At 70.5% G+C, this 115,343-nt stretch carries 90 protein-coding genes and 2 pseudogenes (2 of these 92 only partly in view); 55 read left to right on the forward strand and 37 right to left on the reverse strand.

The annotated features are described in order from the left end of the window. From ACWD4J_RS14225 to ACWD4J_RS14260, 8 genes and pseudogenes are all read left to right on the forward strand, one after another. On the forward strand, positions 1 to 704 hold the 3' portion of the coding sequence (locus ACWD4J_RS14225; protein ID WP_451395635.1) for an acyl-CoA dehydrogenase family protein. Its footprint begins 457 nt before the window's first position; 704 of the gene's 1,161 nt are visible here — the last part of the coding sequence; the start codon falls outside the window, past its left edge; it ends in the stop codon at positions 702 to 704. Between the two features lie 25 nt (positions 705 to 729). Further along, positions 730 to 2,271, forward strand: a complete 1,542-nt coding sequence (locus tag ACWD4J_RS14230; RefSeq protein WP_451395636.1) for a succinic semialdehyde dehydrogenase — start codon at positions 730 to 732, stop codon at positions 2,269 to 2,271. A gap of 53 nt (positions 2,272 to 2,324) precedes the next feature. Beyond that, entirely contained in the window at positions 2,325 to 3,815 is a 1,491-nt protein-coding gene (locus tag ACWD4J_RS14235; RefSeq protein WP_451395637.1) for a flavin-containing monooxygenase, read from the forward strand. Continuing rightward, positions 3,812 to 4,771 carry a phytoene/squalene synthase family protein gene (locus ACWD4J_RS14240; protein WP_451395638.1) on the forward strand — a complete coding sequence of 320 codons (960 nt, stop codon included), beginning with the start codon at positions 3,812 to 3,814 and terminating at the stop codon, positions 4,769 to 4,771. Before ACWD4J_RS14235 ends, ACWD4J_RS14240 begins: the two co-directional genes overlap by 4 nt. Continuing rightward, positions 4,768 to 5,559, forward strand: a complete 792-nt coding sequence (locus ACWD4J_RS14245; protein ID WP_451395639.1) for a lycopene cyclase domain-containing protein — start codon at positions 4,768 to 4,770, stop codon at positions 5,557 to 5,559. The genes ACWD4J_RS14240 and ACWD4J_RS14245 overlap by 4 nt, the downstream gene beginning before the upstream one ends. 28 nt (positions 5,560 to 5,587) lie before the next feature. Further along, positions 5,588 to 7,099: a phytoene desaturase family protein gene (gene crtI / locus ACWD4J_RS14250; RefSeq protein WP_451395640.1), complete on the forward strand. Its 1,512-nt coding sequence runs from the start codon at positions 5,588 to 5,590 to the stop codon at positions 7,097 to 7,099. A 94-nt stretch (positions 7,100 to 7,193) separates the two neighbouring features. Then, positions 7,194 to 7,465, forward strand: a pseudogene (locus ACWD4J_RS14255) (DUF4158 domain-containing protein); the annotation flags it as partial. Between the two features lie 21 nt (positions 7,466 to 7,486). Continuing rightward, entirely contained in the window at positions 7,487 to 8,056 is a 570-nt protein-coding gene (locus tag ACWD4J_RS14260; RefSeq protein ID WP_451395760.1) for an MFS transporter, read from the forward strand. Between the two features lie 83 nt (positions 8,057 to 8,139). Here the strand turns inward: ACWD4J_RS14260 and ACWD4J_RS14265 are convergent, their stop codons facing one another. The 3 genes from ACWD4J_RS14265 to ACWD4J_RS14275 all read right to left on the reverse strand — a co-directional run bounded on the left by ACWD4J_RS14265 (position 8,140) and on the right by ACWD4J_RS14275 (position 10,678). Then, a complete protein-coding gene (locus ACWD4J_RS14265) occupies positions 8,140 to 8,619 on the reverse strand; it encodes a hypothetical protein (protein WP_451395641.1) in 480 nt (159 codons plus the stop codon). Continuing rightward, a complete protein-coding gene (locus ACWD4J_RS14270) occupies positions 8,516 to 8,974 on the reverse strand; it encodes an LD-carboxypeptidase (protein ID WP_451395642.1) in 459 nt (152 codons plus the stop codon). The genes ACWD4J_RS14265 and ACWD4J_RS14270 overlap by 104 nt, the downstream gene beginning before the upstream one ends. 306 nt (positions 8,975 to 9,280) lie before the next feature. Continuing rightward, positions 9,281 to 10,678 (reverse strand): carotenoid oxygenase family protein, encoded by a 1,398-nt coding sequence (locus tag ACWD4J_RS14275; RefSeq protein ID WP_451395643.1) that lies wholly within the window; start codon positions 10,676 to 10,678, stop codon positions 9,281 to 9,283. A 745-nt stretch (positions 10,679 to 11,423) separates the two neighbouring features. Between ACWD4J_RS14275 and ACWD4J_RS14280 the strand changes: the two genes are divergently transcribed. The 22 genes from ACWD4J_RS14280 to ACWD4J_RS14385 all read left to right on the forward strand — a co-directional run bounded on the left by ACWD4J_RS14280 (position 11,424) and on the right by ACWD4J_RS14385 (position 42,827). Further along, positions 11,424 to 13,283: a phage tail sheath subtilisin-like domain-containing protein gene (locus tag ACWD4J_RS14280; RefSeq protein WP_451395644.1), complete on the forward strand. Its 1,860-nt coding sequence runs from the start codon at positions 11,424 to 11,426 to the stop codon at positions 13,281 to 13,283. Between the two features lie 34 nt (positions 13,284 to 13,317). Beyond that, the gene (locus ACWD4J_RS14285) at positions 13,318 to 13,842 is read left to right on the forward strand and encodes a phage tail protein (protein ID WP_004003113.1); all 525 of its coding nucleotides are present in this window, start codon (positions 13,318 to 13,320) and stop codon (positions 13,840 to 13,842) included. Positions 13,843 to 13,874: 32 nt separating this feature from the next. Beyond that, a complete protein-coding gene (locus ACWD4J_RS14290; protein ID WP_451395645.1) occupies positions 13,875 to 14,603 on the forward strand; it encodes a T4 family baseplate hub assembly chaperone in 729 nt (242 codons plus the stop codon). Continuing rightward, positions 14,596 to 15,348 carry a hypothetical protein gene (locus ACWD4J_RS14295; RefSeq protein WP_451395646.1) on the forward strand — a complete coding sequence of 251 codons (753 nt, stop codon included), beginning with the start codon at positions 14,596 to 14,598 and terminating at the stop codon, positions 15,346 to 15,348. The genes ACWD4J_RS14290 and ACWD4J_RS14295 overlap by 8 nt, the downstream gene beginning before the upstream one ends. Before the next feature lie 33 nt (positions 15,349 to 15,381). Then, entirely contained in the window at positions 15,382 to 16,314 is a 933-nt protein-coding gene (locus tag ACWD4J_RS14300; protein WP_451395647.1) for a DUF4255 domain-containing protein, read from the forward strand. 33 nt (positions 16,315 to 16,347) lie between these two features. Then, positions 16,348 to 18,423, forward strand: a complete 2,076-nt coding sequence (locus ACWD4J_RS14305) for an ATP-binding protein (RefSeq protein ID WP_451395648.1) — start codon at positions 16,348 to 16,350, stop codon at positions 18,421 to 18,423. 20 nt (positions 18,424 to 18,443) lie between these two features. Then, on the forward strand, positions 18,444 to 18,722 hold the full coding sequence (locus tag ACWD4J_RS14310; RefSeq protein WP_451395649.1) for a hypothetical protein: 279 nt from the start codon (positions 18,444 to 18,446) through the stop codon (positions 18,720 to 18,722). Next, the gene (locus ACWD4J_RS14315; RefSeq protein WP_451395650.1) at positions 18,719 to 25,534 is read left to right on the forward strand and encodes an eCIS core domain-containing protein; all 6,816 of its coding nucleotides are present in this window, start codon (positions 18,719 to 18,721) and stop codon (positions 25,532 to 25,534) included. Before ACWD4J_RS14310 ends, ACWD4J_RS14315 begins: the two co-directional genes overlap by 4 nt. A gap of 14 nt (positions 25,535 to 25,548) precedes the next feature. Further along, the gene (locus ACWD4J_RS14320) at positions 25,549 to 26,145 is read left to right on the forward strand and encodes a hypothetical protein (RefSeq protein WP_451395651.1); all 597 of its coding nucleotides are present in this window, start codon (positions 25,549 to 25,551) and stop codon (positions 26,143 to 26,145) included. Continuing rightward, positions 26,145 to 26,828, forward strand: a complete 684-nt coding sequence (locus ACWD4J_RS14325; RefSeq protein ID WP_451395652.1) for a hypothetical protein — start codon at positions 26,145 to 26,147, stop codon at positions 26,826 to 26,828. Before ACWD4J_RS14320 ends, ACWD4J_RS14325 begins: the two co-directional genes overlap by 1 nt. Positions 26,829 to 26,838: 10 nt before the next feature. Beyond that, complete coding sequence (locus ACWD4J_RS14330; protein WP_451395653.1) at positions 26,839 to 27,216, forward strand: hypothetical protein; 378 nt, start codon at positions 26,839 to 26,841, stop codon at positions 27,214 to 27,216. Beyond that, on the forward strand, positions 27,209 to 28,348 hold the full coding sequence (locus ACWD4J_RS14335) for a hypothetical protein (protein WP_451395654.1): 1,140 nt from the start codon (positions 27,209 to 27,211) through the stop codon (positions 28,346 to 28,348). Before ACWD4J_RS14330 ends, ACWD4J_RS14335 begins: the two co-directional genes overlap by 8 nt. A 33-nt stretch (positions 28,349 to 28,381) precedes the next feature. Then, positions 28,382 to 28,918, forward strand: coding sequence for a phage baseplate assembly protein V (locus ACWD4J_RS14340; RefSeq protein WP_451395655.1), 537 nt, complete (start codon positions 28,382 to 28,384; stop codon positions 28,916 to 28,918). Positions 28,919 to 28,941: 23 nt separating this feature from the next. Further along, entirely contained in the window at positions 28,942 to 29,277 is a 336-nt protein-coding gene (locus tag ACWD4J_RS14345; protein ID WP_451395656.1) for a hypothetical protein, read from the forward strand. Next, complete coding sequence (locus ACWD4J_RS14350) at positions 29,274 to 29,666, forward strand: GPW/gp25 family protein (RefSeq protein WP_451395657.1); 393 nt, start codon at positions 29,274 to 29,276, stop codon at positions 29,664 to 29,666. Before ACWD4J_RS14345 ends, ACWD4J_RS14350 begins: the two co-directional genes overlap by 4 nt. Next, positions 29,663 to 32,809 carry a putative baseplate assembly protein gene (locus ACWD4J_RS14355; protein ID WP_451395658.1) on the forward strand — a complete coding sequence of 1,049 codons (3,147 nt, stop codon included), beginning with the start codon at positions 29,663 to 29,665 and terminating at the stop codon, positions 32,807 to 32,809. Before ACWD4J_RS14350 ends, ACWD4J_RS14355 begins: the two co-directional genes overlap by 4 nt. Then, positions 32,806 to 36,603 carry a putative baseplate assembly protein gene (locus ACWD4J_RS14360; protein WP_451395659.1) on the forward strand — a complete coding sequence of 1,266 codons (3,798 nt, stop codon included), beginning with the start codon at positions 32,806 to 32,808 and terminating at the stop codon, positions 36,601 to 36,603. The genes ACWD4J_RS14355 and ACWD4J_RS14360 overlap by 4 nt, the downstream gene beginning before the upstream one ends. Continuing rightward, positions 36,603 to 38,768 (forward strand): hypothetical protein, encoded by a 2,166-nt coding sequence (locus ACWD4J_RS14365; protein WP_451395660.1) that lies wholly within the window; start codon positions 36,603 to 36,605, stop codon positions 38,766 to 38,768. The genes ACWD4J_RS14360 and ACWD4J_RS14365 overlap by 1 nt, the downstream gene beginning before the upstream one ends. 54 nt (positions 38,769 to 38,822) lie before the next feature. Further along, positions 38,823 to 40,379 (forward strand): DUF6519 domain-containing protein, encoded by a 1,557-nt coding sequence (locus ACWD4J_RS14370; protein WP_451395661.1) that lies wholly within the window; start codon positions 38,823 to 38,825, stop codon positions 40,377 to 40,379. Beyond that, entirely contained in the window at positions 40,380 to 41,276 is an 897-nt protein-coding gene (locus ACWD4J_RS14375; protein WP_451395662.1) for a peptidoglycan-binding protein, read from the forward strand. A 166-nt stretch (positions 41,277 to 41,442) separates the two neighbouring features. Beyond that, positions 41,443 to 42,207: a nucleoside phosphorylase gene (locus ACWD4J_RS14380; RefSeq protein ID WP_451395663.1), complete on the forward strand. Its 765-nt coding sequence runs from the start codon at positions 41,443 to 41,445 to the stop codon at positions 42,205 to 42,207. A gap of 128 nt (positions 42,208 to 42,335) precedes the next feature. Then, positions 42,336 to 42,827, forward strand: coding sequence for a nucleotidyltransferase domain-containing protein (locus ACWD4J_RS14385; protein WP_451395761.1), 492 nt, complete (start codon positions 42,336 to 42,338; stop codon positions 42,825 to 42,827). A 45-nt stretch (positions 42,828 to 42,872) separates the two neighbouring features. Here the strand turns inward: ACWD4J_RS14385 and ACWD4J_RS14390 are convergent, their stop codons facing one another. Further along, on the reverse strand, positions 42,873 to 43,487 hold the full coding sequence (locus tag ACWD4J_RS14390) for a class I SAM-dependent methyltransferase (RefSeq protein WP_451395664.1): 615 nt from the start codon (positions 43,485 to 43,487) through the stop codon (positions 42,873 to 42,875). A gap of 277 nt (positions 43,488 to 43,764) precedes the next feature. On the opposite strand from ACWD4J_RS14390, the gene ACWD4J_RS14395 reads away from it, so the two are divergent. Beyond that, entirely contained in the window at positions 43,765 to 44,988 is a 1,224-nt protein-coding gene (locus tag ACWD4J_RS14395) for a PP2C family protein-serine/threonine phosphatase (protein WP_451395665.1), read from the forward strand. Between the two features lie 185 nt (positions 44,989 to 45,173). Here the strand turns inward: ACWD4J_RS14395 and ACWD4J_RS14400 are convergent, their stop codons facing one another. Beyond that, complete coding sequence (locus ACWD4J_RS14400) at positions 45,174 to 45,824, reverse strand: CBS domain-containing protein (protein WP_451395666.1); 651 nt, start codon at positions 45,822 to 45,824, stop codon at positions 45,174 to 45,176. A gap of 497 nt (positions 45,825 to 46,321) precedes the next feature. Here ACWD4J_RS14400 and ACWD4J_RS14405 point away from each other — a divergent pair, with 497 nt between their 5' ends. Next, positions 46,322 to 48,124: an endo alpha-1,4 polygalactosaminidase gene (locus ACWD4J_RS14405; RefSeq protein WP_451395667.1), complete on the forward strand. Its 1,803-nt coding sequence runs from the start codon at positions 46,322 to 46,324 to the stop codon at positions 48,122 to 48,124. Between the two features lie 21 nt (positions 48,125 to 48,145). On the opposite strand, the gene ACWD4J_RS14410 is transcribed toward ACWD4J_RS14405, so the two are convergent. Continuing rightward, on the reverse strand, positions 48,146 to 48,868 hold the full coding sequence (locus tag ACWD4J_RS14410) for a GntR family transcriptional regulator (protein WP_451395668.1): 723 nt from the start codon (positions 48,866 to 48,868) through the stop codon (positions 48,146 to 48,148). 126 nt (positions 48,869 to 48,994) lie between these two features. On the opposite strand from ACWD4J_RS14410, the gene ACWD4J_RS14415 reads away from it, so the two are divergent. After that, complete coding sequence (locus tag ACWD4J_RS14415; RefSeq protein ID WP_451395669.1) at positions 48,995 to 49,852, forward strand: fumarylacetoacetate hydrolase family protein; 858 nt, start codon at positions 48,995 to 48,997, stop codon at positions 49,850 to 49,852. 122 nt (positions 49,853 to 49,974) lie between these two features. On the opposite strand, the gene ACWD4J_RS14420 is transcribed toward ACWD4J_RS14415, so the two are convergent. The 6 genes from ACWD4J_RS14420 to ACWD4J_RS14445 all read right to left on the reverse strand — a co-directional run bounded on the left by ACWD4J_RS14420 (position 49,975) and on the right by ACWD4J_RS14445 (position 56,847). Then, positions 49,975 to 51,867 carry an ABC transporter ATP-binding protein gene (locus tag ACWD4J_RS14420; protein WP_451395670.1) on the reverse strand — a complete coding sequence of 631 codons (1,893 nt, stop codon included), beginning with the start codon at positions 51,865 to 51,867 and terminating at the stop codon, positions 49,975 to 49,977. After that, positions 51,864 to 52,736 carry an ABC transporter permease gene (locus ACWD4J_RS14425; protein ID WP_451395671.1) on the reverse strand — a complete coding sequence of 291 codons (873 nt, stop codon included), beginning with the start codon at positions 52,734 to 52,736 and terminating at the stop codon, positions 51,864 to 51,866. The genes ACWD4J_RS14420 and ACWD4J_RS14425 overlap by 4 nt, the downstream gene beginning before the upstream one ends. A gap of 8 nt (positions 52,737 to 52,744) precedes the next feature. Beyond that, a complete protein-coding gene (locus tag ACWD4J_RS14430) occupies positions 52,745 to 53,689 on the reverse strand; it encodes an ABC transporter permease (RefSeq protein ID WP_451395672.1) in 945 nt (314 codons plus the stop codon). Between the two features lie 2 nt (positions 53,690 to 53,691). Continuing rightward, complete coding sequence (locus tag ACWD4J_RS14435) at positions 53,692 to 55,281, reverse strand: ABC transporter substrate-binding protein (protein ID WP_451395673.1); 1,590 nt, start codon at positions 55,279 to 55,281, stop codon at positions 53,692 to 53,694. Positions 55,282 to 55,443: 162 nt separating this feature from the next. Beyond that, entirely contained in the window at positions 55,444 to 55,527 is an 84-nt protein-coding gene (locus ACWD4J_RS14440) for a putative leader peptide (protein WP_451395762.1), read from the reverse strand. 60 nt (positions 55,528 to 55,587) lie between these two features. Further along, positions 55,588 to 56,847, reverse strand: a complete 1,260-nt coding sequence (locus ACWD4J_RS14445; protein ID WP_451395674.1) for an ROK family protein — start codon at positions 56,845 to 56,847, stop codon at positions 55,588 to 55,590. 176 nt (positions 56,848 to 57,023) lie between these two features. Here ACWD4J_RS14445 and ACWD4J_RS14450 point away from each other — a divergent pair, with 176 nt between their 5' ends. The 3 genes from ACWD4J_RS14450 to ACWD4J_RS14460 all read left to right on the forward strand — a co-directional run bounded on the left by ACWD4J_RS14450 (position 57,024) and on the right by ACWD4J_RS14460 (position 59,731). Continuing rightward, positions 57,024 to 57,116: a putative leader peptide gene (locus ACWD4J_RS14450; protein ID WP_451395675.1), complete on the forward strand. Its 93-nt coding sequence runs from the start codon at positions 57,024 to 57,026 to the stop codon at positions 57,114 to 57,116. A 151-nt stretch (positions 57,117 to 57,267) separates the two neighbouring features. Beyond that, positions 57,268 to 58,239: a TauD/TfdA dioxygenase family protein gene (locus tag ACWD4J_RS14455; protein WP_451395676.1), complete on the forward strand. Its 972-nt coding sequence runs from the start codon at positions 57,268 to 57,270 to the stop codon at positions 58,237 to 58,239. 4 nt (positions 58,240 to 58,243) lie between these two features. Further along, positions 58,244 to 59,731, forward strand: a complete 1,488-nt coding sequence (locus tag ACWD4J_RS14460; protein WP_451395677.1) for a sulfatase-like hydrolase/transferase — start codon at positions 58,244 to 58,246, stop codon at positions 59,729 to 59,731. A 95-nt stretch (positions 59,732 to 59,826) separates the two neighbouring features. On the opposite strand, the gene ACWD4J_RS14465 is transcribed toward ACWD4J_RS14460, so the two are convergent. Next, the gene (locus ACWD4J_RS14465; RefSeq protein ID WP_451395678.1) at positions 59,827 to 61,101 is read right to left on the reverse strand and encodes an MFS transporter; all 1,275 of its coding nucleotides are present in this window, start codon (positions 61,099 to 61,101) and stop codon (positions 59,827 to 59,829) included. 257 nt (positions 61,102 to 61,358) lie between these two features. On the opposite strand from ACWD4J_RS14465, the gene ACWD4J_RS14470 reads away from it, so the two are divergent. Then, the gene (locus ACWD4J_RS14470) at positions 61,359 to 62,777 is read left to right on the forward strand and encodes an MFS transporter (protein ID WP_451395679.1); all 1,419 of its coding nucleotides are present in this window, start codon (positions 61,359 to 61,361) and stop codon (positions 62,775 to 62,777) included. Between the two features lie 83 nt (positions 62,778 to 62,860). Here ACWD4J_RS14470 and rox read toward each other — a convergent pair whose 3' ends face one another. The 3 genes from rox to ACWD4J_RS14485 all read right to left on the reverse strand — a co-directional run bounded on the left by rox (position 62,861) and on the right by ACWD4J_RS14485 (position 67,630). Further along, complete coding sequence (rox, locus tag ACWD4J_RS14475; protein ID WP_451395680.1) at positions 62,861 to 64,297, reverse strand: rifampin monooxygenase; 1,437 nt, start codon at positions 64,295 to 64,297, stop codon at positions 62,861 to 62,863. A gap of 250 nt (positions 64,298 to 64,547) precedes the next feature. Next, complete coding sequence (locus tag ACWD4J_RS14480) at positions 64,548 to 66,929, reverse strand: FtsX-like permease family protein (RefSeq protein ID WP_451395681.1); 2,382 nt, start codon at positions 66,927 to 66,929, stop codon at positions 64,548 to 64,550. After that, positions 66,926 to 67,630: an ABC transporter ATP-binding protein gene (locus ACWD4J_RS14485; protein ID WP_451395682.1), complete on the reverse strand. Its 705-nt coding sequence runs from the start codon at positions 67,628 to 67,630 to the stop codon at positions 66,926 to 66,928. Before ACWD4J_RS14485 ends, ACWD4J_RS14480 begins: the two co-directional genes overlap by 4 nt. A gap of 202 nt (positions 67,631 to 67,832) precedes the next feature. Here ACWD4J_RS14485 and ACWD4J_RS14490 point away from each other — a divergent pair, with 202 nt between their 5' ends. Further along, positions 67,833 to 69,218 (forward strand): sensor histidine kinase, encoded by a 1,386-nt coding sequence (locus ACWD4J_RS14490; RefSeq protein ID WP_451395683.1) that lies wholly within the window; start codon positions 67,833 to 67,835, stop codon positions 69,216 to 69,218. Beyond that, positions 69,215 to 69,907: a response regulator gene (locus ACWD4J_RS14495; RefSeq protein WP_451395684.1), complete on the forward strand. Its 693-nt coding sequence runs from the start codon at positions 69,215 to 69,217 to the stop codon at positions 69,905 to 69,907. The genes ACWD4J_RS14490 and ACWD4J_RS14495 overlap by 4 nt, the downstream gene beginning before the upstream one ends. Positions 69,908 to 70,112: 205 nt before the next feature. Here the strand turns inward: ACWD4J_RS14495 and ACWD4J_RS14500 are convergent, their stop codons facing one another. Continuing rightward, a complete protein-coding gene (locus tag ACWD4J_RS14500; RefSeq protein WP_451395685.1) occupies positions 70,113 to 70,844 on the reverse strand; it encodes a dienelactone hydrolase family protein in 732 nt (243 codons plus the stop codon). A 429-nt stretch (positions 70,845 to 71,273) separates the two neighbouring features. On the opposite strand from ACWD4J_RS14500, the gene ACWD4J_RS14505 reads away from it, so the two are divergent. Further along, positions 71,274 to 73,169, forward strand: coding sequence for an ATP-binding cassette domain-containing protein (locus ACWD4J_RS14505; protein ID WP_451395686.1), 1,896 nt, complete (start codon positions 71,274 to 71,276; stop codon positions 73,167 to 73,169). Between the two features lie 35 nt (positions 73,170 to 73,204). On the opposite strand, the gene ACWD4J_RS14510 is transcribed toward ACWD4J_RS14505, so the two are convergent. Beyond that, complete coding sequence (locus tag ACWD4J_RS14510; protein WP_451395763.1) at positions 73,205 to 73,849, reverse strand: DNA-binding response regulator; 645 nt, start codon at positions 73,847 to 73,849, stop codon at positions 73,205 to 73,207. Positions 73,850 to 73,932: 83 nt separating this feature from the next. Between ACWD4J_RS14510 and ACWD4J_RS14515 the strand changes: the two genes are divergently transcribed. Together ACWD4J_RS14515 and ACWD4J_RS14520 are read left to right on the forward strand one after the other, a co-directional pair. Next, positions 73,933 to 74,790 carry an aldo/keto reductase gene (locus tag ACWD4J_RS14515; RefSeq protein ID WP_451395687.1) on the forward strand — a complete coding sequence of 286 codons (858 nt, stop codon included), beginning with the start codon at positions 73,933 to 73,935 and terminating at the stop codon, positions 74,788 to 74,790. 111 nt (positions 74,791 to 74,901) lie between these two features. Next, positions 74,902 to 76,995, forward strand: coding sequence for an ATP-binding protein (locus ACWD4J_RS14520; RefSeq protein ID WP_451395688.1), 2,094 nt, complete (start codon positions 74,902 to 74,904; stop codon positions 76,993 to 76,995). Between the two features lie 330 nt (positions 76,996 to 77,325). Here ACWD4J_RS14520 and ACWD4J_RS14525 read toward each other — a convergent pair whose 3' ends face one another. Both ACWD4J_RS14525 and ACWD4J_RS14530 read right to left on the reverse strand, forming a co-directional pair. Beyond that, on the reverse strand, positions 77,326 to 79,575 hold the full coding sequence (locus ACWD4J_RS14525) for a beta strand repeat-containing protein (RefSeq protein WP_451395689.1): 2,250 nt from the start codon (positions 79,573 to 79,575) through the stop codon (positions 77,326 to 77,328). A gap of 667 nt (positions 79,576 to 80,242) precedes the next feature. Further along, the gene (locus tag ACWD4J_RS14530; protein WP_451395690.1) at positions 80,243 to 80,701 is read right to left on the reverse strand and encodes a MarR family winged helix-turn-helix transcriptional regulator; all 459 of its coding nucleotides are present in this window, start codon (positions 80,699 to 80,701) and stop codon (positions 80,243 to 80,245) included. A gap of 97 nt (positions 80,702 to 80,798) precedes the next feature. Here ACWD4J_RS14530 and ACWD4J_RS14535 point away from each other — a divergent pair, with 97 nt between their 5' ends. The 4 genes from ACWD4J_RS14535 (at position 80,799) to ACWD4J_RS14550 (ending at position 85,053) form a co-directional block, all read left to right on the forward strand. Beyond that, positions 80,799 to 81,728 (forward strand): alpha/beta hydrolase, encoded by a 930-nt coding sequence (locus ACWD4J_RS14535; RefSeq protein WP_451395691.1) that lies wholly within the window; start codon positions 80,799 to 80,801, stop codon positions 81,726 to 81,728. A 360-nt stretch (positions 81,729 to 82,088) separates the two neighbouring features. Next, positions 82,089 to 82,514 carry a hypothetical protein gene (locus tag ACWD4J_RS14540; protein ID WP_451395692.1) on the forward strand — a complete coding sequence of 142 codons (426 nt, stop codon included), beginning with the start codon at positions 82,089 to 82,091 and terminating at the stop codon, positions 82,512 to 82,514. Positions 82,515 to 82,574: 60 nt separating this feature from the next. Further along, positions 82,575 to 83,819 (forward strand): CaiB/BaiF CoA transferase family protein, encoded by a 1,245-nt coding sequence (locus tag ACWD4J_RS14545; RefSeq protein ID WP_451395693.1) that lies wholly within the window; start codon positions 82,575 to 82,577, stop codon positions 83,817 to 83,819. A gap of 58 nt (positions 83,820 to 83,877) precedes the next feature. Next, positions 83,878 to 85,053, forward strand: a complete 1,176-nt coding sequence (locus ACWD4J_RS14550) for an acyl-CoA dehydrogenase family protein (protein WP_451395694.1) — start codon at positions 83,878 to 83,880, stop codon at positions 85,051 to 85,053. Positions 85,054 to 85,268: 215 nt separating this feature from the next. On the opposite strand, the gene ACWD4J_RS14555 is transcribed toward ACWD4J_RS14550, so the two are convergent. The 7 genes from ACWD4J_RS14555 to ACWD4J_RS14585 all read right to left on the reverse strand — a co-directional run bounded on the left by ACWD4J_RS14555 (position 85,269) and on the right by ACWD4J_RS14585 (position 93,433). Continuing rightward, a complete protein-coding gene (locus ACWD4J_RS14555) occupies positions 85,269 to 86,135 on the reverse strand; it encodes a 3-hydroxybutyryl-CoA dehydrogenase (protein ID WP_451395695.1) in 867 nt (288 codons plus the stop codon). A 310-nt stretch (positions 86,136 to 86,445) separates the two neighbouring features. Then, entirely contained in the window at positions 86,446 to 87,354 is a 909-nt protein-coding gene (locus ACWD4J_RS14560; protein ID WP_451395696.1) for a LysR substrate-binding domain-containing protein, read from the reverse strand. A gap of 199 nt (positions 87,355 to 87,553) precedes the next feature. Next, positions 87,554 to 88,663 carry an alcohol dehydrogenase catalytic domain-containing protein gene (locus tag ACWD4J_RS14565; protein WP_451395697.1) on the reverse strand — a complete coding sequence of 370 codons (1,110 nt, stop codon included), beginning with the start codon at positions 88,661 to 88,663 and terminating at the stop codon, positions 87,554 to 87,556. 70 nt (positions 88,664 to 88,733) lie between these two features. Beyond that, positions 88,734 to 89,297 carry a carboxymuconolactone decarboxylase family protein gene (locus ACWD4J_RS14570; protein WP_451395698.1) on the reverse strand — a complete coding sequence of 188 codons (564 nt, stop codon included), beginning with the start codon at positions 89,295 to 89,297 and terminating at the stop codon, positions 88,734 to 88,736. A gap of 53 nt (positions 89,298 to 89,350) precedes the next feature. Then, positions 89,351 to 90,355 carry a VOC family protein gene (locus ACWD4J_RS14575; RefSeq protein WP_451395699.1) on the reverse strand — a complete coding sequence of 335 codons (1,005 nt, stop codon included), beginning with the start codon at positions 90,353 to 90,355 and terminating at the stop codon, positions 89,351 to 89,353. Positions 90,356 to 90,415: 60 nt separating this feature from the next. Next, positions 90,416 to 91,726, reverse strand: a complete 1,311-nt coding sequence (gene eno, locus ACWD4J_RS14580) for a phosphopyruvate hydratase (protein WP_451395700.1) — start codon at positions 91,724 to 91,726, stop codon at positions 90,416 to 90,418. 675 nt (positions 91,727 to 92,401) lie between these two features. Beyond that, complete coding sequence (locus ACWD4J_RS14585) at positions 92,402 to 93,433, reverse strand: LacI family DNA-binding transcriptional regulator (protein ID WP_451395701.1); 1,032 nt, start codon at positions 93,431 to 93,433, stop codon at positions 92,402 to 92,404. Between the two features lie 187 nt (positions 93,434 to 93,620). On the opposite strand from ACWD4J_RS14585, the gene ACWD4J_RS14590 reads away from it, so the two are divergent. Continuing rightward, entirely contained in the window at positions 93,621 to 94,400 is a 780-nt protein-coding gene (locus ACWD4J_RS14590; RefSeq protein WP_451395702.1) for a fumarylacetoacetate hydrolase family protein, read from the forward strand. Between the two features lie 131 nt (positions 94,401 to 94,531). On the opposite strand, the gene ACWD4J_RS14595 is transcribed toward ACWD4J_RS14590, so the two are convergent. Continuing rightward, positions 94,532 to 95,800, reverse strand: coding sequence for an MFS transporter (locus ACWD4J_RS14595; protein ID WP_451395703.1), 1,269 nt, complete (start codon positions 95,798 to 95,800; stop codon positions 94,532 to 94,534). Positions 95,801 to 96,618: 818 nt separating this feature from the next. On the opposite strand from ACWD4J_RS14595, the gene ACWD4J_RS14600 reads away from it, so the two are divergent. The 5 genes and pseudogenes from ACWD4J_RS14600 to ACWD4J_RS14620 all read left to right on the forward strand — a co-directional run bounded on the left by ACWD4J_RS14600 (position 96,619) and on the right by ACWD4J_RS14620 (position 100,185). After that, positions 96,619 to 97,653: a C-terminal binding protein gene (locus ACWD4J_RS14600; protein ID WP_451395704.1), complete on the forward strand. Its 1,035-nt coding sequence runs from the start codon at positions 96,619 to 96,621 to the stop codon at positions 97,651 to 97,653. Further along, positions 97,650 to 98,702, forward strand: a complete 1,053-nt coding sequence (locus ACWD4J_RS14605; protein WP_451395705.1) for a phosphotransferase family protein — start codon at positions 97,650 to 97,652, stop codon at positions 98,700 to 98,702. The genes ACWD4J_RS14600 and ACWD4J_RS14605 overlap by 4 nt, the downstream gene beginning before the upstream one ends. Before the next feature lie 139 nt (positions 98,703 to 98,841). Beyond that, positions 98,842 to 99,378 carry a cupin domain-containing protein gene (locus tag ACWD4J_RS14610; RefSeq protein ID WP_451395706.1) on the forward strand — a complete coding sequence of 179 codons (537 nt, stop codon included), beginning with the start codon at positions 98,842 to 98,844 and terminating at the stop codon, positions 99,376 to 99,378. Positions 99,379 to 99,871: 493 nt separating this feature from the next. Continuing rightward, positions 99,872 to 100,054: pseudogene (locus ACWD4J_RS14615) on the forward strand (alpha/beta hydrolase); the annotation flags it as partial. An 8-nt stretch (positions 100,055 to 100,062) separates the two neighbouring features. Beyond that, entirely contained in the window at positions 100,063 to 100,185 is a 123-nt protein-coding gene (locus ACWD4J_RS14620) for a hypothetical protein (protein ID WP_451395707.1), read from the forward strand. A gap of 82 nt (positions 100,186 to 100,267) precedes the next feature. Here ACWD4J_RS14620 and ACWD4J_RS14625 read toward each other — a convergent pair whose 3' ends face one another. From ACWD4J_RS14625 to ACWD4J_RS14635, 3 genes are all read right to left on the reverse strand, one after another. Then, a complete protein-coding gene (locus ACWD4J_RS14625; RefSeq protein WP_451395708.1) occupies positions 100,268 to 101,074 on the reverse strand; it encodes a thioesterase family protein in 807 nt (268 codons plus the stop codon). Positions 101,075 to 101,213: 139 nt separating this feature from the next. Continuing rightward, on the reverse strand, positions 101,214 to 101,543 hold the full coding sequence (locus ACWD4J_RS14630; protein ID WP_451395709.1) for a branched-chain amino acid transporter permease: 330 nt from the start codon (positions 101,541 to 101,543) through the stop codon (positions 101,214 to 101,216). After that, positions 101,536 to 102,279, reverse strand: a complete 744-nt coding sequence (locus ACWD4J_RS14635) for an AzlC family ABC transporter permease (protein ID WP_451395710.1) — start codon at positions 102,277 to 102,279, stop codon at positions 101,536 to 101,538. Before ACWD4J_RS14635 ends, ACWD4J_RS14630 begins: the two co-directional genes overlap by 8 nt. Positions 102,280 to 102,359: 80 nt before the next feature. On the opposite strand from ACWD4J_RS14635, the gene ACWD4J_RS14640 reads away from it, so the two are divergent. Continuing rightward, positions 102,360 to 102,800, forward strand: coding sequence for an Lrp/AsnC family transcriptional regulator (locus ACWD4J_RS14640; protein WP_451395711.1), 441 nt, complete (start codon positions 102,360 to 102,362; stop codon positions 102,798 to 102,800). A 32-nt stretch (positions 102,801 to 102,832) separates the two neighbouring features. Here ACWD4J_RS14640 and ACWD4J_RS14645 read toward each other — a convergent pair whose 3' ends face one another. The 5 genes from ACWD4J_RS14645 to ACWD4J_RS14665 form a co-directional block, all read right to left on the reverse strand. Further along, positions 102,833 to 104,005 (reverse strand): substrate-binding domain-containing protein, encoded by a 1,173-nt coding sequence (locus tag ACWD4J_RS14645; protein ID WP_451395764.1) that lies wholly within the window; start codon positions 104,003 to 104,005, stop codon positions 102,833 to 102,835. Positions 104,006 to 104,064: 59 nt separating this feature from the next. Next, positions 104,065 to 105,150 carry an ABC transporter permease gene (locus ACWD4J_RS14650; RefSeq protein WP_451395712.1) on the reverse strand — a complete coding sequence of 362 codons (1,086 nt, stop codon included), beginning with the start codon at positions 105,148 to 105,150 and terminating at the stop codon, positions 104,065 to 104,067. After that, positions 105,147 to 106,763, reverse strand: a complete 1,617-nt coding sequence (locus tag ACWD4J_RS14655) for a sugar ABC transporter ATP-binding protein (protein WP_451395713.1) — start codon at positions 106,761 to 106,763, stop codon at positions 105,147 to 105,149. Before ACWD4J_RS14655 ends, ACWD4J_RS14650 begins: the two co-directional genes overlap by 4 nt. 235 nt (positions 106,764 to 106,998) lie before the next feature. Then, positions 106,999 to 110,067 (reverse strand): SpoIIE family protein phosphatase, encoded by a 3,069-nt coding sequence (locus tag ACWD4J_RS14660; protein ID WP_451395714.1) that lies wholly within the window; start codon positions 110,065 to 110,067, stop codon positions 106,999 to 107,001. A gap of 168 nt (positions 110,068 to 110,235) precedes the next feature. Continuing rightward, on the reverse strand, positions 110,236 to 111,210 hold the full coding sequence (locus tag ACWD4J_RS14665) for a cyclase family protein (protein WP_451395715.1): 975 nt from the start codon (positions 111,208 to 111,210) through the stop codon (positions 110,236 to 110,238). Between the two features lie 279 nt (positions 111,211 to 111,489). Between ACWD4J_RS14665 and ACWD4J_RS14670 the strand changes: the two genes are divergently transcribed. Further along, on the forward strand, positions 111,490 to 112,287 hold the full coding sequence (locus ACWD4J_RS14670) for a bestrophin-like domain (protein WP_451395716.1): 798 nt from the start codon (positions 111,490 to 111,492) through the stop codon (positions 112,285 to 112,287). Positions 112,288 to 112,328: 41 nt separating this feature from the next. Here the strand turns inward: ACWD4J_RS14670 and ACWD4J_RS14675 are convergent, their stop codons facing one another. Next, a complete protein-coding gene (locus tag ACWD4J_RS14675; protein WP_451395717.1) occupies positions 112,329 to 114,161 on the reverse strand; it encodes a SpoIIE family protein phosphatase in 1,833 nt (610 codons plus the stop codon). Between the two features lie 280 nt (positions 114,162 to 114,441). On the opposite strand from ACWD4J_RS14675, the gene ACWD4J_RS14680 reads away from it, so the two are divergent. Beyond that, a protein-coding gene (locus ACWD4J_RS14680; protein WP_451395718.1) for a HAMP domain-containing protein crosses the window boundary here: on the forward strand, positions 114,442 to 115,343 show its beginning. The gene runs 3,280 nt beyond the window's last position; 902 of the gene's 4,182 nt are visible here — the first part of the coding sequence; it begins with the start codon at positions 114,442 to 114,444; its stop codon lies off the right edge, out of view.

The following is a 115,343-nucleotide window of genomic DNA, read 5'->3' on the forward strand; positions in this document are numbered from 1 at the left end:
GCAAGTCGCTGGTCTCCGCGGTCGATCTGTGCGACGCCATGATGGTGATCGCCCGCACCGAGGACGCCGCCACCGGCAAGCTGCGCCCGGCCCTGTTCATCGTGGACAGGGACGCGCCCGGCCTGTCGTACGAGAGGACGCCGATGGTCTTCACCGCGGCGACCGGGCAGTTCGACGTCACCATGGACGAGGTGCGGCTGCCCGACAGCGCGCTGGTCGGTGGGGACGGCTCCGCCCTGCGGATGCTGTTCGCCGGAGCGCTCAACCCCGAACGGATCACGTTCGCGGCCTGGAGCGCCGGGCTCGGCCGCTATGCCATCGACCGGGCCGCCCACCACGCCCGGGAGCGCCGCGTGTGGAACACCACCATCGGCGCACACCAGGGTCTCTCTCACCCGCTCGCCGTGGCCAAGATCAATCTCGAGTTGGCCAGGACCTTCGTGCAGAAGGCGGCCTGGCTGTACGACAACGGCCAGGACATCAGCGGAGAAGTGGCCAACATGGCCAAGTACGCCGCGGGGGAGGCCGCGATCAGGGCCGTCGACCAGGCGGTGCAGATCCACGGCGGCTACGGCCTGACCGAGGAGCACCTCGTCGGCATCCTCTACCCGATGGTCCGGGTGGCCCATCTCGCCCCGGTGAGCCGGGAGATGCTGCTCAACTTCGTCGCCGAGCACACCCTCGGCCTGGAGAAGTCGTACTGACAGCCGTACGAGATCGGGAGCCGAGATGCGCACCACGACGAACGTTCCCCTCGAACCGCTCCTCGCCTACGCGGTGGCGAGTGCTCCCCCCGTCAAGACCGTCTCGTCCCTGACCGGGGAGCCGCTCGTCGAACTCCCGCAGTCCACCGAGCACGACGTGGCCAACGCCTACGCCACCGCCGCCCGCGCCCAGGAGAGCTGGGCGGCCGTCACGGCGAAGGAACGCGCCGAGGTGGGCTTGCGCTTCCACGACCTGCTGCTGTCCCGGCAGAACGAGATCATCGACCTCATCCAGGTGGAGACCGGCAAGTCCCGCTGGCACGCCTTCCAGGAGGTCGCCGGCACCTCGATGAACGCCCGTTACTACGGGCTTCGGGCGCCGCGACTTCTCGCCCCCGCCCGGCGCTACGGCCTGCTGCCGTGGCTGACCCACGTGCTGGAGCTGCGCGCCCCCATCGGCGTCGTGGGCACCATCTCGCCCTGGAACTACCCGTTCGAACTGGGCCTGTCCGATGTGCTCCCGGCGCTGCTCGCAGGCAACGGCGTCGTGCACAAGCCGGACAACCAAGGTGCGCTCAGCGTGCTGTGGGGTGTCCGGCTGCTGCGTGAGTGCGGACTGCCCGACGGCGTCTACCAGGTGGTGCTCGGCGACGGGCCGACGGTCGGCGGAGCAGTCGTGGAGCGGGCCGGCCACATCTCCTTCACCGGGTCGTCGGAGGTCGGCAGGCTCGTCGCCGAGCGGGCCGGACGCCGGCTGATCGGCAGCTCCCTGGAACTCGGCGGCAAGAACCCCCTGTTGGTCCTCGACGACGCCGATCCGGTCAAGGCCGCCGCCGGTGCCGTACGCGACTGCTTCACCTCCGCCGGCCAGCTGTGCGGCTCCAGCGAGCGGATCTACGTCCACGACCGGGTGTACGACGCGTTCACCAGGGAGTTCCTGGACCGCATCCGCAGGATGCGGCTGGGCGTCGGCCTGGAGTACGGCCCCGACATGGGCTCGCTCGTCTCGCAGCGGCAGCTCGACACCGTGACCGAGCACCTCGAGGACGCGGTCGCCAAGGGCGCGCACGTCCTCGTCGGCGGCCGGCACCGGCCGGACATCGGCCCGTACTACTTCGAGCCGACCGTACTGACCGGGGTCACCCCGGAGATGACGTGCTTCGAAGAGGAGACCTTCGGCCCGGTCATCGCGCTGTACCGGTGCCGCACGGTGGAGGAGCAGATCGAACTCGCCAACACCAGCCGGTACGGCCTCAACGCCTGCGTATGGAGCGGCGACACCGCCCACGGCCAAGAGGTCGCCGCCCGGCTCGAGGCGGGCACCGTGAACGTCAACGAGATCTTCGGGGTGAGCTACGGCAGCGTCGACGCCCCCATGGGCGGCATGAAGGACTCCGGGGTCGGGCGCCGCCACGGGATCGAGGGCCTGCTGCGGTTCACCGAGGCCCAGACCATCGCCACCCAGCGCGGTGTCGCCCTCGAGCCGCCCCTGGGCCTCGGCCAGGAGACGCTGGCCCGCGGCTACACCACGGCGCTGCGCGCCTTCCGGCACGTACGCCGCCGGTAAGAACGCGCAGCAAGCCGCACGCCGCCGTGAAAAGCGAAGAACAGGAAAACCGCATGACGAGTGCGACTGAGAGACCTCCTGCCACGCTGCAGGTGGCGATCATCGGGGCGGGGCTCGCGGGACTGTGCGCGGCGATCCGCCTCAAGCAGGCCGGAACCTCTTCCTTCACGGTGTTCGAGAAGGCCGACGACATCGGCGGGGTCTGGCGCGACAACAGCTATCCCGGCGCGGGCTGCGACATCCCGTCCTGCCTGTACTCGTACTCCTTCGAACAGCACGGCGAATGGACCCGTACCTACGCCGAACAGCCGGAGATCCTCGGCTACATCAGGCGCTGCGCGGAGCGCAACGGCATCCGTCCGCACATCAGGTTCGGCACCGAGATCACCCACGCCCGCTTCGACGAGACCGCCGGGGTGTGGCGGCTGCGCACTGCGGCGGGGGAGCGGTACGAGGCCCGGGTGCTCGTCACCGCCACCGGGCAGCTCAACCGCCCCCGGCTGCCGGACCTCAAGGGCATGGACGACTTCCGGGGCACGGCCTTCCACTCGGCCCGCTGGGACCACGGCCACGACCTGGCCGGACGGTCGGTCGCCGTGATCGGGAACGGATGCAGCGCCGTGCAGTTCGTGCCCCGCATCGCTCCCGTCGTGGAGCGGCTGCGGGTCTTCCAGCGCTCGCCGAAGTGGATCATCCCGAAGATGGACCGCGCCTACGGGCAGGCGACCCTGCGGGCCTTCGAGCGGTTCCCCTGGGCGCGGCAGATGCCGCGCGCCGCCTGGTGGCTGATGGCCGAGACCATCGCCTACTCACCGATCCACCGCGGTCCCATCGGGCGGGCGCTGGCCGCCCAGGCCCGCCACCATCTGCGCCGCCAGATCCCGAACCCGGTGCTGCGCAGGCAGCTCACCCCGGAGTACCCGTTCGGCTGCAACCGGATGATCCTGTCCAACGACTACTACCCGGCCCTCATGCGCCCGAATGTCGAGCTGGTCGCCGACGGCATCGAGCGCGTCACCGAGGACGGCATCGAGACGGCCGACGGCCGGATCCACCAGGCGGACACCGTCATCTACGCCACCGGCTTCCACTCGACGGACTTCCTCGCCCCGATCGAGGTGGAGGGCCCCGGCGGCCGGCTGAACGACGCCTGGCGAAGCGGCGCCTCGGCCTATCTGGGCATGACCGTCCCCGGCTTCCCCAATCTCTTCGTGCTCTACGGGCCGAACACCAGCAGCGGCAACAACTCCGTGGTCTACATGCTGGAGAGCCAGGTGCGGTATCTGCTGCGCTGCCTGGAGGTCATCGGCGACCGGCGCACCATGGAGGTCAGCCGGCAGGCGCTCGACGACTACCAGCGCGGGCTCGACGCCGGACTGAGCTCCACGGTGTGGCAGGGCGACTGCCGCAGCTGGTACAAGACCGACTCCGGCGAGGTCACCAATCTGTGGCCGCACCGCGCCTACCGCTACCGCCTCGCCACCCGCGAACCCGACCTGACGCACTACCGCGTCAGCGACCACACCACGGCGGCCCAGCGATGAGTCCCGGGACGGCGTTCGCGCAGCCGGGTCCCCCGCGCATCAAGAGCTCGCACGCCCGCTGGCTGGACGCGGCCGGCATCCACGACCCAACTCTGCGGGCCGCCTTCGAGGAGTGCCGGAAACTGCACGCCTCCTTCGGCCGCACCTACTACCTGGCGACACTGCTGCTGCCGCCCGCCAAGCGCCCGTACGTCAACAGTCTCTACGGCTTCGCCCGCTACGCCGACGAGATCGTGGACAACGGCGACCCGCTCACCAGGGCGGAGACCCTGACCCGGTGGAGCGACCAGGCCCTGGACGACCTCCGGCGCGGCGAGAGCACGGACCCGGTCTGCCGGGCCCTGCTGCACACCATGAAGGTCTGGGACGTCCACACCGAGCACATCGAGGCGTTCCTGTCCTCGATGCTGATGGACCTGACCGTCACCGAGTACCCGGCCTACACCGACCTCCAGACGTACATGTACGGGTCCGCCGCGGTGATCGGGCTCGAGATGACGCCGATCCTCGAACCCCGCGAGGACGGTGCGTACGAGCGGGCCCATGCGCTCGGCGAGGCGTTCCAGCTGACCAACTTCGTCCGCGACATCGACGAGGACCTCGACCGCGGGCGCCTCTACCTCCCGCTTGAGGACCTGGACGCGTTCGGCGTCACCCGCGAGGAGCTCGAGGCCCGCGCCGTCACCCCGCGGATCAGGGAACTGCTCCGGTACGAGATCCACCGCACCCGCCGGATCTATGCGTTCGCCGCCGAGGGCGTCGACATGCTGGCACCGTCCAGCCGCGACTGCATCCGTACCGCCCTGGCCCTGTACAGCGGAATCCTCGACGAGATCGAGCGCGCTGACTACGAGGTCTTCCAGCGCCGTGCGGCGGTGAGTCTGCCCAGACGGCTGCGGGTCGCGCTGCCCGCGTATCTGCATGCCCGGCGGCAGTGGGAGGCGGTCGCGGCATGACCTACGGCGTCTTCCTGATGACGATTCTGCTGCCGCTGCTGCTCGTCGTACTCACCTTGCTGGTGGTACGCCACCGGTCTCTGCCGGCGGACGAGCGTGCCGGGGTACGGCGCGGGCTGATGACGGTGGGGGTCCTGGCCGTGGTGGCGGTGGTGTGGACGACGCCGTGGGACCGGTGGCTGATCGTGCACGGCGTCTGGGGGTATCCGCCGGGGAGCGTGATCGGCACGGTGGTCCGGGTGCCCATCGAGGAGTACCTGTTCATGGTCGGCCAGACGGTGCTGACCGGCTGCTGGACGCTGTTCGTCACCGCTCGCGCCCCCGAGCCGCAGCCCGCGAAGGACGCATGGTGGCGCCCGGCGTGCTGCGCAGGCTGGCTGACCGCCGCCTGCGCCGGATGGCTGCTGACGACCCATCAGCAGGCCCTGTACCTGGGAGCCATCCTCCTCTGGTTCGCCCCGCCGCTCGCCCTTCAGGCCGCCGCCGGGGCCGACGTACTGCGCGCCGCCCGCGCGGACCGGCTCCGCGGACTCGCCGTGACCCCGGTGCTGTGGGCGGCGGACGCGCTGGCCATCCACGCCGGAGCGTGGCGGATCAGCGACGCCCACACCGTGGGGTTCGCGCCAGGCGGACTGCCCCTGGAGGAGGCCGTGTTCTTCCTGGCCACCGATCTGCTGGTGGTCGACAGCGTCCTGCTGGTCCGGGCCGCGACGGTACGCGAACGGACGCGCACGGCCGCCCGATGGGCACGGCGGCCGGCGACCGTGCCCGAACCGGGTCGTCACTGACCGGCCCCCACCCGAGAGGACACACTCCATGGCGATACGCGCGATCCGCACCGTTCAGGGACCCACCCGCCGCGTGGTCATCGTCGGGGCGGGACTCGGCGGGCTGTCGGCCGCCCTGCGGCTGGCCGCCGCCGGGCGCGAGGTCACCGTGATCGAGCGGGAGCCGGTGCCAGGCGGCCGGGCCGGGCTGCTGCAGGAGGGCGGCTACACCTTCGACACCGGGCCGACGGTCCTGACCATGCCGGACCTGATCGCCGACGCACTGGGCTGTGTCGGCGAGCGGATGGAGGACTGGCTGAAGCTGGTCCGGCTCGACCCGGTGTACCGGGCCTCCTTCGCGGACGGCTCACGCCTTGACGTACGGGCCGATCCGGAGGACATGGCCGAGGAGATCGCCCGTGTCTGCGGTGCGCGGGAGGCGGTCGGATACCGGCGGTTCCACCGCTTCATGGACCAGATGTACCGGTGCGAGATGAACGACTTCATCGACCGCAACATCGACGGGCCATGGCACCTGCTCACCCCCAACCTCGCCCGGCTGGTCGCGCTCGGCGGCTTCCGCCGTCTCGCCCCCAAGGTCGCCTCGTACCTGCGGGACGACCGCACCCAGCGGATCTTCTCGTTCCAGGCGATGTACGCCGGCGTCTCGCCCCAGCAGGCCCTGGCGCTGTACGCCGTCATCGCCTACATGGACACGGTCGGCGGGGTGTTCTTCCCGGTCGGCGGGGTGCACGCGGTCCCGAGAGCGCTGGCGGGGGCGGCCGAGAAACACGGGGTGGTCTTCCGGTACGGGACCGAGGCGTCCCGCGTCGAGATGTCGGGACGGCGCGCGACCGCCGTCATCACCACGGAGGGCGAGCGGATCCCCGCCGACGCCGTGGTCCTCAACCCGGACCTGCCGGTCGCCCATGACGAGTTGCTCGGCCGCCGGCCGCGCTCGGTGCGCCGGCTGCGCTATTCGCCCTCCTGCTTCCTGCTGCTCTCCGGCGGACGCGCGACCCACCCGGACCTCTCCCATCACAACATCCACTTCGGCCGGGCGTGGCGCACGGTGTTCTCCGAACTCCTCGACCGTGGGCGGCTGATGAGCGACCCGTCGTTCTTCGTCACCTCGCCCAGCCGCTCCGATCCCCGGCTGGCGCCGCAGGACCGGCACACGTACTACACGCTCTTCCCCACGCCCAATCTGCGGTCCGGCATCGACTGGGAGCGGCTCGGGCCGCTCTATCGCGACGAGGTGGCGGCGACCCTTGAGAGCCACGGCTACACCGGATTCGGCTCGGCCATGGAGGTCGAGCACACGATCACCCCGGCCGACTGGCGGCGCATGGGCATGGCCGAGGGGACACCCTTCGCGGCCTCACACGTCTTCTCCCAGACCGGCCCGTTCCGGCCCGGCAACCTCTACGGCGAGAACGTCGTCTTCGCCGGCTCGGCCACCCGGCCGGGCGTGGGCGTCCCCATGGTGCTGATCAGCGGCCGGCTGGCCGCCGAGCGCATCACGGGGGTTGAGGAACATTGGAACGGAAACTGGCGCTAAGCCTCCCGCGCGCCTGAGAGCGCTTTGACCTGGGCTTTTGTGGGGGCGGAGCCTTCGACGGTCGTGTTGATCACTGACTGTGTGGAGGTCCGGGGTGCCGGTCGAGTTTCTGACGGATGCGCAGGCCGCCGCGTACGCGGCGTTTGACGGGGCGCCGTCCCGTACGGAGTTGGAGCGGCTCTTCTTCCTGGACGACGCGGACCGGGAACTGGTTGAGGCGAAGCGGCGGTCCCACAACCGGCTGGGTTTCGCGGCCCAGCTGAGACCGCGCGCTATCTCGGGGTGTTCCTGGACGACCCGACGGACGTGCCGGCCGAGGTCGTCGACTACCTCGCGGAGCAGCTCGGCATCGAGGACTCCTCGGTGCGCGTGCTGCTGGCCGCCAACGTGGTCTACGTCTTCTGCCTCAACGTCCCCGAAATCGCGCTGCCTCTGGTCCTGGTGACACACTTGCACGCATCCTCGGTGTGGTCGGCAGCCATCTTCGTGGCGAACACGGTGCTGGTGGTCACCCTGCAGGTTCCGGTCACCGTCCTGATGTCCCGCTTCTCCCGGCGGACCGTGCTGGCTCTTGCCGGCGTGGTACTCGCCGCGTCCTACCTCGGCTTCCTCGCGGCCACCTCACTGGGACACGGCTGGAGTGCCCCGGCCGTCGCCGCGGTGTCCGTGGTCTGCACCATCGGCGAGATCATCTATGCCGGCAGCGCCACCGCGCTCGTCACCGCCCTCGCCCCGGCTCATGTCCTGGGACGCGCCCTCGCCCGCTTCCAGCTCTCCACGGGCGTCGGCCTCGCCGTCTCCCCGGCGGTCATCACCGCTCTCGCCTCCCACGGCTCGGCTGCCCTCTGGGGCAGCCTCGCCGCTGCGACGCTTCTGTCCGCCTCCGCCGTTGCCACCGAGAAGGATCAAGGAATGCGGCTCAGCGGTTGCTGCCCCCGGGCGCGAGCAGGCTCGTGAGCTCGGCGATCGCCTCGGGGGACGGCTAGACCGGGCAGCCATCCACCGCTGTGGGCCCTGCCCCGGAGTAAGGCAGTCGACGGTCAGGCGACTGCTGGCTGAACCGTCAGGGTGCCGGCGGCGGTGTCGATCGTGGCCTGAGTGCCGAGCGGGACGGTCGGAGGATGTGGGCCGTGTCCGGCAGGGAGCCCGCCGAGGACAGGAACGCCCAGGCGGGTCAGTCGGTCACGCAGGACGTCGGCGATGCCCCATCCCCCCAGGGACGGGTCATCGGCATCCTGGTCGAAGCCGAGGAACTGGCCGAGCACGACACCGCGCAACCCGTCCAGAGCCCCGGTACGGGTCAGCTGGGTCAGCGCGCGGTCGACCTCCCCCAATCCTGTGCCTCGCTGGTGTTCGAGAAAGAGGATCGCTCCTTTGAGGCTCGGCAGACCGGCGCCGGCCTCGGTGCGGATCGCGTCAAGGTTGCCGCCGACCAGGACACCGGTCGCGGTGCCCTCGACGGTGACTGCCGCACTGGCTTGACTGGTGTCCCGGTGGATGATGACGGGATCGGTGGTCATCAGCGCGCGGCGAACGGCGTCGGCTGATGCGGGCCCGCACCATTCGTCGCTCGCGTTGGGGGAAGGGGCCGTGCAGGCAGGACAAGCGGCATCGAGCCCACAGGGCGAGGTGGAGGTGGGTGATGTCGCTGAAGCCGACCACCGGTTTCGGGTCACGGCGCAGCGCGTCGGTATCGAGGTCGTCGACGATGCGGTAGGTGCCCTTACCGCCCATGGCGGCAAACACAGCGCGGACCCCCGGGTCGCCGAACGCAGAGTTCAGGTCGAAGACACGATCCTCATCCCGGCCGGCCATATACCCCCATTGGTCAAAGACGTGCTCACCCAACCCGACCCGAAGCCCCCATGACGCCATTAACTCAACGCCACGGGCGCTCCCTCGCGGCTGGGGGGACAGGCCGGAGCGACGATCCGCACCCGGTCCCCAGGCCGCAACCGCGGCGACCGCACGCTCTGGAGACTGTCGAAGGAGTCCATGCCGTGATCTTCCTGCACACGCCCAGCCGAAGCCAAGCCCCCGCAGATCAATCACTCATCGTCACGCAAGCAGGCAGTCGTGAGCGGAATACGCGACAGCTGAACATGCGAGCTCACCAGTCTCGACCCCCATCACCGGGGTGGCCTGAGCCTGTGTATCAGCGGGGCCGGCTGAACCGGTGTGTCACCAGGGCGGCCCGAGCCCGGCGGCGACCGCGCCGAGTTCGGCTCCGGGTATCCAGTTCGAATGGAACCCGAAGGGCACGCGCACCGGCAGGCGTACGGTCGCGACGGGCGGGCCGGTGAAATCGCGGGCGTCCAGCACCACGAGGTCGCTCTCGTGGTGGAGCGCGTCGATGCGGAAGTGCAGTATCCAGCCGTCGTCCTCGGCCGCGCCGTCGCCTGCCCGGGGCACGAACACCGGCTCGGTCGGTACCGATCCGTGCGGGAAGGCACGCTCCTCGGTGTGCTCCCGCGCGATGTCGTACTTGACCAGCACCTCGGGCTCGTGGGTGCTCAGTCCCAGCTCCCGGGCGCTCATGCCGTAGTAGTGGCGGAACGGCCGCCCGATCCGCCGGGGGTCGACGCGAGGCAACTCCTGCTGGCGGTCGTCGAGCTGGCGCTCGGTCACCGTGCCGAGGGCCGGGTCGATGGTCCATTCCCAGAGCAGGCCCGCCCCGTACGCGAACGGGTCCTGGCTGTTTCCGTCGAACATCTTGGGGTAGCGCAGTGCGTAGACTCGGACCACTCCGTTCTCCTCGGTGGCGTTGACCGAGTGGAAGACGAAGCAGGGTGCGATGGAGAACCACCGCAGACTGCCGGCGCCGCCCTCCCTGGGGAGCAGACCGATGCGCGCCTGATGCCGGTCGTCCCAGCGGAAGGGGAATCTGCCGCGAGCCGCCTGTCCGAGGTCGAAGCGCACGGGCAGGTCGAACAGCACCACATGGTTCTGGGTGAGGGCGATGTCGTGCATCATCGGCCGGCCGCCGAGCGGGATCCGCTCCGTCTTCCTGGTCGTGCCGTCGGCGGTGATCACGACGTAGTCGGCCGAGGTCCGCAGTGGCGAGTACGCGAGGGCGAAGAGCTCCCCGCTGACCGGGTCGGTCTTGGGGTGCGCGGTGATTCCTCTGGGCAGTCCGCCGCCCAGGTCGGAGTACTCGACGGTGTCCAGGGTCTCGCTCAGCCGGACCGGCATGCACCCCGTCTCGACCAGGGCGAGCAGCAGGCCCCCGTGGCAGACCACATTGGTGTTGACGACGTCGGTGAAGAACCGCCGCGGACCCGGGGGCCGGGACTCGCCGAGCGAACGGTACACCCGCCGGGAGCGGATCCATCGATTGCGGAACCACTCGGCGCGGCCGTCCCGCAGCCGGACGCCGCACACCATGCCGTCCTGGCTGAACCAGGAGTAGTCCTCCGAGTCGCGGCGCCGGGGCGGGGCCAGCGGATTGCCGCCGATCTGGGTGAACAGCCCGTCCAGCTCGGGCGGGAGTGTGCCCCGCACCGGAAGGCGGTGGGCGGTGTGTTCGGTGTAGAGGGGCGTGAAGGCGCCCTGGAGGAACGGACTGAGTCTGCCGGGCATGGGCCACTCCTCGCGTCCCGGCAACGCTAGGCCGCAGCGCAGCGGCGGCCGATGGGGCCGGTGAATTGCCGGCCGAAGGATTCAACGGGGACGGGTGTGCCGCATCCTTCGGTCACGGTGCCGTCGCGCCGACGGTGGCTGCCCCGGAGTGGCCTGAGACCGGCAGACGCCGACACCGGGTGACACCTGCCGGTGCCAAGCGGCCCGCCATCGCTGCGGTGCGCACGCCGGTGATCGGCGTGTTCGCGTCACCCCAGGGAAACCGGCCACGGCGGTTTGTGTGCGACCGGGGGAGGCCGCAGCGGCAGGGGGTGGGCTGAGTGAGGCAGTGGGAGCGCTACCCCTGCGGTCACGGGACCGGTCGGGATGTGCGCGCCCATCTGAGACAGCACCCTCTGTGTGCGAACTGTGAAGCATCGGGCGGGGGCATGCGGGTGAAATGTGTGAATGCCGCGATGTCATCTTCGCGAAACCCCCTCCTGGAGTGGCTAAAACGCGCCTTGTTCGGTCAACTCCGGTCACATCAGGGTGGGTTGAGCACTTGAGCATCAGGAGTCACAAGCACGTTGCTTGACCCGGGCAGTCGACCGTCCCGGGGCACTGACGGGGGAAACTGATGCGGTGCGCATGGCCGCCGCCGCTCTGCGTGCGGAGCGTCTTCGCGCGCCGGTTCGGACCGTCCCCTCCGTCGCCTCTTGGTGCCTTCATCCGGTGCCCGAGAGCAGGGATAGGAGGGGGAACGCCGATGAGTGCAGCGAGCGTCGCCAGGCCGACGTATCCCGGCGTCTACGTCGAAGAGCTTCCCAGCAGTACCCGCACCATCTCGACCCTGACCACTTCGGTGACGGCCTTCGTGGGCCACACCCGGCGCGGTCCGCTGAACGAGCCGGTGCGAGTCACCAGCTTCGCGGACTTCGAGCGGCGCTTCGGCGGTCTCAGCGCGCAGAGCGCCGTCGGCTACGCGGTGCACCAGTTCTTCGGCAACGGCGGCACCGTCGCGGTGATCGTCCGCGTCGCCAAGGCCGGCAGCGGCAAGGCCGCCTGCGTCACCCTGGAGTCCACCGAGGGGCACAGCGCGAGCCGGGTCCTGGAGGTGCACGCCAAGGAGCCGGGCGCGTGGGGGAACGGTCTGCGCGTCGCTGTCGACTACGACACGCCTTGTCCCGAAGAAACCTTTAACCTGAGCGTTCACGACGCCAAGGGCGAGGCGAGGGAGAGCTTCACGGGCCTGTCCACGGACCCCGGGCACGGCCGCTACGCGCCGACCGTGATCAACGCGGGCTCCCGGCTGATCCGTGTCGAGACCGTCGGCGAGGGCCGGCCTGACCCGTCCGGCACCGTGTCCAAGCCGTACGGGCACGAGCTGCCCGACCTGGCGGTCGACCTCACCGTCAAGATCGGCGACGTGGAGCGCGAGTTCACGCTCTACGACCCCGACACCGACGGCGAGGCCCCGTCCACCGTCGCCGAACTGTCGCTGCTCCTCGAGCGCAAGCTGCGGGCACTGCCCGACGCCCCGGGCAAGCACGCCTTCGCGGGTGCCGAGGTCACCGCCTTCGGCCGGCGCCTGCAGGTCGTGGCGGGCTCCACCGACCCCGAGGACGTCGTCCGCTTCCTCGGTGAGTGCGCCAACGACCTGGGCCTGGAGGCCTCCGTCAACCCGCCGGTGTTCCCGCTGGAGGGCGGCGAGGACGGCGAGGCCCCCGGGCCACGCGACCTCATCGGCAGCGAGGCCGACAAGACCGGCATCCAGGCGCTGCGCGGCGAGGCCGACGTCAACCTGCTCGTCCTGCCCGAACTCGCGGCGTACGAGTCGACCGACGACATCGTCACCGTCGTCTCGGCGGCCCAGCGGCTGTGCCAGGAGCGGCGGATCTTCCTGCTCGTCGACGCGCCCGGCACCTGGGTGAACGTGGACACGGCACGCGCCGGTCTTGCCGCCTTCGACGCCGTGCGCGGCAACCACGCGGGCCTGTACTTCCCGCATCTGCAGCTCACCGATCCGCTCACCGGGCGGCTGCGCTCCTTCCCGCCGTCCGGCGCGGTCGCGGGCGTCATCGCGCGCACCGACTCCGAGCGCGGCGTGTGGAAGGCTCCGGCCGGCACCGAGGCGCGGCTCGCGGGCGTGCACTCGCTCACGGTCAGCCTGACCGACCGCGAGACCGGCCTGCTCAACCCGCTCGGCGTCAACGTCCTGCGCACCTTCCCGGTGACCGGCCCCGTGGTCTGGGGCGCGCGCACGCTGGAGGGCTCGGACGCGCTCGACAGCGAGTGGAAGTACGTCCCGGTGCGGCGGCTGGCCCTGCACGTCGAGGAGAGCCTCCAGCGGGGCCTGCAGTGGGTCGTCTTCGAGCCCAACGACGAGAACCTGTGGCAGCAGATCCGCCTCAGCGCCTCCTCGTTCCTGCACACGCTCTTCCGGCAGGGCGCCTTCAAGGGCGGCACACCGCGCGAGGCGTACTTCGTCAAGTGCGACAGCGACACGACGACCGACGAGGACATCGCGAACGGGATCGTGAACGTCCTGGTCGGCGTCGCACCGGTCCGGCCGGCGGAGTTCGTGATCGTAAAAATCCAGCAGACGTCCGGGCAGTTCGAGCTCTAGGCGCCCGGGAATCTTGGAGAGCTGAAGGAATCCGATGGCTGAGTTCACGGTCAACGCCCATCGTTTCGACCCCTACAAGAACTTCAAGTTCCTGGTTCTGTGGGACGGTCGGACGGTCGCCGGCATCAGCAAGATCAGTCCGCTGAAGCGGACCACCGAGGTCGTCAAGCACCGGCATGGCGGCGATCCCAGCTCCCCGCGCAAGTCGCCGGGGCGCTCCGAGTTCGAGGGCATCACGCTGGAGCGCGGGGTCACGCACGACCCCGAGTTCGACCGCTGGGCCAACAAGGTCTGGCAGGTCGGCGCGGGGCTCGGCTCCGAGGTGTCTCTCGCCGACTTCCGCAAGGACATCGTGATCCAGGTCCTCAACGAGGCCGGCCAGGTCGCCGTCTCGCACAAGCTCTACCGGACCTGGCCCAGCGAGTACCAGGTGCTCGGCGAGCTGGACGCCAACGCCAACGCGGTGGCCATCCAGTCGCTGAAGCTCGAGTGCGAGGGCTGGGAGCGGGACTACGAGGTGCCCGAGCCGGAGGAGCCCTCGTTCCTCAACCCGGCGTGAATTAAAGGAAGTTGAGGGGAGCGGGGGAAGGCATGGCGATCACCGGGGCGGCAGGTCTGCTGGCCACCTGGGAGGCAGGGCTTGCCGAGGCGCCCGCCGGGCGCGCCCGGCTGCTGCACCGCACGGCGCGCCCGGACCTCGACTCCGGGGTACTGCCGGTGCTGCCGGTCGGCGAGCGCGAGGCCGACCTGTTCGCGCTGCGCCGGGCCCTGTTCGGGGAACGGATGCAGGTGCGTCTGGAGTGCGCCGCGTGCGGGGAGGACATGGAGTTCGACCTGGACACGGGGGAGTTCGCGCGGTCACCGGTCCGACGCGACGACTCCGTCGTACGGGTACGGCAGGACGGCTGGGAGGTCGAGTTCCGGCTGCCCGGCGTCGCCGACCTGACGGCGGTGGCCCGGGCGGCCGACCCGCGTGCGGCCCTGCTCGCGCGATGCCTCCTCTCGGCGGTGTACGAGGGAAAGACCGTGCCCGCCGGGGGCCTCCCCTTGCCCGTGCAGCGCAGGATCGCCGAGGCGGTCGAGGCCGCCGACCCGGGCGCCGACGTGACGCTCAACGTGGCCTGCCCCGAGTGCGGGCAGGCCACCCGGGCCGAACTCGACATCGCCTCCTGTCTGTGGACCGAACTGGACGCCTGGGCACGGGACCTGCTGCTCGACGTCCATCTGCTCGCCACCGCCTACGGCTGGAGCGAGCCGGAGATCCTGGCGCTCAGCCCGCTGCGGCGCCGCTACTACCTGGAGCTGTGTGCGGATGTCTGACGCCGATGGTGCGCCGGTTCCCGACTTCCTGGACCGGCTGATCGCCCGGCACGCCCCGGCCGCCGCCGGTCCCCGCCCGGGTGTGGTGCGGGTACGGCCCCGGTTGCCCGGCCCGTTCGAACGGGTCGAGGCGGTACGGAGTACGACGGCGGAACCGGACGACGGGAACGGCCTGCTGTGGCCCTCCGCCACGCCGTCCACCGTGTCGCAGCCCGACCTACCGCGTCCGCCGACCGCCGAGCCGCGCATCCGCACGGAACGGGAGCGGACCGTCGTACGCACCGAACACGCCCCGGCGGACCGGGACGTGACCCCGCGGCCTTCCCTGCAATCCGCACCCGAGGCACCCCTGCTGCGTCCCGTCGCGCCCCTCGCGCCGGGGCCCCGGCCGGTTCCGGACGCGTCGCGCCGTGCGGCGGGCCGGGAGCGCCCGGACCGGGGTGCCGCCCAGAGCGCGGCGTCCGTGCCCATCCCCCCGGGCGCGGACGCCGCTTCCCCCGCCGCCGTGTCCACCCCCGTGCGGCCGAGCGCCGCGGACACGGCGGCGGCACGCGACGCCGTACGGCAGGCCGCGGCCCGGCGGCCCGCACGGGCGACCGAGCAGGTGGTGCAGGTGCAGATCGGGCGGCTGGAGGTGACGGCGGGCCCGTCGCCCTCCGGCGGCAACCGACAGCGGACGCCCGCGACAGGGCGTCCGGGGGCCACCTTGAGCCTGGCGGACTATCTGGCGCGAGGGCGGGAGTGACATGACAGACCGAGGAACCGAGGAACCGACGCCATGAGCAACGCACTCGCCATCGCCCATGTCACCCAGGCCCTCGCCCTGCTGCTCGAGTCCAACCTGGGCCCCGAGTTCGACGAGGCCGTCAAGGTGGAGCCGCGCAAGCCGCCGGCGGAACCGCCGGACCAGCCCACCATCAACGTGTTCCTCTACCAGGTCACGCCCAACACCTCGCAGCGCAACAACGACCTGCCGACCCGCGCGTCCGACGGCACGCTGATCAAGCGGCCGGCCGCCGCGCTGGACCTGCGCTATCTGATCAGCGCGTACGGCGACGAGACGGAACTGGTCGGGCAGAGGCTGATCGGCGCCGTCGTGCGCACCCTGCATGGGATACCGGTCCTGCCGAAGGACGTCATCGAACAGGCCGGTGAGCGGCCCTACCTGACGGGCAGCGACCTCGCGCAGACGGCGCAGCGGGTGCGGTTCGCACCCACGGTGATGGACATCGACGAGACGTCGAAGTTGTGGGGCATGCTCTACCAGACGCCCTACTCGCTGTCCGTGGCCTATCAGGCGTCCCTCGTCCTCATCGACGGGCGCGAGACACCGGTGGCGGCGAAGCCGGTGGAGCGGCCGGACGTGCGGGTGCTGCCGTTCGGGGCACCGGGGGCGCCGGTGCCCCCGGCGACAGGTGACCAGGCTTCAGCCAACGGGTCCGGGGCCTCTGCTGAGGCGCCCGAGGAGTCCGCCGCCAGGCCGCCGGCGAAGACCCGGGCGAAGGTCCCGGCGAAGGCGGCCGCCAAGACCACTGCTGCGAAGACTCCCGCTGCCAAGGCTCCCGCCAGGACCGCCGCCAAGACGCCTGCGAAGTCCCCGGCGCGCGGCCGCAAGACGGCGCAGCCGAGCGGGTCGTCGAGGACGGACGGCGCGGCGCGCAGTGGCGGCGCCGGTGCCACGGACGGTGGGTCCGAGGGCGCGGAGAGCTGAGACGACATGGGGACGACGGGGGCAGGTGAGGACATGGGGACATACGGGCCGAGCGCGGAGGGCGCTTCTGGTACGGCGGGCGTACGCGACGGCAGCGTGACGCTGACCGCGGAGATCCGACGCGTCCTGTCCCGCGTCGACGCCCACGCGGCCCGCGCCGGGCACACCGCTCGGCCGGCGCCCCATGCCGAGCCCGCCTCCCAGGCCACCACGGGCGCCTCGGACGACGCATCCGCCGAGGACAGCTCCCGCCCCTCCACGGACTCGCCCCCCGCCACGTCCACACAGATCACTCGCAGCACCCCCGGCACCGCCCCCCTCGACGCCCTGGTCACCTGCTTCGGTCTCACCCCCTTCGAACGTGACCTGATCCTCCTCACCGCCGCCGACGAACTGGACCCCACCGCCGCCGCCCGATGCGCCGGCGCCTGCGGCGACCCGCAGCGCGCGTACCCGACCTTCTCGCTCGCGCTCGCCGCGCTGGACGAGCCGCACTGGAGCGCGCTCACGCCAGTGGCGCCGCTGCGGCGGTGGCGGATCGTCGAGCTGGACGACGATTCGCGGCTGACGATGTCACGGCTGCGACTGGACGAGCGGATCCTGCACTTCCTGCTGGGCTCGCCCTATCTGGACGCCCGGCTGCACGGCCGGCTGCGCCGCACCCCGGTGCCGGAGCAGCTGCCGCCGTCCCACGACCTGGCCGCGAGCCGCGTCGCCGAGGGCTGGACGACGGCGGCGAGCCCGGACGCGCCGCTGCTCGTCGAGGTGACCGGCGGGGATCTGCGCAGCCGGGCCGACATCGCCGCCGCCGCGGCCGCGCGGTCCGGGCTGGGGCTCTACGCCATGGGCGCCGAAGACGTACCGGCCGATCCCGTCGAGCGGGACCGGCTCGCCCGGCTCTGGCAGCGCGAGGCGATCCTGCTGCCCGCCGCGCTGCTCGTGGAGGTGGGCGAGCTGGACCGCGACCAGCGGGCGGCGACGGAGGCGTTCCTCGCCGGGGCCGCCGTACCGGTCGTCGTGTCGAGCGAGGACCCGCTGCGCACGGACCGGCCGCACGGCGCACGGGTGGCCGTACCCCACCTGGACGACGACGAGCAGGTCGCTCTGTGGGCCGACGCGTTCCAGCCCGTCGCCGACCTCGCCGACGGTGAACTTCGGTCGCTGGTCGCGCAGTTCCAGCTGCCGCCGCACGTCGTACGGTCCGCCGCCGCCACCGTACGCCGCCGACTGCCGTACGAGGACGAGCTCGACGTCGCCGAACTCGCCTGGCGGGCCGGGCTGGAAGAGGCCCGCATCGGCATGGACGAGCTGGGCCGCCGTATCGAGCCGCAGGCCGGCTGGGACGACCTGGTGCTGCACGAGCGGCAGTTGAGCGTGCTGCGCGAGATCGTCGCGCATGTGCGGCAGCGGGCGACCGTCCACCAGGAGTGGGGGTTCGCGGGCACCCTGCGCCGCGGCCTCGGCGTCACCGCGATGTTCGCGGGCGGCTCCGGCACCGGTAAGACGCTGGCCGCCGAGGTCATGGCGAAGGAGCTCGGCCTCGATCTGTTCGTCATCGACCTCTCCCAGGTCGTCAGCAAGTACATCGGCGAGACCGAGAAGAACCTCCGCCGCGTCTTCGACGCCGCCGAACGCGGCGGCGCGCTGCTCCTGTTCGACGAGGCCGACGCGTTGTTCGGCAAGCGCAGCGAGGTCAAGGACAGCCACGACCGGTACGCCAACCTCGAGGTCAGCTACCTGCTGATGCGGATGGAGGCCTACCGAGGCCTCGCCATCCTCACCACCAACATGAAGAAGGCCCTCGACACCGCCTTCATGCGCCGCATCCGCTTCGTCGTCGACTTCCCCTTCCCCGCCGAGCACGAACGCGCCGAGATCTGGCGCCGGGTGCTTCCGCCGCAGGCCCCTCTGAAGGACATCGACCCGGACCTTCTCGCCCAACTCACCGTCGCGGGCGGCTCCATCCGCAACATCGCCCTGTCCGGCGCCTTCCTCGCGGCCGACGAGGGCGGCCGGCTCCAGATGCGACACATGCTGGCCGCGGCCCGCACCGAGTACCTCAAGCTGGAGCGCTCCCTGACACCGGCGGAGGTCCGCGGATGGGCCTGAACAGGGACATGAGCAGGGGCATGAGCAGGGAGCCGAGCGAGATCCGGGTGGAGATCGGTGAACTCGCCCTGCACGGCTTCCGCGTGGACCCCGAGCGGGTCTCGGCCGCCTTCGAACACGAGCTGACCCGGCTGATCCAGGCCCACGGCGTCCCGCTGGCGGCGGACGGCGCCCTGACCGTCGACGCGCTGTCCGGACTGCCGCCCCTGCCCGCAGGGCTGTCCGCGCGGCGCCTCGGCCAGGAGCTGGCGCGGGTCGTGCACGAGGGCCTCAGCGGCTTCGGGGAGGTGGCGCGGTGAGCAACTCCCAGACCCAGGACGGCCGTTCCGAGCAGGCGGCCGAACAGCGCCGCCGCAAGCGCAGAGAGCGCGCCGCGAAGTCCCGTGCGCCGGAACCCAAGGACATCGTCAGCGGCGCCGGGCAGCCCCTCGATCCCGGCGTACGACGGGAGCTGGAGGAGCAGCTCGGCCACGACCTGAGCCGCGTACGCCTGCACACCGACCGGGACGCCGGGCAGCTGACCGAGCTGCTCGGCGCCGACGCGGTCGCCGTCGGCCAGGACGTCTTCTTCCGCGAGGGCGCCTTCAAACCGGGCACGGACGAGGGCCGCCGCCTCCTCGCCCACGAGCTCCTGCACACCGTGCAGAACCCGCACGGCCTCGGAACCCTGCGCGCCGGCCGCGAACTCGGCGCGGTCAGCCTGCCGCAGCAGGCGATCGAGCGGGAGGCGGAGTCGGCGGCCCAGGATCTCGTTCGCCCGTCGGCGACCGGCCCCGAGCAGCCCGCGCCGGAGGTGGCGGAGGACCAGGCCACACCCGGCTGGCTGCGCTACGCCACCGTGGACGCCGACCGCAACCGTGCCGAGGCCATGGACCCGGCGACCCTCGTCGACCGGCTGGCCAACTCCGTCGTGCGGTCCCTGCGCGGCGACCCGGAAGACCTCTCCCAGCGCACCCGCAAGCAACTCTCTCGACTGCCCGAGGAGTTGCTCGACGGCGTCCTCGTACGCCTGGAGAACCGGCTGCTCGCCCCGGAGCACGACCGGGTGCTCGACCTCGTCGACGAGATCGAGGCGTACGACGACCATGCCGACGACCTGGAGCGCAATGCGCACGACGCCCCAGAGATCGAGCCGGACGTGGCGGAAGACGTGCGCACCGAGCGCGAGAACGCGCTGCGTGCGGTGGAGGAACAGCGGGCGGAGGAGGATCGGCCGCAGCTCGCGCCCGGGCCGGAGAAGGAGCAGGCCGACGAGGAGGGCGCGGCCGGCAGTACACCGCGGAACGGCGGGACGCCGGAGAACGGGACGACTCCGGAGGGCGGAGGCGCGCCGCGAGGCTCGGGGCAGAGGGCGCCGGGAGCGCAGGGGGCGGCGCCTGGTGTGCCTGCACCTCAGAAGCAGCAGTCCTCGTCGTCTTCTGCTTCTGGTGGGTCGTCGGGCGGCGGGCAGCAGGGCGAGAAGCAGTCCGTGGACCCGACGGGCCGGTCGGCGGGCCACGAGAAGGGCGGAGAGCAGGCCGAGGAGGGGGACAAGGGCGGTCAGGAGGAGACCGAGCAGAAGGAGACGCCCGCCGCGAGCAAGGAGGAGTCCGCGGCGAAGAACCGCCCTGGCGCGGCCGAGGCGGCCGTGGCCGGACGACAGCTGAACCAGCAGGACAGGCGGGGCCAGCAGCAGCCGACCGGCTCACCGACCATGTCCGGCAAGGACACCCCGCTCCCCGGCGCGTTCAGCACCCTCGACGGCACACGCACCCAGGACCTCGACGGCCGGGAGGAGAAGACCGACGAGGACCCCTTCGGCTCCGGCAGCGACTCGGAGGTCGAGGTCGGGGGAGAGGAACCGAGCGCCTGGGACGTCAAGCTGCGGCCGGAGGACTTCGTACCGGAGCAGGACCTCGAGGTGTCCGCCGTACCGACCGCGGACGAGCTGGACCCGTCGTCCGCCTCCACGGCCCAATCCGCCCCGTCTTTCCCGGCCCCGGCGCCGACCAGGGCCGAGCAGGTGCAGGCCGAGCGCGAGGCGGAGGACGCCGAGGACACGGCGGCGGAGCCCGACGACGAAGCGGCCGAGTCCGACACGGAGCCGGAACCGTCGGCGGAGGAGACCGAGGGCAGCCCGGACGGCGGTGCCGGGCCGGACGGTCTCGCGGTGGAGCAGGCTGCTGCGGCACCGCACGTGCCGGGCAACCGGGACCCCAAGAACGGCGACGACCCCAAGGCGGGCCCGGTCGCCGCGCAGACCACGGTGCAGGAGGCGCCGGGCAAGGCGGAGGGAAAGTCCGAGGGCGGCAGCGAGGCCAAGGAATCGGCCGCCAAGGAGGAGACGGGCACCGCCGCGGCGGGCGACAAGGGGACCGGCGGCCAGGAGAAGGAGTCCCAGAAGGCGACGGGTGGCCAGTCGGCGCAGGGCGACGCCGCGGCGAAGGCGTCGGGCGGCGCGGGCGCCGGTTCGGCCGATGCGGGCGGACCGCAGACGCAGGGGGCGCAGGGCGCCGGGTCCGCGCAGGACGTGTCAGCGGTCGGAGGCGGGGCTACGGCTCCTGGGGTGTCAAGCGGGTCCGCAACCTCTGGTGCTTCCGACGTTTCTGGGCCATCCGGCGGGGAGTCGGCCGGCGAGGCACCGGCGGCACAGGAATCCCGTACAGAGCCGAAAGCTCGTACGCAGGCCCCGGCGCCGACTCTTCAGTCCGCGCCCGCTGCCCCGGCGTCGGAGCCGGCGTCGACGAAGGCGGCCCCGGAGGAGAAGGCCGAGCCGGAGTCCGCGCCCGCGCCGAAGGCGGCACCGACCGGTGCCTCGCGCGGCGGTGGCGGTGGCGGTGGCGCGGCCGCTCCTGCCCGCGGCAAGGGCAAGAAGGACTCCGGACCCGTCCCGAACCTCTCGGGGGTCTCCCCGGAGGCGGGCCTGGCCACGGCCTCGAAACTCAAGCCGCACAAGGCACTTCAGGCCATGGGCGGCGTCGGCGGCGCGGTGGACCGTTCCGTCGGCGACGAGCACGAGGCACTGGCGTCGGCGCCCCCGTCGATGCAGCGCCCGGTGGGCGCGCCGCAGACGCTGGAGGGCCGGCCGGAGACGGACGCTCCGGCCGAGTACTCGCAGGACAAGCCCGAGGAAGCCCAGGCGCCGGAGCAGGAGAACGCCGAGGTTACGGGAGCCAAGGAGCCCGAGGGTCAGATCGAGGCGGAGAAGGCCGAGGAGCCCGGCGGCTGGGACACCTTCAAGATGGCCCTGGGCTTCATCGGCGGCAAGATCGTGAACGGGGTCGCGAGCCTCTTCGGTGCCGACGAACCCGTGGTGGACCCGCAGGAGCTGGCCGCCAAGTTCGCCGGGCTGCCGACCAAGGACGAGGCCCTCAAGCAGGCCCAGGCGGGCAACGCGCCGGGCGTGGAGATGAAGGGCGCGGCGGAGCAGACGGCCGGCGAGCAGGACGGCCATGTCGACGCCAAGGGCCAGGAGACCGTCCGGACGGCCCGTGACGACTCCGGCCGGGGGATGGGCGAGGACCAGGTCTACCCGAACGCGCCCAAGGAGGAGATGACCGCCCAGGTGCCCGGGGCGCAGGGCGGCGAGGGCGTGGCGGTCGAAGGCGGCGGCGCGACGGGCGCCGTACCGCCGGAGGCGGCCTCCGAGGTGGCGGAGCACGAGCAGGGCCCGCAGTTCCAGGCGGCGTTCAGCGACGGCACGAAGAAGATGTCCGACGGCCGGCAGACCAAGGACCGGGACTTCCGCGACTCGCAGGCCAGACACAAGCAGCAGGTGGACGCCGAGATCGCGTCGAACACCGAGTCGCAGGCCGGCGAGCGCGAGAAGGCGATGGGCGAGGTCACCGCCCAGCGCGAGGACTGGCGCAAGGAGCAGGACGAGGAGCTCAAGACCCTCGGCGACAAGAAGACCGAGCGGCACGACAAGGTCCGCAAGGACGTCGAGGACGAGGAGAAGAAGACCGACGACAACGTCGACACGGAGAAGGAGGGCAGCGACAAGAAGATCCAGGACGAGAGCGACAAGGCCGAGCGCGACGCGGAGCAGCAGCGCGACGGCGCCGTCCAGGACTCGGGGAACTGGGTCACCAAGGCCTTCGAGTGGATCAAGCAGAAGGTCATCGAGATCAAGAACGCGATCGTCCGGGTCATCCGGGCGGCGCGGGACGCGGTCATCGGCTTCATCAAGAACTTCAAGGAGACGGTCGAGCGCTGGATCAACGAGGCTCGCAAGAACATCGTCGACGCGATCAAGAACCTCATCAAGGACCTGATCGAGTTCGCGATGGCGATGATCCGGGCGGTCATCGAACTGGCGGACAGAATCCGCACGTTCATCACGAACCTGATCGCGGCGGCCATCGCCCTGGTGAACCGCCTGGCCCAGGCGCTCAAGCAAGCCGTCACAGATCTGCTGAACGCCATCGGCAAGCTCCTGAGCAGCATCCTGGACATCCTGAAGAAGGCGCTCCTGGAGGCGGTCAAGGCGATCGTCGCGGCGGTGAAGGCGGTCCTGGAGTTCGCGTCGAAACTCCTGAGCGCCCTGGGCGCCTGGATGATGATCGCGGTCGACTTCCTCTCCGACCCGGGCGGTTGGCTGAGCGGCGCGAAGAACTCGGCGGTGGACGGCGCGAAGAACCACCTCTTCCGCGAGGTCTCGTCGGCGGTCAAGGCCTGGTTCCAGGAGAAGATCCAGGAGATCATCGGCGTCCCGAAGGCGATCATCGACAAACTGATCAAGGGCGGCTTCTCCCTTGACAGGATCGTCAAGGAGGCCTGGAACGCGGTGGTCCCCCAACTCCCCATGATCATAGGTGAGTTGGTGATGACGAAGGTCGTCGCGAAACTCATCCCCGGGGCGGGCTGGGTCATGGCGGTCATCGATGCCATCCGCACCGCCTGGGGCGCCCTGAGCGCCATCCTCAGCTCCCTCGGAGCAGTCCTCGACTGGCTCAAGGCGGTCCGCGTGGGCGGCGCCGGCCTCCTCTTCGCGAAGGCGGTCGCGGCGGGTGTGGTGGCGCTGCTGGAGGTCCTGTACCAGGCCTTGCTGAACGGTATCGGCAAGTACGTCGCGAAGGTGGGACGTCGGCTGAAGGGCGTCGCCGCGAAGCTCGGCAAGGGCAAGGGGGACAAGCCGGGCGGGGGCAAGGGGGCTGGGGCCGAAGGTTCCGACGACAGGGGCGGTGACAAGAAGCCCCAGGACTCCACCGCGAAGAAGCCGGGCACGGAGGGGACGGCGCAGACGGCTGCGGCGCCGAAGCCGGGCCAGGGCAAGGACGGCGCCCCCGGGAAGCCGAAAACCGCGGGCGAGGCGCAGACGCCCACGGCATCAACGGCCAAGGACAAGAACGGCAGGCCGAAGGACAACGACGAGAAGCCGGATACCAGCCCGACGCCGACCGTGAAGCCCAAGCCGAAGCCGGAACCCCCGGACAGGCCGAAGTCCGAGCCGGAGCCAGGGGCGAAGCCGAAGAAGGACGGGGACTCCACCGCTCCGAAGGACCGGGACAAGGACTCCGCCAGGCCGAAGGACGACGGCAGGGACCCGAGCAAGCCCAAGGACGACACCAGGGATCCGAACAGGCCCAAGGACGACGGCAAGGACACCCCGGGCAGGCCGAAGACCGGCAAGGACCCCGACAGGCCGGGCAGGTCCCGGGACAAGGACGGCGACAAGGACGGCGACAAGCCGGGCAGGCCGAAGAAGAAGGACGACGAAGGCAGGCAGCGGAAACCCGAGCACGAGGGCAGCGGCCCGAAGAAACCGAAGCGCGACAGGCACGAGGACCGGCGGTCGAAGGACAAGGACGCGGAGGAGAAGAAGCAGCAGAAGAAGGACCAGCGGAAGAAGGAGGAGGAGTCGAAGGACTCCAAGGACGCCCGTCTGGCCAAGATCGTCGCGCGCCTGCGGCCACCGATCGGCCGGCTCCTGGGCAAGGGCGTGCAGGGCATGGTCCTTCGCGGCACCCTGGCCGGGCTGCGGGCATGGCATCGGCTCACGAGCCTCACACTCGAGAGTGGCGATGTCGCCGACATCATCGCCCGTCTGAACCCACAGGTGAGGGTGACGCAGGCCCTCACGCTCAGCGAGCGCGAGCTGCTGGATCTCCTGGACGAGGTCGCCTACGAGATCCTTGACGCACCGGTCACAGCGGAAGGCGCGGAGCGGATTGCCGAGGATCCGCAGCGCTCTACGGAGAAGTCCCGTCACTTCCGCGTTCCCGCGGGCGTGGGCTTCGCCTCGGTTGCCCGCTTCATGCGGAGTCAGGGCGACAGGATGGCCGGTCACCAGGACTCCTACGTAACGGATTTCTTCGAGTACGAACACGATTCCGGCGAATCGTCAACCGTCGCCCACTACACGAAGGGTGAATCGGAGCGGATCAGGAATGCGGTGGACCGGAGGATCTACAACTCCTCGGAGACCGCGACGGATTACGCGAACAACCGGGCGGCGGCGGACGATCTGCATTTGCAGCGCGGCCTTGTGAAGCGTCTGAGGCAGGACGGTTCCAGCGAACGAGAACTCCGTTATCTGCAGCGCAAGAACCGGGGCCCCGAGCCCAATGTGGCCGATCGGCTCATGAGCACGGCGCAGGAAGGCCAGGCCCTGGCCGGCGACGTGGAGCAGATGACTCCCGGTGGACGCATTCCTGGTCAGGCGGGGCGGGACGCCGCCTTCTTCGGAACGCTGGCCCTGGCGAAGGAAGCGCATCGCAACCCGCGGGCTCTGGTCACTTCCGGAATGATCCTGCAGATCGCATCGCAAGGAGACCTGGTGGCCGGAGTCACCCCGAGCACCGCCCCCGAGGACGCCCTTGCGAAAATGCAGTCACAGCGGGGCACCGCGTTTCCGATGGGAGACGCGCTCGCCTACCTGCCCATGGAACAGCAGGGCGCGATGAAATCCTTCGGCGATCTCGAACAGCAACGCTCGGAGAACCCTCAGGCGGGAGCACAGGACGAGTTCCGCAGGAAGGGACCGAAGACACTCGCCAACCGTGAAATCCTGGCGCTGCAACTCTGGATAAAATCCCTGGACATCAAAACTGACAGTGGCGGCGAAATAAAGACGAAAGAACAGCTCAGGGAGCAGATTCGCCGGAAGATGGCTGAACTCTACGGACTTTAGGAAGCGAAGAGCGAATGACCGAGCAATACATCCGCAGCCGCCGCCTCGTGCTGCGCGACAGCGGACCCGAAGCCCAGTGGGCGGTGGAGGAGTTCGCCCGTCAGCTCGGCTGGCCGCGCCGGTCGGAGCAAGCAGAGGATCGAGAGGAATGGATTCCCAGGCAGATTGTCTGGGGTGTTGGGCCGGCGATCACGCTTCAATACCAGGAGGACCTGCTCTCCGATCTAGCCTACGTCTTTGTGGTCGGCAGTGACCCCGATGTCGCGCAGAACACCCTGGACATCGCGGAAGCGCGACTCCCGGTATGGGCCCTGTCGAGCCTGGTGGACGCGGTTCGCGGCCAGACGGATCCCGACGAACTCCCCTATGCGATTCATCGGCTTGGTATCGGCGCCCCACGGCAGTTCCACGAGGATGTGTACGCGTGCGTCACGGAAAACATGCGGAGTGACGACCCCGACACCCGGGAGAGCGCGGTCTGGGCCGTGACGTACGAACCCTGGCCCGAGTACGTCGAGCCGTTGCGGGAGCTGCTGAGTCGAAGCTCGGACGACCAGCTGAGCGGAACCGTCAGGAACCTGCTTCTGGAAATGTCGAAGGAAGGGATCTGATGACCCGCTACGCCGACATCCCCAAACCCATCCGCTCCGGAATAGTCGTCGTCAACCCCGATACCGGCACCCCCCAGCGGATCATCGTGCTGCAGTTCAACCCGGACACCCTGGAGCGCAGCGTCTCCCCCCAGTCCGCCGGCGACGGCGGTGACGCCGGAGGCGGAGGCACCGGCAGCGGGGACCGGAACGAGGCCCTCCGGCTCAAGGGCCCCGCCCAGGAGACCTGGAAGTTCACCGCCGAGATCGACGCCACCGACCAGTTCGAGATCTCCGCGCCGGACGGGATCCACCCGCAGCTCGCGACGCTCGAGATGCTCGTGCAGCCCACCGTCGCCCAACTCCGCGCCGCGAGCAGGCTGTCGCAGAAGGGCACCATCGAGATCAGCCCGATCGAGATGCCGCTGACGCTGTTCACGTGGGGAAGCAAGCGGGTCATGCCCGTGCGGCTCACCGAACTGTCCGTCAACGAGTCCGCCTTCGACGTCAATCTCAATCCGATCCGTGCCTCCCTCAGCATCGGCATGAAGATCCTCACCGTCAGCGACCTGCCCGCCGGACACCGCGGCGCCGATCTCTACATGGCCCACCTCGCGCAGAAGGAGCGACTCGCCGCCGCACGGGGCGGCAGCCTCGGCGCGCTCGGGCTCAGCGGAACCAACGCCGTGATCGGAAGGGGCTGAGCAGCACACCATGGCCGACATCGAGCCCTACGAGAACGCCCTGGACGCCATACCAGGGGCCCATCCCTATCCGCGCACCAGCCGCTATCACGACGCCGACATCGGGGTTCACCGTCAGCCCGACGGAACCGAAGTCCGGTACACCAAGCGCCGGTTGCTGCCTCCCCTCGATCAGCGACAAGACGAGGTCCAGCCCCACACCGTCGGGGCCGGCGAGCGCCCCGACCTGCTCGGGCAGCGCTACTTCGGCGACTCCGGCCAGTGGTGGCAGATCGCCGACGCCAACCCCGTATTGGATTCCCGGGAGTTGACGGACGAGCCCGGACGCGTCATCGACATTCCGCTCGCCGGGGGGTTCGGCGGCGGCAGGGGAGACCGGCGTGTTTGATCTGCCCGTGGGGCAGGGCCCCGTCCACATCACGCTCCTCATGGGGCCGAAGCTCACCCGGCCCGTCCCGGCCGAGGTCACCGAGGCCCTGCTGTCCGCCCAGATCACCGTCACGGCGGGGGAGCGGAGCGGCTTTCAGCTCGCCTTCGACCTGACCAAGAACGGGCTGATCAGTCGCAGGCTCCTGCCGGAGGGGTTCTTCGACCCGAAGACCCGGATCATCGTCACCGTCGCCGTCAAGGGCACCCCCGACGTGCTCTTCGACGGGCTGATTGTCCGTCACGAGGTCGGCGCCAGCAACCAGCCCGGCCACTCCACCCTCACCGTCACTGGCGAGGACCTCACCCTCCTCATGGACCTCGAGGAGCGCACCGCCCGTTATCCCAATCTTCCGCCGTCCCAGCGCGTGCTCGACATCCTGCGCCGGTACTCCGACTACGGCATCCGGCCCGACGTCTACACCGAGAAGGTCGCCCAGCCCCCGCACCAGGACCTCCGTGTGCACTACCAGACGCAGACCGATCTGCAGTACGTCACCGACCTCGCCCGCGCCAACGGCTACACCTTCTACCTGGAGCCCGGTCCCAACCCTGGTCAGTCATCGGCCCGTTGGGGGCCGGAGGTCCGCCTCGGTATCCGCCAGCACGCCCTCAACGTCAACCTGGACGCCAATTCGACCGTCGACCAGCTGACGTTCACGTACGACGGGACCGCGAGGGAGGAGCCGCAGGCCCGTTGGCAGGACCCGGGGACCCGGCAGTCGGCCTTGCTGCCGCAACCGTCGATCAGTCCGCTGCGGCCACCCCTGGGCAAGCGGCCCACCCCGGCCCTGAAGCGCAAGACCCTCTCCGGCACCGCCAAGCAGCAGCGCGAGCAGGCCGAGGCCGAACTCCTCGCCCGCGCCGCCGTCTCCGCCGATGTCGTCTCCGGCTCCGGCTCGCTCGACGTCAACCGGCACGGCTACATCCTCCAGCCCCGCCAGCTCGTCGGCGTACGGGGCGCGGGCCGGGCGTACGACGGCGACTACTTCGTCAAGTCCGTCACGCACAACCTGCGTCCGGGCTCGTACCAGCAGAACTTCACCCTCTCCCGGGAGGGCCTGGAAGCCCGCAGCGACTACGTACGGCCGTAAGGCCACGTCCCGACCCATCAGGAGCAGTTCAGCATGGCGGCACCCAGCAATCGCTACCTCGGCAAGTTCCGCGGCCGGGTCGTGAACAACGACGACCCGCTGCGCATCGGCCGTATCACCGTCGAGGTCCCCGACGTCCTCGGTGACGAGCCGTCGACGTGGGCGCTGCCCTGCCTGCCGTTCACCGGGCCCGAGTCGGGGCAGTTCGTGGTGCCGCCGCCGGGGGCGGGCGTGTGGGTGGAGTTCGAGCAGGGGGATCCCAGCTTCCCGGTGTGGACCGGGTGCTGGTACGGCGCCGCCGACGAGCTCCCGCCCGACGCGCGCCGCGAGCTGCAAGCGAACTCGCCGAACAAGCCGGTCGTCGTACAGACGCCCCAGGCGCACAAGATCGTGCTGAACGACACGCCCGGAGGCGAGCAGGGAATTCTGCTCCAGGCCCAGGGTGGCGCGTACATCCGTATCACCAAGGAGGCCGTGGTCATCGCGACCGGCGCAGGCGCCGAGGTCCTGCTGCGCGGCAACCAGGTGACGATCAACGAGGGCCAGTTGACCGTGCTCTCGAAGCGATGAAGGAAGACGGGGGATTGAAGAGAATGTCCGGGAGTCTGCTCGATTCCGGTGCCGTCATCGGCTGCCCGCACGGTGGCCGCGTCACCGCCGCCACGACACCCTCCGGCGGGGTGCGCATCGCGGGCGCCGCCATCGCCACGGCGGCACACAGCTACGTGGTCACCGGCTGCCCGCACACCGTCGACGGCGTGCCCACGCCGTGCGTCTCGGTCCGCTGGACCGCCGACGGCACCGGCATCACCGTCGACGGCGCGCCCGTGCTGCTCGACACCTCCGCGGCCCAGTGCTTCAGCGCGGCCTTCGTGCCGCAGGGACCGCCCGTCGTCCAGGCCGCGCAGCGAAAGGTCACCGTCCGATGAGCCGCCACACCAGCCGACGCCCGCGCAGCGACATCGCGTTCCCCTTCCGCGCCGACCGCCGGGGCCGCACCGCGCACGCCACCCACGGCGAGCACGTCCACGACCTCATCGAGCAGCTGCTGTTCACCAGCCCCGGCGAGCGCGTGATGCGCCCCGACTTCGGCTGCGGGCTCCTCGACCTGGTCTTCGCCCCGGCCGGCCCCGAACTCATCAGCACCCTCGAACTGTCCGTCCAGGCCTCGCTGCAGCGCTGGCTCGGCGACCTCATCGACGTGGAGTCCCTCGACATGGTCAGCGAGGACAACGTGGTCCGCGTGTACCTGTCGTACGCCGTACGCGCCACCGGCGCCCGGCGCGACGACGTGTTCGAAGGGAGGGCCGCCGTATGACGAGTACGACCACACCCCGCCGCGCCAAGGTGAGAGCCGCTCAGCTGGGCGGAGTCGACGCTGTCGAGGTGAGTGACGACGGGCTGCTGCTCACTGTCACCTTCCTCGGCAAGGCCCCGCACGGCCTCGGCCCCGAGAACGTCCGGATCGACGGGGGCCGCCGCATCACCGGGATCACCGCCGTCGACGTCAGCGTGGAACGCGAGGAGGACCCGGAGCTCGACGACCGGCTCTACGTCACCCTCGACCAGGCCGGCGACACCTCCCGCTACCGGCTCTCCCTCGTCGAGACCGACCCGTACGGACGGCCCGGCACAGAGCCGTATCGCGGCTTCGACCAGCGCTACCACACCGCTGGCTTCGCCTTCCGGCCCGACTGCCCGACTCCCTTCGACTGCAAGGAAGAAGAGCAGGAGACCCCGGACTTTCCGGCCGCGCCCGTCATCGACTACACGGCCCGCGACTACGACACCATCCGCAAGCTGCTCCTGGACCGGCTCGCGCTCACCACCCCCGACTGGGTCGAGCGCAACCCCGCCGACCTCGGCACGACCCTCGTCGAGCTGCTCGCCTACACCGGCGACCAGATCAGCTACCAGCAGGACGCGGTCGCCACCGAGGCGTACCTCGACACCGCGCGCCTCCGCGTCTCCGTACGCCGCCATGTCCGGCACATCGACTACGCGATGCACGACGGCTGCAACGCCCGCGCGTATGTCACCGTCGAGACCACGGGCGACCACACACTCGCCCCGGGCACCTACCGCTTCGCCTCCGTCGACGTCCGCACCCTCGACCCGCACGACCGGCCCGAGCCCGGCACGGTCATCGATGACGGCGACCTCGCCGACCTCGACGAGCGGGGCTCGGTGGAGGTCTTCGAACCCGTGGTGTCCGCCGACCCGCTGGAGCTGCGCCTCGCGCACAACGCGATCCGCCTGTGGACCTGGGGCGGCGAGGTGTGCTCCCTGCCGACGGGCGCCACCTCCGCAACCCTGCGCGACGAATGGGTGGACCCGGAGACCTGCCGCGAGCGCCGACTCGACCTGAAGCCGGGCGACGTACTGGTCCTGGAGGAGGTGAAGGGCCCGCGCACCGGCACCCCCGGCGACGCCGATCCCGCCCACCGCCAGGCCGTCCGCCTGACGTCCGTCACGCCCGCCCTCGACCGCATCGAGGACCAGCCGGTCCTGGAGGTCACCTGGGCCGCCGAGGAGGCACTGCGCCTCCCGTTCTGCCTCACCACGCGCGGCGGACGCGACTGCCTGCCCGTCGAGGACGTGACCCTCGCCCGCGGCAACGTCGTCCTCGCCGACCACGGCCGCACCCTCGACGGGCTCCCTGAGACGTTCACCGTGCCGTCCGTCCCCGCAGTCGTCGCCCCCTGCGACCCTCCCCCAGCCTCCGGCCGGGGGTACCCCCATCTCGCTTCGCTCGCCTTCGGCTGCTACGACCGCGACGAGGACAACGCCCCCGCGAGGCTCATCAACTCCCTTACGGACAAGGCGGAATCGGGTGAGGCCCTGACTCCCGACGACGTCCGCGAGCTGTTCGACGTCGTCGGCGAGGCCGCGACCACCCGCGCCGGACTCGGCCTGGAGCGTGCCGGGCAGCGGCACGAGCGCGTGGTGCCCGGAACGGCGTACGCCCAGGCCGCCACGCTCAGGACGCTGCTCGCGCAGTCCGTCTACCCGGGCATCGCGCCCCGCTTCCGCCCGGTCATCGGCCGTACATCCGTCACACAGGCGGTGCCGTTCCCGGTCCCGCGGACCGTCGCCGCCGGGCAGGCCGAGCGCATCGCGGCCATCCCGGCACGCATCCGGCAGCGGCTGGTCGAGCTGTGGCGCAGCGCCCGCGACCGCGACGGGCTCGACGAGGAGGAGATCGCCGAACTCACTGTGATCTACGGCCTGAAGGTGCTGGAGCGCCTGGAACTGAGCCGCCACCCGGTCCGCGCCCTGCGCGAGCTGCTGCACCGCAGCGACCGGTTGCTCGACGCCAAGCTGCGCCGTATCGAGGTCCTCACGGCCCGCGCCCGCGCCGGCACGGTCCTCGACGGGCACATCGCCTGGGAGATCGCGCACAGCTGGGGTCCGGCGTACGCGGCCGGGCTGCACCCCGACGAGCCGGTGCTCCGCGGCTCCGCGACCGCCGCCCTCACCCAGGATCCGCGCCGGGCCCTGCCCGCCGTACGCCTCCATGACGGTGACGGCACCTGGGGGCCGCGCCGCGACCTGCTCGACAGCACCTCCCGCGACCGGCACTTCGTCGGCGAGCTGGAGGACGACGGGCGCCTCGCCCTGCGCTTCGGCGACGGACGCCACGGCGCCAAGCCGACGCCCGGGTCCCGGCTCGCCCTGCGCTACCGGCTCGGCGGCGGCATCGCGGGCAATGTCGGCGCGGAGGCCATCAACCACCTCGTCGTCCGGGGCGACTGTGCGGCACCGGTCGCCGTGGTCCGCAACCCGCTGCCCGCCACCGGCGGCACGGAACCCGAACCCGTCGAACAGGCACGCCAGCTGGCCCCGCTCGATCTGCGCCGGACCCGGCTGCGCGCGGTCACCGCCGAGGACTACGCGGCCCTCGCGTCCGCCCTGCCGGGGGTGCAGCGGGCCGCCGCCGAGATCCGCTGGACCGGCAGCGGCGAGGAGGCGCACATCGCCGTCGACGCGCACGGCACCGGCGCCCCCACGGACGCTCTGCTCGCCTCGGTGGCCCAGTCCCTGGAGACGTACCGGCGCATCGGCCATGACCTGGTGGTCGGCCCGGCCCGCCTGGTGCCGCTGGACATCGCGCTGACCGTGTGCGCGAAACCGGGCCACCAGCACGGGCAGATCCTGGCCGAGCTGTACCGCGTCCTCGGCAGCGGCCGCCTGACCGGCGGACGGTTCGGCTTCTTCCACCCGGACGCGCTGACCTTCGGCGAACCGGTCCGGCTCAGCCGCCTGGTCGCGGTCGCCGCGGCCGTTCCCGGGGTCGAGAGCGTCCACGTCACGCGCCTGCGGCGGCTGTTCGACGAGGACCGAGGAGAGAGGGAGGACGGCGTGCTGCGGCTCGGCCCGCTGGAGATCGCCACCTGCGACAACGACCCCGACCGGCCGGAGAACGGCCGGCTGGCGATATCCCTGGGAGGTGACCGATGACCGCAAGCTGCTCCTGCGGCGGCGCGTGCGGCGGCCATGACGAGCGCCTCGCACCCGCCCCGCTCCACAACCCACCCGGCCGCACCGCGCTCGACTACCGCGTCGGCGAGTACGGCTCCTTCCTGGCTGCCCTGCTCGACCGGCTCGCCTCACCCGCGTACCCGGCGCTGAACAGGCTGACCGTCCGCACCCCCGACGACCCGGCGATCGGCCTGCTCGACGCCACCGCCGTCCTCGGCGACCTGCTCACCTTCCACTCCGAGCGGATCGCCGACGAGGCCTACATCCGTACCGCCGACGAGCACCGCTCTCTGGTACTGCTCGGGCGGCTCGTCGGGCACCGCCCGCGACCCGGCGTGGCGGCCACGACCCACCTCGCGTACACCCTCGAGCGCGATCCGCGCGCCGAAACCCTGTCCGTCCTGATTCCGCGCGGGGCGCGCAGCCACAGCGTGCCCGCGTCCGCCGACGAGGAGTCGCTGACCTTCGAGACGCGCCGGGACCTGACGGCCCGCTGGGACTTCAACGAGCTGAAGGTCCGCCGCCGCATGCCGTCGCTCGTCACCCCTCAGGACCTCGAGCGCCGCTCCGAGCTCTTCGTCGAGGGCACCGCGAACTCCCTCCAGACCGGCGACCAGTTGCTGTTCGTCTTCGGGGAGCGTGCGGGCGGCGAGCGCCGGCTGCTGCCCGTCGCGAAGGTACGGGTCGACCGGGACGACGAGATCACCGCGATCTCCCTGCCGAAGTCGGCCCCGCCGACGCTCAAGGAGCTCGTCGACGAGGTGCGGCGCTGGACCGCCGAGCCAGAGACACCGGGGGAGCCGGGCGACGAGCCCCCCACCCCGGAGGTCCCGGGCCCCCGACCGGTCAGCCGCCTGATCGAGGACTTCGACGACCAGGTCCTGGCCCCGCTGCGCGCGGACCTGGACGGGGTGAAGACTCCTGAACGGCTCGCGGCCCGCCTGGCGGAGCCCGTCGCGCGCCTCGGCGAGGCACAGGTGCTGGCCGCGGCGTATGAGGGCGTCGCGGCCTGGTTCGAGCAGCTGGAGGCGGTGCTCGCCGAACTCGCCGAGCGTGCAATGGAGTTGGCACCCGCACAGCCCGCCGAGCCGACGGAGTCGGTGGTGACGAAGGCGGACAAGGTCAGCACGGTCGAACCCCGTGAAGCCGCGCTCCAGGCTCTCGGGGCGGTCCTGCCAGCCCTGCGCAGCGCGGCCCCCGCCCCACGCGCCGGTACCCGCGCCCAGCGCCCCGGCACGGACACGGCCCGGCTGCTCTCCGCCCTCGACCCCGGTCTCCGGGGCCTCTACCCGGCCTGGCGCACGGCCGCCACCCCCGGCACACCGCAGCTCCTGCGCGAACTGCTCGCCATGCGGGTCAGCGCGGCGCCCTTCGGCGCCACGGCCCCGCTCAAGCCGGTCCAGGACGACCGGGGCAGGGTCATCCGCACCGCGGACTGGCCGCTCACAGGTGCGGTGCTGGCGAGCATGCGCGTGGTGTACGACACCGCGGGCAAGGTCCCTGTCCGCGCCGAGTTCCAGTACGTCGAGGGCAGCAGCTCCGACCAGCGCGCTGAGAACCTGCCCGTCACGCAGCCGGTCACGTTCCGGCTCGGCCCCGGCCAGGTGGACCTGTCCGTGCGCTCCGGCCAGGACCGCGACCTGAGCTGGCTCACCCTCCCCCACTCTCGAACTCGCTCGAGCGGGGGGACCCCCATCCCCACCGACTCGCAGGAGCCGGGGGTCACGGCCCGGCTGCACTCCGGACTGCCCGAGCGCACCCTGTTCGTGTCGCGGCCCGACGACGACGGAGTGGTCCACGTCGGCGTGCACAACGGCACGGCCGGGCAGGTCGCCCTGCGGCCCGGCACCAGCGAGCAGTTCACGCACGGCGAGTACGAGGTGAGCCTGAAGTACACGGTGGGCAGCACCGAGCCCAACGTCGAGGTCGTCATCGCGAGCAAGCCGGAGCCGGTCAACCGTCGCGTGCTGCAGCTCGACACCGTGCACGACGGCATCACGGTCGGCAGCTGGGTGGCGATCCAGCGCCCCGCCAAGGGAGCCGAGGGCGGCGTCCCCGGCGACGCCAAGCTCGCGTTCGTCACCACGCAGGTGGTCGCCGCGCGCACCGCCGCGTACACCGACTACGGCATCACCGGCCGCGGCACCGAGCTCACCCTCGCCGACCCGTGGCTGGACGAGTTCGACGTGTTGCTCTCGCACATCCGCGACACCACCGTGCAGGCGGCGGGCGAGCCACTGCGCCTGGCCGACGAGCCGCTCGGCGAGGACGTGCACGGCAACGAGATCGAACTCGACGAGCTGTACGACGGGCTGCGGCCCGGCCGCACCCTGATCGTCACCGGCGAGCGCAGCGACATCCCCGGCGCGACCGGCGTACGGGCCGCCGAGGTCACGGTGGTCGCCGCCGCCGACCCGGCCGTCGACCCCCAGCTGCCCGGCGACCACGTCCACACCCGGCTGACCCTGACCGCGGACCTCGCCCACCGCTACCGCCGCGACACCGTGCGGATCCTCGGCAACGTCGTCGAGGCCACCCACGGCGAGAGCCGGGAGGAGGCGATCGGCAGCGGCGACTCGGACCGCACCAACCAGACGTTCGCGCTCTGGCAGTCCCCGCTGACGTGGCTCGCCGACGACAACCCCCTCGGCGCCACGCCCGTGCTGGAGATCCGGGTCGACGGCGTGCTGTGGCACGAGGTCGACAGCCTCGCCGGGCGCGGCCCGATCGAGCGCGTCTACATCACGGGGACCACCGCCGACGGCCGGGCCACCGTGACCTTCGGCGACGGCGTCCACGGTGCGCGCCTGCCCACCGGCCACGAGAACGTCCGCGCCCGCTACCGCTTCGGCACCGGCAAGGCCGCCAACGTCTCCGCGGACCGCATCACTCAGCCCCTCACCCGGCCGCTCGGCGTCACCGGGGTCACCAACCCGCGCCCGGCCACGGGCGGCGCGGACGCGGACGGGCCCGCCCTGACCCGCCGTACGGTGCCGCTCGCCGTCTCGGCCCTGGACCGCCTGGTGTCCGCCTCCGACTACGAGGACTTCACCCGCTCCCGCGCCGGCATCGGCCGGGCAGCAGCGCGCGAACTCTTCGACGGGCGGCGACGCGTACTCCATGTGACCGTCGCGGGCACCGACGACGTGCCGATCGCTGACTCGGACACCCTGAACGCCCTGCGCGGCGCCCTCACCGAGTACGGCGACACGAACCTCCCGGTCCGCGTGGACGTGCGGGAGCTGGTCCTGCTGCTGATCGCCGCCAAGGTGAAGGTGGCCCCCGACCACACGTGGGAGATCGTCGAACCCCGCCTGCGCCAGGCTCTGCTGCGCAGACTCGGCTTCGAAGGCAGAGAGCTGGGGCAACCCGCCCGGCTCTCCGATGTCCTCGCCACCGCGCACTCGGTGCCCGGCGTCGACTACGTGGACGTCGACGTCTTCACCGGCGTCCCCGCGTCCGCCACCCCCGAGCAGCTCACCGAGCTGCTCACCCGCCCCGGTCCGCCGAAGGCGTCGGTCCCGGCGCACCCGGCGACGTACGACGAGAAGATCCACACCGTCCGCGCCGCGGACGGCGAGACGCTGTCGGCGGTCTGCGCCCATTACGGCATTCCGCTCGCCGAACTCCTGCGCCTCAACCCCGACATCACCGACACCCGGCGCCTGGCGAAGGGCCGGTCGGTGTTCGTCTTCCGCGGCATCCGCCCCGCCCAGCTCGGGCTGCTGTCTCCCAGGGCCGCGGACACCCTGATTCTGACGGAGGTCAAGTGATGTCCCCGGACGCCTCTTTGGAGATACCGGCCGCGGTGGCGCCGAGGGAGCCGGACGGCCTCGCCGAGCTCCTGCCCCGCTGGCACCGCCTGCGCGACGCCGAGGAGGGCGAGCCGCTGCGCGCGCTGCTCGCCGTCATCGCCGAGCAGCTCGACCGCGTCCGCGACGGCGTCCAGCAGGGCTACGAGGACCTGTTCGTGGAGACCGCGGCGCCCTGGGTGCTGCCGTACCTCGGCGACCTCGTCGGCTACCGCACCCTGCCCGGCTACGAACGGGTCCTCACCACCGGCCTGCACGGTGGCGGCCGGGCCGCGCTCGCCGAGGCCGTCGCCCCGCGCCGCGACGTGGCCGCCACCGTCGCGGCCCGACGCCGCAAGGGCACCCTCCACCTCCTGGAGGAACTCTCCGAACAGGTGGCGGGCTGGCCCGCGCGCGCCGTCGAGCTGTCCCGGCACGTCGCGCACACCCAGCCCGTGAAGCTGTACGGGACCGGGGGCGCCCACCGCGGCGCACGGGGCCGGCTCGTCGACCTCCGCGACGGCTCCGCGCTCGCCCTCGCGGGCGGCCCCTTCGGCGAGACGGCCCACACGGTCGACGTCCGCCGTGCCGACTCCCGTCACCGGCAGGGTGGCTGGACCCCGGCCGGTGTCGGGCTCTTCGTGTGGCGCCTGAAGGCGTACTCCCTCACGCAGTCCCCGGCGTACTGCATCGACCGCGCCCGCAACCTGTACACCTTCTCCATCCTCGGCAACGACACCCCCCTGGTCACCAAGCCCGTCCCGGAGCCGTCGCCCCCACACATCGCCACCGTCGACAACGTCCCCGCGTTCATCAGCCGCCGCCTGCTCCACGACCGGCTCGCCGACTACTACGGCCCCGGCAAGAGCTTCGTCATCCGGCGCGACGGCGAGGACAAGCCCGTACCGCCCTCCGACATCGTGGTCGCCGACCTGTCCGACTGGCACTACCGGCCGAAGCGCGGCCAGGTGGCCGTCGACCCGGAACTCGGGCGGATCGCGTTCGGCTCCCGGTCCGCGCCCCGGCAGGGAGTGTGGGTGGACTACCACTACGCGTACGGCGCCGACATGGGCGGCGGCGAGTACGAGCGCGACCGCGAGCCACGGCCGGACGCAGCGGTCTACCGGGTCGGTCCCGGAGAGCCGTACCGGCAGATCATGGACGCCTACCGGGCCTGGCAGCACGATCGCCGCGCCGACCGTACCGGCCCCGCGGGCATCATCGAGATCACGCACAGCGGCGCCTACCAGGAGCAGCTGGACTTCGACCTCGACCCGGGCGACCGCCTCGAACTCCGGGCGGCCGAAGGCACACGGCCGGTGATCCGCCTGCTCGACTGGTACAGCAACCGCCCGGACGCCCTCAACATCCGCGCGGTGTCCGGCGACTGCGCTCCGCACGAGCGGCCCCGCGTCGTCCTCGACGGGCTCCTCGTCGCCGGGCGCGGCATCAACGTCACCGGCCCGATCGACGCCGTCGTCGTACGCCACAGCACGCTGGTGCCCGGCTGGTCCCTGGAGCCCGAGTGCGAGCCGCACTCACCCGACGAGCCCAGCATCGTCCTGGAGCGCACCACCGCGTGTCTGCAGATCGAGCACAGTATCCTCGGCACCATCGAGGTCATCGGCGACGAGATCGCCGACGACCCGCTCGACATCCACCTCCGCGACAGCATCCTCGACGCCACCGGCACCGACCGCGAGGCCCTGTCCGCCCCGGACTGCCGTCACGCCCACGCCGTACTGCACGCGCACCGCACCACCGTCATCGGCGAGGTCCACACCCACGCCGTGCAGATCGCGGAGAACTCGGTCTTCACCGGCCGGCTCCACGTGGCCCGGCGCGGCATCGGCTGCCTGCGGTACTCGTATGTCCCCACCGGCTCGCGCACCCCGCGACGGCACCGCTGTCGGCCCGATCTCACCCCGGGCGTACGGCCGTTGTTCGCCGCCGTGCGCTACGGCACGCCCTGGTACGGGCAGTTGGCCGACCGCTGCCCCGAGGAGATCCGGCGCGGATCCGACGACGGCGCCGAGATGGGCGCCTTCCATGACCTGTACCGGCCGCAGCGCGAGGACGGTCTGCGCGCGCGGCTCGCGGAGTACACGCCCGCGGGCACGGACGCCGGGATCTTCTACGTGACCTGAGCAGTGCCGCCGTACGACTCACCCGCACATTCCTGAACCAGGGGGATCCCCTTCATGCACGCTGACCTCTCCCGCTCCACGTTCCGCCCGGAGCGGCACTACTCCGCGGTCATCGCCCAGCAGGGCCGTGTCCAGCTCGACGCCGACGTCAACGAGCAGACCGCGATCCAGCTCCACCAGCTGCGCACCCTCACCGCGGACCTGATCGGACCGCACGGCGGGCCGCGTGACGCCGCGGGGTTCCGCATCGAGTACGTGGGCGGCAAGCACGACATCGACACGCTGTACATCCACGGCGGCCGCTACTACGTCGACGGCATCCTGTGCGATGCCGACCGCCCCGCGCCCGGCACCGCTGTACCGGACGAGGGCGCGGACGAGCAGGAGCAGGACTCCGCGGAGCCGCCCGCGTACTGGACCTACTGGGATCAGCCCGACGGTTTCCGCGACCCGGAGAAGCCCGGCGACCGGCTGCCCTCGCCCGCCCAGTCGCCCTTCCTCGTCTATCTGAAGGTGTGGGAGCGGGCGGTCTCCGCGGCCGAGGACCCGGCGCTGCGCGAGGTCGCGCTCGGCGCGGCACTGCCCGACACCGCCGTCCGCGCGAAGGTCGTCTGGCAGGCACTGCCGCTCTCCCTGGCCGAGCTGGAGATCGAGGACACCGACCCGTCGAAGGAGGTGGTCCGCGCCGCCTTCGGCCGCTGGGCGCAGCGCCAGGCCGCGCCCTCGGCCCGGCTCGCCGCGCGCAGCGAGCGGCCCGACCACGCGGACGAGGACCCCTGCCTGGTCAAGCCGGACGCCCGCTACCGCGGCCCGGAGAACCAGCTCTACCGGGTGGAGGTCCACGCGGGCGGCGACGCGAAGAACGCCACGTTCAAGTGGTCCCGCGAGAACGGCTCCGTCGTCTTCCCCGTCGACGGACTCGACGGCACCTGGGTGGAGCTGGCGTCCCTGGGGTACGACGACAAGCTGGACCTGGACGTCGGCGACCACGTGGAGTTCACCGACACCGCGTACGCCTCGCGCCTCGAACCCCTGCCGCTGCTGAGGGTCGAGGAGCTGGACCTGCCGGGCCACCGGGTCCGCCTGTCCGCCGAGCCCGACCCGGGCGTCGAGCGGCTGCCGCACCTCCACCCGCTTCTGCGCCGCTGGGACCACCACGAGGGCCCCAAGCGGCAGGGCCGCACCGCCGCCCTCCGCAACGGGGCGGTTCCCGTCACGGAGGGGGAGTGGCTGCCCATCGAGGACGGCATAGAGGTGTACTTCGCCAAGGGCGGCACGTACCGCACGGGCGACCACTGGATCATCCCCGCCCGCACCGCGACCGGCGGCGTGGAATGGCCGACGGACCCCGCGCGCCGCCCCCTGCTGCAGGCGCCCTCCGGCATTGCCCGCCACTTCGCTCCGCTGGCCCTGGTCAAGGGCGAGGGCGGCGCCGTCGACCTGCGTCTGGGCTTCGGGCCGCTGGCCAGCAGCATCCCGGCGGCGGACGAGGCGAGCCTCGCGGCCGAGGCACAGGCGGGCAGGGAGGAGCGGGCGGCGGAGGCCGGCCTCTCCGTGGACGGCTCGGGGACCACGGCAGAGACCGACGCCGCCGCGGAAGGAGACAAGTAGATGGCCAAGCCGCTGAGCGCATCGAAGATGGTGGAGATACTCCGGGCGGAGGGCCTCACGGTCCACGAAGTACGTAACTGGCGTACCCACAACCGCAACACCAAGGGTCCCTGGGGCCCGCTCAACGGCGTGATGATCCACCACACCGTCACCTCGGGCACCGAGACCTCCGTGAACATCTGCTACAACGGCTACTCGGGCCTGCCGGGCCCGCTGTGCCACGGCGTCATCGACAAGGAGGGCCACGTCCACCTCGTCGGCAACGGCCGCGCCAACCACGCTGGCCTCGGCGACGGCGACGTCTTGCGGGCCGTGATCAACGAGACGAAGCTGCCACCCGACAACGAGGCCGACACCGACGGCAACGCCCGTTTCTACGGCTTCGAGTGCATCAACCTCGGCGACGGCAAGGACCCCTGGCCGGAGGCGCAGAAGGAGGCCATCGAGAAGGTCGCCGCCGCGATCTGCCGCCACCACGGGTGGAGCGAGCGTTCCGTCATCGGCCACAAGGAGTGGCAGCCGGGCAAGCAGGACCCCCGCGGCTTCACGATGGACGGCATGCGGGCGCGCATCGCCCAGCGGTTGAAGGGCGGCGGTGGCGGCACGGCGCCCGCCCCCGACCCGGAGCCCGCACCCAAGCCGTCGTACGAGCCGTACCCGGGCACCGGGTTCTTCCACATCGGTCAGCGCTCCCCGGTCATCACCGCCATGGGACGCCGTCTGGTGGCCGAGGGCTGCGGCCGCTACGAGCAGGGGCCGAGCCCCGACTGGACCGAGGCCGACCGCAGGTCCTACGCGGCCTGGCAGCAGAAGCTGGGCTTCAAGGGCAAGGACGCGGACGGCGTCCCCGGCAAGGTCAGCTGGGACAAGCTGAAGGTGCCTGCCTCAGGGAAGTGAACGGGCGGTCGGCCCTTTCCGGCTCCTCCACCCGGAACATCCGGAGGGGTGTTCCGGGTGGCGTTGTGAAAGCTGCGGCGTGATGCGAGACCCAAGGACGCGCTGCGTCGACAGGTGATGCTGTAATCCGCTTGCCCTGCCCAGGAGTTGACGTCGACCATGGCGCATGGGCTTCCCCAACTTTCCTGGCAAACACGCACTGCCGGCTCTCTTCCAGCCGCACGACACCTTGCGCCACTCCCTTCGGCGGCAAGTCGTGCCGGAAGGCGTCGTGATGATGTACAGCACCAGTCTTCAGCGTGAGGTGCTCGAGCGTTACGAATCACAGCGTGTTGAGGCATTCTTCGGCGACTTCCATGTCGTGGAGGTGGCGGGGACGCAAGTCGGTCTGCTGAGCAGATTCGGCATTGGCGGCCCGGCTGCCGCGTCCGTACTGGAAGAGGCCATCGCCGCGGGCGCACGGCGCGTGGTGAGCATCGGTGGGGCCGGCGGGCTCTGTGTCGGCCAGGTACCGGGCGACTTGGTGGTCTGTGACCGGGCGGTGCGGGACGAAGGCGTCTCCCATCACTACCTGGAGTCGCAACGCTACGTACGGCCGGACATGGAGCTGACGACTCGGCTGATCGACGCGCTCAAGGAACGCGGCCGCCGGGTCCAGATCGGCGGTACGTGGACGACCGACGCGATCTATCGCGAGACTCGCGAAGAGGTGCTCTCGTATCGGGACGAAGGTGTGCTCACCGTCGAAATGGAGGCCGCGTCCCTGGCGGCAGTCGCGCAGTACCGAGGCATAGCCTTCGCGACCGGCGTCGTCGTGATGGACTCACTGGCCGAGGAATCGTGGGAGCCCCAAGGGCTGAAGGACGCGGCCGCGCACAAGGCACTGAATGATCTGTTCGACGCCGCAGCCGCCGTACTTGCCGTCGGCTGAACCCGTAGTGCATCCGCAGCTCCATCGTGTGGCGGGTCGGCACCGTCGACCAGGAAACACAACTGGCCCCATGCGAGAGCAAATCCACTCGCCGCGCTTGTGCGTTCACCACTAACGTGCGCGGCGTGATGACGGCTGACGACGTACTGTCCATCCTCGCCGTGCTGCGGAACGCGGGCCTCGACATCTGGATCGGCGGTGGCTGGGGCATCGACGCGTTGGTCGGTGAGCAGACCCGCCCGCACCGCGACCTGGACCTGATGCACCGGAAGAACCAGGAACCGGCCGTCGTGGCGGCTCTCGCGGATGCCGGATTCGTCGAGACTCTCGACCGGCGCCCCGTGCGGTTCGTCGTCACCGACCCACTCGGCAGAGAGATCGATCTGCACCCTCTGGTCTTCGCCGGGGACGGATCCGCCGTGCAGGCATCGCCCGACCCTGAGCACCCGTTCGCCTATCCCGCCTCCTGCTTCGTCACCGGCAAGGTCCAGGGGACCACGGTCCCATGCCTTTCGCCCGAGCAGCAGGTCTACTTCCATCAGGGGTACGATCCGGCCGACCACGACCGTCACGACATGGCCCAACTCCGGCAGGCATTCGGCGTAGCCACCCACTTCTGACCGGCTCTTGGGCGACCGGTAGAGGCCCCGGACTGCGATGCCGGCTCAGTGGGCGGGTTTCTGCCAGCTCAGCGAGTACCGACGGAGCACATGCCGGCGATAGCGCACACCAGGCAGCAGCCGTTTCGCCGCGGCCCGCACTTGCCCATAGCTCATCTGCGGATCGGCGACCGGCATGCCCTCCGGACCACGTGCACGGCGCAGCACCTTCGTGATCCGCACGACCGGAGCAGCCGCGATCAGCGCAGCCCACTCCGCTGGGCTCGTTTCGCGGGCCAGGCCGACCACTACCAGCGTGCCGCCGGGCCGCAGCAGATCACGCATCCGGGTGAGGGCCGCCTCGAAGTCCATGTGGTGGACGGTGGTCACGGAGCAGATGAAGTCGTAGCCGGCGACGTGGAGATCGGCAGCGAGGAAGTCGCCCTCGATGAAAGTGAGATCCTGGTACTCGGCAACGAACTCAAGGGCGAGGGTGATCATCTCCGGCGACTTGTCGATGCCGGTGACGCGCTTCGCCCGCCCCGCAAGCTTGCGCGCCAACAACCCATCCCCGCAGCCGACGTCCAGCGCATCGCCGCACCCTTCGGGGACAGCGCGCAGGATGCCCGGATGCCGCGCGACATTGGTGTTCCAGTACGGCTTCAAGTCAAGCTGACGCATCGGATCATCGTACGAGCCGGGCCGGGCCGGGAGCGTACGTCGCATCCACGCGGTGAGGTGGTGGCAGCCGCCGGCCGAGTCGGGTGCTGGGCGGTCGCACGGCACACCGGCGGTCAGATTCAGCGGGAATTGCGCCGACCTCAGCTGTCCCACCGCGGGAAGCGTGGGCCGACATGCCGGGCATTGGCGTAATGATCCACTTGGACGTGCTCGGCAGGCCACGTTGTGGAGAGGAAGCGGCTGGGGTTGTAGCAGGGAGGAGGTGGCGAACGGGGCGATGGGTGAGGAGATCATGGACCGGTCGGAGGGTTTCGGTGAGCGGCTGCTCGGCCTGCTGCTGGACAAGGCGCGGCTGTTGCCGCCGCAGCTGATCGCCCCGCTGATCGCTGAGGGGGTGGCCCGGATCGGCGGTCGTGATGTCTCCATCCTGCTGCAGGATTACGCGCAGGAGCTGCTGGTGCCGCTGCCCGGCAGGAGGCTGCTCGTGGGCCAGCCCGAGTCGGTGGCCGACTCTCCCGCCGGCCGGGCCTTTCTGCGCGGGGATGTCGTCGAGGTGGCGCAGCCCCGTGGCGTTCGGGTGTATCTGCCGCTGCTGGACGGCAGCGACCAGGTGGGTGTGATGGCCCTGACGCTGGACTCCGTAGGCGACGACGACCGGCGCCTGCTGGGCAGGCTCGCCGGCCTGGTCGCCGACATGCTGGTCACGAAGAACGCCTACACGGACCAGTTCTTCCAGGCCCGGCGTCGGGAGCCGATGAGTGTGTCCGCGGAGATCCAGTGGAGCCTGCTGCCGCCGCTCACGATGTCCGTGCCGCAGGTCGTGGTGGCCGGCGTCCTGGAGCCCGCCTACCGTGTCGCCGGCGACAGCTTCGACTACGCCCTCAACGACAACATCCTGCACATCGCCGTGATCGACGCGATGGGCCATGGCCTGGACGCCGCCGCCATGGCGACCATTGCCATCGGCGCCTACCGGCATGCCCGGCGCGTGTTCGTCAGCCTGGCCGAGAAGTACGTGTTCATGGACGATGCCGTCTCCCAGCAGTTCGGGCCCGACCACTTCGTCACGGCGCAGCTGATGCACATGAACATCGCCACCGGTGGGCTGGAGCTGGTCAACGCGGGTCACCCCGCGCCGCTGCTGATCCGCGATGGGCGGGTCGTGCGGCAGCTGGAGAGCGCGACGACGTTGCCCGTCGGCTTCGGCGGTGAGATGCCGCGGGTCAGAGAGCACGTGCTCCAGCGGGGCGACCGGGTGCTGTGCTACACCGACGGCATCATCGAGGAACGCGTAGCAGGCGGGGAGCCGTTCGGTGAGGAACGCCTCATCCGCTGCGTCAACCGCCTGGGTGAGGAGCCGTCAGAGGGAGTGCGGGCGGATCTGCGCAGGCTCTCCCACACTCTGAAGAGGGAACGGGGTGGGCGCACCAGCGATGACGCCACCCTTTTCATGGTCGAGTGGCGCGGGGGTGCCGCCGACCACCTCGCGGTTCTTGACTGAGCGCCCCGAGGCCAGCCGCGTGCGAACTGGGCAGCGCCGCCCGCGTGGGCGACGGCCGCCCCTCTGAGCTTGGCCGGCTGCGGTCACACGGTGCGCCAGCTGATGCCCCGGCCGTTGGCCTGCGCGGGGCATCGGCCCTGGCGAGCTGGGTGCCGGTGATGGTGACCCGAATGTGACGACAGGTCCTAGTCCCCCTGGGGGACGGTGAGGTGGGCTTCGACGGCGACGACACCGTCGATGCCCTGGCACAGGCCCACGATCACCGGGACGAGACGCGGTTGCGGGACGTGACCCTGCAGGGTGATGGCACCGTCGCGGACCTCGACGGCGACGGTGCCCTCTTCCAGGCCGAGGATGCGCCCAAGGACGTCCTGCTCGATCTCGCCACGGATCTCGGCGTCGGTGCGGATGAACGTGTCGAGCAGGTCGCTGCGGCTGACGATGCCGGTGAGGAGCCCGTCGTCGCCGACCACCGGGAGCTGCTTGACGTGCCGCCTGCGGAGTTCCCGCGCGGCCCGGGGGATCGTCCAGTCGGCGTGGGCGGTGAAAGCGGGGCTGCTCATGAGTGCGCCCGCGGTCCGGGCCCGGGCCTTGCTCCAGGCGCGTTCGTCGTTCCCGTCACGCCCCTGTGGATCGGGCATGCCGGTCTCGTGCCGGAGGACGTCGGACGAGGTCACGACGCCGACGGGCGCGCCGTCGTCGTCGACGACCGGGGCAGCGGCGATGTCGTTTGCATCAAGCAGAGCGGCGATCTCGTGGGACGGTGTGTCGGGACGGAGGGTGATGACCTCCTCGGTCATCACGTCACCGACCGTGCGGCGCTGCAGCATGTGCATCGGCCTCCTGCGTTTCGCGACGGGGCGGCGTGCCGGCATCCGCGGCGGCCCTGCCGGCTCGTCCACGCCGTCTCCACTTACCCATGACAGCACCGCCCCGCTCCGGCGACCAGTGACGTTCGGCCTGGCGGGGGAGGGCCGGTGGTGCACGACCAGGAGTGCGGCAGAGCAGCACGCGGCGATGTCAGCTGCGCTGGGGGCCCGCCACCAACAGGGCGCGGGACGTCGTTTCGCTGCACCAGTGTCCGGTGCTCAGCCGCACTGGCCCCGCTGCCTGACGATTCGCACACCTGCAAGCTCATCGTCCCCGACCCCTTGAGACGGGCCCGGACCCTTGACTTCGCGGCATCGGTCGCTGGACAGAAGGACCTGCTTTCTCCCCAGACACCCGGAGCGCACCCTGATCGATAGATCAACGGCTTCTGAGAGACTTCAGTACTAGTCTGATGCCCCTGAACAACTTTTCGAAGCAAGGCACATGGAAAAGGTGACCGGTGATGTCGCTGAGCCCCGGCGATCTGGAGTCCATAGGCGGCTATGCGCTGGTCGACCGGCTCGGTAGTGGCGGCATGGGCGTCGTCTATCTGGGCCACTCGGCCTCGGGACGGCGGGTCGCGGTCAAGGTCGTGCACGCGCAGTACGCGCAGGACGAGGAGTTCCGGACACGCTTCAGACAGGAGGTCGCGGCGGTCCGCCGCGTGAGCGGGGCATTCACGGCCCCTGTGGTGGACGCCGATCCCGACGCCGAACAGCCGTGGATGGCGACACTCTATGTGCCGGGCCGCACGCTGTCGGACGTCGTGGCCCAGGCCGGCCCGCTGCGCGGACGCGAATTGCGCGTACTCGCGCTGGGCCTAGTCGAGGCGCTGCGGGACATCCACCGGGTGGGCGTGGTGCACCGTGATCTGAAGCCGAGCAACGTCTTGATGGCCGAGGATGGCCCCCGCGTCATCGACTTCGGCATCTCGCACGCCGTGGACAACGAGGCCCTCACCGTGACCGGGCGGCTGATCGGCACCCCGCCCTTCATGTCTCCGGAGCAGTTCACCGCGCCGCGGGATGTCACCGCGGCCTCGGACATCTTCTCGCTGGGGTCGCTGCTGGTGTACGCGGCCACCGGCAACCGCCCGTTCGACGGGAGCAGCCCGTACTTGACCGGCTATCAGGTGATGTACGAGGCGCCGGTCCTGGACGGAGTCGCCGAACCGCTCCGGAGCATCGCCGAACGCTGCCTGGACAAGGACCCGGGCGCCCGGCCCGAACTCGCCGAACTGCACCATATGCTCCAGACGCTGCCGGATTCTCCCGCGCCGGCCGCGCCGGGAGTGGCCGACTCGGCGGAAACCAGCCGTCAGGTATCCCGACGGCGCTCCGCTCCACGAGGCATGGCCGCCGCCGGAAGGAAGGGCGGAACGGACACGACTCGAAGCGGTCACGGACGTCGAGGGCGGATCGTCCTCGTCAGCGTGGCTGCGGCCCTGGCCGTCACCGGGCTGAGCATCACGGCACTGAGAACCGGGTCGGACCAGAACGACACATCCAAGTCGCCCAGCGCGTCCGCGTCTGCCTCCGCGTCCGCGTCTGCCCCCACGGTGACGCTACCGCCGAAGCATGTGAGGTGGGACTACCAGATCGGCGGCGCGTATGCCCTGCCGACCGGTGTGCAGGTGGTCAGTCGCAGCCATGAGGACACGCCCGCACGGGGGGTGTACAACATCTGCAATATCAACGCTTTCCAGGCGCAGGAGGGCGAGGAGGGGGAGTGGGACTCCGACCTGCTGCTCCGTGACGCCAACGGGGACGTCGTCTATGACAAGGACTGGAACGAGGCGGTCCTGGACATCCGCACGGACGTCAAGCGGCAGCGGATCGCCGCCAAGTTGAACACCTGGATCGACGAGTGCGCGACCAGGGGCTACAAGGCTGTCGAGCCTGACAACTACGACACCTTCACCCGCTTCCCGAAATACCTCTCGGCCAACGAGGCCAAGGCGCTCATGAAACTGCTGTCGGTGCACGCCCATGAGAAGCGCCTGGCCATCGCCCAGAAGAACACCGTTGAGCTCGCGCCCGACCGTGCGTCCGTGGGCCTGGACTTCGCCGTGGTGGAGGAGTGTGGCCAGTGGAATGAGTGCGGCGAGTTCGCAGAGGCGTTCGACAACAACGTGCTCGTCGTCGAGTACACGGCGAAGGGCCTGTCGCAAGCGTGCTCCGGCTGGAGCAGCACGCTGAGTATCGTCCGCCGCGACCAGTCAGTCGTGCCCAAGGGCGCGAGCGGCTACCTCCGCCAGACCTGCTGACGCCAGACCGCGAGCCGAAGCTCACCGCGCGGAGCGGGGTGCGGCCTTGTCGGTCGGCTGGGGGTGCGTGAAGCCGTCTGCCAGGAGCAGTTGCTGGGTACGCCGGTAGTGCTCGGCCAGCAGTTCGGCGGCGAGGTCTGCATCCCGGGCCACTGCGGCTTCCATGATCGCCAGGTGTTCGCCGGCGACGTCGCGCTTGGCTGTCAGCTTGGCGGCGGCCGGTCCCGACCAGCGCCGGTAGAGCTCGGTGGCGTCGCGCAGGGCGTGACAGAAGTCGAGTAGAAGGGGTACCTGGCAGGCGCTGATCAGCGCCTCGTGGAACGCTGAGTGCGCCGCTGCCCATTCCTCGCCGGTGCAGTCCGGATCGGTGGCGTCACGCAGTGGCGTGCGCGCCAGACGGTGGTGGGCCGAGACGACCTCGCTCTCCCAGGACAGATCCCCGCGCTCGACGGCCAGTCGTACCGCCCTGGTCTCCAGGTCGACCCGGACCAGGGTCAGGTCGCTGAGCTCCTCGGGGGAGATGGTGACCACGCTGAAGCCCTGGCCCCCGCGCGCGGTCACGAGCTTCTGCTCGGCCAGCTTCGTCAGCGCCTCCCGGATGACCCCGAGGCTGACCCCGAACCGTTCCCGCAGCTCGGCGGGACTGAGCTTGTCTCCCGGGTGGAACCGCCCGGCCAGGATGTCGCCGCGGATGCGCCGGTAGATGTCCTCGTTCAGTGTCACCGCTGTGCCGCGCTTCGCCATGCGCTCAGTCTAGCCGGAGACGACTGTAGAACTTTAAAACGTTTCCCCGTTGACGAATCGATTCTTATCTTCTAAAAACGATCCCGTAAGCGATGACGTAAGTGACGACGTACTACGGAGGCAGCGATGCGCTTGGTCACCTTCCGCCACGACGGGCATACAGGTTTCGGACGGCTCACCGAGGACGGTGGCGCCCTCGTCGACTGCGGTCCCCTGCTGGGCGGCGAGCTCGGCTCGGTGCGCGATGTTCTGGCGGCGGGGGCGCTGGAGCGGGTCCGGGCCGTGACGGAAGGCCGCAGTGGCGATGTGAAGCTTGCCGACGTCGAGCTGCTGCCGCCGGTCCCGGACCCGGCGAAGATCCTGTGTGCCGGTGTCAACTACCGCACCCACCGCGAGGAGACCTCGCGTCCGGAGACCGCCTTCCCGACGGTCTTCCCGCGGTACGCCGACTCCCAGGTCGGCCATGAACAGCCGCTGGTGCGGCCGGCCGAGACGGAGGCCTTCGACTACGAGGGCGAGCTCGCCGTCGTCATCGGCAAGGGCGGGCGGCGCATCCGGGCCGAGGACGCCTTCGCGCACATCGCCGGCTACTCCTGCTACCAGGACGGTAGCGCCCGGGACTGGCAGCGGCACTCCGGTCAGTGGGTGACGGGGAAGACCTTCCCCGGCACGGGCGGCTTCGGGCCCGCGCTGGTGACCGCGGACGAGGTGGACGACGTCTCGGATCTGCACCTGGTGTCCCGGGTGAACGGAGAGGTCCGTCAGTCGGCGTCCGTCGCCGACCTGATCTTCTCCATCCCGGAACTGCTCGCCTACATCTCCACGTTCACCCCGCTGGCCGCCGGCGACGTCATCGTCACCGGCACCCCGGGCGGTGTCGGCCTGTTCCGCGAGCCGCCGGTGTTCCTGCAGCCCGGCGACGTGGTGGAGGTCGAGATCTCCGGGATCGGGACGCTGCGCAACCCGGTTGTCGGGGAAGGCTGAGCCGGGTGGCCCGCACGTACTTCGTAGGGTGCGCCCGGCCGGTGCGGTGTGACGAGCTTGTGGCCGTCGCGGTAGTAGGGGCCGGGACGTCGCAGGGCCGAGTCCGAGCTCGACAGAGAGGGTCATGCGGCCGACGCTCCCAGGGCTCGCGTCGGGACGGGGTCGGGTGCGGCGGCCAGGAGCGCCGCGGTGTAGGGGTGCTGCGGGGACTCGCACAGCTTGTCCGCGGGTCCCGTCTCGACGATCCGCCCGCGGTGCATGACCGCGATACGGTGGCTGACCTGCCGTACGACGGCCAGGTCGTGGGCGATGAACAGCAGGGCGAGGCCGAGGTCGCGCTGCAGGTCGGACAGCAGGTTGACGATCTGCGCCTGAACCGAGACGTCGAGTGCGGAAACGGGCTCGTCGCAGATCAGGACCGAGGGCTCGGGGGCCAGGGCGCGGGCGATGCCGATGCGCTGGCGCTGGCCGCCGGAGAAGGACCGGGGGAGGCGGTGGGCCGCCTCCGGGTCGAGGCCGACGAGCTCCAGGAGTTCGGCGACCCGCTGCTCGCGGCCGGCCCGGTCCCGGTGGATGCCGTGGACGAGGAGGGGCTCGCCGACGATGTCGCCCACCGTCATGCGCGGGTTGAGGGAGGCGTACGGGTCCTGGAAGACCATCTGCACCTGGCGGCGCACGGCCCGCAGGGCGGTACGGGAGGGGCGTGTCACGTCCTCGCCGCGCAGGCTGAGCGTGCCGCCGTCGGCCGGGTGCACGTGGGCGAGGACCCGGGCCAGGGTGGACTTGCCCGAGCCGGACTCGCCGACGACCCCGAGGGTTTCACCGGCGTGCAGACGCAGCGAGACATCGTCGACAGCGACCAGCGGATCGCGGCGGCCCGCCCTGCCGCGCCCCTTGAACTCCTTGCGCAGGCCGGACGCCTCCAGCAACAGGCCTGCCGCGGGCAAGCCATCCACAGGGCCGGGCTCGGCCTCGACGCGCGCCGACACGGTCGCACGGGGCGACACGGCACGCACAGGCGACAGTGATGCCGTGGCATCCAGCCGGTCCGGGTGCCAGCACGCCACCCGGCTGCCGTCCCCGGCCGCCTCCAGTACCGGCTTCGAGCGCACGCACTGCTCGTCGGCGAGCGCGCACCGCGCCGCGAACGCGCAGCCGGCCAGCGGCAGCGACAGGTCGGGCGGGGAGCCGGGGATGCCGGTGAGGCGGGTGCCGGAGGGCGAGGACAGGCGGGGCACGGCGGCGAGGAGTCCCGCGGTGTACGGGTGGCGGGGGCGGGTGAGGACCTCGGCCGTGGGGCCGTCCTCGACGACCGTCCCGCCGTACATGACCAGGACGCGGGCGCAGGTGCGGGCGACGACGCCCATGTTGTGGGTGATGAGGACCAGCGCTGTGCCGGTCTCCTCGTTGAGCTTCGTCAGCAGCTGCAGGATCTGCTCCTGCACCGTCGCGTCGAGCGCGGTGGTCGGTTCGTCGGCCAGCAGGACGTCCGGCCCGCCCGCCAGTGCCATCGCGATGAGGATGCGCTGGCGCTGGCCGCCGGAGAACTGGTGCGGATGGTCGTCCAGGCGGCGCCGCGGGTCGGGGATGCCGACCAGGTCCAGCAGCTCTTCGGCGCGGGCCCGGCGGGCGGCGCGGTCGCCCTGGCTGTGGGCGCGCAGCACCTCGTCCAGCTGGCTGCGGATCGACAGGACGGGGTTGAGGGAGGTCATCGGGTCCTGGAAGATCATCCCGATCCGGGCTCCGCGCACAGCGCGCAACTCGTCCTCGTGCGCGGCGGTCAGATCGGTGTCTGCCAGGCGTATCGAGCCGGCGGTGATCCGGCCGGTGCCCGGCAGCATGCGCATCAGCGCCAGCGCGGTGGTCGACTTCCCGGAGCCGGACTCGCCGACCACGGCGAGGGTCTCACCGCGCCGCAGAGTGAAGTTCACATCGCGTACGGCATGCACGGAGGCTTGGCCGGGCGCGGCGAAGTCGACACTGAGGCCGCGTACCTCCAGCAGAGGGGGTGTCATCGACGGATCTCCCGGTTCAGGGCCTCGGACAGCAGCGACAGACCGAGGACGAGCAAGGTGACGGTGAGCAGAGGGCCGGCGGCGAAGTGCGAGGCCTGGGCGAGGTAGGGCAGTGCCTGACTGAGCATGCTGCCGAGCGTCGGCTCGGGCGGTCGGACGCCGACGCCGAGGAAGCTCATCGCCCCCTCGATGAAGACCGCCACCGTGAGGGAGACGGCGATCTGTACCACCAGCGGGTCGGCGCAGTTGGGCAGGATGTGCCGGATCAGCAGCCGGGCCCGGCCGGTACCGCCGACCCGCGCGGCCACCGCGTACTCCCGTTCGCGCTGGATGAGGATCCCGGCACGCAGCTGCCGTCCGAAGACCGGCACCTCGGCGAGCGCGATCACGACGATCACCGGCAGCCGGCCCGGCCCCAGTACGGCCGTGATGGCGAGTGCCAGGATCAGGCCCGGAAAGGCCAGCACCAGGTCGAAGAGCCGCTGTACCGCCGTGTCCAGGACCGGGTGCACCGCGGCGAGCAACGCGAACGCGCAGCCCAGCAGGGCGCCCAGCGGAACGGCGAGCGCGATCACCGCCAGATCCGTACGGATGCCGTACAGCACCCGGCTCAGCAGATCCCGGCCCAGATCGTCGGTGCCCAGGAGATGCCCCGGGCTGCCGGGGGCCAGGAGTGCCCCGCCGCTCTGGGCGGTCGGGCTCTGGGCGCTGAGCAGCGGTGCGAGCAGCCCGGCGAGGACGACCAGGCCGACCAGGGCCAGTCCGACGCGGCCGCGTACGGTGCCGAGGGCGGCGAGGTATGGGTGGCGCGGCCGGCGGGAGGCCCCGGCGGGCCGCTTCCGCCTCTCGGTGAGCAAGAGCGTGGTCATGGCGGCGATCACTCCCACCTGATGCGCGGGTCGAGCAGGACATAGAGGAGGTCCGTCAGCAGCTGGACCAGTACGAAGACCGCGACCAGGAGCAGCAGCAGGTCCTGGACGACCGGGTAGTCGCGGCGGGACAGCCCCTGTTCGGCGAGCTGGCCGAGCCCCGGCCAGGCGAAGATGGCCTCGATCAGGACGGCGCCGCCGAGGAGATGGCCGGTCTGCATGCCGAGCAGGGTGACGACGGGCGGCAGGGCGTTCGGCATGGCGTGCCGCCACAGCAGCCTGCGCCGGGAGACCCCGGCCGCGGTGGCGGTGCGGATGTAGTCCTCACCGAGGGCGCGCTCCAGGCCGTCCTTGAGGTAGCGGCCCAGCACGGCGGCGCTGGGAAGGGCGAGGCAGAGCGAGGGCAGCAGCAGATACTGAACCTCCAGATCGGGCGCCTCCAGCAGCCCCACCCGTCCGCCGGACGGCAGCACACCGAGCCCGACCGCGAAGAGCAGCACCAGCAGCACGCCCGTGACGAACGGCGGCACCGCGAGCGCCGCGGTGGTGAGCGCCCGTACCGCCGCCCGCACCGGGCGCCGCCGCGAGGTGGCACCGAGCACGCCGAGCAGCAGGCCGATGACCACGGTGAAGAAGAGTGCGCCCAGGGCGAGTTCGGCGGTGGCGCCGATCCCGTCGCCGATCAGACCGGCGACCTGCCCGCCGATGGAGTACGACGGGCCGAGGTCGCCGTGGAGCAGATCGCCGATCCACGTGGCGTACTGCGTGAACCACGGCTGATCGAGGCCGAGTTGATGGCGGATGGCGTCGACGGACGCCTGGGAGGCGTCGGGCCCCGCGAGCGATTCCGCGGCGTCGCCGGGGACCAGCCGCAGGATGGCGAAGATCAGGAGGGAGGCGAGGACCAGAACGAGGAGCGCGGAGGGGATCCGCTTGAGGAGATAGCCGCGCATGGTCACACCAGGTAGGCGTCGTCGAGATTGAGGTACGAGAACTTGTTGAGCGCGGGCCCCCGCAGCTTCTTGGCGGCCACCTGCACCGAGCCGAGGACGGCGAGATCGATGATGAACGCCTCGTCGAGCAGCAGGTCGGAGATCTTCTGGTAGAGAGCGCGTGCCTTCGCTCCGCCGGCGTCCTTCTGCCGCCAGGCGTCCTGGACCAACTCCGTGTACTCGGCGGAGTGGAAGTGCGAGGTGTTCTTGGCCTCGTTGAAGGGGTACGCGCTCACGGCCAGCGTGGACGGCTGCACCTGGGCGAAGGCATGGCCGTTGACCCAGAGCGTCGGCATGGTGCCCGAGATCAGCTTCTTCTGGAACGCGGCGGAGTCGAAGGGCTGCAACTCGGTCTTGATGCCGATCTGCTCGAGGTCGTACTGCACGATCTCGGCTACGGCCGTGTAGACCCCCACATTGGGGTGGCCCAGCCTCAGGGTCTGCTTCGTCGACACACCGGAGGACTTCAGCAGCTCGCGGGCCTTGCCCGGGTCGTACGTGTAGTGGGTGCGATTGGCCTCGCTGTAGGCGGGCGAGGACTTGGGCCAGGGCGCGGCGGAGGCGAGACCGTAGCCGCCCAGGGCCTGCTCGACGATCCGGTCCCGGTCCACGGCCCAGGCGATGGCGTGCCGGAAGGCCTTGGAGTCGGCCGGGGAGTCGTCGACGGTCGCGCCCACGTACACGGCGCCGCTGCCGGTGGCGTACTGCTTGATCGTGAAGTCACCACTGCCCTTGAGCGTGGCGAGATACTTGCCCGACGCGCTGTACGAGAGCTGAGCTTGGCCCGAGCGGAGCGCGGACAGCAGCGCGTCGGGCTGGGTGTAGACGCGCAGTTCGACGGCGTCCAGATAGGGGCGCTCCGGTATCCAGTACGTGTCGTTGCGGGTCAGGCTGAGCCCCGTCCCCGGCTGCCACTTCTTGAGCCGGAACGGGCCGGTGCCGTTGAGCTTCTTGCCCTTCACGGCGTCGTCGACAGTGTGCCGGTCGGTGATGATCATGAATTCGAAGAGATCGAAGAGATTGCTCACCGGATGAGCCAGCTTCACCACCAGCTCATGGTCGCCGCGCTTCTCGAAGCCGCTCACCGCTCTGGCCGTGGCCGCCAACTGGGCCGAGCGCTCGGGCTTCTGCAGGTTCTGAACGGCGAAGATGACGTCGTCGGCGGTGAACGTGCGGCCGTCGTGGTAGGTCACGTCGTCGCGGAGCTTGAGTGTGATGCTCCGGCCGTCGGCGGCGTACTCCCAGGAACTGGCCAGCTCCGGTTGCGGCTTGAGCTTGTCGTCGTAGCGGATGAGGGTGTTGTAGATCAGCCGATGCTGCAGCGACTGCCCGCTCTGCGTGAACAGCAGGGCGGGCGTGAAATCAACGCTGATGCCGATGGTCAGCGATCCGCCGCGCTTCGGTCCGCCCACCTTCTCGCCCGTGTCGACGGCCGAGCGACAGCCGGCGAGTCCGCCGCCCGTTCCGAGCAGCAGAGCGCCGGCGCCTGCGGCACGCAGAGCGCTGCGCCGGGACAGCTGATCCAGAGGCAGGGGAGGAGGAGGTGTACGCATGGTGGAAGCCCATTCATTTCGCTTCGACAGGAAGTAATTGCCCGTACGCGGCTCGCCGCAGAACGGCACGATCAGTGGCGCGCGTACGGGAAAGTAGGCTCGACGGAAGGCCCGTGGGAAAGACTCCAGGCGGTCGGACGCGCCCGGTACGTCAGCAGTGAATCAGCGGCGGACGGCACAGACCGCGCTGGCCTGTCGACACAGGTCGACGTGCCGGCGGGAGACGAGGTACGGGTCCGGGTTCACGTGAGCAGGATGTCAGCGGTCGTCGCTGAGGGTCAACAGCCTGCAGATTACAGCGACTTGTCAGGGTGACAGGACCATTGCGGCAGTGTTACCCAAAGCTTGCAGCGGGCTTTTGAACAGGGGATTCAGCATCACGGTGGCGGCTGCCACGAGAATGGTGGCGGGTCCGGCATGTGGGACCACGATCCGCTCAGGGTCGTCGCAGACGTGTGAGTGAGTGGTCGCGGACGTCCGGATCTCCTCCAGATACTCCGGGTTGAGCACGCTCGAGTGCTCGGTGACCATCACCAGGTCGGGGTTGAGTACGTCGAGCAGGAGCCCGGTCGCCCGGCCCACCGCGCGCGCCCGCTCCCTCAGCAGCGCATCGGCGCGGCGATCCCCGGTCGCCGCGGCGTCCACCAGCAGCGCGGCACTGGGCTCCGGGATGATGCCCGCCGCCACGGCGCGCCCGGTGAGCACCGTGTCGGAGACGGTCGCCTCCAGGCAGCCGGTCCGCCCGCACGGGCACTCCACAGCACTGTCCGGCACCGGCAGATGGGCCACGTCGCCCGCGCCGGACCCCGGTCCGCGGTGCACCACCCCGGCGATGGCCAGCGCCGCGTCCACCACGTTGCCGATGAACAGATGGACCAGTGAGCGCCGCGCGGCCGGTCGGCCGAAGAGCAGCTCGGACTGTGCGACGGCGCGTGCGTGGTTGTCGACCCGTACCGGCAGTCCGGTGTGCCGCTGGAGCTCTGCCCCCAGCGGGCGCTGGTGCCAGCCGAGGGCGTCGTGCCGGACGACTGTCGCGGTCTCCGGGTCCACCCACCCGCCGATGGCCGCGCCGACCCCGAGGACCCTGGATCCGGCCGGTGCATGCTCGGCGACGAACGCGGCCAGCGCCCGTCCCACCTCCTCCGGCAGCGCGGAGGCCGCGATCCCGTCGTGCCGAAACGTCCGCCTGGCCAGGACCGTGCCGCGCAGATCCGTCAGACCGAACGTCGAATACGGCACTCCGATGTGCACTCCCGCCGTCAGCGGCCCGCCGTCCGCACCGGCGTGCAGATCGACCGGGATCTGAGGTCTGCCCACGCCGCTCGACGCCACGAGGTCGGGCATCTCCCTGATCAGCCCCAGCCGCGCCAGGTCGGTGCACTGCCGGGAGACGGCCGCCGGGCTCAGCCCGGACAACTTGGCGATGCCGCTGCGGGCCACCGGACCGTGGTCGAGCACGGTGCGCAGAACGGCGGCGGCGTTGGCCTCGCGGCGGCCGTCACCTGAGGTGCGGGTACCCGGTGCGGTGGCATGCGGCGCCGGCCGCGTATCGGACGGGGTGTGCATGACGGTCCTTTCACAGGTGTTGAGGCGGCGTGAGCGGGTGAGGGGGAACTCAAGATGCCCGCTCTGTGGGGCGTTTGGCGAACTGTCGCGGCCATGAGCACGGCCACTGTGGCGGTCGTGTTGCAGGACCATGAAGCGAGCCGGAGGCACCTTGACGGCCTCCCCGAGGCGTGACCATGATCGTAGGCATGACCGCGACGACTCCTCTCGTGACGCGGCTCCACGTCGACCTGGGGCGCCTCGCCTCGGCGGCGTGTCCCCGCCGCTGACACGGCTCCTTCCGTTCCGGCTGCGTTCGCCTCGTGCGTTGTGCGCCGCGTGCTGTCTCACCTTGTGCACATCAGAACGATGCTCTCACCTGCCCTTATTTCCTTCCGCTCCGAAAGCAACTAACACCCACTCTGGTGAAGGGACCTTCCCATGACGACCACCACACCCGCCGCTCCGATCGCGGAGACCACTCCTCTCAGCGTCCAGAAGGTCGGCGGCCGCATCGGCGCCGTGATCTCCGGAGTCCGCCTGGGCGGCGACCTGGACGAGGCCACCGTGGCCGCCGTACGTGCCGCAATCCTCGAACACAAGGTTGTCTTCTTCCGCGACCAGCAGCACCTCGACGCAGACAGCCACGAGGCGTTCGCCCGCCTCCTCGGCGCCCCGGTCGCCCATCCCACCGTGCCCTCCGTCGACGGCCGCTACGCCCTCGGCATCGACAGCGATCACGGCGGCCGCGCCAACCAGTGGCACACCGACGTCACCTTCGTCCCCGCCTACCCCGCCTTCTCCATCCTCCGAGCCGAGGTCATCCCGCCGTACGGCGGCAACACCCTGTGGTCCAACACCGTCACCGCCTACGCCGAACTCCCCGAGCCGCTGCGGGTGCTGGCCGACAGCCTGCGCGGCGTCCACACCAACGACTACGACTACGCAGCCGTACGCCCGAACGCCACCGCCGAGGCGCTGAAGCAGTACCGCAAGGTGTTCACCTCGACCAAGTTCCAGACCGAGCACCCCGTGGTGCGCGTCCACCCGGAGACCGGTGAGCGCACCCTGCTCCTCGGCAACTTCCTGCAGAAGCTCACCGGCTTCAACGGCCGCGATTCCCGCGCCCTGATCGACATCCTGCAGTCGCACATCGAGCGCCCGGAGAACACGGTCCGCTGGCAGTGGCGTGGCGGGGACGTCGCCATCTGGGACAACCGCGCCACCCAGCACTATGGTGTGGACGACTCCGACGACCACGAGCGCACCCTGCGCCGCGTCACCATCGACGGCGACGTGCCTGTCGGTGTGGACGGCCGCCGCTCGGTGCTGCTCTCCCCGGAGTCGGTGCCGGAGCCCTCCTACGGGATCGCGTCGGGCGCCTCCACCGACGGCGCCCTCGCGGAGGCCTGACCCGATGACCGTCCGTACCCCGCCCCACCCGCCCTCCCGGTCCGGGCGACCCTCAGTGGTCGTCGTACTCACCGACCAGCAGCGGTGGGACACCACGGGGGTGCACGGCAATCCGGCCGACGTGACCCTGGAGTTCGACCGGATCGCCCGTGAGGGCACACACGTGGAACAGGCGATCACGCCCAACCCCGTGTGCGCGCCGGCACGCGCGTCCCTGCAGACGGGGCGGTACCCGACGGCGACGGGAGTGTTCCGCAACGGCCTTCCGCTGCCGTCGGACATCCCCACGCTGGCGGGGGCCTTCGCGGAGGCGGGGTACGTGACGGGCTACATCGGCAAGTGGCACCTGGCCGGCGCGGACCAGCCGGACGGCCCGGTGCCACCCGAGCGCCGCGCCGGCTACCAGGAATGGCTGGCCTCCGACCGGCTGGAGTTCACCTCGGACGCGTACCGCACGGTTGTGTACGACGGCGCCGGGGAGCCGGTGCGGCTGCCCGGCTACCGTTCCGACGCCCTGATCGACGCCGCGATCCGGTTCATGGCGGACCATCACGACCGGCCGTTCCTGCTGTTCCTGTCCCTGCTGGAACCGCACCACCAGAACGCCACGGACGACTACCCCGCACCCGAGGGGTATCGAGAGCGCTATCAGGGCCGTTGGCTCCCCCCGGATCTGGCGGCCCTGAGCCCGAACGCCCCCCAGGGCGGCGCGTACCGCCACCTGGGCGGCTATCTCGGGCAGATCAAACGCGTCGACGAGGGCGTCGGCCGGCTGCGCGACGCCCTGCGCAGCCTCGGCATCGCGGATGACACAGTCCTCGCCTGGACAGCCGACCACGGCTCGCACTTCCGCACCCGCAACAGCGAATACAAGCGCTCCGCCCACGAGGCGTCCGTACGCGTTCCCCTGGCACTGACCGGCCCCGGGTTCACGGGCGGAGGCCGTATCCGCCATCCCGTCAGCACCGTCGACCTGCTCCCCACCCTGCTGGAAGCCGCCGGCATCCCGGTACCGGACGGTGTGCAGGGCCGCTCCTTCCTGCCCCTGACCGGCGGCGGCACCGACCCCGGCCGCCCCGCCGAGGTCTATGTCCAGATCAGCGAGGACCACGTCGGCCGAGCTGTACGGACGGACCGCTGGAAGTACGCGGTCGCCGCACCGGAGGCGGACGCCTGGAACGAGCCCGCGGCGACCCGCTATGTGGAGACGGAACTGTACGACCTGCACTCCGACCCATATGAGCTGGACAATCTCGCAGGCCTGACCTCCCACCGAACCGTCGCCGACGAGCTCAGCGCGGCACTGCGGGCGTGGCTCGGGCGCGTGGGCGAAGACGACGTCACCATCGACCCGGCACCCCCGCGCACAGCCGCCCAACGGCGACCGGATGCAGAGGTGTCCGGACTTCCCTGGGCGGAGGCCCGCTTCGGCCACCAACCTGTCGCGAAGCAGGTCTCATCCCCTCAGCAGCGTGCCTCATTCGCCGACTGACTGGGGGACGACGTGGCGCCGGGGGACTGCCACTCATGCCCGGAAGCGATCGACCACCGGGTGCGGCTCACCGCAGCCGGTGGGCCGGATTGCTGTCAGCAGGCGATGGTCCGTCTCGCAGGCGGCGTACCGGAAGTGCGTGCGGGGGAGCCGCCCGCCGCTCCGTCGCCCGCCAAGCGCCGCTCCAGAGGCCGGATCGCCATGCCTGCCGTCAGCGCCAGGCAGCCCACGACCACCCACGGCAGCACCCGGTTCACTCCGTACAGGACGCCGAACAGGCCGGGCGTCACCATGTCCGCCGTCGCGAACGAGTACTGGAACGCCGCCAGATAGGTCCCGCGCAGCCCCTCCGGCGCCGCTTCCACGGAGAGCGCGTTCGAGGCCGGCCCGTGCAGCATCTCCGCCGCCGCCCACAACAGCATCACCAACGCCAGGTAGCCGACCACCAGCGGACCCCGCGGCAGCAGCACCGCCATGGCGGCGGCCACGCACCAGGCCGCCCACAGCCGGCCGCTCCAGGCCATCGCGCTGCCCCGGGACATGCGTCGCCGGGAGCGGCGGGTGACCTCGGCCGTACAGGTGGCCACGACCGCCGTGGTGATCGCGAGGAAGGCGCCGACCGCCCAGCCCGGCGCGTGCAGCCCGCGGATCACGTAGACCGGTATCGCCACGGCGAGGAAGACCGTGCAGATGTTGAACAGAACGTTCACGCCGATCAGCCCCAGATACGGCCGGTTGCGCAGCAACTGCCGTACCCCGTCCGAGGATTCCCCGTCAGGCCCGTCGGCCGGCCGCCGTGCACCACGTACGAACAGCCCGACGGTCATCGCCGCGACGACGAAGGAGATCGCATCCGCCAGCACCATTCCCCGGTACGCGTGCTGCGAGGCGAGCGCGAGCAGCCCGCCCGCGAGCACCGTGCCCACGCCGGTTCCGGCCGCCCGGATCATGCCCGCCCGGGCGAACCACTGGTCCCTGGCCTCCCCGTCCGCCTGCTCGGCGATCAGCGCGAAGACCGACGACCAGTACACCCGCAGCCCCACCGCCTCGACCAGCGCCGCGAGGAACAGCGACACCGGACCGGCCACCCCCAGGTACAGGAAGAACCCGGCGGCCTGCGCCAACTGCCCCGCGATCACCACCGGCCGCGGTCCGATGCGGTCGACGATCCGCCCGACGAGCAGCGGCAGCAGGAGCGAGCAGGCGGTGGCGGCGGTCAGCAGCAGACCGACGCCGGCCTCCGACAGGTCGGTGACGGTGAGGAAGTAGACCATGGACAGCGGGAGACAGAGCCCGGTGCCGATGGCGTCGACCGCAAGCGCCACCGGAAGCGCCCAGGCGGCGCCGTGCCGGGCTCGAGGCCACCTCACGGCCTGACCCTCCAATCCTGTGTGGGGTCATCAGCGGGGCCCGTGAGCAGGCCGGCGCCGTAAGATCCGGAGCCCCACGTTGTAGGCGAAGGCGTACGTCGACGTCAACGGAATTGAGGAACGACGCCCAAGACGGCGCCCGCGCACAAAGCACCAGCGCAGGCGATGTGCGGAGCCTGGCTCCCGCAATGTGGAGCGTATGTCCCTTACTGTGGCTTTTGGTGGAGGGCCTCCGCGGACGGGATGGAGTTGGGGCCGTGGCGTTCGCGGAGTCGGCCGGTAGCGGCGAGTCCACGCCCTCTGCTGAGCCTGCCCCGGAGTCCGGGCGACGGTCGTTGGCGCCGCTGCTGGCGGTGTGCGCCGGGTACTTCATGGTGATCCTGGATGTGACGGTCATCAACGTCGCCGTGCCGGTGATCGGCCGGGAACTGTCGGCCTCGCTCACCGGCATCCAGTGGATCACCGATGGGTACACCCTGGTCTTCGCCGGGTTCCTGCTCACCGGTGGCGCGCTGGGCGACCGGCTGGGCAACCGTCGGGTCTTCTGCTCGGGCGTCGCGGTGTTCACTGTGTCCTCGGCCGCGTGCGCGCTCGCGCCGAGCGCCCTCTTCCTGGTTGCGGCCCGGCTGGTGGAGGGGCTCGGCGCGGCGCTGATCGTGCCCGGCTCCCTGGCCCTGCTCCAGCAGGCCTACCCGGCGCCGGCCGCACGCTCGCGGGCCTTCGGACTGTGGGGTTCGATGGCGGGCATCGCGGCCTCTGCCGGGCCGCTGCTCGGCGGGCTGCTCGTCTCCACGGTGGGCTGGCGCTGGGTGTTCCTCATCAATCTGCCCGTCGGTGCGGCCTGCCTGGTGCTGACGCTGCGGCATGTGGCACGGTCGCCCCGGCGCGCCGACCGGGCCCTGGACTGGCCGGCGCAGTGCGCGGTCGTGGCGGCGGTGGCGCTGCTGACCGCGGCGCTCAACGAGGCCGGACGGCGGGGCTGGTCCGATCCGGCTGTCCTCGCCGGGGTGGGCCTGGCCGTGCTGGCCGCCGCGGCGTTCGCCGCACGCGAGCGGCTGGCCCGGTCTCCTGCCCTTCCGCTGAGCGTGCTGCGCTCTCGTGCGATGAGCGGCGGAGCCGTCATCGGCCTGCTGTTCAACTTCGGCTTCTACGGCATGGTGTTCACCGCCAGCCTGGAATTCCAGCACCAGCGCGGCTTCAGCGCTCTCGGCACCGGGCTGGCGCTGTTCCCGGCGGTGGCGATGACCATGTTCGCCTCCGTCCTGTCCGGGCGGCTGACCCGCCGCACCGGCGATCGTCCGCTGGTGGTCTCCGGCATGCTCCTGGCTGCCCTGGGACTGACCGGCTGGGCCGCGGCGGGTGCCGACCCCGCGTACCCGCTGCTGGTGGCACCGATGATGGCCGCGGGGTTCGGTACCTCCTTCGCCCTCACCGGATCGACCGCCACCGTGATGGGTGCCGCACCTCCGGAGTACTCAGGGGCCGCTTCCGCTCTGTTCAACACCACCCGCCAGATCGGCAGCGCCACCGGCGTAGCGCTCGGCGGCAGCCTGCTCGCCACTGCCGCCGACTACAACGCCGGGCTGCGCACCAGCATGGCCATCGGCGCGCTCGCCTACCTGACCGCCGCAGGCCTCGCATGGCTGTGCGTGCCGGCGAAGCCCAAAACGACGTAGGGCGGAGGAAGTCGAGCCACCGGTCGAGAACCGGCGGCAGCGTCCAGAGACAGGCCCCGCCCTTTCGAACCGCAACTGCATGCTCAGCTGACGGCAGCGCCGAACCACTGGGGCAGCCGGCCGAGCAGATCCTGCTGATCTTCACCGACCCACGCCACGTGGCCGTCCGGCCGCAGCAGCACCGCGGGCACGTCCAGTTCCTCGCTGACGTCGACGACGTGGTCGATCCGATCCGCCCAGCCTTCCACCGTAAGCCGGCCGGTCTGGTCGAGCAGTAGTCCGCGGCCGTCGTGCATCAGCTCGTAGAGGCGACCCTGCTTCAGCTTCACGTCCCGCAGCCGCCGGCCGAGCAGTTCGTGGCCCTCGCCGAAGTCGTAGCGGACCCCGACCGCGGTGATCATCTCGGTCACGTACCGGTTCACCTCCTCGAAGTCCATCAGCTTCGAGAACAGCTCCCGCAGCGCGGTCGCACCCGGATCGGTCCCCAGCAGCGTGATCTGCGCACGGGTGTTGTCCAGCACGCGGGCGCCCACCGGGTGCCGTTCGGCGTGGTAGCTGTCCAGCAGCCCCTCCGGAGCCCAGCCGTTGACCGCGGCGGCCAGCTTCCAGCCGAGGTTGAACGCGTCCTGCACGCCGAGGTTGAGCCCCTGCCCACCTGTCGGCGGGTGGATGTGCGCCGCGTCGCCGGCCAGCAGCACCCGGCCGACCCGATAGCGCTCGGCCTGCCGGGTGGCGTCGCCGAACCGGGACAGCCAGCGCGGCGAGTGCGCCCCGAAGTCGGTGCCCGCGAAGGCCCGCAGCTGCTGCTTGAACTCCTCGAGGGTCGGCGGGACCGTGCGGTCCTCGGCCACCCCTTCGGCGGGTACGACGATGCGGTACAGCCCCTCGTGCCCGTTTCCGTCGGCGGTGGCGCCGAACCGCAGCTGAGTCTTGCGGACTTCTGTGACGACGGCGGCGATCGTCGCCGGATCCTCGGTCAGCTCCATCTCGCCCAGCAGTGTCTCGACCTTGGCGGGCTCGCCGGGGAAACCGACGCCGAGCTGCCTGCGCACCACGCTGCGGCCGCCGTCGCACCCGACGAGGTAGCGCGAGCGCAGGTGCGTGCCGTCCGTCAGCTCGACGGTCACCCCGTCCTCGTCCTGATTCAGCCGGACCACTTCGCAGCCGCGCCGGATCTCGGTCCCGAGTTCGAGGGCACGCTCGTGGAGCAGCCGCTCGGTGACCGGCTGCGGGGTGGCGAGGCCGTACGGGTGGGCCGTGTCCAGCCGGTCCGGCCACGGCTTGGCGATGCCGCCGAAGAGACCGCCGACCTGGAACCTCTCACTGACCGCGAGGAACCGGTCCAGCAGACCGCGCTGGTCCATCATCTCGACGCTGCGCGCATGCAGGCCCTGCCCGCGGGACTGCTCCGTCGGCTCGGTCAGCTTCTCCAGCACGACCACGTGCACGCCGTGCAGCCGCAACTCGCCGGCCAGCATCAAGCCGGTCGGTCCGCCGCCGACCACGATCACGTCAATCATCAAAACGCCCATTCGACGAGAATTCCGCTGGTTGTGGCTTCGGCTGGAGATTCTGCAGTACGAGCGGGGCCTTGCCGCAAGGCCTCCGGTGCGCTATACGTTAAGAGTGGCAAGGAGTGGGTAACCCTCCTTGCCTCTGTCTTTTCTCGCCGCTATGGCCGGACAAGCCCCTCGCCTGGTTCACCTCCGGATTCACGAACTTCCGGGCCCCGGCCCCCGGGACACGGCACCCGGTCCCGGGGGCCGCACGTCACTCCGTACGCAGCGCGGTCGCCGCCTCCGTCCTGGCGGCCCAGCCCGCCGGGAGCAGGGCGCCCCCCACCGCCACGACCAACCCGCCCAGCGCGAGCGCAACCAGCTCCGGCGCGTCGTACACGTCGATGAGCGAGGTGGGCAGGGCCATGCCGACAGCGTCACCCATGAGCGGCGTGACCTGGTGGTGCAGGGCCACCCCGAGGGGAACGCCGACGACTCCGGCGAGCAGACCGATCCCGGCGACCGACGTGACCACCATGGCAATGGTCTGACGTGGCGTCATGCCGAGCGCCTTGACGACGCCGAGGTCGTGGACACGGTCACGGGTGTCCAGGACGACTGTGTTGAGCACGCCCAGGCCCGCGACCGCGACGAGCATCAGGGTCAGCGCAGCGATCAGCGCGTCCATGGCCGCGATCACGCTGGAGGTGTCGGCGGCGTTGGGGCGGGCGATGGCGCCCGACGGTTTCAGCGCCGTGTTCAGCGAGGTCAGGTAGGCATCCTGAGCCGTACCGGTCTTCGTCTGCACGTAGAACCGGCGCGGTTCGTCGTCGAGTCCCAGGGTGCGGAGGGTGGAGGTCCGGGTCAGGAGCTGCATGCCCTGGCCCTCGGTGAAGAACGCTTCGCCGACGATGCGTACGGAGGTGCGCCGGTTGCCGGCGGTCAGCGTCACGGTGTCTCCGACACGGACGTCCGCGGCGTGCAGGAACCGGGTCGTGACCACGGCCTGGCCGGGGCCGGTGAGCCAGGTGCCCGACACCATCCGGGGCGCGGCCCACGACGCGTCTCCCTCATACGCCACCACCGGAGTCCGGCCGGTGATCCCGGACGCCGCGACCTCGGCCTGCGTGGTGCCGTAGTAGCGGCGCGTCTCCTGCTGGGCGCGCAGCGCGGCGGTGACCTCGGCCGGATCGGCGGGCGGCACCTCCGCCTCGACGCCGGCGTGGACCACCTGGGCACCGGACGGGCCCCCGCCGCCCGCCTCCACGACGACCGGAGCGGCCGAGTCGAGCATGCGCTCCGACTGGACCCCGCCCAGGGTCTGGGCCAGTCCCAGGCCGAACGTGACGGTCACGGCGGCGAACGCGACCGCGGCGGCCGTCGTCAGGGCACGCGCCGGGCGGGCGGAGGGGTTCGCCAGCCCGAGGCTGACCGGTCGCGGCAGTGGCAGCCGTCCCGTCAGCCGCCGCACCAGGCGGCCGCGCCCGGCGCCCGGCGTACGCCCGACCGTGATCGCCCGGGTGGCCGGCAGCCGCCCGGCGCGCAGGGCGGGCCCGAGGGCGGCGCCGGCGACCAGGACGAGAGCTGCTGCGGGCAGCGCGACGTCGATCCACCAGGGAACCGACGGCGACGTGGTGCCGTAGACGTCCTCCACGTCGCCGAGTACCGGAACGGCCAGCAGATGCCCCAGTGCCACGCCCAGGCCGCAGCCGATCACTGCCGGGATCAGCGCCTGTGCCACGTAGGCCCGCACCACCTGTGCGGGGGTGAAGCCGAGGGACTTGAGGATCCCGATGCGCCGGGTCGCCGCGCCGACCGCGCCGCTGACGACGATGCAGATGATCAGGACCGACATGACCAGCCCCAGGACCCCGAAGGCAGCCACGAAGGGCACGAACGCCAAGGCGTTGGCGAGCGCGTCCTGCCTGACGACGAGATAGGACTGGGAACCGGTCATCGCGCCCTTCGGAAGGGCGGCTTGGACCGCGGCGCGGTCGGCGGCGACCTGCGCCTCGGTTCCCGCGTCACGGAAGCGGTAGAGCATCCCGTACGACGATGCCGAGCCCTTCGCGGCCAGCGCCTCGGCCTGCGCGGGGGTCACCCAGGCGTCAGCGGTGCCGGTCACCGAGCGGGCCAGCCCGACCACGGTCAGCGTCGGGCTGCCCGGCAGATCGGGGAACTCCAGCAGCGCCCCCGGCCGCAGCGGCAGCAGGTCGGCGCGCAGCACGATCTGGCCGGGCCGGGTGGCCCAGCTGCCCTCGACGAGGTCGAGCCGGTCGACCGGTCCGCCAGCCGCTGCCCGGCCGACGACGGTCATCGGCGGCAGCGTCGCACCGGCCATCAGGTCCCCGGAGTCCGAGGCCGTACGCGGACGCGCCGAGAAGATGCGGAAAGGACCGGCCGCGGCGGTCACGCCGTCCGCGTGCGCGGTCGCCGCGAGCTGTGCGGTCGTCACCTTCGTACGGTCGAACTCCGCGGTCAGGTGGGCGCCGCGCTGCTCGGCCATGGCCTGGTCGAACGGCGCCCGGGACGCCGTGAGCACTCCGGCGGCCAGGACGGACGCGGCGACCGCAATGAGCGTGGTCAGGATCATCGCCGTGGTCTGTGCACGGCGTCGTCCGACTCCGGCGCGCACCACCTGGCCGAGCGCGCTCACCGGAGCACCGCCTTCGTGTTCTCGGTGTCCTTGACGATCCGCCCGTCGACCAGTTCGACGGTGCGCCTGGTGCAGGAGGCGGCGAGGTCCAGATCGTGGGTGACCAGCACGATCGTCTGTCCGTCCGCGTTGAGTTCGGCCAGTAGCTCCCGCACGTCCTCGCCCGAGGCGGTGTCCAGGGCGCCCGTCGGCTCGTCGGCCAGCAGCAGCGCCGGACGGTTCATCAGAGCCCGCGCGACCGCGACCCGCTGCCGCTCCCCGCCGGACAGCCTGCCGGGGTAGGCGCCGGCGTGCCGGTCGATGCCGAGGTACTCCAGCAGACCGGCGGCGCGCGTGCGGGCCTCGGCCCGCGGCACCCCGGCCAACTGGGCGGGCAGCAGCACGTTGTCGGTGACCGTCAGGTCGTCCAGGAGGTTGAAGAACTGGAAGACCATGCCGATCCTCGCCCGTCGGTACTTCGCCGAGGCCGCCTCGCTCAACTCGTCCACGCGCACCCCGTCGACGGTGACGCTGCCGGCGCTCGGCCGGTCGAGGCCGGCGATCAGGTTCAGCAGCGTCGACTTCCCACTGCCCGACGGTCCGAGGACGGCCACCGCCTCCCCGGCCGCCACGGCCAGGCTGACGCCGGCGAGCGCGGGCGGCCCTTCCCCGTATGTCCTGCTCACCTCGCGGATGTCGATGACGGGCGCGGTGGTCGCCACAGTGCCTCCTAGGCGGGTGGTTGATGGTTCGGCCCGACGCTAGGGGCGGGAGCGTGTCCGGCACGTCGCCCGTGACGGCGACCTCGGCTGCCGTTGCAGGACGACCCGCCGAGCGCGTCATCCCTGCGATGTACGCGGAAGATGTAGCGCCGTCATCACAGGAAGGGACGTGGCCGGACCCGTGAATTGCCACACTGTGCCCATGAGCGGTGCTGTGCGGGCGGAGATCGTGGAGCGGTGGAGGACCGGTGTTGCGGCGCTGCTGCGTCCGGGCCCGGTGCCGCGCCCGTCCCGGTGGATGTGGACGGCCGACGCGGTCCTCGCCCTGGTCCTGGCAGCCTGCACGGTGGGTGCTTTCGTGGGGCAGGACCGCGGCGCGTTCAAGGTTCCGTCGGTCGGCGTGGGGGTGCCGGTTCCTCCCCCCGTGCCCGTCATGCCGCCCGCGTCCGCGGGCCCGGCGTACGACCCCGGAGCGCTGGTCCTGGCCGCCCTGACCGCGTTGCCTCTGATCGCGCGCCGACGGTACCCGTTGGCTGCTTTCTGGGCCGTGATCGTGGTGACGTTGCTCCTCAACCAGCGCACCGGCGCCGACACCGCGACCGCGTACACCTTCCTGTCCTGCGTGGTCGCCTCGTACAGCGCCGCTGTGGACAGCCCTCACCGGCTGCGTGCGCTCACGAGCCTCGGTGCGGGCGCGGCCCTGATGGCGGTCTTCCATGAGGAGTACTTTCCGTACTTCACACCCGGTTTCGTCCCTGTCCTCCTTCTGCTCGGGGTGGGCCTCGGAGCCAATGCGATCCACACCTGGAAGCAGCGCGTACGCGACCTGCAGGAACAGCAGGAAGCCGCCACCCGGCTGGCGGTCGACCACGAACGTTCCCGGATCGCCCGGGAGTTGCACGACGTCGTCACACACCATGTGAGCGTGATGGTGATCCAGGCGGGTGCGGCCCGCAAAGTGATGGACACGGCGCCCGGGATGGCCCGCGAGGCACTGCTGGCCGTCGAGGCCGGCGGGCGCACGGCGATGACCGAACTGCGCCACGTCATGGGTCTGCTCACCATGGCCGGTGACGGCCCCGACCCGGCCGTCGACACCGACCTGGCCCCCCAACCGGGCCTCGGCCAACTGGCGGCCCTCACCGACCGCGTACGCGGAACCGGCGTCCCTGTCGAGCTGACCGTCACCGGCACCCCGGCACCGCTTTTCGCCGGCGCCGACCTGGCCGCGTACCGCGTGGTCCAGGAGGCGCTGACCAACGCCGTCAAGCATGCCGCCGGAGCGCGGGTACGGGTCGCTGTCGACCACACGCCCGTGGAGGTGCACATCGAGGTGTCCGACACCGGAGGCACTCCGGCGACACCGGCCGGTCCGGGCGGCGGCCGCGGACTGATCGGCCTGCGCGAACGCCTCGCCGTCTGCGGCGGGACCCTCCACGCGGGCAAGCGCCCCACCGGCGGCTTCCGCGTCCGCGCCGTCATACCTGTCGAGAATCCGATCGAGGAACGGATCGAGGAACGGATCGAGGAACCGGTCGTGAAACGGATCGTGGAACCGGTCGAGGCGCCGGCCGAGGGGGCGTCGTGACCGAGCCGCCCCGCGTGGTGATCGCCGACGACCAGGCACTGGTCCGCACCGGTTTCGGCATGATCCTGGCCGCCGACGGAATCACCGTCGTCGCCGAGGCCGCCGACGGCGACGAGGCACTCGAAGCCGTCCGGCGCACCCGCCCCGACCTGGTCCTCATGGACATCCGGATGCCCGGGCTCGACGGCCTGGAAGCCACGCGGCGCATCCTCTCCGGGCTCGTGCCCGAGCCACCCCGCGTCCTCATACTGACCACCTACGACCTCGACCGCTATGTCTACGCCGCCCTCACCGCGGGCGCCAGCGGCTTCCTCCTCAAGGACGTCACCCCCGAGCACCTGGTCGCCGCCGTCCGCCTCGCCCACACCGGCGGTGCCCTGCTCGCCCCGGCCATCACCCGTCGTCTCGTCGAACGCTTCGCCGCCCGCGACGACACCCGCACCGCCGCCCTGCACCGAGACCTGTCGGTACTCACCCCTCGCGAGATGGAGGTCCTCCAAGCGCTCGGCGCCGGCCTGAGCAACGCCGAACTCGCCGCCCGGTTCCGTCTGAGCGAAGCCACCGTGAAAACCCACGTGGCCCGGATCCTCGCCAAACTCCGCCTGCGGGACCGTGCCCAGGCCGTCGTCGTGGCCTACGAGACGGGACTGATCGCCCCCGGAACGGGCACGACTGACACAGGGACGTGAAAAGGAACCGGCCCCCGGCAGAGTCCCAGCCGGCCAACCCTCTTGAACATCTGAACCGGAAGAGCAAACGCTGCTCCGACGTCGTCCAGGTCTTCCCGAATGCCGAGTCTTTCCGAACCAGTGTTCGCCGAACGCGCCGAACGCGCCCAACGCGCCGACCGGAAACCGATGCCGATCGGCGCGTCGCGGACTGCGGGCGGCGGTGTCAGGCGAGGTGCCTGGAGAAGAACCGTAGTGCGCTGTCCAGCTCGAAGGCCGGGACCTCCCCGTGCTTGCCGGGGTTGGCGTGCAACGTCTTCTCGGCTGAGGCCAGGGCGTCGAAGAGCGCCAGGCTCTGCGTACGCGGCACTCGCTCATCGTCCCACTGCACCAGGAACTCCACCGGGACGGTGATCCGCGCGGCGTTCTCGGCCGAGGCCAGAGCCCCACCCAGGCCCAACACCGCCGCGCGGACCCGAGGTTCGGCGGCGACAAACGGAACACCGAGTCCGCACCCCAGCGAGACCCCCCAGTAGCCCACCGGACCGGCGCCCACGTACTCGAGTTGCTGGACCGCGTCCAGGACCGCCTGCCATTCCGGGACGGTCTGGCAGGCTACGAGCGCCTGGAAGCCGGCGATCAGCGGAGCCAGCTCTTCTCCGGCCTCCACGCGGGCCTGGTTCTCGGTCGCGATCCGGTTGTACTCCTCGTCCGTCGGCCGGTCACCATGGCCGGGCACGTCGACCGCCACCACCGCGAAATCGCACTCGGCCACGAAGCGGCGCGCACGGGCCAGGATGCCGGGGGCCTTCTTGTGCTGACCGCCGCCGTGTCCCATCAAGATCAGGGGACGAGTACCGGCAGCACCGTCCGGCGTCCACAGCACGCCGGGAATCCCATCAAGGGTGAAGAGCCGTTCGGAGACACCATCGGACGACGTCTCAGAGGTGAAGCGCATAGCGTTTCAAGCCTTTCGGAATGCCTTCTGCGGGCACTCCCTACGCCATGCGTGGGAGGGAGCCCCGACCTGTCTCAACGTTGATCGGTCTCACCTCCTCGGTTCGCAGCAGCGCACGGCGGCACCGAAGCTATCACGAAGACAAGAGCAACGTCAGGGCGTGGATTCGCTGCTTGCCCCGGCGGTCGCTGCCCACGCGGTGCACCGTGTCAGGCATCAAAACCTCATGCGTCACATGCGCATCTAGCAGCGGTGTTTCGGCCAAACCGTCGCTGCGTCAGACCCGGGGAATCAGGCCGATCTCACGTTCGACCCCTTGCGACTGCTGCTCTCGGCTTCGTCCGGAATCGAGCGCGTTCGGTTTGGTGGCGGCCTCGTTGTGCCTGGCACCGCCGGACCGCCGGACACGGAGCCGACCACCAAGGAGGGATGCAGGTGACTGTGAATGACGCCTCGACTGAAAGCTCCAAGGTGCCGCCCCCTCCGCCACCGGCGGCTATCAACTACGAGGGCAAGTACGGGAAGAACCCGCTGGAAGAGGCAAGTTTCGCGAGGATGTGTGGGCGGCTGCCCTCGGTGCTGCGACACACCGCGCGCATGGCCTGGGCCGTGGACCGGAATGCCGTAACTCTCCTGCTCGCCTGCCAGATCCTGACCGGCAGCGCGGCCGCTGTGGTCCTCGCGTTCACCGCACAGGCCATGACATTCATCGTCGGCGACGGCGCGGTGTCCGAACGTCTGAACACGGCCCTGCCCTTTCTTCTGGTCGTCACCGCCGCGGCCGCGGTCGGTCGCATCAGCAGCGCTCTGGCCTCGTACGCCGACGGCCGGATCACTCCCCGCCTGGTGACCGAAGCGGACACTGCCCTGGTGGCCGCTGTGTGCCGTGTCGATGCCTCCGCCTACGGCGAGGACGGATTCGCGGACCGCCAGGAGGCCGCCGAGGTCGGCGTCACCCGTACCACGATGATGGTTCAAGACGCCCAGCGCTTCATGGCCGCCCTGGCCCGCATGACGGCCGCCGGCGGCGTCATCACCGTTCTTCACTGGCTGATGCTCCCGCTGCTGCTGCTCGCCGTGGTTCCGGCCGGGGTGGGCGCCGTACTGTCCGCCCGAGTCGACTACCAGACGCACTACGCCAACGTCGGTGATCGCAACGTGCGCGGCATGATGCGCTGGTGGGCCACCTACTCCCGGTTCGGCGACGAGGTGCGCGCCAACGGGATGACCGGCTACCTCGTGTACTGGTACCGAGCCCTGTCCGAGCGCATCGACCAGCGCACCCTCACCGCCGCACCACGCATGCTCCGCATCGTCCTGTCGACGTCCGCGCTCGGCGGCCTGTTCCTTCTCACAGCCTGGGCCACGCTCGCGTGGCTCGCCACCACCGGCCGCGTGGAACTCGCCGTCGCAGCCACCGCTGTCGTGGCCGTCCAGACCACACTCGCCGCACTGTCCCAGCTCGTGATCCACGGCGCCGCGATGTTCCACACCTCGCTCTACCTCGCTGACATGCGCTCCTTCCTGGACCTGGCCGCCGAACGAGCCCCCAGGCGCGGCGAGCTGAGCATCCCGGAGCAGGTCGACGAGATCCGGCTTGACGAGATCGTGTACCAGTACCCGGGAAAGGACACCCCGGCAGTGGACCGGGTCTCTCTCACACTGCGCCGCGGCGAGATCCTGGCGATCGTGGGCGAGAACGGGTCGGGCAAGTCCACCCTCACCAAGATCATCACTGGAATCCTGCTGCCCGACAAGGGCAGCGTGACTTGGGACGGCGCCGACCTGGCCCAGGCTGACCCCGACTCGGTGTGGTTGCGGACGGCCTTGGTTCCCCAGGCCTTCGCCACCTGGCCGTTGCGGGCACGCGAGAACGTCACCCTCGGACAGCCCCGCACGTTCGACGACGGGCCCGTATGGGAAGCCGTCGACGCAGTCGGCATGCGCGACGCGGTCGAGAAGCTGCCCCAGCAACTGGACACCCTGCTCGCCCGGGAGCTCTTCGGCGGCGCCGAACTCTCCGGCGGTCAATGGCAGCGGCTCGCCTGCGCCCGCGCCCTCTACCGGCGTACCCCGCTGTTGATCCTGGATGAGCCCACCTCCCAGATGGACCCGAGGGGCGAGCACCAGATCTTCCTGGAGATCAAGCGCATCGCCGCCGCACGCATGACGATCGTCGTCACGCATCAGCTCGAGAACACCAAGATCGCCGACCGGATCATCGTCATGCAGAACGGCCGCATCATCGAGCAAGGCCGGTACGACGAGCTCGCACACGGCAGCGGCCTGTTCGCCGAACTCCTCGCCCTGGCCAAAGACCGCTGACGACGAGGTCCCCGCCTACACCGGTCTTCAACCCCTCAGCCGCTCAGGCCCAGTTCACCCGCGCGCAACCCGGCCTGGAACCGTGAACCCGCGTCGAGGGCGTCGAGTAGTTCGGCGACCCGGCGGCGGTAGGTTCGCAGGGACATTCCGAGCTCCCGTGCGGCTGTCTCGTCGGTGGCGCCGGATCCCAGCGCGCGCAGGACCGTTCGACTCTCGGCATCGAGTTGGGGCTGCTCGCCGCGCAGGAAGGTTTTGAGGTCGGTGGCCGTCTCCCAGGCGGCTTCGAACAGCGCGTACACCCCGCCGACCAGGCTGGGTGCGGTGGTCACGGTGTACTCACGGCCTCCGGGGGAGTTCATTCCGGCGAGGATCGCGAACCGGCGATCGATGATGATCGTCTCGTGGGGGAGAGCGGTGGCGGCGATTCGCACCTGGGCACCCTTGTCGACGAGCTCGCTCAGGTGCTCGCGACCACGCTCGTCGGCCAGCGCGGCCGGACTGAACAGCTTGCGGATCTGCTGTGTGCCGCTCTCCCGCACCCGGTCGCCGGCGGCCTGCCGGGCGCTGGGGCGAGACGAGGTGTCGAGATCCCGTGCGGCGCAGACGAACTCCTCACAGACCGAAGAGAACAGATGCTCGGTACGCGTGAGGAGCTCGAGGTCACCGCGAATCGTTACCATCTCTGCCACGTCGCCATTCTGCCCGATGGCAGCAAGCTGCCACGGGCTCACAGGCCGAACCTCAGGTCAGGCAGGCTGAGTTCATGAGCAACGACTTCCGTCTTGGCAGCGACCTTCTGATCAACCGGATCGGCTTCGGGGCCATGCGCCTGCCCACGAACAGCTTCCACGGCCCGGCCCGCGATCCCGAAACCGGTCGCGCCGTTCTGCGCCGCGCCACTGAACTCGGCGTCGACCACATCGATACGGCCGCCTTCTACACCAGTGGCGATGGCACCGTTCGAGCCAACGAGCTGATCCGCGAGGCCCTCCACCCCTACCCGGCCGACCTGGTCATCGCCACCAAGGTCGGCCCGGTCCGCACCCCCGACGGCGGCCTGGCGGCCACCACCGACCCCGGGGACCTGCGCCCGCTGGTCGAAGAGAATCTCGAAACCCTCGGTGTGGACCGCCTCGATCTGGTCTACCTGCGCATCGGGGACATAAACCCGCCGCCGCACGGCGAATCCGTCGCCGAACGCTTCGAGGCGCTGGCCGCGATGCGCGAGGAGGGCCTGATCCGCCACCTCGGCCTGAGCAACGTCGACACCGACCACCTCGCCGAGGCCCGTGCGATCGCACCCGTCGCAGCCGTCCAGAACCACTTCCACGCCGGCAAGCGCGACGACACAGAGCTGCTGACCGCCTGCGAGCAGGCCGGCATCGCCTACGTGCCGTTCTTCCCGCTGGGCGGCGGGCTGAGCGACCTCACCGATGACCGCCTGGCCAAGGTCGCGGAACGGCATGGGGCCACGATCTCGCAGATCGCCCTGGCCTGGCTGCTTGCCTCGTCTCCCGTCACGCTGGCCATCCCCGGCACCGGCTCCCTGGCCCATCTTGAAGAGAACATTGCGGCCGGGTCGATCGCTCTCACCCAGGAGGATCTCTCCGATCTCACCTGACCCGCACTGCCTGCGTCCGTCCGCTCCGGCGCCGGTCGGCGGATGGTCGTGGGTGTCAGTATTCGATCAGGGCAGTGATCGCTTTCCGTACAACGAGTACGATGCCGCCATATGCAACACTTGGAGCGCTCCAACCCCCATCCGGGCGACTCTGAGACTCCGACCACGCTCGGCAATCTCACGCTCGAACTGAACACCTTCGTGGGCCGTACCGCCGAACTGGCGATGCTCACGGACGCACTTGAGGCGGACCGGCTGGTCACCGTGACCGGCGCCGGCGGAGTCGGCAAGTCTCGACTCGCGGTGCGGGCCGCGTCGACGGCCGCGCCGCGCGACGGCGTGTGGCTGGTGGAGCTGGCATCACTGCGGAAGGCAGACCTTGTCGAGCACGTGGTCGCCAAGGCGCTCGGGCTGACGGACTGCACGTCACGGCCCCCCCGCCAGGTGCTCGTCGACCATCTCGCACGGCGCGAACTTCTCCTCGTACTGGACGGGTTCGAGCACCTCGTCGACGCGAGCGGGTCACTGGTGCGGGATCTGCTGCGCCGCGCCCCCGGACTGCGGGTGCTGGCCGTGGGCCGCAGACCCCTGGGCGTCGAGGGCGAACGGCTGTTTCCTCTCCGCCCCATGCAGGAGGCGGAGGCTGCCGAGCTGTTCGCAGACCGTGCCGCGACCGTCCTGCCGGGTTTCGAGCTGGACGAAGGGAGTTCCCCCGACGTCCTGGAGGTGTGCCGGCGCCTGGACGGGATTCCGCTGGCCGTCGAGCTGGCGGCGGGCAGGCTGCGGTCGCTGTCCCCCGCACAGCTGCTGTCCCGGCTCGACGACCGGTTCGGGCTGCTCACGGGCGGCGGCCGCCATGCGCTGCCCCGCCATCAGACCATGCGCACCGCTATCGGCTGGAGCCACGAGTTGTGCACGCCGGACGAGCGGCTGCTGTGGGCGCGGCTGTCGGTGTTCTCGGGGAACTTCGATCTTGAGGCGGCCGAGTACGTCTGCGGAGGCCGCGGGCTGCCCGAGGACGCGGTGCTGGACCTGCTGGGCGAGCTGCTCGCGCAGTCCGTGGTGGGACGCGAGGAGACACCGGCTGGAGTGCGCTACCGGATGCTGGACACGGTCAGGGCGTACGGCGCCGACTGGCTGGAGGCGACCGGTGACACCGCACGGTTGCTGCGCCGGCACCGCGACTGGTACATGGGCCTGGCGGCCTGCTGCGAGCTGGACTGGTTCTCATCGCGGCAGCGGCATGCCGCGGTGCGCGTCGAGGCGGATCTGCCGAACCTGCGAATGGCGCTGGACCACTGCCTGTCGCAGCCCGGCGAGGGGTATCTGGGCCAGCAACTGGCGGGCAGCCTGTGGTTCTACTGGGCCGGCTGCGGACGGCTGGCCGAAGGCCGGCACTGGCTGGAGCGCAGCCTCGAGCTGGGCTTTGACCACGGCCACGAGGAGCCCTGGCTGAAGGCTCTGTGGGCGCTCGGCTACGTGGCGACCCTGCAAGCCGACATGGTGCCCGCACGGATCGCGCTGGTGCAGTGCCGGGACGAGGCGAATCGTTTCGGTAGCGCGTTGGCTGCTGCCTCGGCGACGCACTGCCTAGGACGCCTGGCGATGGTGACGGACGACCTGCCGAATGCCGAACAGATGCTGCGCGCGGCCGTCGACCGCTATCACGAACTGGGCGAGTTCAACAGCCATGTGTTGATGAGTCAGGTTGAACTGGCGCTGACGATGGCCTTCCAGGGCGATCTGGCGAGTGCCGTCATGCTGTGCGAGGACGTATTCCTGGTGTGCGAGGACCGCGGCGAGCTGTGGGCTCGGGCGCACGCGATGAATGTCCTTGCCTATGCAGCCTGGGTGGACGGCTCACTGGAGCGGGCCAGGGGGCTGCTCGAGGAGGCGCTCCCCGTCCACCAGGGCTTTCACGACGTGATCGGCACAGTGATCGCGATCGAGTTGCTGGCCCTGGTCACGGTGGCCGAGATGGATCCTGCCGAGGCCGCCGTGCTGCAGGGAGCGGCGAGCAGGATCTGGCCTTCGGTCGGGCTGCCGCTCTACGGCTCCCGCCACTTCAACGCCCCACATCACCTGTGCGAGAAGATGGCGCGCCGGGCGCTCGGCGACCAGCAGTACAAGGAGTACCTGAACGCCGGAGCCCGACTCGATACGGATGCCGCAGTGGCCCGCGTGATGAGCCGGCAGAACACGTGAGTACTTCGTACGCGCGGCCCGTACCGGCGGGCCGCCGCCGGCAGGTCGCTGCGCGCCAAGGGTGGTGAGCGCCGCTTTGGCCGCGCTGCAGACGACCGGACCGGCTGCGGTTACTGAGCCTCACCTCCGCCATGACCTGGGCCGTACGTCCCCGCCCGAGGAAGGAGTGGAGGAAGGGAGTGGAACCCGGTACCAGAAGGACAGGGCACCGGGCAAAGCAGCGCCCGCGCCCCGGTGTGGGGCGCGGGCGGCCGGCCGGTCAGGTGGTCGGGTTCTCAGCGCCTCCCCATGCCGTGACGATGGTGCTGGTGGTGGCCGCCGTGCGAGGGCTTACTTGCCTTGCGGGTAGCCGCCGTAGTGCGGAGGCCGCTTGCCCGGGTGGTGGGGGCGCCCCTTCTGCACCGTCACGGTGATGGTCGCCCGGGCGGACCGGCTGGTGACCCGGTCGCCGTTCTCGGCCGTGCCCCGTGCCCGCGCGGTGTTCGTGATCCGGCACCGGACACTACCGTCGGAACGCTTCGCAGACGTAAGGCACTTCCGCACACCCGCACGCGTGATCGTGTAGCTGCCGCGGCACGTCGTGCTCTGGCCGGGGGCCAGCGTGGTCCGGTCGCAGGTGACGCGGTTGACCAGGTTGTCCGTGACACCGACGTTGCTCAGCTCGGTGTTACCCGTGTTGGTCACCGTGTACGTGTAGCGCACCGTGTCCCCGACCTTGAACGGGCCGCGGGACTGCACCCGCTTGACGACCGTCACGGCGGGGGTGACGGGCACGGCTTTCCATACCGCGCTCAGCGTGGTGTTGCCAGTGAGCGGGAAGGTGTCGCCTGGTTGATATTGGGCGGAGGTGGCATTCGGGTTCGTGGACCAGCCCAGGAACCGATACCCGGTCCTCTCCAGGCTCCCTTTTCCGAGCACCGTCACGGTGTCGCCAGGCTCATATGAGGTGGCGTCCACCGGCGCGCTGCCGGAGGTGTTGCCGTTGCCGTCGTACGTCACCGCGTAGGTGATGGGTTCGCCGAAGCGGTGATTGATGTCGAGGTTGTTGTAGCCCTGGGTCAGCCCAGCGGACCACTGGGTGCCGCGAATCTGCGCCGCATAGACGGCGTCGTCCGCAGGATTCCGGTGGTACGCCGCGGACGCCCGGTTGCGTGAGAAGACCACGCCCGCTTCCACCGTCAGTCTCGTGTAGTCGTCGGTCCACACACCGCCGCCGTCGACGACGGCCGTGTTGCCGGTGATGCTTCCCGCCTGGATGTCGGTCACGGCCCCGCTGGTGTTGTAGATGCCGCCGCCGTCGACCCCGGCAGTGTTGCCGGTGAGGGAGCCCCCGTTGACGGTGGTCACGGCCGCCTCGCCGGTGTTGTGGACGGCACCACCGTTACTGGCGCGCTCATCCCTGATCACACCGCCGCTCATCGTGAAGGTAGCGGCCCCGGTGCCGGAGCTGATGTTGAAGACGCCACCGCCTCTACTGACGGCGGCCGTCGTGACATTCCCCGAGACAGTGCCGCCGCTCATCGTGAACGCGGTCGCTGCCGCCGTGTCGCTCCAGTTCAGAACGCCGCCGCCGCTGGTGCCGGTATTCCCGGAGATCTCACCACTCGTCATCTTGAAGGTCGCGCCCCGCTGGTTGGTCACGCCTCCGCCCGAGGTGGCGCCGGCCGTATTTCCCGAAACCTTGCCGCCCGCCAGGGTGAAGGTCGCGCCGGTGAAGTTGAAAACACCGCCGCCGGTATCCCCCGTGGCGGTATTCCCCGAAATCTCGCCACCGCTCATGGTGAAGGTGGCGTTCGCGGCGTTGTTACGCACACCACCGGCGGTCGCGGTAGCCGTGTTGCCGCTGATCATCCCGCCGGTCATGGTGAAGGTGGCGAAGTTGTAGATGCCTGCCCCGTTCGTCGCCGTATTGCCGGTGATGCGGGCGGTGTCGGAGATGCGGAGGGTCCCCAGGCTGCTCACCCCGCCTCCAGCGGGCCCTGAGTTGCCGGTGATCCCCCCGCCGCTCATGTCGAAGGTCCCACCGGCGTCGTTGAAGACGCCGCCACCGCTGGTCCCGGCGGTGCCCGCGGTGTTGCCGCTGATCGACCCGCCGGTCATGGTGAAGCTTCCGCTGTTGTAAACGCCGGCACCATTCCTGCCGCTCGCGGCGGTGTTGTCCCTGATCGACCCACCGCTCATCGTGACCGTGCCGAAGTTGCGTACGCCGGAGCCGTTGTTGGCGGGCAGCGCCAAGTTTCCCGAGACCGCGCCGCTGGCCAAGACCAGCTCGCCGCCCGACTGGACCACAACACCGCTGCCGGTCTGACCGCTTGCATGGGTAACGGTGATCCCACCCAACCTCAGCTTGCCGCCGTCGGCCACCGTCACCGTGTCCCGAGCAGCCGCACCGATCAGACCGTGGTCCCCAGTCAAGGTGATGTCCTTGCCCGGGGGAATCGTCAGGGTGTCGCTCAGCGTGATGTCGTTGTCCAGCGGAATGCTCGTCGGACCGACCGCACTCGAGATCGCCGCCTGAAGCTGGGATTCGGTGCCGACAGCCGAGGCGGACGCCGGACACGCGAAAACCGTCGCAATCACCGCGATTACCACCACCGGCAATGACAGCAGGTTCTTACGAACCACAGGTATCTCCGTTCGGGAGAGTAGGCTATTTGGCCGATTTTGTCCGTAATCTACGGGCCGGCCGGCTCATGCTCCGGAGGGACACGCTCCAATCGCAAACGGCTCGCGCGGCGTCGGGCATCAGACGACTCTGCCGGGCCCTGCCGGCTGCGCTCAGGGCAGAGAGAACGACAGCGGAGCCAATAAACCCGAGACACGCCGTTGAGCAGACCATGAACCGATCTGGGTGTTGTACTCCTGTCGCCGAGGCGGCAGGCCGCTGCCGCGGCATGCACCAGATTCCGTTCCGCGGCGTCCTCTCCCAGCACCTGCGCGGCATCCCGGCGCTTTTCCAGCAGTCCCAGCGGCGACGGCATCGCCCCCCTGTTCGGCCTCGACGATCAGACGGCGAATCCCTCCCGCAGAACCCCGCGCACCACACCTGAACAGCGAAAAGTCATAGCCAAGTTCGGATTACGGATGGCTTCTCAGAGGGGGAGGACTGGTGATGCAGCAGGAGCGTTGGGGGCACTGGCGCTCGCAGCCCCGCTCGGGGGAAGCGGCTCGCCTGGTCCGTGCCTGGTACCGGCGCGTGGAGCGCTCTGCCTGCAAGGCGGCCGTCGGCCGCGCCGGCCGGGCCCCCTCAGCCCGGCTGGCCGTGGGAGCCCGCCTCGAGAGTCGCCCGAAGGGTGGCCAGGGTTGAGGCGATGCGGTTCAGGTCGTCAGGGGGAACCGCCGCGGTCAGCGAGATGAGTTCGCTTTCGGCAATGGGGCGAGAAGCGGCCGACTGTTTCTTGCCCTCGGATGTGAGGCGGAGGACGGACGAGCGGCGGTCCTGGGGGTGCGCGACCCGCAGGCACCAGCCCGCAGCCACCAGCCGGTCGACCGCCTTGCTGACGGCCCCCACGGTGATCGCCAGTTCGCCGACGATGTCGAGAACGCGGCACCCCGGCAGGCGGTCGATGATCTCCAGAAGCTCGAACTGTCCCAGCCCCAGGCCTTGTTCGGCGCGCAGCCGGGCGCTCACCGCGTTGTAGAGCTGGGTCTCGACGCGGACGAGGTCGGTGAAGGTCGGGTGACGTGGCTCACAGCGAACCTCCATTAGATTCCTGGGAATCATCTTCCTTGGAATCCGGTTGGGCTCAGGCAGATGGATTCCCAGGAATCCATCCTCGCACCCCGACCCATGGAGGCTCCACATGTCCCGACAGCAGCGCGACGCCCTGGATGCCACGCTCCGTTCCGCCCCTCGTAGCGAGACGCGGCCCACTCTCGAGAAGCAGCGCAGCGGTTTCACCGCAGCTGTCACCCGCCCAGCGCCGGAGGGCGTGGTCACCCGCAGGACCGTCCTGGGCGGGCGGCCGACCCTGGAGCTGGAGCCGGCCAAAGTCTCCGGCCGCGGCCGGCTGCTCTACCTGCACGGCGGCGGCTACGTCATCGGCTCACCGGACACCCATGCAGGGCTGGTCGGTGAACTGGCCCGCCGCGCCGGGCTGCGAGCGATGTCGGTGGATTACCGGCTGGCGCCCGAGCACCCTTTCCCCGCGGCCGTCGACGACGGGCTAGCGGCCTATCGAGAGCTGCTGGCGGCGGGTACCGACCCACGGGACCTCGTCATGGCCGGTGACTCCGCCGGTGGCGGCTTGAGCATCGCCACGCTGCTCGCGGCCCGGGAGGCCGGGCTGCCGCAACCAGCCGCCGTGGTCGTCTTCTCCCCCTGGGTCGACCTCACCCTCGCTGGCGGAAGCATCCATTCCAAGGAGGGCGCCGACCCCATATTCACCGAGGCCGACGTGCGCGCCTACGCCGATCTCTACGTCGGCGCAGGCGACCGGGCGCATCCCCTGGCCAGCCCGGTGTTCGCCGACCTCACCGGACTGCCCCCACTACTCGTACAGGTCGGGGCGAACGAGGTGCTGCTCGACGACGCGGTCCGGCTGGCCGGCCGCGCGGGCGCCGACGACGTCGAGGTCACGCTCGAAGTCGGGCCCGGCCTCCCCCACGTCTTCCAGCACCACTACGGCCGCCTCGACGAGGCGGACGCCGCACTCGACCGCGCCGCCCGCTTCCTCACCGCCCACCTCGGCGCCGGGCACCCGGGCGCCGACCGTCTCGAACCGGTCCACTGACGCCGAGCCCGGTGGCCTGCACGTGATGTCGGCGACGCTCGCAGGAGCACCATCGCCGACATCACGAGTTCAACTTCAGTAGCCGGGAGCGGAGCCCACAGGTCCGGTAGCAGTAGAACACCGGGCCCATGTCGGGTTCAGGCCCCGAGCAGCGGCAGAAGCCGCTCGTGACTGCGAGGGCTCCGGCGTGAGAGTAGCGCCGGGAAACCGGCTCTGACCTCAGCGAACAGAACGTTTTCCGCGCACAAAGATGCGTCATCTGGTCATTGACCGGCGATCGGCGGCAGAGCCAGGGTGGTGGAGAGACATCGGATTCCGATCACCCGGTTCCGGTCACCGAACTGCGTGCAGGAGGCCGTGATGTTCCAGACAGACACCCGCGAACACACCGGGTTCGGGGAAGGCTGCGCAGCCGCTACCGCCGGCACGACCACACCCCCCGTACCGGCGGTCTGCGGCGAACTGTTCTTCCAGCGCTGCCTCTGGTGCGGCACTGCGGACTACCGCCGCTCGTTCTGCCGTGCCTGCGGGTCCATGGCCTTCAACCGGGAACGCAGCGCGGGCGCTGGGGTCGTCGTGCGCCGCAACGGCCACGCCCAGCAGAACACGTGGTTCGTCGCGATGGACGAGGGCTTCAACCTGCTCTGCCAGATCACCGTGACGGCGCCGGTCGTGGCGGCGGTCGGGGCACGGGTGCGTGTCGTACGAGCCGTCGCCCCACCCGGCCGGGGACTTCCCGTCGTCGAACTCACCCACCCGGCGCCGCTTTCGCAGCGCTGGTGGTGAGGGGAAACGGCTCCGGCGGAGCCATGTTCGCGTGGACGGAACGAACAGAGAGGAGGGTGCGTGAGCAACCAGCACAACGCGCCGGACGAATGGGCCGGCGTACTCGACGGAGCAGGGCGCGGCGCGCTGGACGGTCTGCGCATCGTCGACTTCTCCCGGGTCCTCGCGGGACCCTACGCCACCATGCTCCTCGCCGACCTCGGCGCCGACGTGGTGAAGGTCGAGCGGCCGGGCCTCGGAGACGACACGCGGGCCTGGCATCCCCCGGCCGGCCACGACGGCACATCGACCTATTTCCTGAGCGTCAACCGGAACAAGAGGTCCGTCGTCCTGGACCTCACGACCGAGGCCGGCCTGGAACACGCTCGGGCCCTGGTCGCCGAGTCCGACGTGCTCGTGGAGAACTTCCGTCCCGGCACGATGGAACGGCTGGGTCTCGGCCATCGCGAACTCCGCGCCAGGCACCCGGGGTTGGTCTACTGCTCGATCAGCGGTTTCGGCAGCGGCGCGGGCGCGGCGATCCCGGGATACGACCTGCTCGTACAGGCCGTCGGCGGCCTGATGAGCGTGACCGGGGACGCGGCGGGGGAGCCGGTGAAGGCGGGTGTGGCCCTGGTCGATGTGATCACCGGCCTGCACGCCGCACTCGGCGTCCTCGCGGCGCTACGGCACAGGGACGCCACGGGTGAGGGCCAGCGTGTGGAGGTGAACCTGCTCGCCTCGCTGCTGTCGGCCATGGTCAACCAGGCGTCGGCGTTCGCCGTCGCCGGTGTGGTCCCGGGCCGCATGGGCAACGCGCACCCGAGCATCGCCCCGTACGAGACCTTCCCGGCCGCCGATCGTCCCATCGCGATCGCGGTGGGCAACGACCGGCAGTTCGCCGCGCTCGCCGAGGCCGTCGGGGATCCCGGGCTCGCGCGCGACGACCGCTTCCGCACCAACGCCGACCGGGTCGCCCACCGCGCCGAACTGCGGGACATCCTGATCGCACGGCTCAGCGCCGCCGGCGCCGACCACTGGTCGGCCGTCCTGCTGGCCGCGGGTGTGCCCGCCGGACCCGTCAACACCCTCGACGAGGCATTTGACTTCGCCGAGAAGCTCGGCCTTCCCAGCATCGTCAACATTCCTGCCGCACCCGCCGACGGAGTAGCGGGCAAGACCTCCCGCCAGGTCGCGAGTCCCATCGCACTGAGCGGCACACCCGCGCAGTACCGCCTTCCGCCGCCGAGCCTGGGCCAGCACACCGCGGAGATCCTCGACCGCTTGTCCGACCACGCCTCCGCGGCGAAGGGAGCGGTCACATGATCGTCCCCGGCGCAGAAACCACTACCGAACCGACCCTTACGACCACCAGGAGCCCACGATGAGCCGCAAGCCGATCAAGGACCCTCTCGACCTGCTCGACCTCTCCTCCAGCCTCACTGACGAGGAACGCGAGATCCAGGCCACCGTCGCCAAGTTCCTCGCCGACCAGGTACGCCCGCACATCGGCGAGTGGTTCGAGAACGCCCACTTCGCCCGTGAACTCGCCCCCGAGCTCGGCAAGCTGGGCGTACTCGGCATGCACCTCGAAGGCTACGGCTGCGCCGGGACGAACGCGGTCAGCTATGGCCTTGCCTGTCTGGAGCTGGAGGCGGCGGACTCCGGATTCCGCAGCTTCGTCTCGGTGCAGGGCTCGCTGTCGATGTTCTCCATCTGGAAGTGGGGTTCGGAGGAGCAGAAGCAGGAGTGGCTGCCCCGGCTCGCCGCCGGTGAGGCGATCGGCTGCTTCGGCCTGACCGAGCCCGATTTCGGCAGCAACCCCGCCGGGATGCGCACCAGGGCTGTCCGCGACGGCGACGACTGGATCCTGAACGGCTCCAAGATGTGGATCACCAACGGCGGTATAGCCGATGTGGCCACGGTGTGGGCACAGACCGAGGACGGTGTCCGCGGCTTCCTCGTGCCGCGCGGGACGCCCGGATTCACCACCCAGGACATCAAGCAGAAGATGTCGCTGCGCGCATCCATCACCTCGGAGCTGTACTTCGACAACGTGCGGCTGCCCGACTCGGCGCGGCTACCGCTCGCGGAGGGCCTGCGCGGACCGCTGTCCTGCCTGAACGAGGCCCGTTTCGGCATCCTGTTCGGCGCGGTCGGCGCGGGCCGCGACTCGCTCCAGGCGGCCATCGAGTACGCCGACTCCCGGGTGCAGTTCGACAAGCCGATCAGCGCATTCCAGCTCACCCAGAAGAAGCTCGCCGACATGACCGTGTCCCTGAGCAGCGCCGCGCTGCTCGCCGTGCACCTGGGCCGGCTCAAGGACCAGCACCGCATCCGGCCGGAGCAGATCAGCGTCGGCAAGCTCAACAACGTCCGGGAAGCGCTCGCCATCGCACGGGAGTGCCGCACTGTCCTGGGGGCCAACGGCATCTCCCTGGAGTACTCGCCGCTGCGCCACGCCAACAACCTGGAGTCCGTCCTGACCTACGAAGGCACCAGTGAGATGCACACCCTGGTCGTCGGGCAGGCGATCACAGGGCAGGCGGCATTCCGCTGACCGCTGACCGTCGGAGACTGAGCGTGGTCGCGGCCGAGCACCGCATCTCCCGCCGCGACGTCAGTCGTTGATTTCGCCGACGCAGCAGTCTGCGGCCCGTGAACAATCGTTGACGGGTGCTCGGTGTCTGCGTGCACGGGCAGTGCACGCGGACACCGGTAGAGGGCCGTGGTGTGACAGGCTCGTCCCTCGCCCCTCGCTGCTGGCTGCCGCCCTCAGGCCGCCTGGTAGCTGAAGAACCCCTGTCCCGACTTGCGGCCCAGCAGACCCGATTCGACCATGCGGCGCAGCAGCGGGGGAGGGGCGTACTGCGGTTCCCGGTACTCCTCGTACAGTGCCTCGCCGATGGCCGCCACCGTGTCCAGGCCGATGAGGTCGGCGAGGCGCAGTGGGCCCATGGGGTGGGCGCAACCGGCGGTCATCCCTGTATCGATGTCCTCCGCCGTCGCCGTGCCGGAACCGACCATCCGCACTGCCGCCAACAGGTAGGGAATCAGCAGGGAGTTCACCACGAAGCCCGCACGGTCCTGGGTGACGATCGTCTTCTTGCCCAGGACTTCGCCCGCGAAGGCACGCGCGCGCAGTTCCGTGGCCTTCGAAGTGTGCAAAGAGGGGATCACCTCGACCAGCGGCATCACGGGGACCGGGTTGAAGAAGTGCAACCCGATCACCGCTTCCGGACGCCCGGTCGCGGCCCCGAGGCGGGCGATGGGGATCGAGGAGGTGTTGCTGGCCAATATGGCCGCCGGGTCGGTCACCACCTCGCCCAGCTGCCGGAACAGAGCGGTCTTGGCCTGCTCGTTCTCGACGGCGGCCTCGACGACCAGGTCCGCCCCGGCCATGAGGGAGAGGTCGGCGGTGGCCGAGAGCCCGGCCAGGGCATGTGTGCGGTCCTCCGGGGTGATGGCGCCGCGCTGCTCCGCCTTGAGCAGGGAGTCCGCCACGCCGGCCAGTCCGGCCCGCGCCCTGTCCTCGGTCACGTCGCACAACGTGACGTGCAACCCGGCCCGGGCGCAGACCTCGGTGATGCCCCGGCCCATCTGCCCGGCGCCGACGACGCCCACGTGCTTGATCGATGTCATGTGCTCCTCCGACTGTCCCGTCCGTCCGGCGGTGCTCGACCGACGCCGGACGGTCTGTGCTGCAGTGTTGAGCGTAAGTCGGGTACAACCCCTCTGACCTGCTTGGACAGTGCGTCATCCGCGTACAAACATGCGCCGGTTCGTCGTTGACCGGCTGTACCGGGCGGCTCCACACTGCTGTGATTCGCCGACTTCGACTGCCGGCTGCTTCCGCGAGATTCACGCCCCTGGTGATCGACCGTGCTGAGATCGGCCATGCTGACTGGGCGTCAGGCTCTCGCCGGACGCCTCCTGCCGAAGATCCAGGGCCTCAGCCGACCGTGACCGGCGCTGCAGCCGCCTCCCGCAGTCGGCGGATCACGCTGCGAACCGCGGGCGAGGTCTCGCCCCTGCGGTAGGCGCCCACCAGCCGGGTGGTCAGCTGTACGTCCGCCAGGGGACGGTAGGCAACCCCCGGGATGTTCACGCGGCGCAGTGAAGCGGGGACCAGAGCGACCGCGAGACCACCGCCCACCAGTGTCAGGGCTGCGATGAAGTCGCGGACCGGGGGAGCGCACCGAGGGCTGAAGCCCCCTTGCTCCGCCACGTCGAGTATCTGGTCGCGGCAGCCGTACTCCTCGTCGAAGTGCGGGGCCACGAAGCACTCGTCGCGCAGCTTCGCCGCCGGTACCGCCTCGTACGCCGCCAGCGGTGCGCCGGCCGGCAGCGCCAGGACGACGTCCTCGGTGAGGAGGCAGGTGGCTGTGACGTCGGGCGGGTACTCCGGCCGCCACCGCAGAAAGCCGACGTCGATGTCCCCGCAGGCCAGCGCCTCCAGCTGGGCCGGTGTCTCCAGCTCGCGGACCTGCACCGTCAGCTCGGTGCCGGTGGCCGCGCAGCGGGTGAGGACGTCGGTCAGGACTCCGGAGAACGCGGCCGAGGCGACGTACGCGATCTGGGCATGCCCCAGCTCCCCGCGGCCGGCACGCCGGCCCACCGCCTCGGCCCGGGCGGCCTGGGCGAGGGTCAGCCGCGCTTCCTCGAGGAACAGCCGCCCGGCGCTGGTCAGGGCCGGGCGCGTGCGCCGTCCGCGGTCGATCAGCCGCACGCCCAGGTGCGACTCCAGCGCCCTGACCTGGGCGCTGAGTGCCGACGGTGCCAGGTGCAGACGATCCGCGGCCCGCGCGAAGTGCAGTTCCTCCGCGACGGTGACGAACGATTCCAGCCAGCGCAGTTCCATCGGCTCCTCAGTCCTGTCGGGTCTGTGCCGACGAGAGTACGGCCGTGCGCACGGCCTGCGGGAAGAGGACCCCGCGGCGGCGTCAGGGCAGAACAGGACCGCCGCGGGGCGAGTGGGGGGGCGTCCTTTCCGGGGTGTCTTGCAGGGGCTCACGATGTGTTTCAGGGGTCACTATGTTTTTCAGAGAATTTCGAGCATTTCAGGGGATTACGACATAGTTGCTGAATCCACCGTCGCGGTCCGTGGTACGTCCCGATATCGCTTCGTTGACCTTCGCCAGCGGGAAGGGCTTGGTGATCAGATAGGACAGGTCCAGGGCGCCCGTGGCCACCATGTCGGCGATCTCCTGGCCCTGCGCGGTGCTGAACCAGTTGGAGCCGATCAGCTGGACCTGCTCGTCCATGAGCCACTTCACGTCCACAGGCAGCCGGTCGGCCACACCGCCGACGTTGATCACCTTGCCACCGCGGCGGACGCCCAGCATGGAGTCCAGCATCGACTCCACCGGGGCCTTGGCGCCCAGGGCGCTGATGACGAAGTCCGCCCCCTCGCCGCCGGTGCGGGACTTCGCCCACGCGCCGGAGGAGCCCTCGCCCAGCCGCATGACCTCGATCCGATCCGGGGCCAGTTCCTTGACGCGCTTGAGGAGCTCCTCGTTGCGGCCGGTTCCCAGGACCCTGGAGACTCCCGACGCCAGCGCGAGGAGAGTCGCGGCGACGCCGAGGGTGCCGGTGATCCCGTCGATCAGCGCGACCTGGCCGGGGCCGGCCGCGGCGTGCCTGAGGGCACCGTACGACGTGCCGATGTAGCCGAGTTTGCCGGCCTGTTCGAACGTCATGTTGTCGGGGATGTTGACGATCGAGTACTGCGGCGCCGTCATGTACTCGCAGAAGCCGCCGTAGGGGTAGAGGTCGAAGATCCGCTGACCGTCGCGGGAGGTGCTGAAGTAGCCGTTCAGGGTGAAGTAGCGGCAGCGGCTGAGCTCGCCGCCGCGGCACACCTGGCAGCTGCCGCAGGACCGCAGCGGGCTCACATAGACCCTGTCGCCGGGCTGGGTGCCCAGCACCGCCTCGCCGACCGCCTCGACCACGCCCGCCGGGTCCAGGCCGAAGATCGCGGGAAGCTTGGGCAGCGGCTGGTGCGGGTACCAGGTGGGCCAGTTGTTGATCACGTTGGCCATGTTCGGCACGATTCCGCAAGCTTTGACCCGCACCAGCACATCGGTCGGCCGTGGGGTGGGCACGTCGATCGTGTCCACGGACATCGGCTCACCGAGGGCATGCAGTCGAGCAGCGAGCATTTTCGCCATTGAAATACTCCTTGAAACCGCTCCGTCCCGATGACCGGGGGACGGAGACATTCTTTTCGGCGACCGGGAACTATGAATTCGGCAACGAACTCGGGAAGGGATTCGGGTAGTTGTCCTCGAGGTCGATGTCCAGCAGGCCCATGATGCGGACGCCGGAGTTGTACCAGGCGATGGACAACGACAGTTCGACCAGCTGCCGCTCCGACAGGCGCTCGGCAGCGGCACGCCACGTCTCCTCGGAGACATGGACCTGCAGTGTGGACTCCTCGGCGAGGCGCATGACCGCCTTCTCCGTCTCGTCGAACAGGTCGGACGCCTCGAAGTTGGCCACCGCCGCCAGCTGTTCCTCGGTGAGGCCCGCCTTGAGCCCGTGCGACTGGTGATGCGCGACCTCGTACGCGGACCGGGTCGCGTGGCCCACGGTCAAGATCGCCAGTTCACGCAAGCGGGGGCTGAGGTCGGCGGCCCGCAGCGAGTTGGCGTAGGTCAGGAAGGCGTCCAGCTGCGCGGGCGCGTGGGTGAGGGCCAGGAAGATGTTCGCCGTCGGTACCTTGCGTTCGGTCTCCAGCCTGTCGTACAGCGGCTTCAGTGACTCGTCCGCATCCTCGCGGCGAAGGTAGGGCACTCGTGCCATGTCGTCTCCTCGGGGGACGGGCATACGAAGGTCAGGGACTGGGATGCGAGAGGTCAGGGGAGGGGCTGTTCGAGCAGGAACCGCTCGAGCGACATCGGCTTCGGCGGCTCGGCCGGCGGGACCTGGGGCGCGCCGACGAAGGTCGACGCCTCGAAGTACCACTTCTCCAGGGCCGGCAGGCCCCAGCGCGCGTTGGTGCTCAGTGATGCCGCGTCCCAGCGCACGGGCTCGATCTCGGCGTCGATCGTCTGGTAGTGGCTGTTGAAGACCTCCACCCGGTGGCCGTCGGGGTCGCGGAGGTAGGCGAAGAGCATCCCGCCCGGACCGTGCCGCCCCGGGCCCCGCTCCACGCCGTCGCCGTAGCCGAGGATGCCCGCCCAGTCGCAGGCGGTGAAGATGTCGCGGCTCTCGGAGACGGTGTACGCGAAATGGTGCAGGGCGGGGCCGGTGTTCTCGACGATCGCCAGGTCCAGGCAGGTGCCCTTGCGGTACATGAACGCGCCCAGCAGCTTGTCGCCGTGCTCCAGGTACTCCGAGTTGCGGAAGCCGAGTTCGCTGTAGAACGCGCACAGCTCGTAGGTGTCGGGCGCGAAGATCTGGTAGTGGTCCAGCCGCTGCGCGTGGGCACCCTTGTACAGCTCGAAGTTGATGTGCAGCCGCGGCCGGGTCTCCATGGTCGCGCACAGTTCGAGCGGCGTGCCGATGGGGTCGCTGACGTGCAGGGTGCGGCCCTGGTACGGGACGTCGACCCACTCGGCGGGCAGTCCCCGCTCACGGAACCAGGCGTACGCCAGGTCGAGGTCCTCGTCGAAGAAGACCCGGAAGCCGATTCTGCGGCAGCTGCCCGCGACCTCCTCGTCCAGCTCCAGCACGAGACTGTGGTGGCAGGCCTCGGCCAGGCCGCGGAGGTGGCAGGTGCGCTCGTCCTCGTCGCTGACGACGAGTCCGAGGGCGTTCACGTAGAAGTTCCGGCTCTCGGCCAGATCGGCGACCGTGAGACGAACGTGGCTGGAGCGGGTGATGTTGAAACTCGGGCGCAGATTGACGGGTGGCAGCATGCTGGTCTCCGTGCTCCGGTCGGCTCTGGATTTCGATGACTGTATTACTGCGAAGCCGTTTTACGGCTCGGTCGTGGACGGCCCGGCTCCGGCGAATGTGAAGGCGGACCATCCGCTGAATTCCGCGGATTCACCGAGGGACTCCTCGATACGAAGAACCTCGTTCCACTTGGCCATTCGCTCGGAGCGCGTGAACGAGCCCACTTTCAGCTGGCCCGCGTCCCAGCCGACGCTCAGGTGCGCGATGGTCACGTCCTCGGTCTCGCCGGACCGGGCCGAGACGATGGTGCCGAAACCGGCTTCTTTCCCGGCACGCAGCGCCTGGAAGGCCTCCGTGACCGTGCCGGCCTGGTTCGGCTTTATGAGGACGGCGTTCGCCGCCCCGTTGGTGGCCGCGGTCTCCACCCGCTTGGCGTTCGTGACCAGGTAGTCGTCGCCGATCACCTGGCATCGGTGGCCGTGGCGCCGGGTGAACTCCACCATGCCTTCGTGGTCGTCCTCGCCCACCGGGTCCTCGACCGAGAGGATCGGATACTGCTCGATCCAGCTGCCCAGCATGTCGATCAGGGCTTCCGTGTCCAGCGTGCGCTCGTCCAGGGCCAGCGTGTACCGCCCGCCGCTGCCGAACTGCGAGGCCGCGACGTCCAGCGAGATGCCGACCTGGGACGAGGGCGCGAAGCCCGCGGTCTCGATCGCCAGGGTCAGCGTCTCCAGCGCCTCCTCGTTGGAGTCGAACGCCGGCCAGAAGCCGCCCTCGTCGGCCACGCCCTGGGCCTTGCCCGCCTTGCGCATCAGGCTTCCGGCCGCCCGGTAGATCTCCGCCGTCCAGTCCAGGGCCTCGGAGAAACTCCCTGCCGCGGGGCAGACGACCATGAAATCCTGCACGTCGACGCGGCGATCGGCGTGGGCGCCGCCGCCGAAGATCTGGATCTCCGGCAGCGGGATGCGGACCGGCCGTCCGCCTGCCAGGTGCCGCCACAGGGGTACGCCCGCCGACGCGGCGGTTGCGTGCAGGACAGCCATGGACGTGGCCACGATCGCGTTGCCGCCGAGACGGCTGCGGTCGGGCGTTCCGTCGAGGTCCACCAGCAGGCGGTCGATCGCCTCCTGATCGGTCGCGTCGCGGTTCAGGAGAGCGGGCGCGATCTCGTGGTTCACCGAGCCCACCGCGCGGTGGACGTCGAGTCCGCCGAAGCGGCTGCCGCCGTCGCGCAGGTCGAGTGCTTCGCCCTGGCCCGTCGAGGCCCCCGCCGGTGCGATGGCCCGCCCGATCGTTCCGTCCGCGAGGTGAGCTTCCACCTCGACGGTCGGCCGGCCGCGTGAGTCCCACACCCTGCGGCCGTACAGCTGGGCGATCCGCGTGTCTGTCATTGCGGTGCAACCTTTCGGAGTCGGGACGATCGAGGTGGTGAGCGGGGGTCCGCGCTCGTGCCCGTCAGGGCGGGACGGGGGTCTCCGCAGCCGCAGGCATACGGAGGGTCCTCGTCGGCGAACCGGTGCGACGGACCTTGCGCGGCGGCACCCGGATCGGTGCGGGGGCGCTGCGCGCGAGCGAAGGGTGGTGCGGCTCTCTTCGGTGTCGTCGGCGGGGCCTGTGTCGTTGTCAGCACCGACGCGAGAGTCCGTGCGCGGAGGGCGATCACGAGGTCAAGCTACGGCCACTGTCCTATGCTATCGATAGCGCAATCGTGCGAAGTTTTGGTGGTCGTGTCAAGAGTCGGGTGATGGGTTCCATCTCGTGGGTACGCCGTTCCGTCAGTCCTGTTGGGTCTTTCGCTGGAGTGGTGCTATCGTTAGCATGCTCCGTAGTCTTCCATGGTGCTCCGTGGTGCTCCGGCAAGGACTCCGGCGGACCCGCTCTTCCTGGACGGACGGACAGCACAGGCAGGCGCGGGTCCGCCGGGCCGGATCGCGACAGACGTGAAGCCGGGCCTGCTACGGCACCCGAGGCATCTGCAGCGCTGGTGAACGGCGCCGAGAACACGAAGGTGCCCGGCGCGCATCGCTCCGGGCACCTTCGTGTCTGCGGGTGAGTCCACCCAGGGCTCAGCGGGACCGGGACGAGGCCGTTCCAGTAGGGGCCGCAGTGCTGCCGCGCAGGATCAGAGATCCCGGGGAGACCGACGTGTACGGGCTGTCGTTGCTCGCCTTGGTCTTGAGCCGGCGCATCAGCCACAGCGCGCAGCCGGTCGCCATCTCCTGGATCGGCAGGCCGATGGTGGTGAGCCCGGGGCCCCACCAGGAGAAGCCGGGCTCGTCCCCGAACCCGACCACGGACAGTTCGCCGGGCACCTTCACACTCTGTTCGGACAACTCCTCCAGGACGCCCAGGGTGAGCTGGATCGATCCCAGCACGAGCGCGGTGGGCGCGTCCGGTCCCTGCAGCAGCCGGCGCACGGCCTGGCGGCCGTGGTCCACGGACGACGGCGGCCCCAGCTCCGTGCGCCCGGCGTCGTCCGGCAGGCCGCCCTCGCGCAGGGCGGTGCGGAAGCCGCGCAGACGCTCCGCGCCCGTGGGCAGCTCCTCGGGACCGCCCATGTACGCGATGCGGGTGTGGCCCTGGGTCACCAGGTGGGCCGTGGCCTGACGCAGCGCCTCGTGGTCGTCGACGCCGAACCACTGGGAGCCCAGTGACGGGTGGCGGCGCAGCAACTGCAGGTGCGCCACGGCGCGCAGGAGCTTGACCGACTCGCTGTGCGGACGCGCGGTGGGCACGATGATGATGCCCGCCACGCGGTTCGCGGACAGCTCCCGCAGATGGCGCAGCTCCACCATTCGGTCGTCGTCGGTCTCCGAGAGCATCAGCTGGAAGCCCTCGGCCTCCATGTTCTTGGACAGCTCGTGCGCGATGGTCGAGTAGAAGCTGTTGCGGATGTCCGGGATCACCAGCGCGACCACATTGCTGGACGCGCCGCGCATCATCCGGGCCGCGCGGTTGCCGACGTACCCCATCTCGGAAGCGGCCTGCCGGACCCGGAACTTGGTCTCCTCGCTGATCCGCGCATCGTCGGCGAGCGCCCTGCCGACCGTCGAGACGGAGATCCCGAGGCGTTCGGCGATGTCCCTGGTCGTGATCACGTGAGGGGTCCCCTTCGAGTGACTGGTCCCGTGCCCGTTACTTTCCGTATGCCAACGATAGCACTCGCGTCGCGCTCCGTGGTCGGAGAGATGGGAAGCCGAGGCTGACCGCCACTGTCGTGCTAACGTTAGCACTGACTGGATGGGCCATGCAGCCGCCCGTGGCTGCCTAGGTGTGGAGGTTCCCGTGCGGATCGTCAGGTATGCCGTCGGCGGTGTGCGCCACTACGGAGAACTCGAAGCCGGTGACGCCGGAATCGCGAGATTCGAAGGTGATCCCTACATCGGGCTGACCCCCACTGGGTGCATCGACGAAGTCGGCGACGTGGTCATTCTGCCGCCGCTCGACCGACCCCGGATCTTCGGATTCGCCTACAACTATGCCGCGCACGTCGACGAGACCGACCGCGACGTTCCTGACGTTCCCGTGTGCTTCATGAAGCCGAGCACGGCGGTTGTCGGGCCGGGCGACGCCATCGTCTATCCGGCGGATGGTGAACTGATCCATTTCGAGGGCGAGTTGGTCGTCGTCATCGGAAAGGAAGCCCGCCATGTGAAGCCCTCCGAAGCCCATGAGTACGTCCTCGGCTATACGTGTGGCAATGACGTCAGCGACCGCATCGTCCAGCGCAAGGAAAGCAAATTCGGGACGCTGCTGATAGGGAAGGGGCAGGACACATTCGCGCCCCTCGGGCCGGTCATCGCCACCGGACTCGACCCCTCGGGGCTGTCGCTGACGACCCGGGTGAACGGCACCGTGATGCAGTCGGCGAGCACGGCCGACCTGCTGCTCGGCGTTCCCGACATCGTCAGTTACCTCAGCCGCTATCTGACGCTGCTGCCCGGAGACGCGATCATGACCGGCACGCCGTCCGGAGTCGGACCGATCCGCCCCGGAGACGAGGTCGAGGTGGAGATCGAGGGCATCGGCGTCCTGCGCAACCCGGTCGTGGCCGAGAGCCGTTGACCTCGGAGATCCCCGGGCGGCCGCGCGCCCCGGGCCTGCCACCGATCGCCGGTGGCAGGCCCGGGGCGCGTCGCTGGCATGTCCCCTGGAACGGCCCGTGGTCTTCTTCGTACAGCACTTCCCGCGGAGGTTTAGCGGACCGCGTTGTTGAACCGCGCGGGACGGACGAAGGTCAGGGCGGCGACGCCCACCAGCGGCAGGAGCGTGACCTGCAGCAGCCCTGCCCGGCTCCAGCCGAAGGAGTCCACCAGGGCGGCGAAGAGCAGGCCCGAGAACGCTGCCGTTCCGTAGTAGCTGGTGACGAAGAGACCGGAGGCGCGTCCGATCTGTTCCGGGCGGACGGCCCGCTGTATCGCACTGTTGGTGTTGGGGTAGATGAAGCCCAGCCCGAAGGCGCCCATGAGGAAGGCGAACACGCACTGCACGCCGACTCCCGCATGCGTCTCGTAGATGCACACGCCGATGGCGGAGACGGCCAGCAGGCTCAGGATCAGCAGGTTGCGCTGGTTCACGCGGTCGCCGAGCCAGCCGCCGAGAACGGCCGTCATGCCGCCGAAACCGAGGAGGCTCATGGCCAGCGCGGCCTGCTCGGCGCTGTAGTGCAGCGAGGTGATGAGGTACGTCGGGTAGAGGCCGAGGAACCCGTAGATGGCCACACCGCTGACGACCGAGTGGACCGCCAACGCGAGGGTGTTGCGGTTGTAGGCGGAGGCGGGCATGTACTCGTAGCTCTTGACCGAGACGACCTTCTCGGCGGAGTGCTCGGTCAGACCGGCCTTCACGAGAAACAGCGAGGCGGCGGCTATCAGCAGCCCGGCCGTACCGAACAGGTAGAAGGGCGAGCGCCAGGTGCCGTGCATGCTCATGAGCCGGACGCCGATCAGCGGGGCGATGAACACGCCGATGGAGTAGCCCACGCCGATGGTGCCGAAGGCGAGGCCTCGCCGTCGGGCGAAGAAGGCGCCGAGTGCGGCGAAGATGGCGGCGGACTGCATGCCCTCGCCGAAGCCGGAGACGACGCGGTACACCGTCATGTCGGCGAAACCGGTCGCCAGCGGTGTGGCCATCGTGCCGAGGGAGTAGATGACGATGCTGACCAGGAGCACGGTCTTGCGGCGGAAACGGTCCAGGAGATAGCCCGCGGGCAGGCCGGCCAGGGCCATGCCGAGGGTGAAGTTCGTCGCCAGCAGTCCGCCCTGATCCAGCGAGAACCCGTACTCCTGACGGATGTTGGGCAGCAGCGGAGGGAAGACCTGGCGGTCCATGGCGTTGACCATGTAGGAGAGGACCACCAGCAGGAAGCCCACTGCGATCGTGGCCCGGGAAATGGGCGCGCGGTGGCTTTCCTGAGTGTCGTCGGCGGGCGCTGCGTTGGTATCGAGTTGCGCTGCGTGCGTCATTGCGGCTCCTGAGGGGGAATGGGCCACGGCGGCAGGCCGCGGCGGATCCAACGCCCGTACGGGGCCGCACGGGCGACAAGGAAGAGAAGCGATGAGAACCACGAAGAGAAGCGGTGAGCTGAACGACTAAGAGAAGCCGTGAGCTGAACACGGACTCGATCGAGTCGGCGACGGCGAGGCGGGCGCCGACTGACGGAAATGGGGCGACGGGCTTCCGCACGGTCGGACGCAGCATGCGGAATTCAGCCGTATATCGCCTGTCGGGGACATCCGTGGCTATGACGTCTTCGACGGCCGGGCCCGGTGCGGACCTGTATCTGCCACAGGGTCGGCGTTGGCAGAAACCATGAGGGGAAGTCCCCTGCGCGTCAAGATGTGAACGGCGGATTTCTTTGGCGCGTCTCGTATTCCCCGTGGTGACGGGGTTTCTTTGCTCTCGACGAGCCCTGCCTCGGGGTGCCGGCGATCAGGGTGTGTGTCGCACTCTTGACGTGTCGAAGACCCTGAATGCTATCGTTAGCATCATGTGGCTGTGACACAGTGAAACGACGTGTCCCGACATCCCGTGACCCGTCCCAGGGAGGTACGGCGGCGTCTCCACCGACCACAAGTCGGCGAGCGCCGGCGCCCATCCGAGCCCAGTGACCCGACCCTCTCCCCTCTCCACCCCGCCCATGGCGGCCGACGGCCTCATCGGACATGCCGTCAGCCGCCCTTCCGGGTGACGATCAGACCTGCTGACCGGATGTGACCGGGCGGGACGCCAGGCCGGCCGCATCGACCGCATCGGCCGCACGATTCTGCGAGGACGACCTGCCATGACACCATCGAGCCGCCCAGGCACCGTGCTGCTCACCGACTACGCCTGGCCCGACGACTCCGTCGAGCGATCGGTCATCGAGGGCGCGGGCCACACCCTGGTGACCGGCCCCGCCGCGCCCGCCTCCGCCGAGGCGATCGAGAAGCTGGTCGCCGAGCATCGGCCCGCCGGGATCCTGACCTGCTGGGCGCCCGTCTCGGCCACCGCGATCGGCACGTCGCCGGATCTGCGGATCGTGGCCAGGCTCGGCGTCGGCCTGGACAACATCGCCGTGGACGCCGCGACCGAGCGCGGCGTGTGGGTCACCAACGTGCCGGACTACTGCGTCGAGGAGGTCTCCGACCACGCCGTCGGCATGGTGCTGGCCTGGACCCGCGGCCTGGCCGTGTTCGACCGGGAGGTCCGTGCGGGCCGCTGGGACCCCGCGAGCGCCCGGCTGCGCCGGCTGGCGACACTGACCTGCGGCGTCGTGGGATACGGGCGCATCGGACGGGCCACCGTGCGCAAGCTCGGCGCGTTCGGCTGCCGGATCCTCGCCCACGACCCGCACCCGCCGAAGGACGCGCCCGGAGTGGAGATGGTGAGCCTGGAGGAGCTGCTGCGCCGCAGCGACGTGGTGATCCTCCATGTGCCGCTCACACCCGGCACGCACCACCTCGTCGGCGCCGGGCAGTTGGGGCTGATGAAGCCGGGCGGCCTGCTGGTCAACGTCAGCCGTGGCGGTCTGGTGGACACCGACGCGGTCGTCAAGGCGCTGGACAGCGGGCAGTTGGACTCGGCCGCCCTCGACGTACTGGAGAGCGAACCCCACGTCCCCGCGGGACTGCTGGACCAGCCGGGCGCGCTGCTCACCCCGCATGTCGCCTTCTCCTCCGACGCCTCGGTCACCGAACTGCGCCGCCGTGCCGCCGAGGAGGTCGTACGGACACTGGCGGGCCACGCGCCGGCCCACGCCTGCAACAACCCTGGCGGCAGCACCAGCGGTAGTGACAGTGGCAACGGCCCGACCGCCGGCTCGGGCGACCGGCGATGAGCGCGACCTCCGCGCAGGCGGGCCCGGACCTCGCGCTGCCCGACTTCCTGATCGCCCACAAGCTTGCACGCCCCGGCGAGGCAGCGCGCTGGACGCCGCTGGCCGGCGGCGTCTCGTCCGACCTGTGGCGTGTCGACCTGCCGGGACGCTCCCTCTGCGTCAAACGCGCCCTGGCCAGGCTCAAGGTCGCGGCGGACTGGCAGGCGCCGGTGTCGCGCAACGCCTACGAATGGGCGTGGATGCGGTTCGCGTCCCGCCACCGCCCCGACAGCGTGCCCGAACTGCTGGCCCACGACCCCGAAGCCGGCCTCTTCGCGATGGCCTACCTGCCCCCAGAGCGCTACCCCATATGGAAGGCGCAACTGCTGCGCGGCGAGGTGCGGGTGGCGACCGCGGCGGCCGTCGGAGAGGTGCTCGGCACCCTGCACGCGGCGAGCGCGGGCGACGCCGCCCTCGCCGCGGAGTTCGCCACCGACGGCAACTTCCACGCGCTGCGCATCGAGCCGTACCTGCTGGCCACCGCTGCCGCGCACCCCGGCCTGAGCGACATCCTCCGGGGCCTCGCCGACCGCACGGCCACCACGCATCTGGCCCTGGTGCACGGCGACGTCAGTCCCAAGAACATCCTCGTCGGCCCGTCCGGGCCCGTGCTGCTGGACGCCGAGTGCGCCTGGTACGGAGACCCGGCCTTCGACCTGGCCTTCTGCGTCAACCATCTGCTCCTCAAGAGCCTGGTGGTGCCCGGCTGCCGAGCCGAACTCCTGCGGTCCGCCCGCGTACTGGCCGCGGAATACGCCCGGTGCGTCGACTGGGAGCCCCTGCCCGCCCTCGAGGTGCGGGCCGCGTCACTGCTGCCGGCGCTGCTGCTCGCGCGCGTGGACGGCAAGTCCCCGGTGGAGTACCTCACGGACGACCGGCACCGGCTGCTCGTACGTACGGTGGCATCGGCCCTGCTCCGGGCACCTGCCCCGACGCCGGCGGACGTCCTGGACGCCTGGGCGGCCGCGCTCGAGGCCCCGACGGAGTCCGGCAGCGTCCGGCCTGATTGACGCCACCGATGCGACGGGACCTCATCGATGCGATGGGTCCCCACCGTGTCGACAGGCCCCATCGTCACGACAGGCCCCACCGATACGACGGGTCCCCACCGATACGACAGGTTCCGAGGATCCGACCGAGGAGAGAAGCATGCGCAGAGTCGTCACAGGCCACGACGAGAACGGAAAGTCGGTCGTCATCAGCGACGGTCCCATCCCGCGCAGCCGGGAGTTCACCAGCCTGCCGGGCTGGGTGTCCTGCCTGCCGTGGGCCACCGAGCCCGGCGAACCGGTCAGCCGGACCGGGGAGGACCCCACCCCGAAGGTCACCAGCCTGCTCCCGGCGCCCGGCGGCACCCGGTTCATCGTCCTGACCTTCCCGCCGGACACCGCGATGGCCGACCCGGAGTTCGACCCCGTCGCCTTCGACCAGGAGCAGCGGGCCGACTCGCCCGGCATCGCGGACCTCATGGAACCCGACGGCATGCACACGACACCGACCGTGGACTACGGCATCGTGCTGCAGGGCGAGATCGTCCTCGAACTCGACGACGGCCACTGCACCCGCCTCTCGGCCGGGGACATAGTGATCCAGAACGGCACCCGCCACGGTTGGCGCAACCGCAGCGACCGCCCGGTCACGATGGCCTTCGTCCTCGTCGGCGCAGAGCGCGACCGGGACGAGTGACGGGACCGAACCCGGCCCCACCCCACACCAAGTCCCCTCTTCCGTAGCCGGACAGGGCTCACTGATGTCTCTCGTGCGTAGGCTCGCCGGTTGTCCGTGTGGCAGACCCGGTCCGGCCGGGCGGCGGGTGCGGACCAGCCGGGACGAGGGCCGGTGGCGAGCCGTCGGCAGCGGCATATTGTGCAGGGCGGACAAGTCCCATCCCGGGTACGTCCACATGGCCTGCGTCCACGACGTGGCGACCGGGGACTTGCCGGCCGCCGTGAGCAGCATGGCCACACATGGCGTGGCTGTCGGAGACCCTCACCCTGGTCCCCCTGCGACCGCGCCTGGAGCGCCGGCTCGTCCGCCGCGATTCCTCGAACTCGTCCCGCAGTGCTTTCGGGGCGCCGGAACCACAGTTGGTCCACGGAAAAAGGCGTTGGGCGGGGTGACGCTCGGACTGTAGCCTCCCGGAGACCGTGACATCGCGCGAGGAGGTGAGACCCATGAACAGTGGGACGACGAGCACATCCCGCGCGAGTCTGGTGTGGCGCTGTTCGACGCCTTCGCCTCGCAGGAGAAGACGCTGCACGCCAACGCGGGCAGGCACAAAGAACTGCCTAGGTTCGAGGCCGACAGCGCGGTCCGGTTCTTCTCCCGGCATCTCGGCCGGGCCGTCATGTCAACGGCCTGACCTGAGGGGTGTCGGCGTCCGGCCACCAGCCGGGCGCCGACACCGCTGCCCACGGACACGAGTTCAGCGCGGACGACCTCGCCGAGCTGGACGAGATCTCTCCCCCGCTGCCGCCCATCGCGCTCTTCTGACGGCGAGCCGTGCTCGGGCCGCTCTGAGCCGGCTCGGGCCGGAACGCCGCGCCTGGTCGGCGATGTTGTGGCTGTCCGGGCGTCATGCCCCCGGCAGGGGGCGGACGGTGAGGATCTGCTGAGCGTGTCCGACCGGGCCGGCGACGTCGTGCAGGACCGTGCTGGTGAGGCCCTGACCGGAGGGGCCGAAGGTGACCGTCGTGTCCAGCCCCGTCCATGCGCCGCGCGGTTGGCGGTGCAGGTGGACGGTCAGATCGACGTTGGGGAACATCCACGCGGTGGGCGGCTGCCGGACGGCGATGCCGTTGGCGGTGTCGACGAGGGCGAGATACGACGCGAGCGGGCTGACGGGAACGCCGGCGACCAGATCGAGTGGCGTGGAGACCCAGGTGGTCGTACGGCCCGGTCGGGGCGGTGCGGTCGGGCGGACGTCCAGGGAGGCGATGTAGCCGCCGGGCCAGACGTCGGACATCGGCCACGGGGCGAGTGACTCGGGCGGGGTGAGGCGGTCGTCGGGGCCGCCCGCGACCGCGGTGGTGTCGACATCGGCGAGGAACCAGGCGCGGGCCCGGACGACCGGGCGGCCGGCGATCCGTACGACCGCTTCGAGGAGCTCGATGGTCCGGCCGGGGCGGATGGTCTCCACGTGGATCTCGCACTCGTCGAGGGCGAGGCGGCCGAGGATGTCGTAGCTGATCCGGGAGAGAACCAGGCCGTGGTCCGGGCCTGCTGCCCGGTGGCGGTCCATGGCGTGGACGACGAGCCCGCCCAGCGGGCTGAAGTGCTGCTCGTCCGGGTCCCAGGCCCCGCCCGCATGTGTCGTCGGCTGGTAGCGGTGGTCGTCGATGGGCTCGAAGTAACTGCCCCGGGGCGCGGTGGAGGTGGGCAAGGTTCGTCTCTCCTTAGGTGCAACGGGCGTCGATGGGCAGCCAGAGCCGTCGTCACGTCAGCCGCTCAGAACGCTACCGACATCCGCGCGTCTCGCCGCGTGAGAAAGTGCACACTGCAAGTACTGCGTCGGTAAGGCGTCATGCGCAGACGTTGAGCAGGACGACGTACACGACCGTGCCGGCGCCCACGCTGAGGATGGTGCGGCGGCCGAAGGCCAGATGGACGCCGATGGTGACGGCGACGGCGAGCAGTGCGTACCAGGTGCCGGGCGGGTCGGTCGTGATCGTGCCGTGCAGGGCGGTCACGGCGAGGATGGCGAGAATGCCGACGGGCATCCACACCGCCAGCCGCTGCACGATCGCCGAGTCGCGAAGCCGTCCGAGCACGGCGAAGGGGACGGCGCGCAGGGCGAGCGTGATGGTGAAGACGATCGCCAGGACGGCGAGCAGGTACGGGGTGCTAGGCACCGGCGGCCTCCTGGACTGTACGGCGGGTGGTGACGGCGTGGCGGACCAGGAGCAGGCCGACGAACAGCAGCAGTGCGGTGAACATCGCCATGCCGGGGGTGAGGACGAGGGCGACGGTGACGCTCGCGCCCGCGAGCAGCAGGGACGGCAGCTCCTTGCGGGAGTGGAACGCGTCCAGGGTGAGCACGGTGAACAGGGCGCACAGGGCGAATTCCAGGCCCTTGACCGGCGCGGGCAGCGCCGCGCCCAGGGCGACGCCGACCAGCCCGCCGCCGACCCAGTACGTCTCGCAGGCGATCTGCATGGCCAGCAGCCGGGGGGCCGAGCGCTCGTGCTCGGGAAGGGAGGCGTTGACGGCGTACGCCTCGTCGATCATCGCGTAGACGGCGTACGCCTTGGCCACCGGGTGCTTGACCAGGTGGAGCGGGAAGGAGAAGGCGTAGAAGACATGGCGGAAGTTGACCACGAGGACGGTCAGGGCGACCGCGGCGAGCGGCGTGACGGTGGCCATCATGCCCACCAGCAGCAGCTCCAGGGAGCCGGCGAAAGCGGCCAGGGACAGGGCGGGGGCGAGCCACCAGGGCAGTCCGGCCTGGATGATCAGCAGGCCGAGGGCGATGCCCAGCGGGAAGATGCCCAGGCCGGCTGAGAAGGAGTCGCGGACGCCCTGGGCGATCTGCGGCCGGCGAGTGGCCGGTGCCGGAGCGGCCGAGCGGGGGAGTACCTCTTGTTGCACGGGTCCATCGTCTCGTAGATGCCGTGACACGTGGTTGCGAATATTGCTCTAGCTGACCAATGCCGTGCAATATTCTCACTGTGGATGCGATCGACAAGGCAATCATTGCCGAGCTGGAGCGGGACGGGCGGCTGACCAACGTGGAGCTGGCCCAGCGGGTCGGGCTGACCACCGGGCCGTGTCTGCGCCGGGTGCAGCGGCTGGAGGCCGACGGCGTCATCCGGGGCTACCGGGCAGTGATCGACCCTGCCTCCGTGGGCCGTTCCTTCGAGGTCCTGATCGACCTCAGTCTCGAGGCGCAGGACGCGGAGACGGTCGCGTATTTCGAGGAGACGCTGGCGCAGGCCGAGGAAGTGCTGGAGTTGCGGAGGCTGTTCGGGAGCCCCGACTATTTCGTGCGCGTGGCCGTCGCGGATCTGCCCGCGTACGAGACGTTCCTCAGCCGACGGGTCATGACCATCCCCCGAATCAAGAACGTCACGTCGCATTTCACGATGAAGACCGTCAAGCCGGGCCTGTAGGGCTTGCGGCAGCATCCACGGCGCCCCCTCGACTACTTGCCCCAGATCCTCTGGTACGCCTCCCGGTAGCCCGACGGGTTCCACGTCGTCGCCCCCTTGCTGTTGGCGGCCGTGGCGATGTGGACGGGGGCGACGTAGCCGCTGGGGGGCCGGCCCGCGAACGCCCGGTTGAACTCGTCGATCATCTGCCAGCCCTGCTGGGACAGTGGTTCGGGAACGGTGGCGGACTGGTAGTGCCTGTTGTCGATGCGCTGGAAGGCGGACGGGTCGCCGTCGCCCGCGCCGATGTTGAAGGGCGGGCCTGCGCCTTTCTTCCCGGCCGCGCGGAGGGCGGGGGCCGCGTCGGCGAAGTACAGGTCGTTGATGGCCACGGAGTACGTCCACTTGTCCTGGAAGCGGGAGACGAGGGAGGCGACCGCCTGGGGAGTGCGGGTGCTCGCGTCCGGGATCGGGATGTTCTCGTACGACAGGAGCTTTACGCCCGCGCAGGTGGCCAGTTGCTTTTTGATCAGCTCGGACTTGTTCTTGGCGAAGGGGATCGAGGCGTCGGTGAAGATCACGGTCCCGGCGTTGCCGTTGGACCGTGAGATGACCCAGTCCGCGCTGATCCTCGCCACGTCCTCGACCTTGGTGGTGACGTTGGTGAAGAGCTTGGGCTTCTCGCTCGGGCCGGGAGAGGCGACCGCGTGCCAGCCGACCAGTGGAATGCCCGCCGCATTCGCCTGCGCGACCTGCCGTGACGTCGAGTTGGGGTCGAAGCCGCCGATGACGATACCCGCGGGCTTGAGGGCCACGGCCTGGCTCATGGCCGCCTGGATGCCGGTGGGGGTGCCGCCGCCGTCGATCACCCTGACGTTCCAGCCGATGACTTTCGCGGCTTCCTGCACGCCGTCCGCGGCGCCCGCGACGCCGGGGTTGGTCATGGTCTGGGCGACGTAGACGATGGTCTTGCCGGGTACGGCCTCGGGGCCCGTGGTGGGGCCGTTCCAGGGGACGTCGGACTTCTCGGCCTGCTTGACGGCCGTCTCGGCCCTGGCGAAGGCGGCCGGGCAGCCGTTCGGGCTCTCGGCGGAGTCCCCGGGGCCGGTCGACGAGCCGTGCCGGCAGCCGGTGAGGGCAACAGCTGCCGCTATGAGAAGGATGGCGGCGGTACGGGCGGTACGAGCGGCCGGGGCGGTCCCGGCGGTCTTGCTGCGGGAGCCCACGGCGGCTTCCCGCGGGCGGCTGCGAGAGGCCGGCGGAGGTTTGAGCGGGGGTGCCGCAGTCATGGGGCGGCTCCTGGGCTGCCGTCCCGCTTCGGTGGGGATGCGCCGGTCGCCGCTGGTGGTTCTGGGGACGAGGTGGCGCCCGTGCGTAGTCGGCGGCGGGCCGAGTAGCCGGACAGGCCGACGGCGATGAGCAGGGTGGCGCCGTTGAACAGGGGGGTCGCCCAGAACTGGGCGCCGAGTTGGCCGATGCCGGCGAGGCCGATGGCGAGGACAGCGACGGCGACGACCGTCCCGATGGCGTTGGGCCGGCCGGGTCTGATCGCGGTGGATCCGAGCAGGGCGCCCACGAAGGCCGACAGCAGATAGTCGATGCCGACGCTCGGGTTGCCGATCTGCTGCTGAGCCGCGAGCAGGGCGCCGGCGAAGCCGACGATCAGTCCGGATGTGGCGAAGGCGTAGACGGAGTACTTGCGGGTGGGGATGCCGACGAGGTCGGCGGCGCGGGGGTTGGAGCCGATGACGTACAGGTACCGGCCGAGCGGCAGCCGCTCCAGCAGCAGCCAGAGGGCGGCGGTGAGGGCGAGTACGTAGAAGGCGGGTACCGGGAGGCCGAGGAACGTGGACTCGTAGATGTCGGTGAAAGCGGTAGGCAGTCCCTCGGGGCCGGGGACGATCCGGCCGCCTCCGGTGACCCAGCCGCTGATGGCGTACATCATGCTGCCGGTCCCGAGGGTGGCGATGAAGGAGTCGATCTGGCCGAACTCGACGACGACACCGTTGAGGACGCCGACCGCCGCCCCGCCGAGGACCACCGCGAGGCAGGCGAGCTGCCAGGGCCACCCGCCGTTGACCACGAGCTGCATCACCATGACGTGCGCCAGGCCGAGGCCGTATCCGATCGAGAGGTCGAACTTGCCGGTCGCGATGGGGACCATCGCACCGAGCGCGAGGAGGGCGGGGATCGACTGGTTGGACAGGATCGCAGAGATGTTCTCCAGGGTCGGGAAGGTCTGCGGCAGGGTGAGGGAGAAGACCAGGAAGAGCAGGGCCGCCAGGGCCACGAGGCCGTAGGCGCCGAGGAGGTGTCCGAGGTGTTCGCCGAGGCGGGCCGAGCGGGATCGGGGCGAGGGGGCGGTGGTCATGGGCTCGTCGCGGTTCCGGGCCCGGCACCGGGCGTGGTTCCGGGCCCGGTATCGGGCGTGGTTCCCGGCGCGGGCATGGCCGAGGCCGCCCGGGTGAGTTCGGCGACCGTGAGGGCGGCACCGGTCAGCTCGGCTGTCGGGGTCCCGCGGACGAATACCAGGGCGCGCCGGCACACGTCGACTACCTCCTCGAAGTCGGTGGAGATGAGCAGTACCGCGAGGCCCGCTGACAGCGCGTCGTCGAGCAGGCGGTAGAGCGCGGCCTTGGCCCCTACGTCCACGCCGGCGGTCGGCTCCTCGAGGACCAGCAGGCGCAGGCCCGGCCGGAGCCACCGGCCGACCATGATCTTCTGCTGGTTGCCGCCGGACAGGGTGGCGATCGGGGCCTCGCTGTCGCGCGGGCGCACCGCGAACCGTTCGAGCAGCGCGGTGGCCTCGGCGCGCTCGTGCCGCGGGCTGATCCAGCGCAGTGCCGGCAGGCCGCCCGCGCGGGGGTTGGCCAGGAGGTTCTCCCGTACGGTCAGTTCGGCGGCGCAGCCCTCCTCCTGTCTGTTGCCGGTCACGAAGCCGACACCGAGGCTGACGGCGGCGGCGACCGTACGAGGGCTGTACGGCCGGCCGGCGAGACGCACCCGGCCGGCGAGGATCGGCCGGGAGCCGGCGAGCGTGCGGCCCAGGTCCGTGTGGCCGGCGCCCGTGAGGCCCACCAGGCCGAGGACCTCCCCGGCGCGCAGTTCCAGGCTCACCGGCCCGGCCGCCGCGGTCCGGACACCGTCGAGGGTCAGTACGGCCGGGCCGCCGGCGGGGACGGTCGCGGGCCGGTAGCCGGTCGACTCCTGGCCCACGATGTCGTGCAGCAGACGGGTGGGGCTGTGGGCCGCCAGCGGGCCCTGGCTGACGAGGCGGCCGTCGCGCAGGACGGCGAACGTGTCGGCGACCTTGTACACCTCGTCCAGGCGGTGGGTGACGTAGAGGATGCCGTGCCCTCGGTCGCGCAGGGTGTGCAGTACGTCGAAGAGCCGGGCGCAGTCCGCGGCGGGCAGGCTCGCGGTCGGCTCGTCGAGGACGATGAGTTTCGCCCGTGTCGCCAGGGCGCGGGCGATGGCGACCAGCGAGCGTTCGGCGGGGGCGAGGTCGGCGATCCTGGCGTCGGCGTCGAGATGCCCGGCGACGATCCGCAGAGCCCCGGCGCAGCGCTCCCGGGTCCGCCCCCACGAGATCAGCCCGGCGCGGCGTGGATACCCCGTGGTCAGGGCGATGTTCTCGGCAACCGTCATCCAGTCCACAAGACCGAGGTCCTGATGGATGAAGGACATGCTGCGGGAGGCGGCGTCGGTCCCGAGCGGGTGCCCGGCCACCGTGACCTCTCCGTGGTCGGCGTGGTGGATGCCGGCGAGCACCTTGATGAGCGTGGACTTTCCGGCACCGTTGGGGCCGAGAAGGGCGAGGACGCTGCCGCCCCGGATGTCGAGGTCGACCCCGGCCAGCGCGCGAGTCCCGCCGAACCGCTTGCTGAGACCGCGTATACGGACCAGCAGGTCCGCACCGGGTTCCGGACCGAAGTGCGCGGGTGCCTCCGTGGAGGCGCCGGGAGGGTCGGGAGCGTCATGCACGGACTTCTCCGGGGGTAGGCCTGAAGAGCGTTCTTCCCGACTGCATCGGGGATTTTAGTGGGACCCTCTACCGCATTTCCGGCATGTCGCGGTCCTCTGTGACTCCAACGGGCCAGTTGATCTCTATCGATGACGGGAGTGGTCGGTGGTGGTGTGCAGCGGTGGGGTTGTATCGGTGGTGGGTTGCAGGCGACCGTCGGCTGACCGGTAGCCGGTCGTCGGTGGCGGCGGTCGGTCAGTGCACGTCGAATGCGTGATCGCCCAGTGCACCTCGTAGTGCGCACTCGGCCCAGATGACCTTGCCGTCCGGGGTGTAGCGCGTGCCCCAGCCCTGGGCCAGCTGTGCGACGAGGAACAGGCCGCGGCCGCCTTCGTCGGTGGCGGCCGCCCGGCGCATGTGCGGGGCGGTGCTGCTGGTGTCGGAGACCTCGCAGATCAGGGTGCGGTCGTGGATCAGTCGTACCTGGATGGGTCCGGCACCGTAGCGGACGGCGTTGGTCACCAGCTCGCTGAGCAGCAGTTCCGCGGTGAACGCGGCCTCGTCCAGGCCCCACTCGGTGAGCTGTTCGGCGGCCGCGGCGCGGACCTCGCGTACGCGGGCCGGGTCGGCGGGCAGGTTCCACGTGGCGATCCGGTGGGAGTCCAGGGCGTGGGTGCGCGCGACGAGCAGTGCGATGTCGTCGCCGGGGTGTGCGGGTGCCACGGCGTCCAGGACCGCCTGGCAGGTGTCCTCGGGCGAGCGGTCCGGGCAGCTCTCCAGGACTTCGCGCAGCAGGTCGAAGGCCGTGTCGAGATCGCGGTGGCGGTCCTCGACGAGCCCGTCGCTGTAGAGGACCAGCTGGCTGTGTTCGGGGACGTGGATCTCGGCGGTTTCGAAAGGGAGACCACCCAGTCCGAGAGGGGGGCCGGCGGGCAGATCGGGGAAGACCACGGTGCCGTCGGGGTGGAGGAGCGCGGGCGGGAGGTGGCCCGCGCGGGCCATGGTGCACTGCTGCGAGGCGGGGTCGTAGATGGCGTACAGGCACGTCGCGCCGATGACGCGGTCGTCCTCCTCGCCGCCCTCCTCCCGGTCGAGGCGCACCACGAGGTTGTCGAGGTGGGTGAGGACCTCGTCCGGGGTGAAGTCGAGTTCGGCGAAGTTGCGGGCGGCGGTACGCAGTCGCCCCATGGTGGCGGCGGAGTGCATTCCATGGCCGACGACATCGCCGACGACGAGTGCGATGCGGGCACCGGAGAGCGGGATGACGTCGTACCAGTCGCCGCCCACCCCGGACTCGGCCGGCAGATAGCGGTGGGCGACCTCGACGGCGTCCTGGTCGGGCATGCCGTGCGGGAGCAGGCTCCGCTGCAAAGCCAGGACCATCGTGTGTTCGCGGGTGTAGCGGCGGGCGTTGTCGATGCACAGGGCGGCACGGTTCGCGAGTTCCTGGGCCAGCGAACGGTCGTCGTCGCCGAAGGGGGCGGGGTCCTGCGAGCGGTAGAAGGTGGCGATCCCCAGGACCACGCCGCGGGCGAGCAGAGGCACGGCGACGAGCGAGTGCACGTGCTCGAGAAGCGTATCGGTGTGCTCGGGATCCTGGGCGAGCCAGCCGGCGGCAGCCTTGAGATCGGGTTCGAGCACCGCCTGCCGGCTGCTCAGGCACCGTGCCTGCGGTGCGGTCGGGCCGAAGTCGACCCGCTTGCCGACCGGCGAGAAGGGGAGGTCGTCGCGGATGCCGTGGACCACCGTACGGTGCAGGTCGGTGCGGGGGTCGGCGGCCTCGTCGCCGTGCAGCACGGCCTCGGGCAGGTCGATGGTGACGAAGTCGGCCAGCCGGGGGACGGCCGTCTCGGCGAGCTCCTGCGCGGTGCGGCGCACATCCAGGGTGGTGCCTATGCGGGTGCTGGCCTCGGACAGCAGTTCCAGGCGGCGGCGTGCGGCCAGGGCGTACTTGCCCACTTCGGGCTCGCCGACCATCACCAGGCCTGTGGAGACGCCGTCGGCGGTGCAGCCCCGCTCCTCTGCGGGCGTGCCGTCGGGGCTGCCGTCCGTGAACCTGCCGTCGGCGGTGTGTGAAGGGGCCCCGTAGGCCTTGCCCGTTGCCTGGCCAGTGGCAGCCTGGCGTGCGGCAGCAGCGCCCCGGCCGCCGGGCACGGCGCCGGGCATGTGCGCGGGCGTCGGGGGGACGGGGGCGAGGGGCGCGCGGACGGTGCCATGCTCGGCGGGGACGGTGAGCGGCTGGGCGACGGGGACGGTGGGGGTGTGCGCGGGGGAGGGGGTGGGGACCTGCTCTGTCTGGAACCTGAGGGGCTCGTGGGCCCGGTACGGCTGGTGCGGTACGGCGAGGTACTGCTGACGGGCGTCGCTGGGGACAACGGCCTCGACGGCGATGCCCTCCACACCGGACGGGCTCGTCATCAGACGGCTCACGAGAGTGACCCGCCGACCGTTGGACAGGGGCACCTCGACGGCGCCCCGCTGCGCCAGGGAGATCAGCTCGGCGGCCTTCTCCTGGAGGACCCTCTGATCCCTCCGGTCCAGGCTCCGGGCCAGTTCGTCCGCCCCGATGGTCTGGATGGTCTGCCCCTGAGCACTCCCGATCCCCTGAGTACTCCCGATTCCCTGGATACGCCCCATGCCCGGCGGTTCCCCGGTCCGCACGCGGCGTCCGGCATCGAGGTAGGCCTCCAGCAAGCCGCGCTCGCGGGCCGAGCTCTCCTCCAGCAGCCGTCGTTCGATGGCCGCGGCCGCCCTGCGTATGACGGCGTGCAGCCCGGGGTCCGCGGCGCTGCGCGGATAGCCGAAGCACAGGATGCCCTCGATGCGCCCGCTGAGCGGATCGCGGACGGGAAGGGCGGAGCAGGCGCTGCACTGACCGCGTTCGGAGAAGTGCTCGGCGCCGTAGACCTGAACATGGCGCCTTTCCGCGAGTGCGAGGCCGATGCCGTTGGTGCCGCCGAACTGCTCGGCGAACACGAATCCCGGGACGGTCTGGATCGCCGGGAGGGTTTGGGCCATGGACGACTCTCCGAAGCGGCGCTGAAGCACCGTCCCGGATCCGTCGGCGAGGGAGATGTTCATCTTGCTGCCCGCGAACCTGCGCTGCAGCCGGTCGAGCACAGGACGAGCCGCCCGCACGAGCCGCCCGTCCGAATCGAAATCCTGCCGAAACGGAAGATCGGACCGGTCCGGCGACAGGCCCAGAGAGCGGCAGCGCTCCCACGAATTCAGGATCTGGCCTCGCACCCCCGCTTCGACCGGCTCACCCTGCAGGAACCGCTCACGGAAACGCGCGGGCCCCGTGTCACCCACCGCACGCCCCATCTGGAGCGACTCCTCACCGGACCGGACCACGATTCGCCACCTACCCACCCTCGGAAAAGTCCGCTCTTCGACGATAACGCCGCATTAAGTGGGATAAGAGTAATAGCTCCCTTGATATTCCGGATGCGAGCCTGTATGCGGTCCAGGGGTCCAGGCAGCAAGACCGTGTCACAGGACCGCGACCGGGTTGACGGGCGAACCCGTACCGCCTGGGACGTTCAGCGGCGCCACGACCAGCAGGAACTCGTAGCGGCCCGCCTCGGCGGTGGCGGCGGAGAGTGGCTCGAGGTCGAGGTTGTCCAGCAGCGGCACCCCCATCGCGGTCATGGTGAGCACGTGGACGGGAGAGTGCACCCCCTCGACCGGCGAGGGCCGTACGTCGCTGTCCCCGTCGCCGCCGAGCAGGGCGATGCCGCGCTCGGCCAGCAGCGGTACGGCGCGCACATGGAAGCCGGCACTCGCCTCGTCGGAGTTCCAGGCGCCGAGTTCCGCGCGGCGGCGGGCGTGGCCGGAGCGCAGCAGCACCGCGTCGCCCTCGCCGATCCTCACCTCGAGGGCCTTCTCCGCGGCGATGACGTCCTTGGCGTGCACCGCTTGCCCCGGCTCCAGCCACTTGACGCCCAGCACGGCGGGAAGGTCGAGAAGTACGCCCCTTGTGACGAGCGGGCCGAGCGCCGGCACCGCGCCGAAGCGGGCACCTGCGGCACCGACGACCGCGCGCGCCTTCCGGCCGTCGTAGAGCAGCCCGCGGTACGCGATGTGGCACAGCGCGTCGAGGTGGGTCACTCCCTTGCCGTGGTAGTCGACGGCGATGAAGTCCTTGTGGGTGGAGGGTTCAGGGGCCTCCACGTCGCCCAGGTCCGTCATGTGGTGCAGGGCGGGCTTGCGGTTGTCCGGTCCGGGCCGGGTGTTCCAGGCGAGCGCCATCGGGACGACGGTTCCGGCGCGCACCCGGGCGGTGGCGCGCAGTACATGCTCCGGGGTCACACGGTTCCAGGCACCGCGGTCGGCCGGGGCCCAGCGGCCCCACGTACGGACCGCCTTGAAGAGGGCGTCGAACTCCTGACGGGAGACGGGGGGACTGTTGCTGTTGCCGGCGTCGGCCGTCGGGGGGTTGGGTACGTCGGCAGGGCTGCTGGTCATCCGTGCTCACCCGCTCCGGATTGCTGAAGACCCACGTTGCGTTGCTCTCCGGTGCGGGTTCCCAGGACGCGACCCTCCTGACAGGTCATCGGTCTGTTGGGCCGTACTCGGCCGTTCGGCCAACGAAGTGAGGTGCCGTGCCGGGCGTCGCGAGCATCGGAGGTCTTCGGGCTGTGATCATGGAGCGTTCGTTGAAGGTGATCGACGAGGAGCTCCAGGTCGCGGGGCCGATGTTTCGCCGCCGTGTGACGCTCGTGGGAACACGCTGTAGGTGATGTGGTGAACTGGCTGACCTCGTTGCCGGCGGTAGCGCTGGTTGTGGGCTGGCTCTTCCTTGCCTTGCTGGTCGCGGCCCTGGCGCGGGTCGGCGTCCGGGCGCTCGTGCCGGTCGGGGAACAGGACCGGGTGCCGCAGATCGCCACGCCCCTGATGCCCACACTCGGCGCTGCCTTCGCGATCTTTGCGGCACTCTCACTGGCCAGCGAGGCCGGCTACTTGCGCGCAGCAGAGGGGTTGGTGAGCGACGAGGCGGCCGCAGCCTCCCGCCTGGCGTGGGCGGCGACAAGTCCGCGCGTCCAGTCGGCGCCGATCCATGCGGCACTGCTGGACTACCTGCAGACCACGCGCGGCAGGGAATGGCAGGGTGCGGCAGCGGCGTCCGGTGACGACCCCGCCACCGCTCGCGCTATCGCCCGGCTGGAGCGGAGCGTGCGCGCCGAGGCGGCCCGGCCCGAGTTGGGTGCCCCGGCGAGCTCGGAGCTGCTGCTTTCCCTGGACAGCGTCACCAGTAGTCGTCGCGCCCGCGTCGCGGCCGCCTCGCGCGACGTTCCCGTGCTCTACGTCGTCACGCTTGTGGCCAGCGGACTGGCCTTGATCGTGAACGCCGGCGCACTCGTCTTCCGCTGCAGCCTGCGAACGTCACTGCTCGTCGTGGGCATCGCGAGTGTGGTCGGGCTGAGCCTGGCGTTGCTCTTCGCGCTCACCGCGCCGTGGAGTGGGCCGTTCATCGTGAGTGGGCATCCACTCGACGCCATCATCGGGGACCTGAAGTCCGGCTTCTTCGGCGGCGAGCCGTAGGCGGCGGGTCGTAGGCGGCGGGCGCGCGGGAGCCGGTCTGCTCAGGGCACGATGGCCGCGCGAGGCGCGTCCAACGGGTCCGTCCCCACGCTTGGAACCGCCTCGAGCACGAGGATGGCGACGTCGTCCTCGATCGGCTCGGGGCTGAAGTCGTGAGTCGCCTGCCTGATCCGTTCGGCGACAGCCTGGGCGCCCAGGCCGATGCAGCCACGCAGGATGTCGGCCAGGCCGTTGTCGTCGTCCAGCTGCCGCTTTCCGCAGCGTCGTTCGGTCACGCCATCGGTGACGCACAGCAGCGTCTCACCGGGCGCGAGGAGGAAGGTGTCCGCGTGGAAGTCGTAGTCCTGGTCGATGCCGAGCAGGATCTGGGGGGAAGCCGCAGTGACCACGGAACCGTCGGCGGTCAGCCGAAGGGGTGGCGGGTGCCCTGCGCTGGCCACCCTGCAGCTCGCGCCGCCCGTGCCGGATTCGGGCTCCAACTCGCCGTACAGCAGGCTCAGGAAGCGCGGCATGGCCTGCTCGCCGTCGACCTCCGCTGCCTCGGCGTCCTCCTCGACCAGCGCCTCGTTGAGCCGGGTGAGTACCGACTCCACACCATGGCCTTCGCGGGCCAGCAAGCGGACGAGGTGGCGGGCCAGACCGGTGATCGACATCGCCTCCGGGTCACTGCCGCACACGTCGCCGAGCAGGAAACACCAGCCTCTCTCGCGCATCGGGAACAGGTCGTAGAAGTCACCGCCGACCGTGAGGCCCTCGCCGTGCGGCTCGTAGACGATCGCGGTGTCGACGCCGGGTATCCGGGCCAGGGACGGTGGCAACTGCCGGCGCTGCAGCGCCAGGCTGATGGCCGCCTGTCGGGTGTACTGCCGGGCTGTGGCCATGGCCTGGGCCACTCGCCGTGCCACGTCCTCCAGGAGACGCACCACGCCGTTGGTCAGCTGTGCGACGTCCGTACGGCCGAGCAGCAGCACCCCTTGATCGCGGCCATGGGCGACGAGCGGGAAGGCCAGCGCGGAGCCGGCGGCTGTGGGGATGTCCGGGAGGCCGGGCCAGGGCCAGGGGGTGCCGGCGTGGTCGAGCCCGGATGGCAGGGGGCGGCTCTCCAGTGCGATGCGCAGTGCGTCGATCCGGCGTTCGTCGGTGTGCCAGACGCGGGAGAGCCGCAGCCTGCCGCTCTCGGTTCTCAGCCATACAGCACACCAGTCCGCGAGCCGGGGCACCAGCAGCTGGCCCGCGAGGGCGGCGACCATGTGCTCGTCGAGCTGTCCGGCGAGGAGCTCGCTGGCTTCTGCGAGGAACGAGGCACCGCTCCGGTCGACCCACTCGGCGGTCTGGTGGCGGCGGTCCCGCGTCGGGGCCGGGGCGAGGGCCTCGGCGAAGCGCAGTTCGCTGCCCAGTGTGCTGGCGGGGACGGCGTCTTCTTCGGGTCGGTATGCGGCAGCGTTCAGCCGGAGCCAGACGATCTTGCGGGTGCGCTCGTACGTCACGCCCCAGGATTCGGCGAGTACGCCGATCAGCTGGAGCCCGCGACCGCGCCGCGGGGTGTCCGGGACGCTGTGCACCGCGCTGGCCGGATGGAGGTCCGCCACCTCGATGACGATGCCCGGATCATCGGCCACTGTGCGGCAGGTGACCTCGACGGGGGTGCCGGCATGCAGGACGGCGTTGGTGACCAGCTCGCTCACCAGGAGCATGGCGTCCTCGACCAGCCGGTCACCTGCCGTGCGGGGGCCGAGAACCGCTGTCGCGGCCGGTGTGGAGAGCGCGGTGCGGATGAAATCGCGTGCGGCGGCGGGAGAGTGGACGCTTCCGGGCAGTGTGATGCACGAGGCGGACTCGTCCGACTCATCCGAGATCGGCGACGGCGCTCCCACGAAAATAATTCCTCAGGCTTTAGGCATATCGGACTTTTCGGTGCAATATTATGACAAACCTGGGTGTGTAAATGATCATGTAAGAGACGATGCAATGACGTTTGACCCCACGCGAAAAGATCTCGCCCACGCCGAGCGGAGTGCGACGGCGGTCGACTCCTCCGAGGTCCGGCGATCCTCCGAATACGGCCCCCGACCCGACGAATACAGCCCCCGGCCCGATTTCCCGGCGGGTGAGGAAAAAGTGAGAGCGGGCGGCCTGCGCTCCTTGCTGGCGGCAATGCATGCGCTGTGCGACGGCGATTTCACCGTACGTGCGGACAGTGCCAGCGAAGGTCTCGTCGGTGAAATGGCCGGGGTCTTCAATCAGCTCGTGACCCGGAACGCCCACCTGACCACGGAACTGCAGCGGGTACGCCGCGAGGTGTTGCGGCACGGGAGGCTGGACGAGCGGCTCACGGCGAGTCCTGGCCAAGGGGCGTGGACAACGGGCGTCGACGCGGCGAACCAGCTGGTGGACGCATTGGCAGGCCAGGTCTCCAACGCCACGCGGGTGCTGGACGCGATAGCGGCGGGGGATCTCACGCAGCGCGTGGACCTGCACGACGGCAGCCGTGAGCTGCGCGGTGATCTGCGACGGCTGGGAAGCGGTGTGAACCTCACCGTGGACCAACTGGCACTGTTCACCGGAGAGCTGACCAGGATCGCCCGAGAGGTCGGCACCGAGGGCCGCCTCGGCGGCCGGGCGAAAGTGCAGGGACTGTCCGGCGACTGGCGCGATGTGACCGAGGCGGTCAACACCATGGCGTCACGGCTGACGGCTCAGGTGCGGGACATCGCCGTGGTGACCACCGCGGTCGCTCGTGGGGACCTCACCCAGCAGGTGACGGTCGAGGCCACGGGCGAGCTGCTGGAGCTGAAGCTGACCGTGAACACGATGGTCGACCAGCTGCGCGCGTTCGCCGACGAGGTCACGCGTGTGGCCCGTGAGGTCGGCACCGAGGGCGAGCTGGGCGGCCGGGCGCAGGTCCGTGGCGTGTCCGGGGTGTGGAAGGACCTCACGGACAACGTCAACTTCATGGCGTCCAACCTGACCTCGCAGGTGCGCAACATCGCCCAGGTCACCACGGCAGTGGCCAACGGCGACCTCTCGCAGAAGATCACCGTGGACGCCCGCGGCGA

This window comes from Streptomyces sp. NPDC002577, from assembly GCF_053594815.1.

Bases quoted from the DNA above. Each gene is read 5' to 3' on its own strand.
- ACWD4J_RS14230 (WP_451395636.1), top strand. From the start codon at position 730: ATGCGCACCACGACGAACGTTCCCCTCGAACCGCTCCTCGCCTACGCG.
- ACWD4J_RS14235 (WP_451395637.1), top strand. From the start codon at position 2,325: ATGACGAGTGCGACTGAGAGACCTCCTGCCACGCTGCAGGTGGCGATC.
- ACWD4J_RS14240 (WP_451395638.1), top strand. From the start codon at position 3,812: ATGAGTCCCGGGACGGCGTTCGCGCAGCCGGGTCCCCCGCGCATCAAG.
- ACWD4J_RS14245 (WP_451395639.1), top strand. From the start codon at position 4,768: ATGACCTACGGCGTCTTCCTGATGACGATTCTGCTGCCGCTGCTGCTC.
- crtI (WP_451395640.1), top strand. From the start codon at position 5,588: ATGGCGATACGCGCGATCCGCACCGTTCAGGGACCCACCCGCCGCGTG.
- ACWD4J_RS14265 (WP_451395641.1), bottom strand. From the start codon at position 8,619: ATGACCACCGATCCCGTCATCATCCACCGGGACACCAGTCAAGCCAGT.
- ACWD4J_RS14270 (WP_451395642.1), bottom strand. From the start codon at position 8,974: ATGGCGTCATGGGGGCTTCGGGTCGGGTTGGGTGAGCACGTCTTTGAC.
- ACWD4J_RS14275 (WP_451395643.1), bottom strand. From the start codon at position 10,678: ATGCCCGGCAGACTCAGTCCGTTCCTCCAGGGCGCCTTCACGCCCCTC.
- ACWD4J_RS14280 (WP_451395644.1), top strand. From the start codon at position 11,424: ATGAGTGCAGCGAGCGTCGCCAGGCCGACGTATCCCGGCGTCTACGTC.
- ACWD4J_RS14285 (WP_004003113.1), top strand. From the start codon at position 13,318: ATGGCTGAGTTCACGGTCAACGCCCATCGTTTCGACCCCTACAAGAAC.
- ACWD4J_RS14290 (WP_451395645.1), top strand. From the start codon at position 13,875: ATGGCGATCACCGGGGCGGCAGGTCTGCTGGCCACCTGGGAGGCAGGG.
- ACWD4J_RS14295 (WP_451395646.1), top strand. From the start codon at position 14,596: ATGTCTGACGCCGATGGTGCGCCGGTTCCCGACTTCCTGGACCGGCTG.
- ACWD4J_RS14300 (WP_451395647.1), top strand. From the start codon at position 15,382: ATGAGCAACGCACTCGCCATCGCCCATGTCACCCAGGCCCTCGCCCTG.
- ACWD4J_RS14305 (WP_451395648.1), top strand. From the start codon at position 16,348: ATGGGGACATACGGGCCGAGCGCGGAGGGCGCTTCTGGTACGGCGGGC.
- ACWD4J_RS14310 (WP_451395649.1), top strand. From the start codon at position 18,444: ATGAGCAGGGAGCCGAGCGAGATCCGGGTGGAGATCGGTGAACTCGCC.
- ACWD4J_RS14320 (WP_451395651.1), top strand. From the start codon at position 25,549: ATGACCGAGCAATACATCCGCAGCCGCCGCCTCGTGCTGCGCGACAGC.
- ACWD4J_RS14325 (WP_451395652.1), top strand. From the start codon at position 26,145: ATGACCCGCTACGCCGACATCCCCAAACCCATCCGCTCCGGAATAGTC.
- ACWD4J_RS14330 (WP_451395653.1), top strand. From the start codon at position 26,839: ATGGCCGACATCGAGCCCTACGAGAACGCCCTGGACGCCATACCAGGG.
- ACWD4J_RS14340 (WP_451395655.1), top strand. From the start codon at position 28,382: ATGGCGGCACCCAGCAATCGCTACCTCGGCAAGTTCCGCGGCCGGGTC.
- ACWD4J_RS14345 (WP_451395656.1), top strand. From the start codon at position 28,942: ATGTCCGGGAGTCTGCTCGATTCCGGTGCCGTCATCGGCTGCCCGCAC.
- ACWD4J_RS14350 (WP_451395657.1), top strand. From the start codon at position 29,274: ATGAGCCGCCACACCAGCCGACGCCCGCGCAGCGACATCGCGTTCCCC.
- ACWD4J_RS14355 (WP_451395658.1), top strand. From the start codon at position 29,663: ATGACGAGTACGACCACACCCCGCCGCGCCAAGGTGAGAGCCGCTCAG.
- ACWD4J_RS14360 (WP_451395659.1), top strand. From the start codon at position 32,806: ATGACCGCAAGCTGCTCCTGCGGCGGCGCGTGCGGCGGCCATGACGAG.
- ACWD4J_RS14365 (WP_451395660.1), top strand. From the start codon at position 36,603: ATGTCCCCGGACGCCTCTTTGGAGATACCGGCCGCGGTGGCGCCGAGG.
- ACWD4J_RS14370 (WP_451395661.1), top strand. From the start codon at position 38,823: ATGCACGCTGACCTCTCCCGCTCCACGTTCCGCCCGGAGCGGCACTAC.
- ACWD4J_RS14375 (WP_451395662.1), top strand. From the start codon at position 40,380: ATGGCCAAGCCGCTGAGCGCATCGAAGATGGTGGAGATACTCCGGGCG.
- ACWD4J_RS14380 (WP_451395663.1), top strand. From the start codon at position 41,443: ATGGGCTTCCCCAACTTTCCTGGCAAACACGCACTGCCGGCTCTCTTC.
- ACWD4J_RS14385 (WP_451395761.1), top strand. From the start codon at position 42,336: ATGACGGCTGACGACGTACTGTCCATCCTCGCCGTGCTGCGGAACGCG.
- ACWD4J_RS14390 (WP_451395664.1), bottom strand. From the start codon at position 43,487: ATGCGTCAGCTTGACTTGAAGCCGTACTGGAACACCAATGTCGCGCGG.
- ACWD4J_RS14395 (WP_451395665.1), top strand. From the start codon at position 43,765: ATGGGTGAGGAGATCATGGACCGGTCGGAGGGTTTCGGTGAGCGGCTG.
- ACWD4J_RS14400 (WP_451395666.1), bottom strand. From the start codon at position 45,824: ATGCACATGCTGCAGCGCCGCACGGTCGGTGACGTGATGACCGAGGAG.
- ACWD4J_RS14405 (WP_451395667.1), top strand. From the start codon at position 46,322: ATGTCGCTGAGCCCCGGCGATCTGGAGTCCATAGGCGGCTATGCGCTG.
- ACWD4J_RS14410 (WP_451395668.1), bottom strand. From the start codon at position 48,868: ATGGCGAAGCGCGGCACAGCGGTGACACTGAACGAGGACATCTACCGG.
- ACWD4J_RS14415 (WP_451395669.1), top strand. From the start codon at position 48,995: ATGCGCTTGGTCACCTTCCGCCACGACGGGCATACAGGTTTCGGACGG.
- ACWD4J_RS14420 (WP_451395670.1), bottom strand. From the start codon at position 51,867: ATGACACCCCCTCTGCTGGAGGTACGCGGCCTCAGTGTCGACTTCGCC.
- ACWD4J_RS14425 (WP_451395671.1), bottom strand. From the start codon at position 52,736: ATGACCACGCTCTTGCTCACCGAGAGGCGGAAGCGGCCCGCCGGGGCC.
- ACWD4J_RS14430 (WP_451395672.1), bottom strand. From the start codon at position 53,689: ATGCGCGGCTATCTCCTCAAGCGGATCCCCTCCGCGCTCCTCGTTCTG.
- ACWD4J_RS14435 (WP_451395673.1), bottom strand. From the start codon at position 55,281: ATGCGTACACCTCCTCCTCCCCTGCCTCTGGATCAGCTGTCCCGGCGC.
- ACWD4J_RS14445 (WP_451395674.1), bottom strand. From the start codon at position 56,847: ATGCACACCCCGTCCGATACGCGGCCGGCGCCGCATGCCACCGCACCG.
- ACWD4J_RS14450 (WP_451395675.1), top strand. From the start codon at position 57,024: ATGATCGTAGGCATGACCGCGACGACTCCTCTCGTGACGCGGCTCCAC.
- ACWD4J_RS14455 (WP_451395676.1), top strand. From the start codon at position 57,268: ATGACGACCACCACACCCGCCGCTCCGATCGCGGAGACCACTCCTCTC.
- ACWD4J_RS14460 (WP_451395677.1), top strand. From the start codon at position 58,244: ATGACCGTCCGTACCCCGCCCCACCCGCCCTCCCGGTCCGGGCGACCC.
- rox (WP_451395680.1), bottom strand. From the start codon at position 64,297: ATGATTGACGTGATCGTGGTCGGCGGCGGACCGACCGGCTTGATGCTG.
- ACWD4J_RS14490 (WP_451395683.1), top strand. From the start codon at position 67,833: ATGAGCGGTGCTGTGCGGGCGGAGATCGTGGAGCGGTGGAGGACCGGT.
- ACWD4J_RS14500 (WP_451395685.1), bottom strand. From the start codon at position 70,844: ATGCGCTTCACCTCTGAGACGTCGTCCGATGGTGTCTCCGAACGGCTC.
- ACWD4J_RS14505 (WP_451395686.1), top strand. From the start codon at position 71,274: ATGCAGGTGACTGTGAATGACGCCTCGACTGAAAGCTCCAAGGTGCCG.
- ACWD4J_RS14510 (WP_451395763.1), bottom strand. From the start codon at position 73,849: ATGGTAACGATTCGCGGTGACCTCGAGCTCCTCACGCGTACCGAGCAT.
- ACWD4J_RS14515 (WP_451395687.1), top strand. From the start codon at position 73,933: ATGAGCAACGACTTCCGTCTTGGCAGCGACCTTCTGATCAACCGGATC.
- ACWD4J_RS14520 (WP_451395688.1), top strand. From the start codon at position 74,902: ATGCAACACTTGGAGCGCTCCAACCCCCATCCGGGCGACTCTGAGACT.
- ACWD4J_RS14530 (WP_451395690.1), bottom strand. From the start codon at position 80,701: ATGGAGGTTCGCTGTGAGCCACGTCACCCGACCTTCACCGACCTCGTC.
- ACWD4J_RS14535 (WP_451395691.1), top strand. From the start codon at position 80,799: ATGTCCCGACAGCAGCGCGACGCCCTGGATGCCACGCTCCGTTCCGCC.
- ACWD4J_RS14540 (WP_451395692.1), top strand. From the start codon at position 82,089: ATGTTCCAGACAGACACCCGCGAACACACCGGGTTCGGGGAAGGCTGC.
- ACWD4J_RS14550 (WP_451395694.1), top strand. From the start codon at position 83,878: ATGAGCCGCAAGCCGATCAAGGACCCTCTCGACCTGCTCGACCTCTCC.
- ACWD4J_RS14555 (WP_451395695.1), bottom strand. From the start codon at position 86,135: ATGACATCGATCAAGCACGTGGGCGTCGTCGGCGCCGGGCAGATGGGC.
- ACWD4J_RS14560 (WP_451395696.1), bottom strand. From the start codon at position 87,354: ATGGAACTGCGCTGGCTGGAATCGTTCGTCACCGTCGCGGAGGAACTG.
- ACWD4J_RS14565 (WP_451395697.1), bottom strand. From the start codon at position 88,663: ATGGCGAAAATGCTCGCTGCTCGACTGCATGCCCTCGGTGAGCCGATG.
- ACWD4J_RS14570 (WP_451395698.1), bottom strand. From the start codon at position 89,297: ATGGCACGAGTGCCCTACCTTCGCCGCGAGGATGCGGACGAGTCACTG.
- ACWD4J_RS14575 (WP_451395699.1), bottom strand. From the start codon at position 90,355: ATGCTGCCACCCGTCAATCTGCGCCCGAGTTTCAACATCACCCGCTCC.
- eno (WP_451395700.1), bottom strand. From the start codon at position 91,726: ATGACAGACACGCGGATCGCCCAGCTGTACGGCCGCAGGGTGTGGGAC.
- ACWD4J_RS14595 (WP_451395703.1), bottom strand. From the start codon at position 95,800: ATGACGCACGCAGCGCAACTCGATACCAACGCAGCGCCCGCCGACGAC.
- ACWD4J_RS14600 (WP_451395704.1), top strand. From the start codon at position 96,619: ATGACACCATCGAGCCGCCCAGGCACCGTGCTGCTCACCGACTACGCC.
- ACWD4J_RS14605 (WP_451395705.1), top strand. From the start codon at position 97,650: ATGAGCGCGACCTCCGCGCAGGCGGGCCCGGACCTCGCGCTGCCCGAC.
- ACWD4J_RS14610 (WP_451395706.1), top strand. From the start codon at position 98,842: ATGCGCAGAGTCGTCACAGGCCACGACGAGAACGGAAAGTCGGTCGTC.
- ACWD4J_RS14650 (WP_451395712.1), bottom strand. From the start codon at position 105,150: ATGACCACCGCCCCCTCGCCCCGATCCCGCTCGGCCCGCCTCGGCGAA.
- ACWD4J_RS14660 (WP_451395714.1), bottom strand. From the start codon at position 110,067: ATGGGGCGTGCGGTGGGTGACACGGGGCCCGCGCGTTTCCGTGAGCGG.
- ACWD4J_RS14665 (WP_451395715.1), bottom strand. From the start codon at position 111,210: ATGACCAGCAGCCCTGCCGACGTACCCAACCCCCCGACGGCCGACGCC.